General features: G+C 56.0%; 99 protein-coding genes, 1 tRNA gene and 2 pseudogenes (2 of these 102 cut by a window edge). 45 read left to right on the forward strand and 57 right to left on the reverse strand.

Annotation, left to right across the window (positions count from 1 at the left end):
- On the reverse strand, positions 1-1,023 hold the 5' portion of the coding sequence (locus EQV93_RS01330; protein WP_240890750.1) for an amino acid permease. Its footprint begins 399 nt before the window's first position; only the first 1,023 of its 1,422 coding nucleotides appear in the window; the start codon lies at positions 1,021-1,023; the stop codon falls past the left edge of the window.
- A gap of 325 nt (positions 1,024-1,348) precedes the next feature.
- Here EQV93_RS01330 and EQV93_RS01335 point away from each other — a divergent pair, with 325 nt between their 5' ends.
- The 3 genes from EQV93_RS01335 (at position 1,349) to EQV93_RS01345 (ending at position 5,979) form a co-directional block, all read left to right on the forward strand.
- Positions 1,349-4,462, forward strand: coding sequence for a transglycosylase domain-containing protein (locus EQV93_RS01335; RefSeq protein WP_240890892.1), 3,114 nt, complete (start codon positions 1,349-1,351; stop codon positions 4,460-4,462).
- A gap of 111 nt (positions 4,463-4,573) precedes the next feature.
- Positions 4,574-5,197 (forward strand): PadR family transcriptional regulator, encoded by a 624-nt coding sequence (locus EQV93_RS01340; protein WP_240890751.1) that lies wholly within the window; start codon positions 4,574-4,576, stop codon positions 5,195-5,197.
- Complete coding sequence (locus EQV93_RS01345; protein WP_146425007.1) at positions 5,194-5,979, forward strand: siderophore-interacting protein; 786 nt, start codon at positions 5,194-5,196, stop codon at positions 5,977-5,979. Before EQV93_RS01340 ends, EQV93_RS01345 begins: the two co-directional genes overlap by 4 nt.
- A 32-nt stretch (positions 5,980-6,011) precedes the next feature.
- Here EQV93_RS01345 and EQV93_RS01350 read toward each other — a convergent pair whose 3' ends face one another.
- Both EQV93_RS01350 and EQV93_RS01355 read right to left on the reverse strand, forming a co-directional pair.
- Positions 6,012-6,668 carry a Pr6Pr family membrane protein gene (locus tag EQV93_RS01350; protein WP_240890752.1) on the reverse strand — a complete coding sequence of 219 codons (657 nt, stop codon included), beginning with the start codon at positions 6,666-6,668 and terminating at the stop codon, positions 6,012-6,014.
- Between the two features lie 7 nt (positions 6,669-6,675).
- Positions 6,676-6,906 carry a VF530 family DNA-binding protein gene (locus EQV93_RS01355; RefSeq protein WP_122784817.1) on the reverse strand — a complete coding sequence of 77 codons (231 nt, stop codon included), beginning with the start codon at positions 6,904-6,906 and terminating at the stop codon, positions 6,676-6,678.
- 192 nt (positions 6,907-7,098) lie between these two features.
- Between EQV93_RS01355 and EQV93_RS01360 the strand changes: the two genes are divergently transcribed.
- Positions 7,099-9,129, forward strand: coding sequence for a TonB-dependent receptor (locus EQV93_RS01360; protein WP_240890753.1), 2,031 nt, complete (start codon positions 7,099-7,101; stop codon positions 9,127-9,129).
- A 460-nt stretch (positions 9,130-9,589) separates the two neighbouring features.
- Here EQV93_RS01360 and EQV93_RS01365 read toward each other — a convergent pair whose 3' ends face one another.
- Positions 9,590-9,757: a hypothetical protein gene (locus tag EQV93_RS01365; RefSeq protein WP_158636744.1), complete on the reverse strand. Its 168-nt coding sequence runs from the start codon at positions 9,755-9,757 to the stop codon at positions 9,590-9,592.
- A gap of 69 nt (positions 9,758-9,826) precedes the next feature.
- Here EQV93_RS01365 and EQV93_RS01370 point away from each other — a divergent pair, with 69 nt between their 5' ends.
- The 7 genes from EQV93_RS01370 to cmoB all read left to right on the forward strand — a co-directional run bounded on the left by EQV93_RS01370 (position 9,827) and on the right by cmoB (position 18,623).
- Complete coding sequence (locus tag EQV93_RS01370) at positions 9,827-12,238, forward strand: glucose/quinate/shikimate family membrane-bound PQQ-dependent dehydrogenase (protein ID WP_122784819.1); 2,412 nt, start codon at positions 9,827-9,829, stop codon at positions 12,236-12,238.
- Positions 12,239-12,612: 374 nt separating this feature from the next.
- A complete protein-coding gene (gene lon, locus EQV93_RS01375; RefSeq protein WP_240890754.1) occupies positions 12,613-15,048 on the forward strand; it encodes an endopeptidase La in 2,436 nt (811 codons plus the stop codon).
- A gap of 173 nt (positions 15,049-15,221) precedes the next feature.
- A complete protein-coding gene (locus EQV93_RS01380; protein ID WP_122784821.1) occupies positions 15,222-15,722 on the forward strand; it encodes a hypothetical protein in 501 nt (166 codons plus the stop codon).
- Positions 15,723-15,812: 90 nt separating this feature from the next.
- Positions 15,813-16,205 carry a protease inhibitor I42 family protein gene (locus EQV93_RS01385; protein ID WP_122784822.1) on the forward strand — a complete coding sequence of 131 codons (393 nt, stop codon included), beginning with the start codon at positions 15,813-15,815 and terminating at the stop codon, positions 16,203-16,205.
- A gap of 114 nt (positions 16,206-16,319) precedes the next feature.
- Positions 16,320-16,817 carry a hypothetical protein gene (locus EQV93_RS01390; protein WP_146425014.1) on the forward strand — a complete coding sequence of 166 codons (498 nt, stop codon included), beginning with the start codon at positions 16,320-16,322 and terminating at the stop codon, positions 16,815-16,817.
- 109 nt (positions 16,818-16,926) lie between these two features.
- A complete protein-coding gene (gene cmoA / locus EQV93_RS01395; RefSeq protein ID WP_122784824.1) occupies positions 16,927-17,670 on the forward strand; it encodes a carboxy-S-adenosyl-L-methionine synthase CmoA in 744 nt (247 codons plus the stop codon).
- The gene (gene cmoB, locus EQV93_RS01400; protein ID WP_240890755.1) at positions 17,667-18,623 is read left to right on the forward strand and encodes a tRNA 5-methoxyuridine(34)/uridine 5-oxyacetic acid(34) synthase CmoB; all 957 of its coding nucleotides are present in this window, start codon (positions 17,667-17,669) and stop codon (positions 18,621-18,623) included. Before cmoA ends, cmoB begins: the two co-directional genes overlap by 4 nt.
- A 25-nt stretch (positions 18,624-18,648) precedes the next feature.
- Here cmoB and tadA read toward each other — a convergent pair whose 3' ends face one another.
- The 6 genes from tadA to EQV93_RS01430 form a co-directional block, all read right to left on the reverse strand.
- Complete coding sequence (gene tadA, locus EQV93_RS01405; RefSeq protein WP_122784826.1) at positions 18,649-19,137, reverse strand: tRNA adenosine(34) deaminase TadA; 489 nt, start codon at positions 19,135-19,137, stop codon at positions 18,649-18,651.
- A complete protein-coding gene (locus EQV93_RS01410; protein ID WP_122784827.1) occupies positions 19,137-20,513 on the reverse strand; it encodes a multicopper oxidase family protein in 1,377 nt (458 codons plus the stop codon). The genes tadA and EQV93_RS01410 overlap by 1 nt, the downstream gene beginning before the upstream one ends.
- Positions 20,514-21,059: 546 nt before the next feature.
- Entirely contained in the window at positions 21,060-22,637 is a 1,578-nt protein-coding gene (gene guaA / locus EQV93_RS01415) for a glutamine-hydrolyzing GMP synthase (protein WP_122784828.1), read from the reverse strand.
- Between the two features lie 102 nt (positions 22,638-22,739).
- Positions 22,740-24,209 (reverse strand): IMP dehydrogenase, encoded by a 1,470-nt coding sequence (guaB, locus tag EQV93_RS01420; protein WP_122784829.1) that lies wholly within the window; start codon positions 24,207-24,209, stop codon positions 22,740-22,742.
- A 227-nt stretch (positions 24,210-24,436) separates the two neighbouring features.
- Positions 24,437-24,985, reverse strand: coding sequence for a sugar ABC transporter ATPase (locus EQV93_RS01425; protein WP_146384155.1), 549 nt, complete (start codon positions 24,983-24,985; stop codon positions 24,437-24,439).
- A 116-nt stretch (positions 24,986-25,101) separates the two neighbouring features.
- The gene (locus EQV93_RS01430; RefSeq protein WP_146425020.1) at positions 25,102-25,845 is read right to left on the reverse strand and encodes a sulfite exporter TauE/SafE family protein; all 744 of its coding nucleotides are present in this window, start codon (positions 25,843-25,845) and stop codon (positions 25,102-25,104) included.
- A 79-nt stretch (positions 25,846-25,924) separates the two neighbouring features.
- Between EQV93_RS01430 and xseA the strand changes: the two genes are divergently transcribed.
- The 3 genes from xseA (at position 25,925) to leuA (ending at position 30,158) form a co-directional block, all read left to right on the forward strand.
- Entirely contained in the window at positions 25,925-27,304 is a 1,380-nt protein-coding gene (xseA, locus tag EQV93_RS01435) for an exodeoxyribonuclease VII large subunit (RefSeq protein WP_122784898.1), read from the forward strand.
- Positions 27,305-27,307: 3 nt separating this feature from the next.
- The gene (locus EQV93_RS01440) at positions 27,308-28,132 is read left to right on the forward strand and encodes a M23 family metallopeptidase (protein ID WP_122784831.1); all 825 of its coding nucleotides are present in this window, start codon (positions 27,308-27,310) and stop codon (positions 28,130-28,132) included.
- 346 nt (positions 28,133-28,478) lie between these two features.
- Positions 28,479-30,158, forward strand: coding sequence for a 2-isopropylmalate synthase (gene leuA / locus EQV93_RS01445; RefSeq protein ID WP_122784832.1), 1,680 nt, complete (start codon positions 28,479-28,481; stop codon positions 30,156-30,158).
- A 219-nt stretch (positions 30,159-30,377) separates the two neighbouring features.
- Here the strand turns inward: leuA and EQV93_RS01450 are convergent, their stop codons facing one another.
- From EQV93_RS01450 to trmJ, 21 genes are all read right to left on the reverse strand, one after another.
- Positions 30,378-31,169 carry an amidohydrolase gene (locus tag EQV93_RS01450; protein ID WP_146384163.1) on the reverse strand — a complete coding sequence of 264 codons (792 nt, stop codon included), beginning with the start codon at positions 31,167-31,169 and terminating at the stop codon, positions 30,378-30,380.
- Positions 31,157-32,305: a pyridoxal phosphate-dependent aminotransferase gene (locus tag EQV93_RS01455; protein WP_240890756.1), complete on the reverse strand. Its 1,149-nt coding sequence runs from the start codon at positions 32,303-32,305 to the stop codon at positions 31,157-31,159. The genes EQV93_RS01450 and EQV93_RS01455 overlap by 13 nt, the downstream gene beginning before the upstream one ends.
- 123 nt (positions 32,306-32,428) lie before the next feature.
- Positions 32,429-33,898 carry a ribosome biogenesis GTPase Der gene (gene der / locus EQV93_RS01460; protein WP_122784835.1) on the reverse strand — a complete coding sequence of 490 codons (1,470 nt, stop codon included), beginning with the start codon at positions 33,896-33,898 and terminating at the stop codon, positions 32,429-32,431.
- 138 nt (positions 33,899-34,036) lie between these two features.
- Entirely contained in the window at positions 34,037-35,188 is a 1,152-nt protein-coding gene (bamB, locus tag EQV93_RS01465) for an outer membrane protein assembly factor BamB (protein ID WP_146384167.1), read from the reverse strand.
- Positions 35,181-35,822, reverse strand: a complete 642-nt coding sequence (locus EQV93_RS01470; RefSeq protein ID WP_146425028.1) for a YfgM family protein — start codon at positions 35,820-35,822, stop codon at positions 35,181-35,183. The genes bamB and EQV93_RS01470 overlap by 8 nt, the downstream gene beginning before the upstream one ends.
- Before the next feature lie 41 nt (positions 35,823-35,863).
- Entirely contained in the window at positions 35,864-37,153 is a 1,290-nt protein-coding gene (hisS, locus tag EQV93_RS01475; RefSeq protein ID WP_122784838.1) for a histidine--tRNA ligase, read from the reverse strand.
- A gap of 22 nt (positions 37,154-37,175) precedes the next feature.
- The gene (gene ispG, locus EQV93_RS01480) at positions 37,176-38,285 is read right to left on the reverse strand and encodes a flavodoxin-dependent (E)-4-hydroxy-3-methylbut-2-enyl-diphosphate synthase (protein WP_122784839.1); all 1,110 of its coding nucleotides are present in this window, start codon (positions 38,283-38,285) and stop codon (positions 37,176-37,178) included.
- A gap of 3 nt (positions 38,286-38,288) precedes the next feature.
- Positions 38,289-39,299 carry a RodZ domain-containing protein gene (locus EQV93_RS01485; protein ID WP_240890757.1) on the reverse strand — a complete coding sequence of 337 codons (1,011 nt, stop codon included), beginning with the start codon at positions 39,297-39,299 and terminating at the stop codon, positions 38,289-38,291.
- The gene (pilW, locus tag EQV93_RS01490; protein ID WP_240890758.1) at positions 39,299-40,057 is read right to left on the reverse strand and encodes a type IV pilus biogenesis/stability protein PilW; all 759 of its coding nucleotides are present in this window, start codon (positions 40,055-40,057) and stop codon (positions 39,299-39,301) included. The genes EQV93_RS01485 and pilW overlap by 1 nt, the downstream gene beginning before the upstream one ends.
- 12 nt (positions 40,058-40,069) lie before the next feature.
- The gene (gene rlmN, locus EQV93_RS01495) at positions 40,070-41,218 is read right to left on the reverse strand and encodes a 23S rRNA (adenine(2503)-C(2))-methyltransferase RlmN (protein WP_122784842.1); all 1,149 of its coding nucleotides are present in this window, start codon (positions 41,216-41,218) and stop codon (positions 40,070-40,072) included.
- Positions 41,219-41,246: 28 nt separating this feature from the next.
- Positions 41,247-41,672 carry a nucleoside-diphosphate kinase gene (gene ndk, locus EQV93_RS01500; protein WP_010457859.1) on the reverse strand — a complete coding sequence of 142 codons (426 nt, stop codon included), beginning with the start codon at positions 41,670-41,672 and terminating at the stop codon, positions 41,247-41,249.
- Positions 41,673-41,765: 93 nt separating this feature from the next.
- Entirely contained in the window at positions 41,766-41,966 is a 201-nt protein-coding gene (gene iscX, locus EQV93_RS01505) for a Fe-S cluster assembly protein IscX (RefSeq protein ID WP_032879605.1), read from the reverse strand.
- Positions 41,967-41,978: 12 nt separating this feature from the next.
- Positions 41,979-42,320 (reverse strand): ISC system 2Fe-2S type ferredoxin, encoded by a 342-nt coding sequence (gene fdx / locus EQV93_RS01510; RefSeq protein ID WP_047273851.1) that lies wholly within the window; start codon positions 42,318-42,320, stop codon positions 41,979-41,981.
- A gap of 3 nt (positions 42,321-42,323) precedes the next feature.
- Positions 42,324-44,186, reverse strand: coding sequence for a Fe-S protein assembly chaperone HscA (hscA, locus tag EQV93_RS01515; RefSeq protein WP_240890759.1), 1,863 nt, complete (start codon positions 44,184-44,186; stop codon positions 42,324-42,326).
- A 50-nt stretch (positions 44,187-44,236) separates the two neighbouring features.
- On the reverse strand, positions 44,237-44,758 hold the full coding sequence (hscB, locus tag EQV93_RS01520) for a co-chaperone HscB (protein ID WP_240890760.1): 522 nt from the start codon (positions 44,756-44,758) through the stop codon (positions 44,237-44,239).
- Between the two features lie 8 nt (positions 44,759-44,766).
- Entirely contained in the window at positions 44,767-45,090 is a 324-nt protein-coding gene (iscA, locus tag EQV93_RS01525) for an iron-sulfur cluster assembly protein IscA (protein WP_122784845.1), read from the reverse strand.
- A 67-nt stretch (positions 45,091-45,157) separates the two neighbouring features.
- The gene (iscU, locus tag EQV93_RS01530) at positions 45,158-45,544 is read right to left on the reverse strand and encodes a Fe-S cluster assembly scaffold IscU (protein WP_003443374.1); all 387 of its coding nucleotides are present in this window, start codon (positions 45,542-45,544) and stop codon (positions 45,158-45,160) included.
- Positions 45,545-45,639: 95 nt separating this feature from the next.
- Positions 45,640-46,854 (reverse strand): IscS subfamily cysteine desulfurase, encoded by a 1,215-nt coding sequence (locus tag EQV93_RS01535; protein WP_146384174.1) that lies wholly within the window; start codon positions 46,852-46,854, stop codon positions 45,640-45,642.
- A gap of 49 nt (positions 46,855-46,903) precedes the next feature.
- Positions 46,904-47,395, reverse strand: coding sequence for a Fe-S cluster assembly transcriptional regulator IscR (iscR, locus tag EQV93_RS01540; protein WP_122784847.1), 492 nt, complete (start codon positions 47,393-47,395; stop codon positions 46,904-46,906).
- Between the two features lie 261 nt (positions 47,396-47,656).
- Positions 47,657-48,433: a serine O-acetyltransferase gene (cysE, locus tag EQV93_RS01545; RefSeq protein WP_240890761.1), complete on the reverse strand. Its 777-nt coding sequence runs from the start codon at positions 48,431-48,433 to the stop codon at positions 47,657-47,659.
- A gap of 2 nt (positions 48,434-48,435) precedes the next feature.
- Positions 48,436-49,206 carry a tRNA (cytosine(32)/uridine(32)-2'-O)-methyltransferase TrmJ gene (gene trmJ / locus EQV93_RS01550; RefSeq protein ID WP_122784849.1) on the reverse strand — a complete coding sequence of 257 codons (771 nt, stop codon included), beginning with the start codon at positions 49,204-49,206 and terminating at the stop codon, positions 48,436-48,438.
- Positions 49,207-49,350: 144 nt separating this feature from the next.
- On the opposite strand from trmJ, the gene suhB reads away from it, so the two are divergent.
- Positions 49,351-50,166 carry a type III secretion system regulator SuhB gene (suhB, locus tag EQV93_RS01555; protein ID WP_122784850.1) on the forward strand — a complete coding sequence of 272 codons (816 nt, stop codon included), beginning with the start codon at positions 49,351-49,353 and terminating at the stop codon, positions 50,164-50,166.
- A gap of 82 nt (positions 50,167-50,248) precedes the next feature.
- Here suhB and EQV93_RS01560 read toward each other — a convergent pair whose 3' ends face one another.
- From EQV93_RS01560 to queA, 6 genes are all read right to left on the reverse strand, one after another.
- Positions 50,249-50,776 (reverse strand): glycine zipper 2TM domain-containing protein, encoded by a 528-nt coding sequence (locus EQV93_RS01560; RefSeq protein ID WP_122784851.1) that lies wholly within the window; start codon positions 50,774-50,776, stop codon positions 50,249-50,251.
- A gap of 120 nt (positions 50,777-50,896) precedes the next feature.
- Positions 50,897-51,811 (reverse strand): protein translocase subunit SecF, encoded by a 915-nt coding sequence (secF, locus tag EQV93_RS01565; protein ID WP_122784852.1) that lies wholly within the window; start codon positions 51,809-51,811, stop codon positions 50,897-50,899.
- Positions 51,812-51,820: 9 nt separating this feature from the next.
- Positions 51,821-53,689 carry a protein translocase subunit SecD gene (secD, locus tag EQV93_RS01570; protein WP_122784853.1) on the reverse strand — a complete coding sequence of 623 codons (1,869 nt, stop codon included), beginning with the start codon at positions 53,687-53,689 and terminating at the stop codon, positions 51,821-51,823.
- Between the two features lie 66 nt (positions 53,690-53,755).
- On the reverse strand, positions 53,756-54,094 hold the full coding sequence (gene yajC / locus EQV93_RS01575; RefSeq protein ID WP_003443398.1) for a preprotein translocase subunit YajC: 339 nt from the start codon (positions 54,092-54,094) through the stop codon (positions 53,756-53,758).
- A 42-nt stretch (positions 54,095-54,136) separates the two neighbouring features.
- Positions 54,137-55,252 carry a tRNA guanosine(34) transglycosylase Tgt gene (gene tgt, locus EQV93_RS01580; protein WP_122784899.1) on the reverse strand — a complete coding sequence of 372 codons (1,116 nt, stop codon included), beginning with the start codon at positions 55,250-55,252 and terminating at the stop codon, positions 54,137-54,139.
- A gap of 11 nt (positions 55,253-55,263) precedes the next feature.
- Positions 55,264-56,325: a tRNA preQ1(34) S-adenosylmethionine ribosyltransferase-isomerase QueA gene (queA, locus tag EQV93_RS01585; protein ID WP_131652254.1), complete on the reverse strand. Its 1,062-nt coding sequence runs from the start codon at positions 56,323-56,325 to the stop codon at positions 55,264-55,266.
- Between the two features lie 106 nt (positions 56,326-56,431).
- Between queA and EQV93_RS01590 the strand changes: the two genes are divergently transcribed.
- The 3 genes from EQV93_RS01590 to EQV93_RS01600 all read left to right on the forward strand — a co-directional run bounded on the left by EQV93_RS01590 (position 56,432) and on the right by EQV93_RS01600 (position 57,783).
- A tRNA-Leu gene (locus tag EQV93_RS01590) sits at positions 56,432-56,516 on the forward strand.
- 516 nt (positions 56,517-57,032) lie between these two features.
- Positions 57,033-57,323 (forward strand): DUF3077 domain-containing protein, encoded by a 291-nt coding sequence (locus EQV93_RS01595; protein WP_146384184.1) that lies wholly within the window; start codon positions 57,033-57,035, stop codon positions 57,321-57,323.
- A gap of 130 nt (positions 57,324-57,453) precedes the next feature.
- Positions 57,454-57,783, forward strand: a complete 330-nt coding sequence (locus EQV93_RS01600; RefSeq protein ID WP_122784856.1) for a hypothetical protein — start codon at positions 57,454-57,456, stop codon at positions 57,781-57,783.
- Here the strand turns inward: EQV93_RS01600 and EQV93_RS01605 are convergent, their stop codons facing one another.
- Positions 57,784-58,173 carry a c-type cytochrome gene (locus EQV93_RS01605; protein WP_240890762.1) on the reverse strand — a complete coding sequence of 130 codons (390 nt, stop codon included), beginning with the start codon at positions 58,171-58,173 and terminating at the stop codon, positions 57,784-57,786.
- Positions 58,174-58,360: 187 nt separating this feature from the next.
- Between EQV93_RS01605 and EQV93_RS01610 the strand changes: the two genes are divergently transcribed.
- Positions 58,361-59,059, forward strand: coding sequence for a pentapeptide repeat-containing protein (locus EQV93_RS01610; RefSeq protein WP_240890763.1), 699 nt, complete (start codon positions 58,361-58,363; stop codon positions 59,057-59,059).
- On the opposite strand, the gene EQV93_RS01615 is transcribed toward EQV93_RS01610, so the two are convergent.
- The gene (locus tag EQV93_RS01615) at positions 59,060-59,677 is read right to left on the reverse strand and encodes a LysE family translocator (RefSeq protein ID WP_240890764.1); all 618 of its coding nucleotides are present in this window, start codon (positions 59,675-59,677) and stop codon (positions 59,060-59,062) included.
- Between the two features lie 137 nt (positions 59,678-59,814).
- On the opposite strand from EQV93_RS01615, the gene EQV93_RS01620 reads away from it, so the two are divergent.
- Positions 59,815-60,267, forward strand: coding sequence for an Lrp/AsnC family transcriptional regulator (locus EQV93_RS01620; protein WP_122784860.1), 453 nt, complete (start codon positions 59,815-59,817; stop codon positions 60,265-60,267).
- 96 nt (positions 60,268-60,363) lie between these two features.
- Here the strand turns inward: EQV93_RS01620 and EQV93_RS01625 are convergent, their stop codons facing one another.
- Positions 60,364-61,287 (reverse strand): LysR family transcriptional regulator, encoded by a 924-nt coding sequence (locus tag EQV93_RS01625; protein ID WP_122784861.1) that lies wholly within the window; start codon positions 61,285-61,287, stop codon positions 60,364-60,366.
- A 116-nt stretch (positions 61,288-61,403) separates the two neighbouring features.
- Between EQV93_RS01625 and EQV93_RS01630 the strand changes: the two genes are divergently transcribed.
- Positions 61,404-62,294, forward strand: coding sequence for an SDR family oxidoreductase (locus EQV93_RS01630; protein WP_240890765.1), 891 nt, complete (start codon positions 61,404-61,406; stop codon positions 62,292-62,294).
- An 85-nt stretch (positions 62,295-62,379) separates the two neighbouring features.
- Here EQV93_RS01630 and EQV93_RS01635 read toward each other — a convergent pair whose 3' ends face one another.
- Positions 62,380-63,081 carry a CerR family C-terminal domain-containing protein gene (locus EQV93_RS01635; protein ID WP_122784863.1) on the reverse strand — a complete coding sequence of 234 codons (702 nt, stop codon included), beginning with the start codon at positions 63,079-63,081 and terminating at the stop codon, positions 62,380-62,382.
- Between the two features lie 107 nt (positions 63,082-63,188).
- On the opposite strand from EQV93_RS01635, the gene EQV93_RS01640 reads away from it, so the two are divergent.
- From EQV93_RS01640 to EQV93_RS01655, 4 genes are all read left to right on the forward strand, one after another.
- Entirely contained in the window at positions 63,189-64,271 is a 1,083-nt protein-coding gene (locus EQV93_RS01640; RefSeq protein WP_240890766.1) for an HlyD family secretion protein, read from the forward strand.
- Complete coding sequence (locus tag EQV93_RS01645; RefSeq protein ID WP_240890767.1) at positions 64,264-65,853, forward strand: MDR family MFS transporter; 1,590 nt, start codon at positions 64,264-64,266, stop codon at positions 65,851-65,853. Before EQV93_RS01640 ends, EQV93_RS01645 begins: the two co-directional genes overlap by 8 nt.
- Before the next feature lie 2 nt (positions 65,854-65,855).
- Positions 65,856-67,271, forward strand: coding sequence for an efflux transporter outer membrane subunit (locus EQV93_RS01650; protein ID WP_240890768.1), 1,416 nt, complete (start codon positions 65,856-65,858; stop codon positions 67,269-67,271).
- A gap of 536 nt (positions 67,272-67,807) precedes the next feature.
- On the forward strand, positions 67,808-73,576 hold the full coding sequence (locus tag EQV93_RS01655) for a hypothetical protein (RefSeq protein WP_240890769.1): 5,769 nt from the start codon (positions 67,808-67,810) through the stop codon (positions 73,574-73,576).
- Between the two features lie 64 nt (positions 73,577-73,640).
- Here EQV93_RS01655 and cyoE read toward each other — a convergent pair whose 3' ends face one another.
- The 7 genes from cyoE to hmpA form a co-directional block, all read right to left on the reverse strand.
- Complete coding sequence (gene cyoE / locus EQV93_RS01660; protein ID WP_122784868.1) at positions 73,641-74,528, reverse strand: heme o synthase; 888 nt, start codon at positions 74,526-74,528, stop codon at positions 73,641-73,643.
- Between the two features lie 11 nt (positions 74,529-74,539).
- A complete protein-coding gene (gene cyoD, locus EQV93_RS01665) occupies positions 74,540-74,866 on the reverse strand; it encodes a cytochrome o ubiquinol oxidase subunit IV (RefSeq protein WP_122784869.1) in 327 nt (108 codons plus the stop codon).
- Positions 74,866-75,492, reverse strand: coding sequence for a cytochrome o ubiquinol oxidase subunit III (locus tag EQV93_RS01670; RefSeq protein WP_122784870.1), 627 nt, complete (start codon positions 75,490-75,492; stop codon positions 74,866-74,868). The genes cyoD and EQV93_RS01670 overlap by 1 nt, the downstream gene beginning before the upstream one ends.
- A 3-nt stretch (positions 75,493-75,495) precedes the next feature.
- On the reverse strand, positions 75,496-77,520 hold the full coding sequence (gene cyoB, locus EQV93_RS01675) for a cytochrome o ubiquinol oxidase subunit I (protein WP_122784871.1): 2,025 nt from the start codon (positions 77,518-77,520) through the stop codon (positions 75,496-75,498).
- Positions 77,521-77,523: 3 nt separating this feature from the next.
- Positions 77,524-78,462 (reverse strand): ubiquinol oxidase subunit II, encoded by a 939-nt coding sequence (cyoA, locus tag EQV93_RS01680; RefSeq protein ID WP_122784872.1) that lies wholly within the window; start codon positions 78,460-78,462, stop codon positions 77,524-77,526.
- A 787-nt stretch (positions 78,463-79,249) separates the two neighbouring features.
- A complete protein-coding gene (locus EQV93_RS01685; protein WP_122784874.1) occupies positions 79,250-79,759 on the reverse strand; it encodes a disulfide bond formation protein B in 510 nt (169 codons plus the stop codon).
- A gap of 204 nt (positions 79,760-79,963) precedes the next feature.
- On the reverse strand, positions 79,964-81,136 hold the full coding sequence (hmpA, locus tag EQV93_RS01690; protein WP_240890770.1) for an NO-inducible flavohemoprotein: 1,173 nt from the start codon (positions 81,134-81,136) through the stop codon (positions 79,964-79,966).
- 149 nt (positions 81,137-81,285) lie between these two features.
- On the opposite strand from hmpA, the gene norR reads away from it, so the two are divergent.
- From norR to EQV93_RS01705, 3 genes are all read left to right on the forward strand, one after another.
- Positions 81,286-82,830: a nitric oxide reductase transcriptional regulator NorR gene (norR, locus tag EQV93_RS01695; protein ID WP_146427112.1), complete on the forward strand. Its 1,545-nt coding sequence runs from the start codon at positions 81,286-81,288 to the stop codon at positions 82,828-82,830.
- A gap of 196 nt (positions 82,831-83,026) precedes the next feature.
- Complete coding sequence (locus EQV93_RS01700; protein ID WP_146384201.1) at positions 83,027-83,926, forward strand: chemotaxis protein CheV; 900 nt, start codon at positions 83,027-83,029, stop codon at positions 83,924-83,926.
- A gap of 4 nt (positions 83,927-83,930) precedes the next feature.
- Positions 83,931-84,407, forward strand: coding sequence for a GNAT family N-acetyltransferase (locus EQV93_RS01705; RefSeq protein ID WP_240890771.1), 477 nt, complete (start codon positions 83,931-83,933; stop codon positions 84,405-84,407).
- 16 nt (positions 84,408-84,423) lie between these two features.
- Here EQV93_RS01705 and EQV93_RS01710 read toward each other — a convergent pair whose 3' ends face one another.
- Positions 84,424-84,663, reverse strand: a complete 240-nt coding sequence (locus EQV93_RS01710) for a hypothetical protein (RefSeq protein WP_122784879.1) — start codon at positions 84,661-84,663, stop codon at positions 84,424-84,426.
- Positions 84,664-84,744: 81 nt separating this feature from the next.
- Positions 84,745-85,083: a type 1 fimbrial protein gene (locus tag EQV93_RS01715; protein ID WP_146427699.1), complete on the reverse strand. Its 339-nt coding sequence runs from the start codon at positions 85,081-85,083 to the stop codon at positions 84,745-84,747.
- 202 nt (positions 85,084-85,285) lie between these two features.
- Here EQV93_RS01715 and EQV93_RS01720 point away from each other — a divergent pair, with 202 nt between their 5' ends.
- From EQV93_RS01720 to EQV93_RS01800, 17 genes and pseudogenes are all read left to right on the forward strand, one after another.
- On the forward strand, positions 85,286-86,449 hold the full coding sequence (locus EQV93_RS01720) for an efflux RND transporter periplasmic adaptor subunit (protein WP_240890772.1): 1,164 nt from the start codon (positions 85,286-85,288) through the stop codon (positions 86,447-86,449).
- On the forward strand, positions 86,446-89,541 hold the full coding sequence (locus tag EQV93_RS01725) for a multidrug efflux RND transporter permease subunit (RefSeq protein ID WP_240890773.1): 3,096 nt from the start codon (positions 86,446-86,448) through the stop codon (positions 89,539-89,541). The genes EQV93_RS01720 and EQV93_RS01725 overlap by 4 nt, the downstream gene beginning before the upstream one ends.
- 8 nt (positions 89,542-89,549) lie before the next feature.
- Entirely contained in the window at positions 89,550-90,224 is a 675-nt protein-coding gene (locus EQV93_RS01730) for a heavy metal response regulator transcription factor (RefSeq protein WP_146384209.1), read from the forward strand.
- Positions 90,199-91,596: a heavy metal sensor histidine kinase gene (locus EQV93_RS01735; protein ID WP_240890774.1), complete on the forward strand. Its 1,398-nt coding sequence runs from the start codon at positions 90,199-90,201 to the stop codon at positions 91,594-91,596. The genes EQV93_RS01730 and EQV93_RS01735 overlap by 26 nt, the downstream gene beginning before the upstream one ends.
- Before the next feature lie 212 nt (positions 91,597-91,808).
- Positions 91,809-93,857, forward strand: a complete 2,049-nt coding sequence (gene tssI, locus EQV93_RS01740) for a type VI secretion system Vgr family protein (protein ID WP_240890775.1) — start codon at positions 91,809-91,811, stop codon at positions 93,855-93,857.
- Positions 93,844-94,731: a DUF4123 domain-containing protein gene (locus EQV93_RS01745; protein ID WP_240890776.1), complete on the forward strand. Its 888-nt coding sequence runs from the start codon at positions 93,844-93,846 to the stop codon at positions 94,729-94,731. Before tssI ends, EQV93_RS01745 begins: the two co-directional genes overlap by 14 nt.
- On the forward strand, positions 94,728-98,132 hold the full coding sequence (locus EQV93_RS01750) for a toxin VasX (RefSeq protein ID WP_240890777.1): 3,405 nt from the start codon (positions 94,728-94,730) through the stop codon (positions 98,130-98,132). The genes EQV93_RS01745 and EQV93_RS01750 overlap by 4 nt, the downstream gene beginning before the upstream one ends.
- Positions 98,125-99,192 (forward strand): DUF6708 domain-containing protein, encoded by a 1,068-nt coding sequence (locus tag EQV93_RS01755; RefSeq protein WP_240890778.1) that lies wholly within the window; start codon positions 98,125-98,127, stop codon positions 99,190-99,192. The genes EQV93_RS01750 and EQV93_RS01755 overlap by 8 nt, the downstream gene beginning before the upstream one ends.
- Entirely contained in the window at positions 99,185-100,246 is a 1,062-nt protein-coding gene (locus EQV93_RS01760; RefSeq protein WP_240890779.1) for a DUF6708 domain-containing protein, read from the forward strand. Before EQV93_RS01755 ends, EQV93_RS01760 begins: the two co-directional genes overlap by 8 nt.
- A complete protein-coding gene (locus EQV93_RS01765) occupies positions 100,239-101,303 on the forward strand; it encodes a DUF6708 domain-containing protein (protein ID WP_240890780.1) in 1,065 nt (354 codons plus the stop codon). The genes EQV93_RS01760 and EQV93_RS01765 overlap by 8 nt, the downstream gene beginning before the upstream one ends.
- A 927-nt stretch (positions 101,304-102,230) precedes the next feature.
- The gene (locus EQV93_RS01770; protein WP_240890781.1) at positions 102,231-102,455 is read left to right on the forward strand and encodes a hypothetical protein; all 225 of its coding nucleotides are present in this window, start codon (positions 102,231-102,233) and stop codon (positions 102,453-102,455) included.
- Between the two features lie 192 nt (positions 102,456-102,647).
- Positions 102,648-102,876 (forward strand): annotated as a pseudogene (locus EQV93_RS01775) (OprD family outer membrane porin); the annotation flags it as partial.
- A gap of 90 nt (positions 102,877-102,966) precedes the next feature.
- Positions 102,967-103,095, forward strand: a pseudogene (locus tag EQV93_RS01780) (ATP-binding protein); the annotation flags it as partial.
- A 318-nt stretch (positions 103,096-103,413) separates the two neighbouring features.
- Entirely contained in the window at positions 103,414-103,752 is a 339-nt protein-coding gene (locus EQV93_RS01785) for a hypothetical protein (RefSeq protein ID WP_122785713.1), read from the forward strand.
- 611 nt (positions 103,753-104,363) lie between these two features.
- Entirely contained in the window at positions 104,364-104,588 is a 225-nt protein-coding gene (locus EQV93_RS01790) for a hypothetical protein (protein WP_146425610.1), read from the forward strand.
- Between the two features lie 192 nt (positions 104,589-104,780).
- Complete coding sequence (locus EQV93_RS01795) at positions 104,781-106,100, forward strand: OprD family porin (RefSeq protein ID WP_122785715.1); 1,320 nt, start codon at positions 104,781-104,783, stop codon at positions 106,098-106,100.
- A 154-nt stretch (positions 106,101-106,254) separates the two neighbouring features.
- Entirely contained in the window at positions 106,255-107,709 is a 1,455-nt protein-coding gene (locus EQV93_RS01800) for a sensor domain-containing diguanylate cyclase (protein WP_240890782.1), read from the forward strand.
- Between the two features lie 79 nt (positions 107,710-107,788).
- On the opposite strand, the gene lpxC is transcribed toward EQV93_RS01800, so the two are convergent.
- From lpxC to murG, 7 genes are all read right to left on the reverse strand, one after another.
- Entirely contained in the window at positions 107,789-108,700 is a 912-nt protein-coding gene (gene lpxC / locus EQV93_RS01805; protein WP_122785716.1) for a UDP-3-O-acyl-N-acetylglucosamine deacetylase, read from the reverse strand.
- A gap of 112 nt (positions 108,701-108,812) precedes the next feature.
- Positions 108,813-110,024 carry a cell division protein FtsZ gene (gene ftsZ, locus EQV93_RS01810; protein ID WP_122785717.1) on the reverse strand — a complete coding sequence of 404 codons (1,212 nt, stop codon included), beginning with the start codon at positions 110,022-110,024 and terminating at the stop codon, positions 108,813-108,815.
- A 72-nt stretch (positions 110,025-110,096) separates the two neighbouring features.
- The gene (ftsA, locus tag EQV93_RS01815) at positions 110,097-111,356 is read right to left on the reverse strand and encodes a cell division protein FtsA (protein WP_122785718.1); all 1,260 of its coding nucleotides are present in this window, start codon (positions 111,354-111,356) and stop codon (positions 110,097-110,099) included.
- 15 nt (positions 111,357-111,371) lie between these two features.
- The gene (locus tag EQV93_RS01820; RefSeq protein ID WP_122785719.1) at positions 111,372-112,238 is read right to left on the reverse strand and encodes a cell division protein FtsQ/DivIB; all 867 of its coding nucleotides are present in this window, start codon (positions 112,236-112,238) and stop codon (positions 111,372-111,374) included.
- A 4-nt stretch (positions 112,239-112,242) separates the two neighbouring features.
- The gene (locus tag EQV93_RS01825) at positions 112,243-113,202 is read right to left on the reverse strand and encodes a D-alanine--D-alanine ligase (RefSeq protein WP_122785720.1); all 960 of its coding nucleotides are present in this window, start codon (positions 113,200-113,202) and stop codon (positions 112,243-112,245) included.
- Positions 113,199-114,659 (reverse strand): UDP-N-acetylmuramate--L-alanine ligase, encoded by a 1,461-nt coding sequence (gene murC, locus EQV93_RS01830; RefSeq protein WP_122785721.1) that lies wholly within the window; start codon positions 114,657-114,659, stop codon positions 113,199-113,201. Before murC ends, EQV93_RS01825 begins: the two co-directional genes overlap by 4 nt.
- Positions 114,652-115,343: the 3' portion of an undecaprenyldiphospho-muramoylpentapeptide beta-N-acetylglucosaminyltransferase gene (gene murG, locus EQV93_RS01835; RefSeq protein ID WP_240890783.1), read on the reverse strand. It continues 379 nt past the right edge of the window; the window shows 692 of its 1,071 coding nt (coding positions 380-1,071); its start codon lies off the right edge, out of view; its stop codon occupies positions 114,652-114,654. The genes murC and murG overlap by 8 nt, the downstream gene beginning before the upstream one ends.

Here is a 115,343-nt window from a genome sequence, read left to right on the forward strand (position 1 = left end):
CACCCCGTTTTTCGAAGTGGTGCCAAAGTTGGCCGGTGCCTGTCCGTTTTGCGCCAGGCTGTAGAGCATGCGACCGGTACTGAAAATACCGCCATTACAGGATGACAATGCTGCGGTAATAACAACAAAGTTGATGATACCCGCGGCCGTTTTGATGCCCAGACGCTCAAAAGTCATCACGAACGGGCTGCCCTGAGTGCCGATTTCATTCCACGGGTAGATCGAGAGAATCACGAACAGCGCGCCCACGTAGAACAGCAGAATTCGCCAGAACACCGAACCGATCGCACTCGGAATGGTTTTTTGCGGGTTCTTCGCTTCACCCGCTGTCAGGCCGATCATTTCGACGCCCAGATAGGCAAACATGACCATCTGCAAGGACATCAGCACGCCCTGCATGCCATTGGGTAAAAACCCGCCATGGGTCCAGAGATTGGAAATACCCAGCGCAACGCCGTCATTGCCAAAACCGAACGCAATAATGCCGACACCGCCCAGGACCATAGCAATGATGGTGACGATCTTGATCAGGGCAAACCAGAACTCGAATTCACCAAAGGCCTTGACCGCAATCAGGTTGATAGAGCCCATGCTAATGAGCGCTCCCAGGGCCCATATCCAGCGCGGTACATCGGGGAACCAGACACCCATGTACACCGCCACGGCGGTAATCTCCGCCACACAGGTCACCAGCCAAAGAAACCAATAATTCCAGCCGGTCAAAAAGCCGGCCAACGGCCCCAAGTAATCTTGGGCGTAGCGGCTGAAGGAGCCTGCTACCGGGTTATGCACGGCCATTTCACCGAGGGCACGCATGATCACCAAAATGGCCAGGCCACCGATGATGTAAGAGAGCATGATGGCCGGCCCGGCCATTTCTATCGCTTTGGCCGACCCTAGAAACAGGCCGACACCGATACAGGCGCCCAGCGCCATCAAACGAATGTGGCGCTCGCCCAGTTCGCGTTTCAGAGGACCGCCCTGCACGGTTTCGCCGTGGGGCTGGTGGTTGCCGACTGGCATAAATGTTCAACCTCGTATTGTTATTGGATATGCAGCTGTAGGCCGGGTTGGTCACCTGCTCTCGCCTTTTGATCAGCCCTGACCTTGTAGGTCAGTAGATCAAAAGGGAAATGTCCTACAGAGATCGGCGCCGAGTATTGCACAGGGTTGGTGCACAGTCATGCCCCTCCCCAGGACCTATGTCACCTTCTGGAAGGCTCTACTTCCATCTTCATGGCCTGATTAGAAACAGTCATGAGCGCCTCAGATTTATTCATCAAGACCCGCCCACAGCGTCTACGCTTCATTCAAGCGCAGCAAAGATGCGTACATGGATCAATCAACTATGGGCGCACTGTGGCACTCCAACTCCAGCAAAGCGTCGCAACCAATAGCGCCAATGGCTCAACCTGATCCGCCTGCGCAAAAGCCTCCGCGCAAACGCTATGGCTGGCGGGTATTTTGGGTCCTGTTACTTATGGCCCTGATTGGCCTTGTCGTTTTGGGCTTTGCCATCGCTAAAGAGGTACGCACCTCAAAAATCCAGTCACGCGAGTTCAGCCGCTTTGCTGCCAACCTGAGTTACTCAGTGCAGGCAGGCCCCAGCGATTCGATTTATTACCCGGGCTTGGGGCCCTTCGACAAACGTCTGGGTTACAGCGCACTGGGGGATTTTCTGCCGCGTCTGCTAAAGCGTGACTACGTGATTGCCGAGCAAGCTCGTTTTAGCCCTGAAATGCTGAGCTACGGTCAAAAAGGTTTTTTCGTCCCCTACGCCGAAAAGATTCAAGCAGGGCTTTCCATTACTGACTGTTCGGGTGGTTCGCTTTACCAGTACAACTACCCACAACAGCTTTACCCGACCTTTGCGAGCATTCCTCCCTTAGTGGTTCACAGCTTGCTCTTTATTGAGAACCGCGACCTGTTGGACCCTAAACAGCCTTTAAATAACCCTGCTGTCGACTGGCCCCGTTTTGCCATGGCCGCTTACTCACAAGTCGCCAAACTGTTTCACCTGCCGGGGCAATCGGCAGGGGGAAGCACCTTGGCAACCCAGCTTGAGAAATATCGGCACTCACCTGATGGTTTAACCGTATCGGGCACCGAAAAGCTGCGCCAGATGATTTCAGCCAGCGTGCGGGCTTATCAGGATGGCCCGGATACCTTGATCGCCCGTCAAAACATAGTGCGTGACTATCTCAACAGTGTGCCGCTGTCGGCCGTCCCCGGTCACGGGGAGGTACATGGCATGGCTGAAGGCATGCGCGTGTGGTACGGCACCGATTTCAATCAAGTCAATCAGTACCTCGCCAGCGCTGCTACCGACCCGCAAAGTCTTGCGAATAAGGGGCTGGCTTTGCGCGAAGTGCTGTCCTTGATGATTGCCCAGCGTCGCCCCTCCTATTATTTGACCAAGGGCCGTGATGAACTTGCGCAACTGACTGACAGCCACATCCGGCTACTGGCGCAAAACAATGTAATTGATCCGGCACTGACACAAGCCGCTTTGACCAGCCGCGTGACCTACCGCGACTGGCAGGTGTCGCCCACCCTGCAAGCGATTGAAACCAATAAGGGCATCAGCCTGGCACGCACGCGCCTGTCGGCCATGCTCAAGCGCCCGCTGTATGACCTCGACCGCCTCGATCTGTCTGCCACCAGCACCTTGCAGAGCGATTTGCAGCTGCAAGCCAGCGACTACCTGCGGCAACTGGCAGACCCTGTATTTGCCGGCAAGATGGGCCTGCTGGGAAAAAGCTTGCTGACGCCAGCCAGCACCGCGCAAGTGCGCTACAGCTTTACGCTGTTTGAATTGACACCCGACGGCGCACGGGCGCGGGTGCAGACTGACAGCACTGACCAACCTTTCGATATCAACGAAGGCAGCAAGTTGGAGTTGGGTTCAACCGCCAAGATGCGGGTACTGACCACTTACTTGCAGATCATCAGTGAGCTGCATGACCGCTATGCCAGCCAGTCGGGCAGCCAACTGAAGCAAATACAGCTGACTGATCAGGACCCGCTGACCCGCTGGGCTCTGAGTTACATGATTGCGAATCCGGGGACGAACCTCGCCAAGATGCTCGACGCGGCGCTTAACCGCACATATTCGGCCAGTCCTGGTGAAGGTTTTTTCACAGGCGGCGGCATGCATTACTTCCACAACTTCCGCAATCAGGACAACAACCGCAACCCCACGCTACGCGACGCAATACGTGAATCGATCAACTTGCCCTTCGTGCGCCTGATGCGGGACGTGGTGAGATACACCTCGTATCAAGCCCCCAGCAATAACGCTGAATTGCTCAAGGATGACTTGAACCCGCGCCGTCAGGAGTACCTGAGCCGCTTCGCCGACCGCGAAGGCACCACCTACATGCTCAAGTTCTGGAAGAAATACAAAGGCAAAGATTCCAAGGAGCGCCTTGAAACCTTTCTCGACAGCATGCGCCCGACACCTATCCGCATGGCGGCGGTGCACCGTTACCTGTTTCCGAATGCCAGCCAGGACACCTTTGACAGCTTTGTGCGAGCTCATCTCAAGAGCGACAAGATCACCGATGAGCGTTTAGCCAAGCTTTATCAAAGCTACGGCCCGGGTGCTTACGACCTCCCCGATCAGGGCTATATCGCCAAGGTGCATCCGCTTGATTTATGGATGGCGGGCTATTTGCTGAAAAACCCCGAGGCCACCTTCAAGCAAGCGGTCGCCGCCAGCGTGTTCGAGCGACAGGAAGTGTATAGCTGGCTGTTTAAAAGCCGGCACAAGAGCGCCCGCGACAGCCGGATTCGCACCATGCTTGAGATCGAAGCCTTCCTCGATATTCACCAGCGCTGGCAACAAGTGGGTTACCCGTTTGACCATTTGGTGCCTTCCCTTGCCACAGCGCTGGGCAGCTCGGGGGATCGCCCGGCGGCGCTGTCCGAACTGATGGGCATCATCCTTAACGATGGTGTGCGCTTGCCGGTTTTACGTATTGATACGCTGCATTTCGCGGCCAATACACCGTATGAGACACGGCTGATAAACGATCCTGACAAAGGCGTGAGAGTAATGCCCAGCGAAGTCGCGACCGCCCTGCGCGAGGCATTGTCGCAAGTGGTTGACGCGGGAACCGCACGGCGGGTCTCGGGCAGCTTCACTCTCGACAACGGCACCCCACTGGCCATGGGTGGTAAGACGGGCACAGGCGACAACCGCATTGAAAGCATGGGCGCTGGGGGGCGAATCATCAGCTCCAAGTCCATCAATCGCACGGCAACCTTTGTGTTCTATATCGGCGAACATCACTTTGGCACCTTGACGGCATTCGTACCCGGCCGCTCAGCAGAAGCCTTTACGTTCACCTCTGCCTTACCGGTGCAAGTGCTGAAAGGCATGGCGCCGATCCTCACCCCCTACCTGCAACCCGGCTCCCATACACGATGTACAGCCCCGCAAAATCTGAGCGCGTTGTAAGAAACGCGCCAATCCGTATTTATTACGAATAATTACCGTTCATCGCCTCAACTTTACGTGATCTAAGATATATCTTAAGTTATGTCTAACTTAATGAGAGAGCGAAGAGAAATGAGAGAACATCATCCCCATCACCACGCACAGCGCACGGGACAAGAAGGTTCAGAGAAACGCAACGGTCGTGAACGCGGCCCGGGCCAAGACGGCTTTGAAAAACGCACTGGCCGCGAGCGCGGCGGACGTGGGCCTCGTGTATTTGCGCCTGGCGATTTGAAATTACTGCTGCTGGCACTGATTGCTGAGCAACCGTGCCACGGTTATGACCTTATCCGCCAGATTGAAGGGCTGTTCGATGGTGCTTATAGCCCCAGCCCCGGTGTCATCTATCCGACACTGACCTTTCTGGAAGAAAGCGAAATGATTCAGGGCGATGCCCAAGGCGGTAAAAAACGCTACACCATCACCGATCTTGGCCGTCAGTCCTTGAGTGATCAAGCCGTGGCGCTGGATGGTGTACGCATGCGCATCGATGTGAGCAAGCGCTCACTGCGCGGCCATGACCGTCCCGAAGAAATACATGAAGCGATACACAACCTGCGCCACGCCTTGCAAATGCATCATGGTCGCTGGAACCCGGCAGAAATCCTGCGGGTTCGTGAGTTGCTCAACAACACCGCCAAAGCCATCGTCGATGGCCCTGTTACTGCTCAGCCCGTGCAGGAGAATGATCAATGAACGACACCAATGCTCTGACCATTCACAGGGTCATGCATGAAATTAAACGTCGCAAACTGGAGGTGCTGCGCGTGGTCGACCTGACCCCGCGCATGCGCCGTATTACCGTGGGCGGGCCCGAATTGGCAGGGTTCATCAGCTTGGGCAGCGATGATCACGTAAAACTGTTTTTCCCGCAGAACGAACAGGAACTGACGGCACTGGAATCGTTGGAGTTAGGCGCTGGAAAAAAAACCGGTGCCATGCCCCCAATGCGCGACTACACCCCGCGCCGCTATGACCTTGACGCTCTGGAGCTGGATATCGACTTTGTGCTGCACGGAGATGGCCCTGCTGCCACATGGGCGGCACAAGCCAAACCTGGGCAGTTCCTGCACATTGGCGGCCCGCGTGGCTCGATGGTAGTACCCGACATTTTCGACAGCTATTTGCTGATTGGCGATGAGACCGCTTTGCCAGCCATTGCCCGTCGGCTGGAAGAGCTGCCCGGCAACCGCCGTGCACTGGTGGTCGTGGAGGTCGAAAACGCGCTTGAAGAGCAACCCCTGAAGAGTGCGGCAGCCGTTGAGGTGATTTGGGTACACCGTGACAATCCTGAGCAAGATCTGCTCAACACCGTTGAAGGGCTGACAATCCCACCGGGCCAGTTGTATGCCTGGGTCGCTACCGAAAGCACGCTGTCACGCAAAGTGCGCAGAGTGCTGCTGGATACGCATGGCTTGAACGACGAATTCGTTAAAGCCGCCGGTTACTGGCGGTTGGAAGGCAGCGACGAAGAGTAAATCGCGGCTTCACTCTAACCCTCTACAAAGGGTTAGAGTGCGTCGCCGACCATGCGCTTGCTTCCCACCCATCGATCAAGCGCCACCAGCATCAGCGCCACAACGAAAAATCCCGCCAAAATTTCGCCCGCATTGAGAAACACCTGCGCATACCCCAACTTGCCCACATCAATAAATGGGTACGGGTAAACACCCAGCAAGTGCCCACGCAACAAGATGTAGGCGAAATACAGGACCGGGTAAAGAGCCCATACTCCGATATGACTCACACGTAGCAAGCCTTTGGGCACGCAATACCACCAGTACAACGTAAACAGCACTGGCATCACGTCATGCAGCAACTCGTTGGCCAACCATGCCACACCGTGAGGTTGCCAGAGCTGGCGCAGCAACAGGCTGTATGCGACACCCACCACGATAATGCTCACCGTAATACCGCTGCTTACCCACGCTTGCAGGAAAAAACTCCTGCCTTTTGAAGATCGAGAGATCACTGCATAGGTCAGTACCGTTGCAACCATCGTGTTGGTGAGCACGGTAAAAAAACTGAAATAACTCAACAGCCCGCCGATCACACTGGCGCCCGATGCCCAGCGCATCAGCAGGACCACATAAAGTTGAATCGCCAGCCCGCTCCAGCCCAGCAATGCCATCAATGTACATAGCCAGTGCTTTGGCGCGGCATTCATGCCCGACTCAGAGTTCGCGCTTGGTACGGGCATATTTCACATACAACTTTTCGACCTTTTCTCGCGCCCAAGGTGTTTTGCGCAAGAAGGTCAGACTCGACTTGATACTCGGATCGCTCTTGAAGCAACGAATATCAATGCGCTCGGCTAGCCCTTCCCACTCGTAGTGCGCCACCAGCGCCGTGAGGATCTGTTCCAGCGTCACGCCGTGCAAAGGATTGTGGTTGGGTTCAGTCATGCCGAGCCTTTTAGCAAGTGAAGGAAAGCCGCGCACCTTAGCCGAGCACCTGCTCAGGGGGAAGCGCATTCGCACAGGCAGAGTCTAGACGTCACCACCGATACGGTGAAAGTTCCGCTTGGAGATGATGAAAGCAATGTTATATTGTAACTACTGTTTGCGACTTTATCTCTCCTTACCAAGGAATCTGCAATGCCCTGCCCCGCTCTATCTCGACGCCCCCTGCGCTTGACACCCATTGCCACGGCTTTACTGTTCGCCTCCCCTGTTTTCGCCCTCGAACTGCAACCCCAAGTCATCACCGGCAATCCGTTAGGCAACAGCCAGCTGGCCTCGCCCACAACGGTTCTGGAAGGTGACGATCTGCTCCTGCAACAACAGGGCAGTTTGGGTGAAACGCTTAAAAACCAGCCCGGCGTGTCGTCATCCTACTTCGGCCCCGGAGCCAGCAGACCCATCATTCGCGGACTTGATGGCGACCGTATTCGTATATTGCGCAATGGTGTTGGTGCCCTTGATGCGTCATCCCTGTCTTACGACCACGCGGTTCCACTCGACCCGGTCAATGTTGAACGCATCGAAATCGTTCGCGGGCCTGCGGCCCTGCTGTATGGCGGCAATGCTATTGGAGGAGTGGTCAATACATTCGACAACCGCATCCCTACGCAAGCGATCGAAGGTATTCATGGCGCGGGCGAACTGCGTTATGGCGGCGCGGACACCACACGCAGCAGCGCAGGCAAACTGGAAGCCGGTAATGGGACTTTTGCCCTGCACCTGGATGCCAACGCCCGAGAATTCAACGACCTCAAAATTCCCGGCTATGCCCGCGATCGACATGCACCACAAAGTGAAGACGGGGACGAAAAGAAAGGCCGTTTAGGCAATAGTAATGGTCGCCAGGATGGCGGTTCAGTCGGTGGTTCCTATACCTGGGACGACGGTTATGCTGGCCTGTCCTACAGCAATTACGACGCTAACTACGGCTCGCCAGCGGAGCAGGATGTACGCATCCGCATGAAGCAGGATCACTACGCTTTCGCGTCTGAAATTCGCAACCTGCAGGGCCCCTTCAGCTCAGTGAAATTCGACGCTGGCTACACCGACTATGAACACCGCGAAATTGAAGGTGGTGAAGTGGGCACCACCTTCAAGAACAAGGGTTATGAAGGCCGTGTCGAGGCCCGTCACGTTCCCCTTGGCCCACTCAATGGGGTCATTGGTGCGCAGGTAAACCGCAATGAGTTCTCGGCCTTGGGCGAGGAAGCTTTCGTACCGCAGACCGATACCAACAGCGGTGCTTTGTTTATTCTGGAAGAGGTGCAAGCCTACGAACAGCTCAAGTTTAGCCTTGGCGGGCGACTTGAGCACACTGTGGTCGACCCGCATGCCCAGGGCAATGAGCGCTTTGCCGCTGCCGAGCGCTCCAAAAGCTTCACCGCAGGCAGCCTGTCATCGGGCGCCGTGCTCACCCTGACACCGATCTGGTCGCTGGCCGCGACGCTGGGTTATACCGAACGGGCACCAACCTTCTACGAGCTTTATGCCAATGGCGCTCATGTTGCCACCGGCACCTACGAGGTGGGTAACGCCAACTTGTCCAAAGAAAAAGCCGTCTCCAGCGACCTGGCGTTACGCTTCGACAACGGTACACATAAAGGCAGCGTTGGCGTTTTTTACAGCCATTTCTCCAATTACATCGGTCTTCTGGGCACGGGCCGTACACTCAATGATGAAGGCGAAGCTGACGCAGACGGCATTCCTGAATACACCTATTCCGGGGTTCGGGCACGCTTCACCGGCTTCGAGGCCAAGGACCACTGGACACTGGGTGAAAGTGCCTACGGAAAATTCGCACTGGAGCTCTCCGGTGATTACACACGCGCCACTAACCTCGACTCAGGCGAACCCTTGCCGCGTATCGCTCCCCTGCGATTGAACAGTGGTCTGCTGTGGGAATTTGATCGCTGGCAAGCGCGAGTCGACGTGCAGCACGCCAGCAATCAAGGCCGTGTTCCGGACAATGAGTCAGGCACCAACGGCTACACCACCGTGGGGGCCAGCGCGGGCTATCACTTCAATGTCGGCAGCAGTCAATGGCTGGCTTTCGTCAAAGGAGACAATTTGACCAACCAGACCGTACGTTATGCGAGTTCAATTTTAAGAAATATTGCCCCCGCTCCCGGCCGCGGTATCGAGCTCGGACTACGAACCACCTTCTAGGCTGGACGCCTTTAAAATCATGGCCTGCAACCAACAGGGGGTGCGACATAAAAGCCCTGAGACGAACCGCCGCAGCACACTGTTACCGATTCAGAAATGATCCATGTCATTTAAAGTGCTGTTTCAAAATGTTTTGGGGCTTTATCATTCGCACATAAAGGGTTGAAACGATTCAGTTTATCCCGATCGACGCAAAGTTAGCGCTACCTCTGGCAGCCCTACTCACGCCAAAAAATCTAAAGACTCAATTTTTGACATGCCCACTTTCGTGATTCCGCATCCATTCAACGCAAGCCGCGCATATGCCGCAGCGAAGCAGCTTGAAGGTGTGCGGCCGGCAAAAAAAAATGGTTCGCAGCGCGAATATCAGCCGGGTAGCAACTACAGTCACGTCATAGCCTTAAACATCGTTGCACGCGGTGAGGCCTGCGCCTTCAACCCATTCAACGCAATCTATACGTCAACCTGCATGCCCACCTCCGCGCTCGGAGTACAGCGCACTGTTGTACAGCGAGATCGCTGTCAGGGACTGGCTGCCCACTGAGTGACGCACCGACTGGTCGCCTGACCAACGGACTACAACGGCAACCTTGAAGGTTGTCACCAAGAACCTATTTAGTTGATTCATTCCCGCATCGATACGTGTCCACAAGACGTGTAACGACAGGGTATCTATAACGTAACGGAGAACCACACTATGAGCACTGATAGTGCTTTCAGTCGAAGCCGCCTGCTACCGAGCCTGCTCGGTATCTTGCTGCTGCTTATGGGCCTGGCCATGTTGGTCGGGGGTATCAAACTGGTAACACTCGGCGGGTCTTGGTACTACCTGCTGGCCGGTATCGGTTTTGGCTTATCAGGCGCATTGCTGATTGCCGGGCGCCGTGCGGCGCTGGGTCTGTATGCTCTGGTGCTGTTCGCCAGCACTGTTTGGGCCTTGATGGAAGTGGGTCTGGACTGGTGGCAACTGGTGCCACGTCTGGCACTGTGGTTCGCCATCGGTATCGTCCTGCTGCTGCCTTGGTTTCGTCGTCCCGTGCTACGCGGCCAATCGGCCCCAATGGCCACTGGCGCACTGAGCGTTGCCGTTGTATTGGCAGGCGCAGCTGCACTGGCTAGCCAGTTCACCAGCCCAGGCGAAATCAAAGGTCAACTGGACCGTGAAGCGGTACCAGGTGTGACCAATGCTGCACCAGAAATGCCTGAAGGCGACTGGCAGTCCTATGGCCGCACGGCTTTCGGTGATCGTTACTCGCCACTGAAACAAATCACTCCGGAAAATGCCCACAAGCTGGTTCCAGCCTGGACAATCCGTACCGGTGACATGCCAGGCGAAGGTGATCCGGGCGAAACAACTGCCGAGAACACTCCGCTGAAAGTGAACGGCATGCTCTATGTGTGTACACCACACAGTCAGGTACTGGCCCTTGACCCGGATACCGGCAAGGAAATCTGGCGCTACGACCCGAAGATCAGCACGCAAAATGCTGAAAACTTCAAAGGTTGGGCACACATGACCTGCCGCGGCGTGAGCTATCACGACGAAAACGCATACGCTAAAGCGAGCACCGACGAAAACGCTGCCGAGCCTGCTGCCTCCAGCAACTCGTGCCCACGTCGCCTGTTCTTGCCAACCGCTGACACCCGCCTGATCGCACTGAACGCCGACACCGGTAAAGTGTGTGAAGACTTCGGTGACAACGGCGCAATCGACCTGCGTCATAACGTCGGTGGCTTTGCACCGGGTGGCTACTACTCCACTTCGCCACCTGCCGTGACCAAAGATCTGGTTGTGGTTGGCGGTCACGTGACCGATAACATCTCCACTGACGAGCCATCCGGCGTGATCCGTGCGTACGACGTACGTACCGGTAAACTGGTCTGGAACTGGGACAGCGGTAACCCTGAAGCCACCGCTCCGATTGCTGAAGGCGAAACCTACACCCGTAACTCGCCTAACATGTGGTCGATGTTCGCGGTCGACGAAGACCTTGGCATGCTGTACCTGCCAATGGGCAACCAGACCCCTGACCAATACGGCGGCGACCGTACCGAAGACTCCGAGCGTTATGCCGCAGGCATCACTGCTCTGGATATCAAAACCGGTAAAGTCCGCTGGTACCGTCCGCTTACTCACCATGACCTGTGGGACATGGACGTAGGTGGTCAACCAACGCTGATGAACCTGAAAACCGCTGAGGGTGAGAAACCGGCTCTGCTGGCATCCACCAAACAAGGCAGCATCTACGTACTGGACCGTCGCACGGGTGAGGACATTGTTCCAATCCACGAAGTGCCAGCTCCAGGCGGCGCTGTCGAAGGCGACCACACTGCTCCTACTCAGCCTCGTTCAGAGCTGAACATGATTCCGCCGGTTCTGACCGAGCGTGACATGTGGGGCGTGACTCCATTTGACCAAATGCTGTGCCGGATCAACTTCAAATCCCTGCGTTACGACGGCATGTACACCCCGCCTTCGTTGCAAGGTTCGATTGTGTATCCAGGCAACTTCGGCGTGTTCGACTGGGGTGGTATCTCGGTTGACCCGGTACGTCAGATTGCTTTCCTGAACCCAAGCTACATGGCTTTCACCTCCAAACTGGTTCCTCAGGCGGATGTGGCAGCAATGGGTCCACGTAAAGGCGAAACCTCGGGCGTTCAACCGAACAAAGGCGCTCCATACGGCGTGATTCTGGAGCCTCTGTTGTCGCCACTCGGTCTGCCTTGCCAGGCACCGGCGTGGGGCTACGTTGCTGCGGTCGACCTGACCAACAACGAAGTGATCTGGAAACACAAAAACGGCACCGTGCGTGACAGCTCGCCGGTTCCAATCCCACTGGCTATGGGTGTTCCAAGCTTGGGCGGTACAGTGACCACTGCAGGTGGTGTTGCCTTCCTGAGCGGTACACTCGACCAATACCTGCGTGCTTACGATGTAAGCAACGGTAAGCTGTTGTGGGAAGGTCGTCTGCCTGCTGGCGGCCAGACCACTCCGATGACTTACACCGGCAAGGATGGCACCCAATATGTGGTGGTCATGGCCGGCGGTCACGGCGGTCTGGGCACTAAAGCCGGTGACTACCTGGTGGCGTTTAAACTGGCTGAGTAAGTAATACAGCTGGTTGTTGAAGAAGCGGCTATCGAGAGATAGCCGCTTTTTTTATGGCCGCTGTTTTATACGCTGACCGTTGTAAAGAATCGCCCTCAACGTGGTCATCCCCGCCTCAAAGTAAAGCAAGGTTGTGCTGTCACTCAACGCCCTCGGCCTCCACCTTCAGCCCCAGACTGTGGCTCAAGCGCACACCCGCTTGGCATTTCAAGGGCATTTAGGCTCTGCAAACGGCCCTGAGCGTCTACAGTCCTTAGGCTCCAATCAACCCAGCGCCGAGGACTGCACGTGATGCGACATGAAAATCGCTTCACCATTGAAACGACTGCCACTGCGCCCCATCTAAGACTCATACTCAATTGCGCAGGTGCCCCATGAGCGACCAGCAAAAATTTTCAGAAGACACGGTAGAAGCCTCTGATGTAGAACACACCGAGCCCGAACATTCCATACACACGGGTGGCACCGAATTGGCATTGCCAGGCCAGAATCTGCCTGACAAGGTTTACATCATCCCGATTCACAACCGCCCATTCTTCCCGGCTCAAGTGTTGCCGGTCATCGTCAATGAAGAACCTTGGGCCGAAACCCTCGAATTGGTCAGCAAGTCGCCGCATCACTCTTTGGCGCTTTTTTTTGTCGACACGCCCCCCGATGACACTCGCCATTTCAACACCGACAGTCTTCCTGAATACGGAACGCTGGTGAAGGTGCATCACGCCAGCCGCGAAAACGGCAAGTTACAGTTCGTCGCGCAAGGCCTGACCCGCGTACGCATCAGCATGTGGCTCAAACATCACCGTCCGCCGTATCTGGTGGAGGTTGAGTACCCGCAAGAAAACAAAGCCCCTACCGATGAGGTGAAGGCTTACGGCATGGCCTTGATCAATGCGATCAAAGAGCTGCTACCGCTTAATCCGTTGTACAGCGAAGAGCTGAAAAACTACCTCAACCGCTTCAGTCCCAACGACCCTTCGCCGCTCACTGACTTTGCCGCAGCCCTGACCTCGGCCACCGGCAACGAACTGCAAGAAGTGCTCGATTGCGTGCCGATCCTCAAGCGCATGGAAAAAGTTCTGCCCATGCTGCGCAAAGAAGTTGAAGTCGTACGTCTGCAAAAAGAGATTTCAGCAGAGGTGAACCTCAAGATTGGCGAGCATCAGCGCGAGTTTTTCCTCAAGGAACAACTCAAGGTGATCCAGCAAGAGCTGGGCCTGACCAAAGATGATCGCAGCGCGGATATCGAACAATTCAAGCAACGTCTTGAAGGTAAAACCCTGACGGCGCAAGCGCAAAAACGTATCGATGAAGAACTCAACAAACTGTCGATTCTGGAAACCGGCTCACCCGAATACGCTGTGACCCGCAACTATCTGGACTGGGCCACGGCGCTGCCGTGGGGGGTCTATGGCCAAGACAAGCTCGACCTCAAACACGCCCGCAAAGTACTCGATGCCCATCATGCCGGGCTCGACGACATTAAAAACCGCATTATCGAATTTCTCGCCGTGGGCGCTTACAAAGGCTCTATCAGCGGCTCTATCGTCTTGCTGGTGGGACCGCCAGGCGTGGGCAAAACCAGCGTCGGCAAGTCGATTGCGGAGTCTCTGGGCCGTCCGTTCTACCGCTTCAGCCTGGGCGGCATGCGCGATGAAGCCGAGATCAAGGGTCACCGGCGTACCTACATCGGCGCCCAACCCGGCAAGCTGGTGCAGGCGCTCAAAGATGTCGAAGTGATGAACCCGGTGATCATGCTCGATGAAATCGACAAAATGGGCCAAAGCTTCCAGGGCGACCCGGCTTCTGCATTGCTGGAAACCCTGGATCCTGAGCAAAACGTCGAGTTCCTCGACCACTACCTCGATTTGCGTCTAGACCTGTCCAAAGTGCTGTTCGTGTGCACCGCCAACACCCTGGACTCCATCCCCGGCCCCCTGTTGGACCGCATGGAAGTCATTCGTCTCTCCGGTTACATCACCGAAGAGAAAATCGCGATTGCCAAACGCCATTTGTGGCCAAAGCAGCTGGAAAAAGCCGGCGTTTCGAAAAACAGCCTGAGCATCAGCGACAGCGCCCTGCGCCATGTCATCGACGGGTATGCCCGTGAGGCCGGGGTACGCCAGTTGGAAAAACAACTGGGCAAACTGGTGCGCAAAGCGGTCATCGAATTACTCGAAGACCCGACGGCTGTGATCAAGATAGGCCCCAAAGACCTCGAAGCCTCTCTGGGAACACCGATATTTCGAAACGAGCAAGTGATCAGCGGCACCGGTGTGATTACCGGCCTGGCATGGACCAGCATGGGAGGCGCCACGCTACCGATTGAAGCGACACGTATTCATACCCTGAATCGCGGTTTCAAATTGACCGGCCAATTGGGCGATGTGATGAAAGAGTCTGCCGAAATCGCCTACAGCTACGTCAGCGCCAACCTTCAGCAGTTTGGCGGCGATCCACGGTTCTTCGACGAAGCCTTTGTGCATCTGCATGTACCTGAAGGGGCAACGCCCAAAGACGGCCCGAGTGCGGGTGTGACCATGGCCAGCGCCTTGTTGTCATTGGCGCGTAATCAGCCACCGAAAAAAGGCATCGCCATGACCGGTGAACTGACGCTCACCGGGCATGTTCTGCCCATTGGTGGTGTGCGCGAAAAGGTGATTGCTGCACGCCGGCAAAAAATTCACGAACTGATTCTTCCTGAACCCAACAAAGGGCACTTTGATGAGTTGCCTGACTACTTGAAAGAGGGAATCACCGTGCACTTTGCCAAGCACTTCAGCGACGTGGCCAAAGTATTGTTTCAACGCTAGTGAGTTGATTCCGTGAGCAGGGCCAGGCGATTGTGCGCTGGCCCGCAGTCTCATTCCTGTATCCCACGGCATGGCTTGGCACACTCACTGTTATTTCTGACAGTAGACAGCCATTCAGGTCTCGACGTAAAAATGCGACCCATAGCCCACATGGATTACGTCGGGAAACCAAGATGCCACTTCATCATCCTGCACATCAAAACCCAGATGTTTTTTGGCCGGCTTTATTCGACCAATCGGTGTTCAATCCCAAAACGCGAGGTGAGCTCAAGGCTGAGATACTGGACCGACGACCGTTCACGGCCCAGGAGATGACCTTTGCCAGTAGCCACAAGAAAATTGTGATTACCGCTGAGTTCGACGACTTCGGATCAAAACACTATCGAGCTATCACGCTCACCCTGGACGTCAATATCCAGTCCGGCATTTACCTTTTCAAAAAAGGTGAAGCGGGCCCCGTGTGGGGGATGACGTATTTAGAATGTGCGGAAGTGAATGGCATAGAGGTTTATCACTTGAACGAGGCGGCCGTCGGTACATTGCACCTCAGTGTTGTCGAGAGTTGTTACAGCGCTCGACTCTTCACCCTTGAATGCCTTGACCATAACGATGAAACATTAGAAATGTGCGGCGATTTCAAAATCAGCCCACCCCATGCCTCCTTCAAATATTGATACTGAACTCCAGCACCGGCCAACGAAAATGGCGCAGCACACTTGATGGGGTATGCTGCGCCATTGTTTTTTGTCTGACTGGAGCTTTGAATGTCCCTCACTCGCCTAATGACTGCGCTCAGCCTCGGCCTGCTGACTGCCTGTGCACACTCGCCTGTCGACAACATTAATGTTGAAGAGCAAAGCGACTGCCCGTTGCAACTCCACGTCGGGCAACCTCTCACGGTGTCTTTGCCAAGTAACCCTACAACAGGTTATCGCTGGGCCATTCAGGACTCAGCCGGGGGCGTATTACGCAGCCTCAGCCCGGAGGTCTACACCAGCGCCGAGAATGGGCAAGTGCTGGGCAGCGGCGGGCAATCTACCTGGCGCTTTCAGGCCATTGCTGCGGGCAACGGACGCTTGCGGCTGACCTATCAACAACCGTGGGAACCCGAAGCCGAACCGGCGCAAACCTTTGACTGCGCGATCACGGTGAACTGAGAGACCCCAGACCGACCCTCGCAACACAGACCTACTGGCAGTTATGACAGTAGACGTCGTGTGACATCCGCTCATGATGCCCTCTCGTCATTATTAAACTGAGAGGGTTCAATCATGGTCGATAACACGCCAAAATCCGCCGCTGTTAACAGCACCCACAAACCCCAAAAACAAGGGCCGCAAACATCACGTCTCAGGGTCAGTGAAGCAACTGCCACAGTGACCGGAAGACCTGATTTCAACGCCGATGACATTCTGCTCGGTAGCGGCTTGAATACCGTCAGCATTGCGGCGTCGGCAGCAACGTTTGGGTCTTATGAGTACCGCGTAATCAACTTCACGCTGACACTGGGCCTGGAATCAGGGCAATACACGTTTACCTCCGGTCAGGCCGGTGACATTCATGCACTCTCCTATGTCGAGTTCGCGACGATAGGCGGCAATGAGGTGTACTACAACTGCGAAGGTCTGAGTGGGACATTGGACCTTCAAGTTGAAGGAAGTACCTATACCCTCACCGCCTTTTCGTTCTCCGCAAAAGACAGCGAAGGCATTGACTTGACTGTCTCTGGCAATCTCGCCGTGTCTTCCACGCTGTGTGAATGTGACTAGCAGTCATCCTCCAGCCCCTTAAGATGCGTGGTTCATCAGACAAACCGCGCATCCCGGCGCCAACTTGGCTAAAATACCGCCCCTTTGAAAAATCACCGCCGGAACCGCCGTGAGCCAAGACCCCGACCGTATATTCGCCCAGCCCCTGGCCCAGGTGCCGGACTTCGCCTTTAACGAAGACGTCGTGCGGGTGTTCCCGGACATGATCAAACGCTCGGTGCCCGGTTATCCGACCATTGTCGAAAACCTCGGGGTACTTGCCGCCCAATTCGCTCAGCCCAACAGCGTGCTATACGACTTGGGCAGTTCACTGGGGGCCGTCACTCAGGCATTGCGTCGTCATGTGCGCACAGAAGGCTGCTCCGTGATTGCCGTAGACAACTCGGCGGCGATGGTTGAGCGCTGTCGCGAGTACCTCAACGGGCAAAACTCGATGTTTCAGGAGTTGCTGCCGGTAGAGGTCATTGAGGGCGACATTCTTGCCCTGGAGTTTCAGCCCGCATCGGTGGTGGCACTAAACTTCACCCTACAATTCATTGCCCCACACGAGCGTCTGACCTTGCTCAGCCGCATCCGCCAGTCGTTGCTGCCTGGCGGTGCGCTGATTTTGTCGGAGAAACTGCGTTTCAGTGATCCACAAGAGCATGAACTGCTGACTGACCTGCACATCGCCTTTAAACGCGCCAACGGTTACAGCGACCTCGAAATAGCGCAAAAGCGCAGCGCCATCGAAAACGTCATGAAGCCCGACAGCCTCGAAGAACACCGCGAACGCCTGCTGGCGGCCGGGTTCTCGAAAGTCGTGCCGTGGTTCCAGTGTCTTAACTTTGCCTCGTTGATTGCCTTGCCATGATTGATCTTTCCCCCCTCGTCCGGCGTCTTGCCGCAACACCTCTGGCTGAATGGGCCACCACACTGCAAGCCCGGCTCGACGCCAAAATGGAGAAAGGTCATGGCGACCTTGAGCGCTGGCAAAGCGCCCTGGATGCATTGCCTGACGTTGTACCAACCGAAATCGACTTGCTTGACGGCCTGAGGCTGGACACCGATTGCGACGACGAAACCCGTGCACAGATGCGTCAGGCACTGATGGGCTTGTCACCGTGGCGCAAGGGGCCGTTCGATTTGTTCGGGGTACATGTCGACACGGAATGGCACTCCGACTGGAAGTGGTCGCGGGTCGCACCCCACATCGACCTGCAGGGCAAACGCGTCCTCGATGTAGGTTGCGGCAATGGGTATTACATGTGGCGCATGCTGGGCGCGGGTGCACACAGCGTGATCGGGGTCGATCCAAACTGGCTGTTCTTCTGCCAGTTCCAGGCTGTACAACGCTACTTGCAGCAAGAAGCGGCGTGGCACCTGCCCTTCCCGTTCGAAGACCTGCCCGCGAATCTGGAAGGCTTTGACACCGTGTTTTCCATGGGCGTGTTCTACCATCGCCGCTCGCCCATCGAGCACTTGCTCGCGCTCAAAGACTGCCTGGTCAAAGGCGGCGAACTGGTGCTGGAAACGCTAGTGATTGAAGGTGATGTCAATCAGGTGTTGGTGCCCGAAGACCGCTACGCGCAAATGCGCAACGTCTGGTTCCTGCCGTCAATTGCGGCACTGGAGCGCTGGTTGCGCCGCGCGGGTTTCAGCGATGTACGCTGCGTGGATGTGAGCATCACCACGGTGGAAGAACAACGCGCCACAGAATGGATGAAGTTTCAGTCGCTCAGTGATTACCTTGACCCGAACGACCACAGCAAAACCATCGAGGGGCTGCCAGCGCCTATGCGTGCAGTGATAGTGGCGAAGAAGTAAGCCCTGCTCATCAGTGCCCGTACGGCTACTTCGCTCGTCGGGCCTTGAAGAACTCGCTGAGGATCGCCCCGCACTCCTCGGCCAATACCCCACCTTCGAACAGCACGCGGTGATTAAGAAAGCCTTGGGTAAAGAACTGCCCCTGGCTTTCTACAATCCCTGCCTTGGGCTCCACCGCGCCGTACACCACCCGCGATACCCGCGAATGCACGATCAGGCCCGCACACATGCTGCACGGCTCCAGGGTTACGTACAGCGTACTGCCGGGCAACCTGTAGTTACTGGCCGCAGCAGCGGCAGCCCGAATGGCGACCATTTCGGCATGGGCACTGGGATCGCTGCCACTGATCGGGCAGTTGAACCCTCGACCGATAATCTCGCCGTCTTGCACCAGCACCGCGCCCACCGGCACTTCGCCTAACGCGGCACCCTGCGCGGCCAACGCCAGCGCTTCACGCATGTACTCTTGATCGCGACTGCGGTCGATGATCTGGGGTTGACGCCCTTGTCGCATCAGGAAACCTCAATGGCGGCCATCAGGCCGGTTTCCATGTGGTCAATCACATGGCAGTGGAACATCCACACGCCGGGATTATCCGCCACCAGCGCTACGCGGGCACGCTCGTTTTTACCCAACAGGTAAGTATCGGTGAAATACGGTGTGATCTTTTTGCGATTGGACGCCAGCACTTTGAAGCTCATACCGTGCAAGTGAATCGGGTGCTGGTACTGCGTCATGTTCTTCAATTCGAAAATGTAGCTCTGCCCCAGCTTGAGCTTGGCAATAGGGCGATCAGCACACGTCTTGTCCTTGATGTCCCAGGCAATACCATTGATTTGCCACAGGCTGGGCGGTTGATCACCGTTCTGATTCTCTGACACCGAGCCGACCCATTCAAAGTTGAAATTAATCTTCTCGGCATTTGCCACATCCGGCTCGGCAATCGGATTGGCTGGCAATGCAGGCGGCCATTCGTTCGGGGCATCGTTATTAGCGACCGAACGCAATGTGCCCAAACGCACAGGGCCATCACGCAACGACAGCTCTTCACCTGCAGGCGGCGCCTTGATCGCCAGACAAATACGCATGCCCGGCCCTAGCCAGTAATCCTTGCCCAGCGGGCGCGGCTCGATGGGGTTACCGTCCAGTGCGTAAATTTTGGCTTCAACGCCGGGAATATTCAGGCGATAGGTCAGCGTGTTGTCGAGGTTGAGAATCCGCACCCGGGTGATCTGCCCGGCGGGCAAATCAATGGTTGGTACATGGGTGCCGTTAATCGTCGACAACCGTCCTGCTGTCCCCCCTCGTGCGGCTTCACGGGTGATGCTGAACGGCAGAAAACCGCCCTCTTCGTCCACGTGCCAGTTTTTGATGCTCAGCGTGCGCTCGTGCTTGAAACCCGTGGGCTCGCGCTCTTCAACAATCAGCGGCCCGACCAGCCCCCGGCCCAGCTCTTCGCTGCTGTTGACGTGCGGGTGATACCAATAGCTGCCTGCATCGGGTACACGGAATTTGTAATCGAAGTACTCACCGGGCAGAACAGGCAATTGCGACACATAAGGGACGCCGTCCATTTCCAGCGGCAGACGGATGCCATGCCAATGAATGGTGGTCGCCACGGGTAAATGATTGATGAAGCGCACCCGCAGCCATTCGCCCTGACGCACCCGTAACTCCGTGCCGGGCGCCGAAGGGCCAAAGGCCCAGGCCTCGGTCTGATGACCCGGCACCAGCTCAACATCAAGCGGAGCGGCGATCAGTTCGTAATCGTGGCCAGCTTCAGCATCGGCCATCTTGCCTAACCAGTAACGCGAAGCGCCTCCTGCGCCAACACCCACCACTACCAGGCCGGCCAAACCACCGAGTATTTGTCGACGGGTAAAGGACATGGATTTAATTACCTCTCGTATCCGGCGCGGGCGCTGAGCCCGCAAAAGGCGAATACGATACACCTGCAAATGAGAAATCGTAAGAGCAAGCGCCCTCACCCTAACCCTCTCCCGGAGGGAGAGGGGACTGATCTACGTCGTGGCTACCTTTTCCAGACGACACAAAATAGCCTCTCTCCCTCTGGAGAAGGACTGATCCACGTCGTAGCAAATTTCCAAAACGACACAAAACAGCCCCCTCTCCCTCTGGAGAAGGACTGATCCACGTCGTAGCAAAATTTCCCAAACGACACAAAACAGCCCCCTCTCCCTCTGGAGAAGGACTGATCCACGTCGTAGCAAAATCTCCCAAACGACACAAAACAGCCCCCTCTCCCTCTGGGGAAGGACTGATCCACGTCGTAGCAAAATTTCCCAAACGACACAAAACAGCCCCCTCTCCCTCTGGGAGAGGGTTGGGGTGAGGGGCTTTTGCCTCCATAAAAAAGGCGGCCAACACAGAATGTTGGCCGCCTTTTTCAGTTCAAACCGTTAAGCCGGTCTGACTTATTCCCACTCAATCGTTGCTGGCGGCTTGCTCGACACGTCGTAAGTAACGCGCGAAATGCCTTCGATCTCGTTGATGATGCGACCGCTCACGGTTTCAAGCAGCTCGTAAGGCAGGTGTGCCCAACGAGCAGTCATGAAGTCGATGGTTTCAACGGCACGCAGGGCAACAACCCAGGCGTAACGGCGACCATCTCCAACAACACCCACCGATTTCACCGGCTGGAACACTACGAATGCCTGGCTGACTTTGTGGTACCAGTCAGCTTTACGCAGTTCTTCAATGAAGATGTGGTCAGCACGACGCAGCAGGTCGGCGTATTCCTTTTTCACTTCACCCAGAATACGGACACCCAGGCCCGGGCCCGGGAACGGGTGACGGTAGACCATGTCATACGGCAGGCCAAGTTCCAGACCCAGACGACGAACTTCGTCCTTGAACAGCTCACGCAGCGGTTCGACCAGCTTGAGGTTCATCTCGTCCGGCAGGCCGCCCACGTTGTGGTGCGACTTGATGACGTGAGCCTTGCCGCTTTTCGCGCCAGCCGACTCGATCACGTCCGGGTAGATCGTGCCCTGCGCCAGGTACTTGATGTTGTCCAGCTTGCAGGATTCGGCATCGAACACGTCGATAAAGGTACGACCGATGATCTTGCGCTTCTTCTCCGGATCGCTTTCGCCAGCCAGATTGTTCAGGAACTGGTCCGCCGCGTTGGCGCGAATCACTTTGACGCCCATGTTCTCGGCGAACATGGCCATCACTTGCTCACCTTCGTGCAAGCGCAGCAGGCCGTTGTCCACGAATACGCACGTCAGTTGATCGCCGATCGCCTTGTGCAGCAACGCGGCCACAACCGAGGAGTCAACGCCGCCGGACAAGCCCAGCAATACGTTGTCGGTACCGACCTGGGCACGGACGTTGGCAATCGCGTCTTCAGCGATTTTCGACGGCGTCCACAGGGCTTCACAGCCGCAAATGTCGAGAATAAAGCGCGACAGGATACGACCGCCTTGCTTGGTGTGGGTCACTTCCGGGTGGAACTGAACGCCGTAGTAGCCGCGCTCGTCGTTGTACATGCCGGCAATCGGGCAGCTCGGGGTGCTGGCCAGAATGTGGAAGTCCGATGGCATCTTGGTGACTTTGTCACCGTGGCTCATCCACACGTCCAGACCGTACAGGCCATCAGCGTCGATATGGTCTTCGATACCGTCCAGCAGACGGCTTTTGCCGACCACGTCTACGCGGGCATAACCGAACTCACGCAGCTCGGAACCTTCAACCTTGCCGCCCAGCTGTTCAGCCATGGTCTGCATGCCGTAGCAGATACCGAAAACGGGTACACCCAGGTCAAATACAGCTTGAGGCGCGCGCGGGCTGCCAGCTTCGTGCACGGATTCCGGGCCACCGGCCAGGATGATGCCTTTAGGGGCGAATTCGCGGATCGCAGCGTCATCCATGTCGAACGGGTGCAGTTCGCAGTAAACGCCGATTTCGCGAACGCGACGAGCGATCAGCTGGGTGTACTGGGAACCGAAGTCCAGAATCAGGATGCGGTGAGCGTGAATGTCGAGGGCCATGACAAAATCTCGATAAATTTCAGAAACGACACGGGGCTGAATCAAACAGCCCCGGTGATTTAATTCGTATCGCACCCGGGTTTGGCCCGAATGCGATCACTATCAACCTACGCGATAGTTAGGTGCTTCTTTGGTGATCTGCACGTCGTGAACGTGGGATTCAGCCATGCCCGCGCCAGTGATACGCACGAACTCAGGCTTGGTACGCATTTGCTCGATGTCGGCGCTGCCGGTGTAACCCATCGAAGAACGCAGACCGCCCATCAGTTGGTGAATGATCGCTGTCAGCGAGCCTTTGTACGGCACACGACCTTCGATGCCTTCCGGCACCAGCTTCTCGGCACCCGCGGACGAGTCCTGGAAGTAACGGTCGGAGGAACCTTGGGATTGCGACATCGCACCCAGCGAGCCCATGCCGCGATAGGCCTTGTACGAACGGCCCTGGAACAGCTCGATCTCACCCGGCGCTTCTTCAGTACCGGCAAACATCGAGCCCATCATCACGCACGATGCACCGGCAACGATAGCCTTGGACAGGTCACCCGAGAAACGGATGCCGCCGTCAGCGATCAACGGTACGCCCGTGCCTTCAAGGGCAGCGGCCACATTGGCAATGGCGCTGATTTGTGGAACGCCAACACCGGCAACGATACGTGTGGTGCAGATCGAGCCTGGACCGATACCGACCTTAACGGCATCAGCGCCGGCTTCGGCCAGTGCCAGAGCGGCAGCGCCCGTGGCGATGTTGCCGCCAATGACCTGAACGTCAGGGAAGTTCTGCTTGACCCAACGTACGCGATCGATAACGCCTTTGGAGTGACCATGCGCGGTATCTACCACCACCACATCAACGCCCGCAGCCACAAGAGCAGCAACGCGATCTGCAGTGTCTTTACCCGTGCCGACCGCAGCGCCTACGCGCAGACGACCTTGATCATCCTTGCTGGCCAGCGGGTACGCCTTGGCTTTTTCGATGTCGTTGACGGTCATCATGCCTTTGAGGGCAAATTTGTCATCAACGATCAGTACGCGCTCAATGCGGTGCTTGTGCAACAGCTCGCGGGCTTCGTCCTTGTCGGCGCCTTCCTTGACCGTGACCAGACGCTCTTTAGGCGTCATCACTTCACGAACAGTGGCTTCCAGACGGTTCTCGAAACGCACGTCACGGGACGTCACGATGCCGACCAGGTCGCCATTGTGCAGTACAGGAACGCCGGAGATATTGTGCTGGCGGGTCAATTCGAACAGTTCACGAACAGTAGCGTCAGCTTCGATGGTGATCGGTTCTTTAACCACACCGGCTTCGTAACGCTTAACTTTGCGTACTTCGTGAGCTTGCTGCTCGATGGTCATGTTCTTGTGAATAATGCCGATACCGCCTTCCTGAGCCATGGCGATTGCCAGACGGGCTTCAGTTACGGTGTCCATTGCGGCGGAAACCAGCGGAATATTCAGTTCAATGCCACGGGTCAAACGAGTCTTAAGGCTGACTTCGTTCGGGAGAACCTCGGAATAACCGGGGACGAGAAGGATGTCATCGAATGTGAGTGCTTCTTGGCTGATACGCAGCATCGCTGGGGCTCCCGAGCGGGAAAATGGAAGCGCGCCATTGTACTTAAAACACCTGACTCTCTCAACGGAAACCTTTAGAGAGTTTTGCGCTAAGGGTCAATGATTTATTGACTCTGCGGACAGCTAGCCCACCTTTGACGCTGGCGAAGGCCGATAAAGGTAATGCGCAGCTTTCAGGTAAGGGGTTGCTGCGCACCCCTTCACAGCCTCAGACAGCGACTAAAGGCTTACAACTCTACCTTCACCCACGCCACCGGCTGATCCAGCCAGTCGGCAAATTCATCGAGGAAACTTTGCTTGAACCCCGCTTCAGCCCAGTTATTGAAAATAAACCCCAGATTGGAAAACGCACACGGCTGCAAAAAAAGAAAACCGTTGATGTCATCTTCGTGGGCGCACAGCGGGCACGTGAAGTTGTCGGTACGCCCCGGCATCCAGTCTTCAAGGCTTTCGAACAAGGCTTCACCGACTTCTTTACGGCATTCAGCGCAACCGGCTTCTTCGAGAAAGCCCTTGGCCGGGGTATAGATGCAGCGCTTGGTGATGATTTCAAGACCATTGACCGCCTCACCAAAAGGCAAGGCCTCAGGGTGCAACACCACACTGGCAGCACCGGGAGCGATGGCGTAAGCCATGCCATTGCCGGTTCGGCCACAGGTGGTCAGCTCTTGTTCGATGATGTTCTTGCGCACCAGCCAGCGCACGATAGCCCGGGCACGAGGCTCATGAACCGGCAAGGTTGAGATTTTTGGAACGATGATGCTTTGCGAATTCATGGGTATGGCACATATGGATAAGAGCAAATTCTGTATCCGGTCGTCGCAGCCACAGGCTGAGAGCCGTTTCGCGGATCGCAGCCTGCGGCAGTGAATACAGGATTAGGCCGCGCAGTTTAACTCAGGTAGCGCACAATCAACGCAATCCCGCTGACCAGTACCAACCAGGTGACCAACCGCACAAAGGCTTCCCGGGACAATTTGCGGGTCAACCGTCGGCCAATCCACAATCCAAGTGCCATGGCTGGCAACAAGCAGGCAGCGAGCAAGAGCAACGTCCCATCGGCGTACACCCCCGCGATCACAAACAGGCTCAAGCGCACCACGGTGCTGCAACTGATTAGCGCACTTTGGGTGGCGCGGGCGGCGTCTTTGGGCAAGCGTGCATTAAGATAAAGCGCATACAAAAACCCGCCACTACCGAACAGGGCGCCAAACAATCCACCCGTAATACCCGTGGGAATGGCCCAACCGGCAGCGACCTGTTTCGGCTTGACCTTAACGGCCAGGCTGTACAAAGCGTATGCGGTGATAAAAAGCCCCATCAACAGCAGTAACACGTCGGACTTGAGGTTGAGCAGGAACACCACGCCGACCACACAACCCACCGCCATGCACGGCAACAATCGCAGCAGTTCCGAGCGGGCCACGTCACGGCGCGAGGGCAGCCAATTGCCAAATGCGGCGACAAAATCCAGCAATACCAACAACGGAATAATTTTTGAAAGGGGCAGGCACAGGATCAAAATCGGCCCGGCCACCAATGCAGTACCAAAACCCGCCACACCGAACACGATATAAGCCAGCGCAATAGTCAGCTCAAGCAACACCCACTCACTGCCGGTAAAAGGCAACTCCATTGCACACTTTCCTTATTTTTAGTGTCGCGACTTTAACCAGACCGTGCAGTCATCACAATCCACCCTTATGATGGCCGCCATGATTAAAGATCCCTTTGCACGACTCAACCTCGACCGAGAAGTCCTGACCGTCAGCCAACTCAACGGCCGGGCGCGGGTCCTGCTCGAAGACGTGTTCAGCAACATCTGGGTAGAAGGCGAGATCTCCAACCTTGCCCGCCCGGCCTCTGGCCATGTGTATTTCACGCTCAAGGACAGCGGCGCCCAAGTGCGTTGCGCGCTGTTTCGCAACAATGCGGCGCGGGTGCGTCAGGCGTTAAAAGACGGCCTTGCGGTCAAAGTGCGCGGCAAGGTTTCACTGTTTGAAGGCCGCGGGGATTATCAGTTGATCCTCGACACCGTAGAGCCTGCCGGTGATGGCGCATTGCGCCTGGCGTTCGACGCGCTGAAAGAAAAACTCAGCGCTGAAGGCCTGTTCAGCGCTGAGCGCAAGGTCGCCCTGCCCGCCCACCCAAAGCGCATCGGTATTGTCAGTTCGCCTACCGGGGCGGTGATCCGCGACATCATCAGCGTCTTCCGTCGCCGCGCGCCGCACGTTGAATTGACCCTCATCCCCACCGCCGTGCAAGGCCGCGAAGCCACCGCACAAATTGTGCGAGCGTTGAAACTCGCCGATGCGCGAGGTTTTGACGCGCTGATTCTGGCCCGCGGCGGCGGTTCGCTGGAAGACCTGTGGTGTTTTAACGAAGAAGCCGTGGCCCGAGCCATTGATGCATGCATCACACCTATCGTCAGCGCTGTTGGCCACGAAACCGATGTTTCAATCGCTGACTTTGTGGCGGACGTCCGAGCCCCGACGCCTTCAGCGGCCGCCGAGTTGCTGGCCCCCGACTCGAGCGACCTGCAACGGCGTATCGACAGCCTTCACCGCCGCTTGGTGATGCGCATCCGCGATCGTCTGATGCGTGATCGCCTGCGTCTCGACGGCTTGGCACGACGCCTGCGCAACCCCGCAGAGCGCTTGCGCCAGCAATCACAGCGCCTGGATGATTTGGACATGCGCATGCGTCGGGCATTCGAACGCAACCTCAATACACGCCGCGAACGCCTTATCCGCCTCGAAACGCGTCTGGCCGGTCAGCATCCGGGCCGTCAACTGGCTCTGTTGCGTCAACGCCTGGACAGTCTGGCCGAGCGCTTGCCACGCGCCATGCGCGAAGGGCTGAAGTCGCGCCGCCTGCAGCTGCAAACCCAAATGCAAACCCTGCATGTGGTCAGCCCCTTGGCCACGCTGGGCCGGGGTTACAGCATTTTGCTCGATGAGCGCGGCAACGCCATCCGCAGCGCCGCACAAACCCAAAATGGCCAGCGGTTGAAAGCCAGGCTAGGCGAAGGCGAACTGCAAGTTCGGGTTGAAGACAACCATCTCACGCCTGTCACCCTCTCATTATTGGATTGATCCATGCTGCGCTTTATCTCTGCACTGTTTTTGCTGTGCCTGACCCTGAACGCCAACGCTGCTGACAGCTATATCACGCGCTTGCTGAATAAGCCGGTGCCGGGCGGGGTAGCCGTAATTGAGCTGGGAACGGGTGCACAAGCGCCCAAGGCATCCTTTGAAGGCAAACCCGTTATGGTGATTAAAGAGCAGGACACCTGGCGGGCCATTGTCGGCATACCACTCACCGTCAAGCCTGGAATCCAGCAGATCACTACGGGCGGGCGCGAGCTTAACTTTACGGTGGGCACCAAGAAGTACCCGGAACAACGCATCACCCTAAAAAACCAGCGTCAGGTCAACCCCAACCCGAATGACATCAAGCGCATCGACAACGAACTGGCGATCCAGATCAAGGCCTACCGTACCTTCAGCCCCAACACGCCAAGCAATCTGCTCCTCGATAAACCCGTTAACGGGCCGCTGTCGAGCAAGTTCGGCGTTCGTCGATTCTTCAATGGCGAAGAGCGCAACCCGCACGCAGGTCTCGATTTCGCCGTGCCAGCGGGCACTCCCATCAAGACCCCGGCAGCGGGAAAGGTCATCTTGATCGGTAACTACTTTTTTAACGGCAACACTGTATTTGTCGACCACGGCCAAGGCTTCATCAGCATGTTTTGCCACATGTCGAAAGTGGATACAAAGGTCGGCCAGCAACTGGCGCGTGGCGATGTGGTGGGCAAAGTAGGCTCCACCGGCCGTGCCACGGGCCCGCATATGCACTGGAACGTCAGCCTCAATGATGCCCGGGTTGACCCGGCCATTTTTATCGGCGCCTTCCAACCCTGACAGCGCCGCCAAAGGGATGACCATCAGCAGCACGCACTGCTGGACATCCCTTTAAGCCATGCAATAAAAACAACCATCAGACAATATTCGCGCAATAAAAGATCGAATAACGCCAACATCCGGGCATTTCTCTCAATATTATTTAGCTGCTTGCCATCTTCCCTCCCGCAGGGTTAGGGTTGAGGCCATGAATAGCTCTCACACCCTCATTCTGCAACGCCAACATCGCAGCCTTTGCCTCGTCAGTGCACGACTGCAAAGCTAGTCGCGGTGCCTCGCCCCTTATGCTTTGTATTTCTTCAGCAAGCCGCTCATTAATTGCGACTTGTACAAAAAGGATTGCCTGATGACCATGCTCAAAGACCCGTCTTCCAAATACCGCGCCTTCCCGGTTATTAACTTGCCTGACCGCACCTGGCCGTCGAAAACCATCACCAAAGCGCCGATCTGGTGCAGCTCCGACTTGCGCGACGGCAACCAGTCGCTGATCGAGCCGATGGATGCGGTAAAGAAGCTGCGTTTCTGGAAGACGCTGGTGAGCGTAGGCGTGAAAGAAATCGAGGCATCGTTCCCGGCAGCATCGCAAACCGACTTTGACTTCGTGCGCACCTTGATCGAAGACGGGCATATCCCCGACGACACCACCATCCAGGTGCTGACCCAAGGCCGTGAAGACTTGATCGCTCGCACCTTTGAGTCGCTGCGCGGCGCGAAGAAAGCCATTGTCCACCTGTACAACGCGACCAGCCCGGCGTTCCGACGCATCGTGTTCAACCAGGACAAAGAAGGCATCAAGGAAATTGCCGTCAGCGCGGCCAAGCTGTTCGTCAAATATGCGGCTCAACAGCCTGAAACTCACTGGACGTTCGAGTATTCGCCTGAAACGTTCAGCGCCACCGAGCTGGAGTTCGCCAAGGAAGTGTGCGACGCGGTGATCGAGGTATGGAACCCGACTCCCGAACACAAAATGATCCTCAACCTGCCTGCGACCGTTGAGTGCGCCACGCCGAACATTTATGCCGACCAGATCGAGTGGTTCGGTCGCCATATCAATCGCCGTGACAGCGTGTTGATCAGTCTGCACACCCACAACGACCGTGGCACCGGTGTGGCCGCCACTGAATTGGGCCTGATGGCGGGTGCCGATCGCGTTGAAGGTTGCCTGTTCGGTAACGGTGAACGTACCGGTAACGTCGATCTGGTGACTGTGGCTTTGAACATGTACACCCAGGGCCTGAACCCTGAACTGGATTTCTCCGACATCGACGGCGTGCGCAAAGTCGTTGAAGAGTGCAACCAGATTCCGGTGCACCCGCGCCACCCGTACGTGGGTGATTTGGTCCACACCGCATTCTCTGGCTCGCATCAGGACGCTATCCGCAAAGGTTTCGCCCAGCAAAAACCGGATGGCCTGTGGGAAGTACCGTACTTGCCCATCGACCCGGCAGACATTGGCCGTAGCTATGAAGCGGTAATCCGCGTGAACAGCCAATCCGGCAAAGGCGGGATTGCCTACCTGCTGGAACAGGAATACGGCATCAGCTTGCCGCGCCGCATGCAGATTGAATTCAGCCAGGTCGTTCAGCGCGAGACTGATCGCCTGGGCCTTGAAATGACTGCACAACAGATTCACAACTTGCTGCGCAGTGAGTACTTGCAGGCCAATACGCCTTACGCACTGGTCAGTCATCGTCTTCAGGAAGAAAACGGCCACAGCGCGGTAGAGGTCGAAGTGTCCGCCAAAGGCGACGGTGAAACTAATCTGCGCTGGAGCGGCAAGGGTAATGGCGCACTGGAAGCGCTGGTGGCCGGTCTGCCGGTTAAAGCAGAGATCATGGATTACAACGAGCATGCGATTGGCGCAGGCACTAATGCCAAAGCTGCGGCCTACATTGAGTTGCGCGTGAATGGTGAACGCGCAGTGCATGGCGTGGGCATTGATGAAAACATCACCACCGCCAGCTTCAAGGCCCTGTTCAGCGCCCTGAACCGCTCGCTGAGCGAAAGCGAGGCTAAAGCCGCATAAGCGTCGCTTGTATATCAAAAGGCCCCAAGGTGCGAACCCTGGGGCCTTTTGCGTATTGGCTGACAGAAAACCCTCACCCTAGCCCTCTCCCAGAGGGAGAGGGAACAAATTGGGGATTGCTCCTGATACTCAGCGGCTTCCGATTGTTACAGTGAATCCACAATCAGCTCGGTCAGTCCCCTCTCCCTCAGGGAGAGGGTTAGGGTGAGGGAAAAACCGTCAACGAAACTCGAACGTATCGGCATCCATATAAGCCGGAAAGCGCTCTCGGTAAGCCGCCAGTTCAGCCGCATTCAGGCGAACTTCAAACACCCCATCACCCTCCCCCGCACTGAGCAACGACTCCCCTTGAAAGTCGAAGACATGGCTGTCGCCGGTATAGACCAAACCTTTACCGTCTGTTCCCACCCGATTGACGGCTGCGACGTAGCACAAGTTTTCAATCGCACGTGCTGGCAGCAAGCGGTTCCAGTGCAAACGACGCGCACCCGGCCAGTTGGCGGTGTACAGCAACAAGTCAGTGTCGTGAGGGTCACTGCTCCACACCGGAAATCTCAGGTCGTAGCAAATCAACGGACGAATACGCCAGCCTTTGACTTCAAACTGCACCTGACGCTCGCCCGGGGTGAAATGCTCATGCTCACCCGCCATGCGGAACAAATGGCGCTTATCGTAGTGCAGCACTTCACCATCGGGGCGGGCCCACAACAGGCGATTACGATGGCTGCCATCAGCCGCTTGCACGATGATGCTTCCAGTCACGACCGCATTAAGCCTTTTCGCCTGCTTGACCATCCAGGCCTGAGTAGGCCCGTGCTCAGGCTCTGCCAGCGTTTCTGACTCCATGCTGAAGCCCGTGGTGAACATCTCCGGCAACACCACTAGATCAGCGCCTTTGGCTTGCTCCAGCAGCTCTTCAAAATGCTCGAAATTGGCCTGACGGTCATGCCAGACCAGCGTGGTCTGAACCAACGCAACGGTTAAATCGGATAATCCACTTAGATCACGCATAGTTTTTCTGCTGCTTCACGCAGCGTCTCCTCGCGTTTTGCAAAACATAAACGAACCAGCCGCTGCCCTTCAGGCGGGGTCTGGTAGAACACCGACACCGGAATCGTCGCCACACCGTGCTCACGGGTTAGCCACTCGGCCATGGCGACATCATCAAGGTCGGGACGAATTCGAGAGTAATCGACCAGTTGAAAATAGGTCCCTGCCACGGGTTTGAACGTAAAACGCGACGGGCTCAGCAAATCACAAAACATATCGCGCTTGGCCTGATAGAACCCCGGCAGCTCTTCTACATGCTCGGGATGAGCTTGCATAAAATCTGCCAACGCATACTGCAAAGGCGTCACTCCGCAAAAACTGACGTACTGATGAACCTTGCGCAACTCAGCTGTCAGGGCCGGCGGCGCCACGACATAACCCGTTTTCCAACCAGTAACGTGGTAAGTCTTGCCGAACGAGCTGACCACGAATGCACGATCGTACAGCTGCGCATGCGACAAAACACTGACATGGGGCACGCCGTCGTACACCAGGTGCTCATACACCTCGTCGCTGATGAGGTAAATGTCACGGTTTTCGATGAGCTTGGCCAACTGATCCAGTTCGGCCCGAGTAATGAGCGCACCGCTTGGGTTATGCGGGCTGTTGAGGATGATCATGCGCGTACGCGGGCTCAGCGCCTCTTCAAGCTTTTGCCAGTCAATCGAAAAATCACCCAGCCCTAATTGCACATGCACACATCGGCCACCGGCAAGTTCAACCGAGGGCTCGTAGCTGTCGTAACAGGGATCAAAGACGATCACTTCGTCACCCGCATGAATGACCGCCTGAATCGCGCAAAAGATGGCTTGGGTCGCGCCGGGAGTAATCGTGACTTCGCTGTCGGGATTGACCTGAACACCGTAACTGCGGGCAATCTTGGCGGCTACTTGCTGACGTAGGGCAGGCAAGCCGGTCATGGGGGAATACTGGTTGTGACCATTGCTGACATGGCGGCCAACCGCGTCACGCAGGGCTTGCGGCCCATCAAAGTCAGGAAACCCCTGAGACAGGTTCAGAGCGCCGGTCTCGGCCGCGAGCTGCGACATGCGTGTGAAGATGGTGGTGCCGACATTCGGCAGCTTGCTGATAATCATGGCCGTTCCCTGTTGAGTTCCCGGCACTGACTGCGGCACAGGACTCAACGAGAATAGCCCAAACGCCGGACACGAAAAAGGGTCCATTAGGACCCTTTCTCATTACGCTAAAACGTGCTGCTATCAGCGCTTGTCTTTGCGATTTTTCTCGGCTTTCTTGTGGTGCGACATCATGCGGCGTTTCTTGTTGACCTGACGGTCGGTCAGCGAGTTCTTGTTGCCTTCGTACGGGTTCTCGCCACCTTTGAACTCGATGCGGATCGGCGTACCGACCAGTTTCAAGACACGACGGTAGGTGTTTTCGAGATAACGGACGTAAGACTTCGGAACCTTCTCAACCTGGTTACCGTGAATCACGATAATCGGCGGGTTAGCACCACCCAAGTGGGCATAACGCAGCTTGATCCGGCGGCTGTTAACCATCGGTGGCGCGTGCTCGCTGACCGCGTCTTCCAGAATCTGGGTCAGACGGTTGGTCGGCCAGCGCGTTACTGCCGACTTGAAGGAGTTCTGCACCGACTGGTACAGGTTACCTACGCCAGTGCCATGCAACGCCGAGATAAAGTGAATGTCAGCAAAGTCGACGAAGAACAAGCGACGCGTCAGCTCAACCTTCACGAACTCTCGCTCGCTCGGGGTCATGCCGTCCCACTTGTTGATCGCGATAACCAGTGCACGACCGGCCTCAAGCGCAAAGCCCAACAAGTTAAGGTCATGGTCTACCACGCCTTCACGGGCATCCATTACAAAGATCACCACGTTAGCGTCTTTGATCGCCTGCAAGGTTTTGACCACGGAGAACTTTTCAACTTCTTCGTGGATCTTGCCGCGCTTGCGCACACCGGCGGTGTCAATCAGCGTGTACTTCTCGTCATTACGCTCAAACGGGATGTAGATACTGTCACGCGTGGTACCCGGCTGGTCGTACACGATCACCCGGTCTTCACCGAGCATGCGGTTAACCAGGGTCGATTTACCGACGTTAGGGCGACCAATGATAGCGATCTTGATACCGTCTTTTTCGCTTGGGCCAGGAATGCGCTTGGCTTCCTCACCCTCGAGAACGATTTCTTCTTCGCCGTCGACCGGCTCTTCTTCGTCACGCGGGAAGTTGCTCAAGGCAATTTCCAGCATTTGCGTGATACCGCGACCATGAGCACCAGCGATTGGAATCGCATCACCCATGCCCAACGGTGCGAACTCGGCGCGAGCCATGTCCGGATCGATGTTATCGACCTTGTTGGCAACAACGTAAGAACGCTTGTTACGCTTACGCAAGTGTTCGCCGATCATCTGGTCAGCGGCGGTAAAACCCGCCTTCGCATCTACCAGGAACAGAACAACATCTGCTTCTTCGATCGCCAGCAGGGACTGCTCGGCCATCTTTTCGTCCATACCGTGCTCGTCACCGGAAATACCACCGGTGTCGACCAGAATGTAGGAACGCCCTTGCCACTTGGCCTCACCGTATTGGCGATCACGGGTCAGACCGGACAAGTCGCCGACGATAGCGTCGCGAGTCCTGGTCAGGCGGTTGAACAAGGTGGACTTGCCGACGTTAGGTCGGCCCACCAGGGCGATTACGGGAACCATGCGGCTCTCCACTTCGTTATTTCAGAAAATACAAAAGCCGCAGCAAGGCTGCGGCCAGAGTTCGGAACAGCACATATGTGCCGCGAGCCTTGCCAGAGCAAGGCTGCTTGAAACCCTAGAGTCTCAAGCATAGACGCCTTAGCGAATGGTCAGGGCTTCCAGTTTGCCGCTGTTACCAAACACGTAAATCATGTCACCGACCACCAGCGGACGTGCCCGAAGGCCATCACTGTCTACGCGAGTACGGCCAACGAAACGACCATCAACCTGACTGAGCAGGTGCAGATAGCCTTCCATGTCGCCGACTGCCACGTAGCTGGAGAACACTTCTGGTGCCGACAGTTGACGGCGGGCCAGCGCATCGTTGCTCCACAAGGCTGTGGTCGAGCGTTCATCAACGCCTTCAACCGTACCGGACGCCAGGCTGACGTAGACGTTACCAAAGCCCTGCGCGACACCGGCATAGCTGGAAGCATCACGCTGCCAGAGCACGCGACCGCTTTCCAGTTCCAGTGCTGCCATGCGGCCCTGGTAGCTCGCTACATACAGCGTGCCGCCGGACAACAGCAGACCGCCGTCAATATCAACGATGCGCTCCAGCTCCGAGCGACCTTGCGGTACGGCCACACGCTGCTCCCATACCGGCACACCGGTCTGAGTATCCAGCGCAACGACTTTGCCGGTCGACAGACCTGCAACCGCCAGGTGATTGGTGACCAGCGGAGCACCGGTGCCACGCAAGGTCAGAACACCTGGGGTGCTGTCGTAGATCCAGCGCTGATCGCCTGTCGAGGCATCCAGGCCAATCAGATGATCGTCCTGGGTCTGAACCACAACGATATCGCCGTTGGTTGCAGGCGGAGCCAGCACTTCGCTGTTAACGCGTGCACGCCATTTCTCTTCACCGTTGCTGGCATCCAGAGCAATGACATCACCCTGCAAGGTACCCAGCAGCACCAGACCATAGCCCAGACCTACTGCGCCAGAAACAGGCTGATCGAGGTCTTTTTTCCACTGAACGTCACCGTTCATGCGATCAAGAGACATCACTACGCCCGTCACGTCAGCGGCGTAGATGTTATTACCTTCAACCGCTGGCACCAGCATGTTGTAGGTTTTGCCCTGACCGTCACCGATCGAGCGATCCCACTGCTTTTGCAACACGACTTCTTCTTTGAAGTCGGTCAATTCAGCCGGTGGAAGTTCTTTTTTGCTGTTACTGCTGCAACCCGCGGCCAAAACGACCAGAGCCAGCAATGCCGCATGTTTCCATCGAATCACTTCACGCATCCCCTTTGGCCAGGTCGTCCAGCTTGATTTGTAAGCCACCGACCGCGGCTTCATCCGACAGCGCGGCTTTAGCTTTTTCGTAGGCGGCACGTGCGTCGTCAGTACGGCCCTGCTGAACCAGCAGGTCGCCTTTCAATTCTTCACGGCTGGCCAGGAATGCCTTGTCCGAATCACCTTCAAGCAGTTTCAAGGCATCATCAACTTTGCCTTGTGCTGCCAGAACTTGAGCCAGACGCTGACGTGCAACTTCACCCAGCGTTGGGTTGGCCGGCTTGTCGACAATGATTTTCAGCTCAGTGGCTGCGTCGTCGAGTTTGCCATTGTCCACGGCCACTTTGGCCACGAACAAACCGCCAAATTGTGCGTAGGCGGAACCTGCGTATTCGCCTTTCAACTTGTTGGCCAGATCAGCCACACGTGCCACATCGGGCTTACCGTCAGGCGTGAGTGTGGTTTCAAGCAATTGCTGATAGAGAACCGACGCACCTTGCGACTGATTCGCCTGATATTTGTGCCATAGCTGCCAGCCCGACACCACAACCAGCGCAAGCAAGCCGCCAGTCAGCAGGGGTTTGCCGTTACGCTGCCACCAGTCTTTCAACTCGCCCAGCTGTTCATCTTCGTTACTCGACACCCCAACACTCCTTATTCGCTAAATCGGCTGTTTTTACAGCTTCAACCCTGCACAACGCAGGTGGCCAAGTGCTCAGCTAGAGCATCCCAGGCAATCGTTTGTTGTTCGCCCTGGCCACGCAGAGGTTTGACGCCTACCACTTGCTGGGCCAATTCGTCGTCGCCCAGAATCAGTGCGTACAGCGCACCGCTTTTGTCGGCTTTTTTAAACTGGCTTTTGAAACTGCCGGCGCCAGCATTGATCTGCAAGCGCAGGTTCGGCAACTGATCACGAACCCGTTCGCTCAAGGCCAAGGCAGCCAATTCGGCGGCCTCACCAAACGCGCACAGGTAAACGTCCACCTGACGCGCCAGTTCTTGCGGGATTTGTTCAAGCGTTTCGACCAACAGGATCAGACGCTCGATGCCCATTGCAAAACCAACACCCGTGGTCGGTTTGCCGCCCATTTGCTCGACCAGACCGTCATAACGGCCGCCCGCGCAAACAGTGCCTTGAGCGCCCAGCTTGTCAGTGACCCATTCAAATACGGTTTTGCTGTAGTAATCGAGGCCACGAACCAGCTTGGGGTTGATCACGTAAGGGATACCGGCAGCATCCAGACGTGCCTTCAGCCCTTCGAAATGCACACGAGACTCTTCGTCGAGGTAATCCACGAGCTTGGGTGCATCGACCAGTACAGCCTGTGTATCGGCGTTCTTGGTATCAAGCACACGCAGCGGGTTGGATTTCAAACGACGCTGGCTATCTTCGTCAAGCTCGCTCAAGCGCGAGGACAGGTATTGCACCAGCGCCGCACGATAGCGAGCGCGGGCCTCACTGGTACCCAGGCTGTTCAATTCGAGCTTGACCGCATCACGGATGCCCAGCTCGCCCCATAGACGCCAGGTCAGCACGATCAATTCGGCATCGATGTCCGGCCCATCCAGGTTGAACACTTCAACCCCAATCTGATGGAACTGACGATAGCGACCTTTTTGCGGACGTTCGTGGCGGAACATCGGCCCGATGTACCACAACTTTTGAACCTGACCACCGCCGGTGATCCCGTGCTCAAGTACTGCACGCACGCACGCCGCCGTGCCTTCAGGACGCAAGGTCAGCGAATCGCCGTTGCGGTCCTCGAAGGTGTACATCTCTTTTTCGACGATATCTGTCACTTCGCCGATGGAGCGTTTGAACAGTTCGGTGAACTCGACGATAGGCATACGAATTTGCTTGTAACCGTAGTTATCCAGCAAACGCGATACCTTGCCCTCGACGTAACGCCATACAGGTGTCTGGTCGGGCAGAATGTCGTTCATGCCACGAATGGCTTGCAGAGACTTGCTCACAAAAAGTCCTTAATTCGTTTGATTAGCCGCGCGCGATAACCGCTGCGTCAGCTTCGACCTTTTCGGCCGCCTTCTGGCGAATCAGCTTTTCGAGCTCATCCACCAGATTTTCATTCGTTAATTTCTGCGACGGCTTGCCGTCGATATAAATCAGGTTGGGCGTTCCGCCAGTCAGACCGACATGGGCCTCTTTGGCTTCACCGGGGCCGTTAACGACACAGCCGATCACAGCGACATCCAATGGCACCAGCAGATCTTCGAGGCGCCCTTCCAGCTCGTTCATGGTTTTAACCACGTCGAAGTTCTGGCGCGAACAGCTTGGGCACGCAATAAAGTTAATGCCACGCGAGCGCAAACGCAGGGATTTCAGGATGTCGTAACCAACTTTGACTTCCTCAACCGGGTCTGCTGCCAACGAGATGCGGATAGTATCGCCAATTCCCTCGGCGAGCAGCATACCTAGGCCGACAGCAGATTTCACTGTGCCCGAACGTAAACCGCCAGCTTCGGTGATACCCAAGTGCAGCGGCTGGACAATTTCTTTGGCCAGCAAGCGGTAGGCTTCAACGGCCATAAACACGTCGGAGGCCTTTACGCTGACCTTGAAGTCCTTGAAATTCAGGCGTTCAAGGTGTTCAACGTGACGCAATGCCGACTCTACCAGCGCAGCAGGGGTCGGTTCGCCGTACTTCTTTTGCAGGTCTTTTTCGAGCGAGCCGGCGTTAACGCCGATTCGGATTGGAATACCGCGATCACGGGCAGCATCAACCACGGCACGAACACGGTCTTCGCGACCAATGTTGCCCGGGTTGATACGCAAACAGTCCACACCCAGTTCGGCCACGCGCAGCGCGATCCGATAATCGAAGTGGATGTCAGCAACCAATGGCACTTTGACCAATTGCTTGATACGGCCAAACGCTTCTGCTGCATCCATATCGGGTACGGAAACCCGCACGATATCGACACCCGCAGCTTCCAGACGATTGATTTGCGCAACGGTCGCCGCGACATCATTGGTATCGCTGTTGGTCATGCTCTGTACAGCAATAGGGGCATCGCCACCGACTGGCACCGAGCCGACCCAGATTTTGCGCGATTCGCGACGTTTGATTGGTGATTCGCCGTGCATGACTTATTGACCTAACTTCAGGCGAGCAGTCTCGCCACTGGTGAAAGGAGCGACATCTACCGCCTGACCGTTGTAGGTCACTTGCGCACCACGGGCAAAGCCCAGTCGCAAACTCAGAGGCGGCTTGCCGCTCACTTCAAGATTATCGCCTTTGCGCTTCAGGCCGCCGAACAACACTTTACCCGTGGCGTCGGTGACTTGAGTCCAGCAATCTGCGCTGTATTGAACTGCAACCTTGCCAGCACCGGCTACCGGTGCGCTTTCAACCGGAGCGACTGCGGGCGCCACAGGCGTGGCAGCAGGCGTTGGCGCAACAGGTGCTGCAGGAGCAGGCAGAGCAGCCGTAGTAGATGCAGCAGGAGCAGCGGGTGCGGTTGTGGAGGCGGTAGCGGCAGGTTCAGACGCCAGCGGCAGTGCCAACTGCGAGCTCTGATCTGGCTGCGTCGTGGTTTGAGCCTCGGCCGCAGACTCTGCCTCAACCTTGGCTTCAGCCACAGCCTGATCTTCCGGCTCGTCGAGCGGGTGGATCTGGGTGGTGCCGTCAGCGCCTTCAACTTCCACGTGTTCCGGGGCCAGGCCAATCAGGTCTTTGGCGCGCATGGACGTTTGGTCCTGCCACCAGATAAAGCCACCGCCGATAACAGCGATCAGCAAGAGCAGGCTGACAATACGCAAGATGGTGTGCGAAATACGCACCGGTTCTTCAATACGACCAAGGCTATGCACATTGCTGCCGTTGGCGTCTGTCCCGGTGTAGAGATCAAACTCATGCACCAGCGCAGTCTGGTCCATACCGAGCAATTTGGCATAGGCGCGGATATAACCGCGGGCAAAGGTATGCCCTGGCAGCTTGTCGAACGCACCCGCCTCAAGATTACTCAAGGAGCTGGCCGTCAGATTGAGCTTCATGGCGACTTCAGCCAACGTCCAGCCATTGTTTTCACGGGCCTGACGCAAGGTCTCACCAGGATTGACACGAGTCGCTGCTAGAACTTCGGGTTGCGCCGCTTTCATCATTGCTCCGACAGGTATTGCTGATATTCCGGCGTACCGGGATAGAGTCTTTTTAGTTGCTGACCATAATTGGCTGTTGAAGCACGCTCGTCGAGAACATCTGCCAATCGCGCACCGAGCAATAGACTACGTGCATTTTGCCCGCTAAGCAGGCTAAAACGATCGTAAAAGTCACGTGCGGGCACATAATGCCTGTCTTCGTAAGACAACTCAGCCATTTCGAGCAGTGCGCGGGGTTGCCGAGGGTTCAAACGCAGGGCTTTTTCGAGCTGCTGACGGCCCGAGTCACGCTGCCCCAACTTGAGTGCAGTAATTCCCAGGTTCTCGTAGATGCGCGATCGTTCAGGATAGAGAGGGTCCGCCAGCGCTTTTTGGAAGTACGTACTGGCTTCTTGGTAGCGCTGTTGCTCAAACAGAAAGCTGGCGTAATTGTTGAGAATGCGCGAGTCATCAGGCCGCCGGTTCAACGCCGTGCGAAATGCCTGCTCGGCCAGCTCAAACTCCATCTCAGACTGAAAAACCAATGCCAGGGCGGCTTGGGTGTCAGGGTCAGTCTTGTCGAGTTCGAGGGCTTTACCCAAAGGTACTTTGGCCTGCTCTGCCATACCCTGCTGAAGATAACCGAGCCCCAGCTGTACATAAGCCTCACGCGCTGCATCACGCCCTTTGTCGCTGTTCATCGGGTTTGAGCTACCCGATGAAACGCAGCCAGCTATAAAGCCGACCCAAACGACACACAGCGCAGCGCGCAGGATCATGAATGTCCTCTCTCAGGGCGCAGAGGCAGCGTTAGGCGCTGAGTCGGCATCGGCATTGAGCTCACGCGCCGCGATCAGGCGCGAGCTGCGACGGGTGCGGTCATTGACCTGCCCCACCAACTGCCCACATGCCGCGTCGATATCTTCGCCGCGCGTCGTACGCACAGTCACGTTGTAACCCGCCTGCTGCAACAGCTCCTGAAAACGGCGAATGGCGTTGTTGCTTGGACGTTCGTAACCCGAATGCGGGAACGGATTGAACGGGATCAGGTTGATCTTGCACGGCGTGTCCTTGAGCAACTCGATCATTTCACGCGCGTGGTCGACATGGTCGTTTACGTCTTTGAGCAAGGTGTACTCGACGGTCAACACGCGCTTCTCGCCCAAGGTCGCCATATAACGACGGCAAGAATCAAGCAGCATGGCCAGCGGGTACTTCTTGTTGATGGGCACCAATTGACTACGCAGTTCGTCGTTAGGTGCGTGCAGCGACAATGCCAGGGAGACATCGATGTGCTTGGCCAGCTCATCGATCATCGGCACTACGCCCGAGGTAGACAAGGTCACCCGGCGCTTGGAAATGCCGTAGCCCAAGTCATCCATCATCAGTTGCATGGCACTGATGACGTTGTCGAAGTTCAGCAGCGGTTCACCCATGCCCATCATCACCACGTTGGTGATGGCGCGGTCGATGGTTGCCGGAACACTGCCGAAGGATTTGTTGGCAATCCACACCTGACCGATTACTTCGGCGGCGGTGAGGTTGCTATTGAAGCCTTGCTTGCCGGTGGAGCAGAAACTGCAATCCAGGGCACAGCCAGCCTGGGACGAAACGCACAAGGTGCCGCGTTTGCCCGAGGGAATGTAAACCGTCTCGACGCAGCTGCCGGACTCTACACGTACCACCCATTTACGGGTGCCATCGCTGGAGATGTCCTCGCTGACGACTTCAGGCCCACGAACCTCAGCAATAGCCTTGAGCTTGTCGCGCAAGGCCTTGCTGACGTTAGTCATGGCGTCGAAATCATCGACGCCAAAGTGGTGAATCCACTTCATGACCTGACCGGCACGGAAACGCTTCTCCCCGATTGAGTCGAAGAATTTCTCCATTTCCGGTTGAGTCAAACCCAACAGGTTGGTTTTGCCAGTCGTTGCAATCATGTCTTCACCCTCACTCACAAGCCAATACTTAGCGAGTGGTTACTTCAGTAGCTGCGAAAAAGTAGGAGATTTCGCGTGCAGCAGCGGCTTCCGAGTCGGAACCGTGAACAGCGTTAGCGTCGATGGAATCAGCGAAATCAGCACGGATAGTGCCAGCAGCTGCTTCTTTAGGGTTAGTAGCGCCCATCAGTTCGCGGTTCAGAGCGATAGCGTTTTCGCCTTCCAGAACCTGAACAACAACAGGACCGGAGATCATGAAAGCAACCAGGTCGCCGAAGAAACCACGAGCGCTGTGCTCAGCGTAGAAGCCTTCAGCTTCTGCTTTGGACAGTTGCTTCATTTTCGAAGCTACAACCTTCAGGCCGGCTTTTTCAAAACGAGTGGTGATCTCGCCAATAACGTTTTTTGCAACAGCGTCAGGCTTGATGATGGAGAAAGTGCGTTGAACAGCCATGGTGTAACTCCAGAAACAGTGATTTAAGCGAAAAATTAAACCCGCGAATTATACGCGGGTTCTGGGGTATTGCATAATTGCGTAGTTACAAGCTTAGTCGGCTTCTTCGATCCACAACCCCTGAATGGCTTCGAGAACCTTCTCTCCGCCACGATCCGGGATGTCGTCAAAGTCCGGCAGCGCCATTACCAGATTGCGCAGCTTGACGAAGTTCACCGTCAGAGGATTAACCTCCGGGTGAGCTTCAGCCAGTTGTATGGCGATTTCTTGCACATCAACCCATTTAAGGCTCATGACAATTCCTTATCAGTGCGGCGCTTCAGCAGCATGGTTAAGGGAATATTTCGGAATCTCGACCGTCAGGTCTTCAGTACCGACCTTGGCCTGACAGCTCAAACGAGAGTGAGCTTCAAGACCCCAGGCACGATCCAGGTAGTCTTCTTCCAGCTCATCAGCTTCTTCGAGCGAGTCAAAGCCTTCACGAATAATGCAGTGACAGGTCGTGCACGCACAGACACCACCACAAGCACTTTCGATTTCGATGTGATTGTCATGGGCCACTTCGAGAATGGACTTGCCGGTCTCAGCCTCTACGACCATACCGTCCGGGCAATGCTCGGCGTGTGGCAGAAAAATGATCTGCGGCATCAGTTATTCCTCGATTTCATTCAGGTTGCGCCCAGACAGGGCGGCTTTGACCGTCAAATCCATACGACGGGCAGCAAAGGCATCAGTTACTTGCGACAGACGCTTGGTCTGCTGCTCGATGGCGTAACCATCTGTGCCTTTCATCAATTCAGACAATTCTTGCATTTGCGCTTCGATGACCATGCGCTCTTCAGCGTCCAGCAAGCGATCACCGTCAACCTCCAGTGCTGACTGCACAGCCTCGATCAGACGCTGCGCATCGACCTGCTGTTCGCGCAGCACACGGGCCACCTTGTCATCACCGGCGTACTGGAACGAATCTTTGAGCATCTTGGCAATTTCGCCATCGGTCAGACCGTAAGACGGCTTGACCTGAATGCTCGCTTCAACGCCCGAGCCCAACTCGCGAGCGGCAACGCTGAGCAAACCATCCGCATCGACCTGAAAGGTCACACGAATTTTTGCAGCACCGGCCACCATCGGCGGAATACCACGCAACTCAAAGCGTGCCAGAGAACGGCAATCGCTGATCAGTTCACGTTCGCCTTGCAGCACATGAATCATCATGGCCGTCTGACCATCTTTGTAGGTCGTGAAATCCTGCGCACGGGCCACTGGAATCGTGGTGTTGCGCGGGATAACCTTCTCCATCAAGCCGCCCATGGTCTCAAGACCGAGCGACAATGGAATCACGTCCAGCAGCAACAATTCGCCACCTTCACGCTTGTTACCTGCCAGCGTATCGGCCTGGATCGCAGCACCAATGGCTACCACTTGATCCGGGTCGATATCGGTCAGCGGCTCACGGCCGAACATGGCTGCAACCGCTTCACGCACACGCGGTACGCGGGTCGAACCGCCGACCATGACCACGGCCTGAACCTCTTCAATTTCGATGTTGGCATCGCGCACGGCACGCCGGCAGGCTTTGAGGCTGCGGGCAACCATTGGCTCAATCAACGCATCAAAAGCCTCGCGGGTCAGCTCTGAACGCCACTCACCAAACGTGACCGTTACAGAAGATGCATCGCTAAGCGCTTCCTTGGCAGCGCAAGCGGCCTGAAGCAAAGCGCGCTGAGTGCCGGGGTCAAGATCAGCGGACAAACCCGCCTGCTCAATGATCCAGCCCGCAATCGCATGATCGAAATCATCGCCGCCCAACGCGGTGTCACCACCGGTGGCGAGCACTTCAAATACACCGCCGGTCAGGCGCAGGATCGAAATATCGAACGTGCCTCCGCCCAGGTCGTAAATAGCCACAACCCCTTCAGCCGACTGATCCAACCCGTAAGCCACGGCCGCTGCGGTTGGCTCATTGAGCAAACGCAGCACATTGAGGCCCGCCAATTTGGCAGCATCTTTAGTGGCCTGACGCTGAGCATCGTCGAAATAGGCCGGAACGGTAATCACCGCACCCACCAATTCCCCGCCCAAGGTCTTTTCAGCACGCTCACGCAGCACTTTCAGAATATCGGCAGACACTTCAACCGGGCTTTTAGGCCCTTGCACGGTGTCGATAAACGGCATGTGCGACTCACCGCCAACAAAACGGTAAGGCAACTGCTCACCCAATTGCTTGACGTCAGACACACCGCGCCCCATCAAACGCTTGACCGACAGGATGGTATTGAAAGGGTCGCTTGCGGCTGCCAGACGCGCCGACTCACCGACCTCGACGCGATCAGCGTGATAGCGAACGGCAGACGGCAAAATGACATTGCCATTTGCGTCAGCCAAGGGCTCGGAAAGACCGCTGCGCAATGCAGCGACCAACGAATTGGTTGTGCCCAAGTCGATCCCCACAGCCAGACGACGCTGGTGCGGTTGAGGACTTTGGCCGGGTTCGGCGATCTGCAGTAGGGCCATCGTAATCAGGACTTATCTGTAATCAGGCGTGCCATCAGGGAAGCACGGAGTTAATCGTCGAGGCGCTCTTCTAGCTGGCGCACTTCGTAAGTGAGCTTGTCCAGGAACTGCATGCGGCGCATCAGGCGTTCGGCCTGCTCGCGTTGCGCAGCGTCATCCCAACAAGCAGCGAAGCTGTCGTTCAGGTGGTCCTGAGCGACTTTCAGTCGACGCTTGAATGCTGCAATACCCGCCATATCGGCGCTGTCCTGCAAATCTTCAAGTTCTTCGCGCCACTGCATTTGCTGCATCAGAAACTCGGGATCATGCACCGTGACTTCCAGCGGCAACTCCCCACCCTTTAACGCGAGCAGGTAACGCGCACGCTTGGACGGGTTTTTGAGCGTCTGATAAGCCTCATTGAGGCTAGCCGACTGCTCCAGCGCCAGGCGCTGCTCGCGCTCGGAAGCATCAGCAAAACGATCCGGGTGAACACCGCGCGCCAACTCTCGATAGCGCACAGCGAGCTGATCGAGATCCAGAACGAAACCCGGTTGCAGCTCAAACAAAGCAAAATGACAAGGAGTACCCACGACTAGCCTCAGATGTTGAAGCTTTCGCCGCAGCCACATTCGCCACGTACGTTAGGGTTATTGAACTTGAAGCCTTCGTTAAGGCCTTCCTTGACGAAGTCCAGCTCAGTTCCGTCCAGGTAGGTCAGGCTCTTCGGATCAATGATCACTTTTTCGCCATAGGTTTCGAAGACCTGGTCTTCTTCACCCACTTCATCGACAAACTCCAGCACATAGGCGAGACCGGAACAGCCTGTGGTGCGAACACCCAGACGAATCCCCTCACCTTTGCCGCGCCCGTCAAGGGAGCGGCGAATGTGTCGAGCAGCCGCTTCTGTCATGCTGATAGCCATCGTGACTCCTTACCTTTTGCCAGTCTCTTCACCACGCTTGCGCCATTAAAGGCGCAAGCCATGCGGATCAGATCAAACCTTTCTTCTGCTTGTAATCGCGAACAGCCGCCTTGATGGCGTCTTCTGCGAGTACCGAGCAGTGAATTTTCACCGGAGGCAAAGCCAGTTCTTCGGCCAGTTGAGTGTTTTTGATGGTCTCTGCTTCATCCAGAGTCTTGCCTTTCATCCACTCAGTCGCCAGGGAGCTGGAGGCAATTGCCGAACCGCAACCATAGGTCTTGAACTTGGCATCTTCAATGATGCCCTGCTCGTTAACCTTGATCTGCAAACGCATCACGTCGCCGCACGCAGGCGCGCCAACCATGCCGGTGCCGACATCCGGGTCTTCCGCGTCCATCTTGCCGACGTTGCGCGGGTTCTCGTAGTGGTCAATGACCTTTTCGCTGTAAGCCATGGTACTAATCCTCACTCATCAGAGAGTCGCTCTTGAGACGCTGTAAACGCTGCTTTCGCTGCGCTTACAGCGGCTGTCTACGGCGACTTGAAATATCAGTGCGCCGCCCACTCGATTTTCGAGATGTCGATGCCGTCTTTGTACATGTCCCACAGCGGCGACAGAGCGCGCAGCTTGGTAACGGCCTCGCACACTTTCTGCGCGGCGTAGTCGATTTCTTCTTCGGTGGTGAACCGGCCGAAGGTGAAACGGATTGAGCTGTGCGCCAATTCGTCGTTGCGGCCCAAGGCACGCAACACGTAGGACGGCTCAAGGGAAGCGGATGTGCACGCCGAACCGGACGAAACAGCCAGATCCTTGAGTGCCATGATCAGCGACTCGCCTTCAACGTAGTTGAAGCTCAGGTTCAGGTTGTGCGGCACGCGGTGAATCATGCTGCCGTTAACGTACAGCTCTTCAAGGTGTTCAACCTGCTTGAAGAAGCGGTCGCTCAAGGCCTTGATTCGAACGTTTTCAGCGGCCATTTCTTCTTTGGCAATCTGGAACGCTTCGCCCATACCCACGATCTGGTGGGTGGCCAAGGTGCCCGAACGCATGCCGCGCTCGTGACCGCCGCCGTGCATGGCAGCTTCAATACGTACGCGCGGTTTGCGACTTACGTACAGAGCACCGATGCCTTTAGGGCCGTAGGTTTTGTGAGCCGAGAAGGACATCAGGTCGACTTTCAGCTTGGCCAGGTCGATTTCAACCTTACCGGTAGACTGTGCCGCATCAACATGGAACAGCACGCCGCGCGAGCGGGTTAGCTCACCAATGGCAGCGATGTCGTTGATGGTGCCGATTTCGTTGTTCACATGCATGATCGACACCAGAATGGTGTCATCGCGCATGGCTGCTTCAACCATGGCAGGGGTGACCAGACCGTCTTCACCCGGCTCGATGTAGGTCACTTCAAAACCTTCACGCTCCAGCTGACGCATGGTGTCGAGAACAGCTTTGTGCTCAATCTTGTCGGTGATCAGGTGCTTGCCTTTGGTGGCATAGAAATGCGCTGCACCTTTGATTGCCAGGTTGTTGGCCTCGGTTGCACCGGAGGTCCAGACAATTTCACGCGGGTCAGCGTTAACCAGATCAGCGACCTGACGACGACCGTTCTCAACCGCTTCTTCAGCTTTCCAGCCGAATACGTGAGAGCGCGAAGCCGGGTTACCGAAGTTCCCGTCAACCAGCAAGCAGTCGCTCATTTTTTGAGCAACACGCGGATCAACCGGGGTAGTGGCTGAGTAATCAAGGTAAATGGGCAATTTCATGGACTATCTCCTAAATCAGGCTGGCTGGCGCACCGTCGTTTTTATGCAATCACTCGACGGCGGACGCTTCGATCTTATCCAGGTGCGGCGCTTTGCCATTACAGCGGCGCTGATCCTGACGCTGGGCTACTTCTTGTACCTCACGGCGAGTCACAAGATCAGCCAAGCTGATACCGCTGAGAAATTCGTGGATTTGCAGGCTCAGGTCGCACCACAAATGGTGGGTCAGGCACGTGTCGCCGGCATGGCAGTCGCCAAGCCCCTGGCAACGCGTGGCATCGACAGATTCGTTGACCGCGTCAATCACTTGGGCGACCTGAATACCCTGCATGTCTCGCGACAGCCGATAGCCACCGCCAGGCCCGCGCACACTGGAAACCAGGCTGCTGCGGCGCAATTTGGCGAACAATTGCTCAAGGTAGGAAAGAGAAATGCCTTGGCGCTCGGAAATATCAGCCAGGGACACCGGCCCGTGCTGTGCGTGCAACGCCAAATCAAGCATTGCAGTAACGGCGTAACGGCCTTTTGTAGTCAGTCTCATGGACAGGTACCACGGAATTCGGAATGGAGGCGAGTATGCTATTCCCGACCATTTAAGTCAACTATTAGACCTAGCACTTTAGTCGGGATTACCCGCAAAACAGCGGCCGCATTGTAGCAGCATCTGCGACGTAATGGCACATGAGCCACAGCAAACGCACCGCTCACCGTCGCAGGCTTCAATGAGGGCTGCAGACTTTCCTGAAGCCCTAAAGCACGGCCGCTTCGCGCCCGATCGCAGCCTGAGGCAGCGGCTACAAGCCTAGATTGCCTGGCTGTCGTCCTTGCCTTTAACGCAGGCGAAATCTTCTTCACGCAGTTCAGGCAAATCCTGCGCGCAATAAGGACTGCCCAAATCTTTCAGAGCACCACACATACCATCGAGCTTGCCATCTACCGCCTGAAGATGATCCAGCAACTGAGCAATCGCTCGCGCCACCGGATCCGGCATGTCTTCGCCCACGCCATAGGCATCAAAGCCGATCTTTTCAGCCATCGCCTTGCGCTTGGCTTCAACCGCATCGTCACTTTTGACAATGATACGACCCGGAATACCGACAACCGTCGCCCCGGCTGGCACCGCCTTGGTCACCACCGCGTTGGAACCGACCTTGGCGCCAGCTCCTACCGTAAATGGCCCCAGCACCTTGGCACCGGCACCGACCACCACGCCATTTTCCAGCGTTGGGTGACGCTTGCCTTTGTTCCAGCTGGTGCCACCCAGCGTCACGCCCTGGTACAGCGTCACGTCATCACCGATCTCGGCGGTCTCACCGATCACAATGCCCATGCCGTGATCAATAAAGAAACGGCGCCCGACTTTGGCCCCCGGATGAATTTCGATACCGGTCAACCAGCGCCCGAAATTCGACACCAGGCGCGCCAACCACTTCCAGCCCGCCCCCCACAATACTGCTGACAAGCGGTGAATCCAGATGGCGTGCATGCCCGGGTAGCAGGTCAGCACCTCAAAAGCATTTCGCGCTGCAGGATCTCGATGAAACACACTTTGAATATCTTCACGCAGACGCTCAAACATGATCAATCCTTGCGCTTGAGCAGCTCACCGCGGGCTGCTTTTTGGGTTTCAGTGAGAATGCCACGCAAAATATTCATCTCTGCCCGGCTGATCGAACTGCGCCCATAGAGCCGGCGCAAACGCGCCATCAAGTGGCGCGGCTTTTCGGGATCCATAAATTCAATGGCGACCAGCGTTTGCTCCAGATGCTCATAAAATCGCTCCAGCTCATCCATAGTCGCCAGCTCACCACTTTTAGTGGAGGCCACTTCTTCTTTTTCGACCTTGCTTGGCTGCCCCTGAGCGGCCAGCCAGGCCATGCGAATCTCGTAGCTCAACACCTGCACAGCCGCACCCAGATTCAGGGAGCTAAACTCAGGATCCGAAGGGATGTGCACATGAAAGTGGCAACGCTGCAGCTCGTCATTAGTCAGGCCAGAGTCTTCACGACCAAACACCAAGGCGATCTCTGCACCGTTAGCCGCTTCAGCCACGACTTTTTGCCCACACTCACGAGGGTCCAGCAGTGGCCAGGGAATACGGCGATCGCGCGCACTGGTACCCAGCACCAGATTGCAGCCCACCAACGCATCTTCCAGGGTGGCCACGACTTGCGCATTTTCAAGAATATCGCCCGCCCCAGAAGCACGTGCATCGGCTTCATGGTGCGGAAATACTCGGGGCTCAACCAGCACCAGCCGTGACAAGCCCATGTTTTTCATGGCGCGCGCAGCACCACCGATGTTCCCGGGATGGCTGGTATTAACCAGAACGACACGAATATTAGGCAACAAAGGAAGCGCTCACAGGCCAGCAAAAGGGAGCAAATCTTACCTAACGAAAACGCCATAAGCTACGAAAGCTAACGCAAACCTTCATCTACCAAAGTTTTCTGATAGAATATTCGGCTTTCTTTAACAACCTTAGGTGAAACGTCCATGCAGCCCATGCTGAATATCGCGCTGCGCGCCGCCCGCAGCGCCAGTGAATTGATTTTCCGCTCCATCGAGCGCCTGGATACCATTAAGGTTGACGAAAAAGACGCCAAGGATTACGTCTCTGAAGTCGATCGTGCGGCCGAACAGAAAATCATCGACGCCCTGCGCAAGGCTTACCCGACGCACGGCATCCTCGGTGAAGAAACCGGCCTGCACCCAGGCAGCGGTGAAGGTGAAGACTACCTGTGGATCATCGACCCACTGGATGGCACCACCAACTTCCTGCGCGGCGTTCCACACTTCGCCGTCAGCATCGCCTGCAAATACCGCGGCCGCCTTGAGCACGCCGTGGTTCTTGACCCAGTTCGCCAAGAAGAGTTCACCGCCAGCCGTGGCCGTGGCGCTCAACTGAATGGTCGCCGCCTGCGTGTCAGCGGTCGCACCAGCCTGGAAGGCGCATTGCTGGGTACGGGCTTCCCGTTCCGCGACAACCAGATGGACAACCTCGAAAACTACCTGGGCATGTTCCGTAGCCTGGTTGGCCAAACTGCCGGCATCCGCCGCGCAGGCGCTGCCAGCCTGGACTTGGCTTACGTGGCCGCTGGTCGTTTCGATGCATTCTGGGAGTCGGGCTTGTCCGAATGGGACATGGCCGCAGGCGCACTGCTGATTCAAGAAGCAGGCGGCCTGGTCAGCGACTTCACCGGTAGCCACGATTTCCTTGAAAAAGGCCACATCGTTGCTGGTAACACCAAGTGCTTCAAAGCAGTTCTGACGGCTATCCAGCCTCACCTGCCGGCTTCGCTGAAACGCTAAGCGAAACCCGCAAACAAAAAAGCACCCTTGCGGGTGCTTTTTTTTGGCTTGCAGTTTCTGAGCCGAAACTACAATACCGAACTTAATTCAAAATCAGGTTGCCCTGCTTATCCACGGCAATTTCACTGCCAGGCTCACGATCCATCCGGACCTTGCCTTCCTTGCCATTGAGGGAATAACGCACGTCATAACCAACGACCTTCTCACTGATGTCGTTGACAGTATTGCAGCGTGTTTGGGTCGTCGTGTAGGTATCGCGGTTCTGCATGCCTTCCTGAACCTTGTTACCGGCATAGCCACCGCCCACCGCACCGGCAACCGTAGCGATCTTCTTGCCGCTACCGCCACCAATCTGATTACCCAGCAAACCGCCCGCGACCGCACCGATCACGCTACCGACGATTTGATGCTGATCCTTGACTGGCGCTTGTCGCGTCACAGCCACTTCTTTGCATACTTCTCGCGGAGTCTTGATCTGCTGATTGACTGGAACAACCGCCAACACCTGCGCAGCATCAGGGGATTTAACCAAGCTGTAGGTGGCAAAAGCACCTCCGGCAGTCACACCGACAGCACCTAAAACAGCGCCTACCAGCAAAGATTTGTTCACGCGAACCTCCAGACCATCACACGTGGGAACAGTCCCACACCAATCCTGATGTTGGAGCATAAAAAAAGGCGTGAGTTCAATACTCACGCCTTTTAGTCACAGCTTTTAGATGATTGACCGTTAAGGACGGTCATCCACCTCTTTTTCGCTCGCCGCTGGCGGAATCAAATCCTCAGCACTGAGGTTCAGCCAGATCAGCACGACGTTGGCGATGTAAATCGACGAGTAAGTACCCGCCAACACACCCACGAACAAGGCAATCGAGAAGCCCCAGAGGTTGTCGCCACCAAAGATCAGCAGCGCAGCGATCGCCAACAGGGTGGAGATGGACGTTGCCATGGTGCGCAACAGGGTTTGCGTGGTCGATATGTTGATGTTCTCGATCAGGCTGGCCTTGCGCAGCACCCGGAAGTTCTCCCGCACCCGGTCAAATACCACGATGGTGTCGTTGAGCGAGTAGCCGATGATAGCCAGTACCGCTGCCAACACCGTCAGGTCGAAGGTAATCTGGAACCACGACAGCACGCCCATGGTGACGATCACGTCATGCACCAGGGACACAATGGCGCCCACCGCAAACTTCCACTGAAAGCGGAAAGCCAGGTAAAGCATGATGCCGCCCAGCGCCATCAGCATGCCAAGGCCGCCCTGGTCGCGCAGCTCTTCACCCACTTGCGGGCCCACAAACTCAACCCGCTTGATCACCGCAGGGTTGCTGGCATCTGCCTGCCCCAATGCTGCGGCAACCTTGTTGCCGAGCAACGGATCATCGCCGGGCATACGCACCAGCAAGTCAGTGGTCGCACCAAAGCTCTGCACTACCGCGTCATGAAAACCTGCCGTAGCCAGCTCATTACGCACCTTGGTCAGGTCAGCTGGCTTCTCGTAGGTCAGCTCGATAAGCGTACCGCCGGTGAAGTCCAGGCCGTAGTTCATGCCCTTGTGGAACATGCTGAACAATGCCAGCAAGGTGAGCACTACAGTGACGCCGAACGCAACGTTGCGAACGCCCATGAAGTTGATTGTACGTAACATGGCAGCCCCTTAAATCCACAACTTCTTGAAGTCCCGACCGCCGTAGATCAGGTTGACCATTGCGCGGGTCACCATAATGGCCGTGAACATCGAGGTAAAGATCCCGAGGGACATGGTCACCGCAAAGCCTTTAACCGGCCCGGTACCCATGGCAAACAGAATTCCGCCAACCAGCAAGGTTGTCAGGTTGGCATCGACAATTGCCGTGAATGCCCGACTGAAACCTTCATTGATTGCCCGCTGCACAGTCATGCCATTGGCGATCTCTTCACGAATCCGCGAGAAGATCAGCACGTTGGCGTCAACCGCCATACCCATCGTCAAGACGATACCGGCAATACCCGGAAGGGTCAGCGTTGCACCCAGCAGCGACATCAACGCCAGCAGCAAGACCATGTTGACTGCCAGCGCCACTGTCGCAATCAAACCGAAGAAACGGTAGATGGCGATAATGAACAGCGACACAAACAACATGCCCCACAACGATGCGTGAATACCTTTGGTGATGTTGTCAGCACCCAGGCTCGGGCCAATGGTGCGCTCTTCAGCGAAGTACATCGGCGCGGCCAGACCACCGGCACGCAACAGCAAAGCCAGCTCGGAAGCCTCACCCTGGCCATTCAGGCCGGTAATCCGGAACTGACTGCCCAATGGCGACTGAATGGTCGCCAGACTGATGATCTTTTTCTCTTCCTTGAACGTCTGAGTCGGCACGTCCTTCTCAACACCATCGACCACTTGCTTGGTGTACGTCGTCACCGGCTTTTGCTCGATGAAGATAACCGCCATGCTGCGACCCACGTTGCTGCGAGTCGAACGACTCATCAGCTCACCACCATGCCCATCAAGCTTGATGTTCACCTGTGGACGGCCGTGCTCGTCAAAGCCCGCCTGAGCATCGGTCACCTGATCACCCGTGATGATCAGACCACGCTCGATTTGCGCGGAAGGGCGATTGCCCTCGCGGAATTCGAACGTCTCGGAAGTGGCTTTGGATGCGCCCGGCTCGGCTGCGAGACGGAACTCAAGGTTGGCCGTCTTGCCCAGAATACGCTTGGCTTCGGCGGTGTCTTGTACGCCCGGCAACTCAACCACGATGCGGTTGGCACCCTGACGCTGAACCAGAGGCTCGGCAACACCCAACTCGTTGACCCGGTTACGGACCGTTGTCAGGTTTTGCTTGATGGAATATTCACGGATTTCCGCCAGCTTGGCCGGGGTCATCGCCAGACGCAGAACCGGCTGACCATTAAGGTCCGCTGTCGTTACGTCAAAATCATTGAAGTTCTTGCGGATCAGGCTACGCGCTTGCTCAAGGACAGCTTCATCAGTGAAACCCAGCTGAATGGCACCATTGAGTTGCGGCAGGCTGCGATAACGCACCTTCTCTTTACGCAACAAGCTTTTGACATCGCTTTCGTACACTTTCATACGTGCATCGACAGCTTTGTCCATGTCCACTTCCAACAGGAAGTGCACACCACCCGACAAGTCCAGACCCAACTTCATTGGGTGAGCACCCAGGCTACGCAACCATTGCGGCGTAGTCTGTGCCAGGTTGAGCGCGACCACATAGTCGTCCCCCAAAGCCTTGCGCACGACTTCTTTGGCTGGCAACTGGTCGTCTTTCTGTTCCAGACGCAGCAAACCGCCTTTGCCGTTCTGAGCCAACGTCGCAGCCTTGACGGCAATACCGGCATCCGTCAGTGCTTTGCTTGCACGATCCAGATCAGCTTGAGTGACCTGCAACGCTGTGCTTGCACCCGAAATCTGGATCGCCGGGTCATCAGGGTACAGATTGGGAGCGGAATAAATAAGACCGATCGCCAGCACCGCCAGGATCAGTATGTATTTCCACAGAGGGTATTTGTTCAGCATCAATCACGCCGCCCGCTTAAAACGCGGGGCGCCTTGCGCGCCCCGTCGATTGTTAAAAGTTGAAACTTAGATCGCTTTCAGCGTGCCTTTAGGCAACGTGGCTGCAACAGAGCCTTTCTGAATTTTCAGCTCGACAGTGTCAGACACTTCGATCACAACAAATGCATCGGAAACCTTAACGATTTTGCCGGCAATGCCGCCAGTCGTTACGATTTCGTCACCTTTTTGCAGGTTACCCAACAGGGCTTTCTGCTCTTTGGCGCGCTTGGCCTGTGGACGCCAGATCATCAGATAGAAGATGACCAGGAAACCCACCAGGAAAATCCATTCAAAACCACCACCCATAGGGCCAGCAGCGGCAGGTGCAGCAGCGTCCGCGAAAGCGGAAGAGATGAAAAAGCTCATTAAGCACTCCAGTTGCATTGTTGTTTCTTAAAGGTCGTAAATTCAGTCCAGGGGCGGCACAGGAAGCCCGCGCTTGGCATAGAAGGCGTCGACAAAGGTGGCCAATGTACCCTGTTGAATAGCCTCGCGCAAACCAGCCATGAGCACCTGATAGTGCCGCAAATTGTGGATGGTATTGAGCATGCTTCCCAACATTTCACCGCACTTGTCCAGATGATGCAGATAAGCGCGGGAGAAGTTCTGGCAGGTGTAGCAATCGCAGGTCGGATCCAGCGGCGAATCATCATGGCGATGGAACGCATTACGGATCTTGATAACACCCGTATCGATAAACAAATGCCCGTTGCGGGCGTTGCGGGTTGGCATCACGCAATCGAACATGTCCACTCCGCGGCGCACACCCTCAACCAGATCTTCTGGCTTGCCAACCCCCATAAGGTAACGAGGTTTGTCAGCAGGCATCATCGCTGGCAGGTAATCCAGCACCTTGATCATTTCGTGCTTGGGCTCGCCCACCGACAAACCGCCAATGGCCAGACCGTCAAAACCGATCTTGTTCAGGCCTTCGAGCGAGCGTTCGCGCAGGTTCTGGTGCATGCCGCCCTGAACAATACCGAACAAAGCTGCGGTGTTATCACCATGAGCGTTCTTGGAGCGCTGCGCCCAGCGCAACGACAGCTCCATGGACACGCGCGCTACATCTTCATCCGCCGGGTACGGCGTGCACTCGTCGAAAATCATTACGACGTCGGAGCCAAGGTCACGCTGAACCTGCATCGACTCTTCCGGCCCCATAAACACTTTGGCGCCGTCTACCGGGGACGCGAAGGTCACGCCCTCCTCCTTGATCTTGCGCATGGCGCCCAGGCTGAACACCTGAAAACCACCCGAGTCAGTCAGGATCGGCCCTTGCCACTTCATGAAGTCATGCAGATCGCCATGCTTCTTGATCACTTCAGTGCCTGGGCGTAGCCACAGGTGAAAAGTGTTGCCCAAAATCATCTGCGCGCCGATGGCTTCAATATCACGCGGCAGCATGCCCTTGACCGTGCCATAGGTGCCCACAGGCATAAAGGCCGGGGTTTCAACCACACCACGGGGGAAGGTCAAACGACCGCGACGCGCCTTGCCATCAGTGGCAAGCAGCTCGAATGACATACGACAGTTGCTCATGCTTGATCCTCCGGGGCCGGGGCAGGAGCCGTCGGCGCAGGATTGCGGGTGATGAACATTGCATCACCGTAACTAAAGAAGCGGTACCCATGCTCAACCGCAGCCTTATAGGCCGCCATGGTTTCGGGATAACCGGCGAACGCCGAAACCAGCATCAACAGCGTGGATTCCGGCAAATGAAAATTGGTCACCAGCGCATCGACCACATGAAACGGTCGACCGGGGAAAATAAAGATATCGGTATCACCACTGAAGGGCTTGAGCACCCCATCACGTGCCGCGCTCTCAAGCGAACGAACACTGGTGGTACCCACCGCAATCACGCGACCGCCACGTGCACGGCATGCGGCTACGGCATCCACTACGTCCTGGCCGACCTCCAGCCACTCCGTGTGCATATGGTGATCTTCAAGACGCTCAACCCGTACGGGCTGGAACGTACCCGCGCCCACATGCAGGGTCACAAATGCAGTCTCGACACCCTTGGCGGCAATAGCCTGCATCAACGGCTCATCGAAATGCAGACCTGCCGTGGGGGCAGCTACTGCGCCCAGGCGCTGAGCGTAGACCGTTTGATAACGCTCGCGATCCGAACCTTCGTCCGGGCGATCGATATAAGGCGGCAACGGCATGTGCCCGACACGGTCCAGCAGCGGCAACACCTCTTCGGCAAAGCCCAGCTCGAACAACGCATCGTGGCGCGCCAGCATCTCGGCTTCGCCGCCGCCATCAATCAGGATTTTCGAGCCTGGCTTGGGCGACTTGCTGGAGCGTACATGCGCCAGCACCCGATGACTGTCGAGCACCCGCTCAACCAGAATTTCCAGCTTGCCGCCCGACGCCTTTTGGCCGAACAAACGGGCTGGAATCACCCGGGTATTGTTAAACACCATCAAATCGCCTGAGCGTAAATGCTCAAGCAAATCAGTAAATTGACGATGTGCCAGTGCCCCGCTCTCCCCATCAAGGGTCAGCAGGCGACTGTTGCGGCGCTCCGCCAAAGGATGGCGTGCGATGAGTGAATCAGGGAGCTCGAAAGTAAAGTCAGCAACGCGCATGATAGGTTTCGTCTAGCAGGGCCGGGGAGTTTAACGGACTTAGTAAAAATAGACCAATAAGTTGTTGACCGACCTCAACCTCATCTCTATACTTCGCCGCCATTGAGCCCTGATGGCGGAATTGGTAGACGCGGCGGATTCAAAATCCGTTTTCGAAAGAAGTGGGAGTTCGAGTCTCCCTCGGGGCACCAAACAAAGATCTCAAGGTGCCGCTCAATGCACCTTGAATACAAAAAAACCGGCCACTAGCGCCGGTTTTTTTGTGCCTGCGATTTAGCCCTGTCTCCCCTCGCCTGCGATCCGGGGCATTGAAGCCATTCTCTGAGCAAAAGCACTGTGTGCTTCATCAAAGGCTCACACCCGTTCAGCCCGCGGTTGCAGTTTTGAAATTCGAGCGGTAATCTCCGCCGGTCGCTGCATATTCAGCGAACGACCTTGGCGGGTCGAATGATTTCAGGCGCAACAGCGCCATAGACTTAATCGCGGGCGCTTTTTTTATGCTCGCGATAATGCGTTATGGCGGGTTGTGCAGGAGCACCTTCGGGTGCGCCGGGTTCCTGAATCACCGGTCCGCCAATCTTGCGCAACTCGCCACCCTTTTCTGCTTGGCGGCAGATCGCGGTGGCTCCAATGATTCGGGAGCAACACCACATGACTACCCTCAATCCGTCCAAAATTCGCGCCCATGCTGCAAAAGGGGGTGTGCAATGAGTCCTTCGCCCTTGATGCCTACCGTTGGCGGCGCCACGTTTGGCAAGTGCAACGCTCAGGATCAACGCCTGTTTTCGGTCAACGCCGGGGTTTCGAGCCTTGAAGCGCTCGAACATGCCTCACTGCTCATGAACTGCATCAATACCCTCTCGTTTATGGGGGCCGTCGATGATGGCAACCAAGCAACCGCCATGCGCTGGGCTTCTCACTATCTCAGCGAGATGGCCAAAGCGCTGATTGATGACGTGACTCTAGGGCTGCAACACGCCGGGGAGGGTGATCTATGAGCTCACGGACCTCGGGGCGCCCATCACCCGACGCTCGCTCACGTCACGCGCGCTGTCGGCGAGGACTTTTTTTTAACCCCCAGAACAGCGATGATCGCCGCCCCGCTTCTGACCCACTGGAACCCGTCCCATGGATTCGCCTCTGGAAACCGTCGCCCTGTACGCCCTCAAACTGGCTTATGAGCCCGAAGGTTCAAGCCCGCTGTTGCGCGACGATCCGGCAATGGCTCAATACCAGCGCGAAGTCTTTGCCCTGCTGCTGCGCAACGGCAATGTCGAGGCCATTCAGCTCAAGCTCAATCAATGCCTTGAGGTGGCGCTGATTGCCCTGGGCGGCGCGGGGACTGTGATGGGCAGGGAGCTGAACAAGCTCTCCGCTCAGGTCGCTGATGCTCAGACGCTCGAACAACTGCACCTACCTTTGGCCCATCTCAAGGACTACTTGAAAGCCATTCAGTGATCAGTGGTCTTGAAACTGCTCGATGTACGCCAGGATGTTGTCGATTTTTTCCGGGTCACTGATGCCCCAGAAAATCATTCGGGTGCCCTTGACCACTTTCTTGGGTGCCTCGATATAGGCCGCCAATTTGTCTCGCGTCCACACCACGCCGGAATTTTTCATGGCGTCTGAGTACAGATAGGTCGGTGAAGTGCCGGCCGCGCGCCCTATCACGCCATTGAGCTGCGGGCCAAAACCGTCCCGCGCGTTTTCGCCAATGCTGTGACAGCCTCCGCACATTTTGTTGTACAGCTTCTCGCCTGCTTCGGCATCACCGGCGGCCAGAGCTGCGGCGCTGTTACACAAGGCAGCGAGGCTCAGAACAGCGGTCAATAACAGCGTTTTTTGCATGAGTGCTTCCACATTCAGGTATCTGACCAAGCGGCAATCTTACAGGGCCTTGATTCGGTCAGCGCACGCAAAACGCTGACTCGGATCAAGGATTCTTGCTCACAAAGCGCGCCCATTATCAATATTGATGATTCGCGTTCGTTGACCCACTATGGCCTCTGTTCATCTGAACCCATTGCGAGGCGTCATGCTTTCTGAAAACGATTACGTCACCGTTGACGCCACTGAATTGGGCGAAACGGCCCTTGCGGACTTTATTAAAGACGCTCGCCGTCCAGTTCGCTTTCAGGGCATCGATTTCAGCGGGCAAGACTTGTCCCGACTAAACCTGAGTCACTCACGCTTTGAGCGCTGCCTCTTTGGCGACACCAATCTGACGGCGGCTGACCTTTCCAATACGCACTGGCAAAGTTGTCGAGCAGCCCAAGCGGTGTTTCGTTCTGCCACGCTGGAAGAAGCGGTATTTGTTAATTGCGACCTGAACAATACCCTTTGGCAACGCAGCAAGCTGGCCCACGCATTATTCGAAGGCTGTAAATTAACCGGGGCCAATTTTGTAGATAGCTCTACCTTGGGCCTCGTGTTCAAAGACTGCGTGCTGCGCAGTGCCATCTTGTCGGGGCTGTCTTTCTACAAGAGTGAGCTGCACAACCTGGATTTCGCCGAAGCCGACCTCAGCTATTGCGACTTTCGCCAAGCGGTCTTTGTTGAAGGCGGCAGTCTTTCCCTGGCTCGGGTCAACAATGCGCGTTTTGATCAGGCCGACTTGCGCGAAGCCAGCCTGCACGGGCTACACCTCACCGACGCCAAACTGTTCAAGGGCGCGATTATCTCCAAATCTCAAGCCGGTATGCTGCTGGCCGGTCTCGGGTTGCACGTCCTGTAATCAATGCATCACCTGCTCAGCCAGCAACACCAGCGCAATGATCGCCATCAACACTCCAGACACCCGGCTGACGGTTCTCGCAGCACTGGGCCGGGTCTGCAATACCGCTTGAGCGCTGAAGCCCACCAACAGATAGACCACCGCACAACTCACCGCATGCAAAGCGCCCAAAGCCAAAAGTTGGGTGGGTATCGGCCATGTCGATAACGGGTCTGTGAACTGCGGCAACAGAGCCAGAAAGAGCAATAAAACCTTGGGGTTCAGGCCACTGACACAAGCGCCCTTCCAGACCCAGCGAAACCAGGAATCGGCAACGTGCGCCTGCCCTTGTTCGGGCGCTGACGGCTGCCGGACCATCGCAATGCCCAGCCACAGCAGATACAGAGCACCGGCCAAGGTGAGCAGCGACATGACCACCGGGCTTTTGGCCAGCAACGCGCCCACACCCGCCGCCACCAACAGCGTTGCCAGCAAGTGCCCCGAAAGCAACCCGGCAACGGCTGGTGCGACGCGTCGCTCGCGCATACCGGCTGAAATGGCGTAAGCCCAATCAGCGCCCGGCGTAATGATGAAGAGAAACGACACCGCCCAAAAGGCGGCCACAATGCTGAGAGTCACGGGATGTCTACCTTCTAAGCGCCAAGTGCGTTACACCCCTTTTGGCGAACGCTATGAGTAGAAGAATAGGGAAATGCTGATAGGATTATCTTTCGTTTATACCAATGCCACCTAACATGGGTGGAAGGTTCTTCTGTATGGATCGAATTGACCGAAAGATTCTTGCGCAGCTGCACGCGGACGGCCGGCTTTCTCTCACCGAACTGGCTGAGCGGGTAGGTTTAAGCCTTTCGCCATGCCATCGACGGGTACGGGCGCTGGAAGAATCAGGGGTGATTTTGGGGTATCGCGCACTGTTAGCGCCCAAAGAGCTGGGCCTTGGATTTTCAGCGATTGTGTTCGTGACGTTGCGCGAAGTGACACGCCAGGCCATTACCGACTTTGAGGCCGCGTTGCTGGACGTCGCGCAGATCGTCGAAGCGCAGCGGCTGTTTGGCGACCCGGACTACTTGCTGCAAGTCATCACCAAAGACCTTGCTGCGTTTCAGCAGCTCTATGATGAGTCTCTGACCTCATTGCCCAACGTGCAAAGGCTGGTGTCGACGCTGGTCATGAAAAACGTCATCAATGACCGGGTGTTGCCCCTGTAGCCGCTGCCGCAGGCTGCGATCGGGAGCGGGGTCTTAGGTGTATCCGGTTATACGGCGGCGTTGCCGCCGATCGCAGCCTTCGTCCCTCGGCAGCGGCTACAGCGTCTGTATACCGCCGGCCAACCCCTGTGCCAACGCATCGAGCAAAACGCGCACTTTGGGCAGATCCTGACGATTTTTTGGCCACACTAGATGGATCGGCAACCCCTCACTGGCCAAATGCGGCAGCACTTCGACCAAAGCGCCGTCAGCCAGTGGTTGCTTGATCAGCCAGGTTGGCAACTGGGCAATACCGCACCCGGCCACAACCGCCATCACCTGCCCTTCGCCGTCGCCCACAATGTACCGGGCGGGCATGACCCGTCGCTCAATCTCGCCCGGCCGGGTACCCGCAAAACGCCACGGGCTGACCGTTCCGTCTGCCAAGCCATAAGCGACACACTGGTGATGCTCCAAGTCACGATCAGTCGCAGGTGTGCCGTGGTCGCTCAGGTACGACGGGGCAGCACAAAACACATGCCGCTCACTGCCCAGGTAACGATGCTCCAGCGTCGCCGGCCAGACTTGTGGGCCACCCACCCGCACCACAATATCGACGCCCTCTTCCACCGGATCGATAAAGCGATCCGAAAACGAGATATGCGGCAACAACAGGTCATGCGCCTGCACACAGCGCAGAATCACCGGCAATGCCAACAAGCGGCCGAACGCTGCTGGCAAATCAATGCGCACTCGCCCCCGCGGTTCAGTGTTTTCCACATGCAAGGCCAGCTCGGCCTCTTCCAGTTCAGCCAAAACCCCGGTACAGGTTCGATAGAACGCGCTGCCCGCATCGGTCAGTGCCAAGCGCCGTGTTGTGCGTTCAAACAAACGCACCTGTAACCGGCCTTCAAGACGGGCGATAGCTTTGCTGATCGCCGACGCCGTCAAATTCAAGCGCTCGGCCGCAGCCCGAAAACTGCCTGCATCCGCGACACAGACAAACACATCAATGCCTTTCAAGCGCTCCGAAGAAAACATACCCGGCACCTATTCATGAATTCAGTTCACGTGATTGAGTAAAAGGTATCGCAAATACGCACTCATTTCCCCAGTAAGCTGGTTTGCTTCTACTTATTCACAAAACAGGCTGATCGATGACTTCGCAAAAACCCACGGTTTTAATCACCGGCGCCACCGGCCAGATTGGCGGCGATACCCTGCGCAACCTACTGGAAGATGACAGCATCACGCTGGTGGCGGCCGTACGTTCTGCAGCCAAAGCCAAACCTTTTGAAGCACTGAGCATCCGCACGGTCATGCTCGACTTCGACAAGGAAGAGACACTGGCACCGGCCTTACAGGGCATCGACCGCGCCTTGCTGGTTACCGGCTATACCGTGGACATGCTGCGCCAAAGCAAAGCGTTTCTTGATCAAGCGAAAAAAGCCGGTGTGCAGCACATTGTGCACTTGGGCGCTTGCGGGCGGGACGACACCACCATCGGCCACTGGGCCTGGCACCAGTTTGTAGAGCGCTACATCGAATGGTGCGGCTTCTCGTTCACCCACTTGCGCCCCGAGTGCTTTATGCAAAACCTGCTCAGCTACGATGGCACCCAAGCCGTTAAAAACGGGGTGATCGAGCAATACACCGGCGACGCACGCTTTAGTTGGGTGGACGGCGAAGACGTTGCCCGCGTTGCTGCGCAGACCCTGCTGCACCCACACAAGCACGCAGGCAAAACGTATCGCTTGGGCTACGACGTGCAATCCTACGGGGACATCGCCGCCATCATGACCCGCGTGCTGGGTCAGCCGTTCCGCTATGACGCTCAATCGCCGGATGTGTTTCTGGAGAACATGCGCGCAGCCGGGGCCGAAATGGCTTACATGACCTGCGTACACGACAACTTCACCCGCATGGCCGCACGGCAGATCCCCGGTGTTGAAGAAACCTTCGACAACTTCCCTGAGATCACCGGCCGCCAGCCCGTGCGCTGGGAAGACTTTGTACAAAAGCACCGCAGCGCGTTCGCCTACACCTGAAACCTGTTGCAAGAGGTGCGAATCAAACGCATCAGGCGATAAACGCCCTACGCCCGGCAGACTTCAAACAGAATGCTGCCAGCAGCTAGGGCGTTTTGATCAGTCCACGCAGCAAGGTTTCGGTCTGCTCGCGCACGATCTTCATCAGCAACGCGTACCGCTCAGGCGTTAACGCGTCCCAGCCCAGTGACTTGAGGGAGCTGTTACGGGTCAGGTGAAATGGCAGCAACTGGCCGGTCAGGGTCATGGAGCGCAGGCTGCATTCTTCATCACTCGCCCCCGGGCCCATTAGCCGCGAGATGATGCCGCTGGTCACACCAATGATGCGCTGGCCAATTCGCTGGCTAACCACCTCTTCATTCGCACTGGGGCCCAAGCCTGCCTGTTCGCGTGCGTAAAATTTACGCCAGCTATTGGTGCGATTGGAGAGCAGCATGAATTCAGCAATCTTGCTCTGCACCGCGCAGAAGGTCTCAATCAGTTGTTCACTGTCCGGTCGCCCACCCAATTGGGCTTGAGCCGCTTCGATGGTGGGTGCCAGATAGTCCCAAATGCGCTCGACCATGTACTCGGTACAAGCCCGGTAGACCCCTTCCTTGTTCTTGAAGTAGTAATTCAATGCCGGCGCATTGACTCCCGCCAGCTCGGCAATATCGCGAGTGGATGCACCGTCGTACCCCCGCTCGCCAAACAGGTTCAATGCCGCTTCGATTATCCGTGCACTGGTTTCATCCCCACACGTGTAGCCGCCTTCGCTGGCAGGTCTGCGCCGGTGAATGGTGGTCATGGGTCTCTCCTTGATCGATGAATTCGCAAGTTTGCCTGAATTTATATCGATTGACATAATTTTACCAATCGTAATAATTGTTACAACCGCTAACAATTGAGATCGTCATGACCGCACATCAATCGCTCGATGAACCGACCCAGCTGCGGCCATCACGCAGATCCGTTAAAAAAATGCTTTTGAGAGGGTTTGGATTGGCCGCACTGGTCGGTGCAGCGGTTTGGGGGGCGCACTGGTGGAGCGTGGGGCGGTTTATTGAAAGCACCAACGACGCCTATTTGCAGGCCGACAGTCTGAGCGTTTCAGCCAAAGTCTCGGGCACGGTCAGTGAGGTGTACGTCACTGATAACCAGACCGTCAGTGTCGGTCAGCCGTTGGTGCGCCTCGATGTACGGCCTTACCAGGCTGCGCGGGAAAAATCCGAAGCGGCCATTCGTGCCGCGCAAGCTGACATTGCCCGGGGCGAGGCTGAACTGGAGCAGCAAAGCGCTTCGATTGCCCAAGTGCAGGCGCAACTCGACGGTGAAAGTGCCAACGAGCAATACGCCGCCGCACAGGTCAAACGCTACGCGCCACTGGCCCAAAGTGGTGCCGAGACACAAGAGCGCATGGCCGAGCTGCGTAATGCCCTGCGTCAGGCCAGTGCTCAACGGGCGGCTCAGGCCGCCGCCTTGACCGTTGCCCAACGCCAGTTACACACTCAGCGCGCCGCCATCGAACAGGCCCGCGCGCAATTAGCCAGTGCGCAGGCCAGCACCCGCCAAAGCACGCTCGATGAGCAAGATACCGTGGTTTACAGCACGCTGGCCGGACGGGTGGGCAGCCGTTCGGTGCGGGTGGGCCAATACCTGCAACCCGGTACTCGGCTGATGACCATCGTACCGACCAATGATGTGTACCTCACCGCCAATTTCAAGGAAACCCAGATCGAGCGTATGCACCCAGGCCAGACGGTTGCGGTGCACATTGATGCTTGGCCGGGGGTTGAGTTCAAGGGCGTGATCGAGAGCCTGTCACCTGGCACCGGCTCGCAATTTGCCTTGCTGCCGTCCAACAACGCTACCGGCAACTTCACCAAAATCGTCCAGCGAGTACCGGTGCGTATTCGCCTCCAGCCTTCAGCCGACGCCAGCATCGAATGGATGCCGGGATTGTCAGCCACGGCCGACGTCGATACCCGTCGTGGCTAATGCAGCCGCTGCACCCGCAGCGCTCAATCCCCCTCAGGCAAATGCCAGCACCAGCGACTGGATCGTAGTCTTTGCAGGTGCGCTGGGGGCATTAATGGCCACCCTGGACATTTCCATCACCAACGCCGCGCTGCCGCAGATTCAGGGCCAGATTGGCGCCTCGGGCACGGAAGGCACGTGGATTTCGACCGGCTATTTGATGGCCGAAATTGTCATGATCCCGCTGACCGCCTGGCTGACGCGGGTGTTTGGGCTGCGCAACTTTCTAATCGGCAACGCGATTCTGTTCAGCCTGTTTTCAATCCTCTGCGGCCTCAGCGAAACCTTGCCGCAAATGGTCATCGGTCGACTCGGCCAAGGCTTCGCTGGCGGTGCCATGATCCCAACGGCGCAAGTGCTGGTAGCCACCCGTTTGCCGCGCCATCAAATGCCCATCGGCATGACGATATTCGGCCTGATCGTGCTGCTTGGCCCCCTGCTGGGGCCGGTCTTGGGCGGCACCCTGACCGAGAACTTCAGCTGGCGCTGGTGCTTCTTCTTGAATATTCCGGTGTGCGCTCTGCTGCTGGTCATGCTGAGTCAGGGCCTGAAAAAAAGCCTGGGCAACTGGCAAGCGTTTATCAAGGCCGACTGGTTGGGGATTATCGGTCTGACCCTGGGCTTGAGTGCCATGACCGTGGTGCTGGAAGAAGGCAACCGCGAGCGCTGGTTCGAGTCCTCACACATTATCGCGCTCAGCCTGCTGGCCGTGGCCGGGATTGCCCTGCTGCTGTTTGCACAGAAACTCACCCAAACGCCGATCGTGCGCCTCAGATTGTTGCTCAACCCACGCTTTGCCAGCGTGATCGCGATTGTCTTTGTGGTCGGCTGCGGGCTGTATTGTGTGGCCTTTGTGTTGCCGCAGTTTCTCAGCAACATCGCGGGTTTCAACGCTCAACAATCGGGCGCAGTGATGCTGATGTCAGGCCTGCCGGCCTTCTTGATGATGCCGATTCTGCCGCGCCTGATCGGCCGCGTAGACACCCGCCTTTTGGTGATGGCTGGCCTGGGCTGTCTGGCCAGCAGTTGTTTACTGGCCACGGGCCTGACGGCCGACAGTGTGGGCGACAATTTCACCCGCACTCAATTACTGCTGGGCCTGGGCCAGGTGCTGGCGATGATGCCGCTCAATCAGGCGTCCATGAGCTGTGTGCCGCCCCATGAAGCAGGCGAAGCGGCCGGTATCTACAACATGGCACGCAACCTCGGTGGCTCGGTGGGGCTGGCGTTGCTGGGCACCTTTATCGAACGGCGCAGCAGTTTTCATGACGACACCTTGCGCGATGCCGTGAACGTGCAATCCGTCGAAGCGCAAAACCACCTTGCAACGGCGACCCAAGGCTTTTTCGCTGAACACGGCGACCTCGCCCATGCCCAGCTTCAAGCCTTGGGCCAACTGGCCAGTCAAATTCAAGTGCAGGCGCAAGTGATCACCTACAGCGAAACCTTTTACGTACTCGGCATCGCCTTACTGCTGTGCCTGCCTCTGGCCTTCTTTTTGAAAAAACCGCCGGCCGGAACGCCCTTGAGCACAGGACACTGACCATGATCGCGAGTAAAACCCTCACCCTGCTGTGCCCGCTATTGCTGGTGGGCTGCACCCTTGGCCCGGACTACCACGCCGCGCCCGACAGCACGCTGCAAGGCACGGCCTTTCAACGTCAAGTGCCCGGAACTGGGGCCGGTACGCCGCACGTGGCCGAGTGGTGGCTGGCCCTGAACGATCCGCTGCTTAACGAGCTAATCGACAGCAGCCTGCGCAACAGCCCCGATCTGCACGCTGCGGCAGCGCGCTTGCGTCAGGCCCGCGCCGGTCTGACAGAAAAGCGCAGTGACCTGCTGCCGAAAAGTTCGGCCACGGCGGCAGCGTTGTACACGGGCTCGGGAGACAAAAACACCGACGCCACGCACCTGTACCTGAGCGGTTTTGACGCCAGTTGGGAGCTGGATATTTTCGGCGGCGGCCGCCGTGCCGTTGAAGCCGCCAGCGCCGAAGCCGATGCCGTACAGGCCGACCTCGCTGATGCCCATGTGCAACTGGCCGCTGAAGTCGGCCAAGCGTATGTCGGCCTGCGTGACCAGCAGCAGCGCCTGCATATTGCACGCGAGTCCGAAGCCCTTGAGCGGCAGTTGCTCGACTTCACCGAACAACGCCTGGCTCAAGGCACGGCCTCGGAACTGGATCGCGAGCGCATTGCCACTCAAGTAGAAACAACCCGGGCCGCCTCCATTGCACTGGAACTGGACGTAATCGAATCTCTTGATGAACTGGCCGTGCTCAGCGGCCTGCCACCCGGTGCATTGAACACCCGCTTGCAGCAGCAAACGGCCCTGCCCGTGCTGCCCGTCACCGTCAACATCGGCGACCCTGCGCATTTGCTGCAACAACGCCCTGACATCCGCGCCGCCGAACGCCGTCTGGCCTCCAGTACCGCGCAAATCGGCGAACGCAAGGCAGCGGCCTTTCCCAAAGTCAGCCTGTTTGGCTCGCTGAGCTTCAGCGCCAGCGAACCGGGCCATTTGCTGCGCAAAGACAACCTCAGTGCGCTGGGCGTGCCGTATCTGCAATGGAACTGGCTGGATTTTGGCCGGGTACACGCGCAGGTCACCCAGGCCGAAGCCGGGCGCGATGAAGCCCTGGCCAACTACCGCAGCAGCGTACTCAGCGCATTGCGCGATGCTGACGTGGCGCTGGCTCGCTATGGCAATGAACGTCAACGTCGCAGCACCCTTGGCCGGGTCGAGAGCAGCGCCGTGCGCGCCTCCCAGCTGACCGATCAACGTTACCGTGCGGGCACCAGCAGTGTACTGGACTGGCTCGACGCCGAACGCACCCGCTACCGTGCCGAACAGGACCGGGTTCACAGCGACGGCCAACTGATCAAGGACTACATAGCTCTGCAAAAGAGTCTTGGGTTAGGGTGGCGCACTCTACCCGCTCGGCACTGCTGCGAAACTTGAAAAGCCCCACCTATTTAATTACTTAACCTTACAAATAACGCCTATAACTTACACCCCCCTACCGGCAAGTATTAGCCGCAAACCGATAATACTTGCCAATCTTTAAACATGTTAAGTGCAGGCCGCGTTGACGCCTCGCCCTTATGCAGAGTGCAACAGCGTCCGCACACATTATTTGTTGAACATGGCACCGTCTTTGCTCTTCTGATTAAAACAACAGGAGCATTGCATAATGGAAAACCAACAACACCTGCCGCACTAAAACTCTCCTTCCACAGGCGCTTATCGCGCTGGCAGAAAACGATCCGGAAAAAGCAGTGATGCTGTCTGAAGCCTATGCTTATAACTCCTTGAATGGCGAGGGCGCTGATCTGTCTGATTACCCTTTAATACGTTTGCAGTGCCGATTAATACTGATATGCAAAAGGTGCCGGTTGGCACTTCAAACCCAATCAGAAAAGCTGACACATATATACCACCCACCCCAGAACACCTGACTTACTTTGACGTTATCCCCCACAAGTAAGTGACATCCCATGAACACCTACAGCAGCCAAAAAATAGCGAGCATGGATATCTATGACATTGCTAACAACCTCGGCTATCGCACGACCGACCGCAGTGACTCAGCCGCCTTCAACCTGGCGATGAAAATCATTGCCGGACTGCTCAGAGAGTGTTCCGCAACTGATCTAACGAAAGAGCTGTGTGCACGTGCGACCTTCTTAAAAGCCTTCTGCACACAACTCAGTGCACGCCGTACAACCGCACTGGCCATCGGTACTGATCTTGATAAAACAGATCATCAGCATGTAAAGGACCTTGTTTCCAAACTGGCCAATCTGATTTGGAGCCTCGAGTTTCCGTTGCTCAGTTACCCCCTGCTCCACCCGCATCAGACGTCACGTGCGGCGTTCAGAGCGAACGTTATTGCAACGCTATCCAGTTTTCCGTTGAACCGGGTGATGAGCGAGTGCACCACTCACTTCATCGCCAATCTGCTCGACTGCCAGCACCTGAGTAACCTGCAACAGGTACTGGCCAACAGACTGATGACTAACAACAGCATCGAGATGCTGATGGCCAGGCAGCCGAGCCTGATGGAGTGCATACACGCGGAGCTCAAGGCCATTTTTACCGATCTGCCAGATACCCTGTTGCTCGCCAACTTTGACTCACTGTGGTTTGTCGACAGGGAAGATCACAATGTGTTTGAGCAAAGCCTGGGGAGCTTGATCCGACAATCGTTAGCGAACGCCCCTCCAATAGAGCCTGTGCGTGTTCCTCTTGAAATTCGTTTTTTGACGCAACTGAACCCACCCAATGAAGACTACCTGTCGATTACTGAGCCTCAGTACCAGGCCTTCTGTGAGCGCATCAAAAACCTCAACACAACTTACATCGAGCGCTTGAAAGGCTACTGGAGCAGCCCCGCAGACAGCCGTGCCGAGGCACCTACAAAAGAGCAGGACTATGGCGCCCACCTCAGGCTGCTTCTAGAGACGCAATTGCAACTGTTGTGCGCCGACGGCTACTTTGACCAGGATGATGACAGCGCCATCCGCACCCTGATCTTTCAGCCCTCTCTTAAAACGCCAAATAAACTGCGGGCTGCGCGACTCGGCATACGCAATGGTGCCTCATTAAACTCGCGGGGCTGTTCATTTGCCGTGGCCTTCCAGGTCAGGGGGCCAGCTGCAGCAGTACCCCGGACCACCTATGTGCTCACCGCGCACCGGGGCTTTGAGGTGTTCGCCAACGCGAGCCAGGCAAGAGTCGCGCTCAACCAGCAATTGAACAACCGCCAAACGCTCCCTGCCTGGGTTGAGTATGTGGGCCTGGAACATAAGGCAGAGACGGCGTTTTTCAATCACCGCGTGCGTAAAACCATGACCTTGGAACGTTTCAGGGAAAACATCATTCCGGATTTAATCGGTTTTAAGCTCGAACAAAGCTATCAGGACATCAACACCACTTTTAACCAGTACCGTGCGCTTGAAACCGCACCACAAACCATGAGCCTGAGCACGTGGTTTGACCTGGCAACAGGACGCACAATGGAGCCCACCACTGGCGATCTTTTAAATACTCGCGTTAACCGTGTTATCGAACGTTCCCTGCCCGAAGCGATAGCTCAGGCGTTTTTGATTCAGCAAGAGCCGCAGGTGGAATTGCCCCTGCATAGCCCTCTGCCAATCCGCGACATTGCCCACGTACTGCACCCGTCAGCCGAGCTGCAAACGCTGATCACCGATGATCAATTTAAAACCTTCGCCAGCCATCTGCTGGCTACGCCCCAAAACCAAACCCTGTTGAGCCGTGTGCTGGAGGGCGTGCTTGATCCGATGGCAGCAAAGGCTCCGATCACCGCCGAAATGGGCCTGAAGCTGGTTCATAAATATGCCAGCCACAACACAGCAATACCCGAGATTGATAGCCGCAACCACCGAGTCACCATTGCGGTGCAGCAAGCGCTGCGAAACAAAACGCTTTTCACCGCCGATCATCACTACCTGACGTCATGCTTTTTGTTGCTGGGCAGTGCAGCTACACCAGGCACGAACGTTGAGCCCCTGAGTACAAGCCTTTGGGCATCGGCCCGTGTGTCCGCAGCGTCTTCAACGCTGGACATCCATGCCAATATTTCAGGAGGTGAGCGCACGCCAGATATCAATGCGCTGACGGCATACCTGAAACTTTCGACGCTGATTCGTGACCCAAGGTTTCCCGAATCCGGGCTGCATCGCGACGCGACCTTCACCACGCTTATGAGCATCGTGGTCGATTCACCTGTTTTTCATCAGTTGGAACTGGCCGCTGTCGGCACGTCTTCATGGACAGAGCGAGAGCGCCGGGAGGCAACACCCGACATGACCAGGGCACTCGCCCTGGCTTGCATTACCGACTACCTGTATCCACCAGAGAACCACACCGAAGGCTATATCTGCGGTCTTAACTTGAATACTCAGGCAATGGGCGGTCACTCGATCAGTGAGGTGCGGCGCCAAGTCATGGAGCATCTGCGCAGCACGCTCCAATGCACGAGCGAACCGGCTATGCGTCTGGCTTTCGAATTGATTGCCGGGCGCTACTGCCCGCAGTTAATGGTGTATGACGTTCCGCAGGATCTGCGCTATGGCTATACCCGAGAGGCCGTTGACTTTCGTCACGCCGTGGCACTGGCCGAATCAACACTGCCCGGCGCTGCAGTGGCGCTGGGGTATCAGCGTCTGATCGAACTATTGAACGAGACCCTCTGCGAATCGATTAACCACGATGAACAACTGGCCATCACCTTATTGCGCCGAGAGCCAGTCCTGCATTTTGCGATGTGCCGCGGGAAAATCCCCTTCACCGACATAGCCGAGGTAAAACCTGAAGAGGTGATGATCGCCCTGCAATACGCCATCGAGCTTGATGAACAAAAGACCTCGGCCATGACCACACTGGTGCAGCTCCCGCCGGATCGCAGAAAAATGGCACTCCAGCAATTGTCAGAGCATCACCCGCTCACCGATGCGCATCAAAAAAGGCCGTTTACTGAGGCTGAAATCCATAAGTACTTCGTCACCCGCTTCAAAAACCTCGGCCGCACCATGAACCTGTCCCTCTTGGAGCGGTATATGACCTGCGGCCAGGATCGTGCCTTCTCAGATAGCGAACTGGCCTTGGAGTCCCAGGGTTTGGGGGGGTGCACATTGTTGAAGGCATTCAATGAACAGTTCGATGCTTTTCAGCAAAAATACAACGCGGCACTGATTGTACAACTCACACATGCGATCAATGACTTAACCCCCGAACTGCGTCGCGACCTGCTCAATGCCGAACATTTCCTGAGGGTTTCTTTCACGGTTGAGGGCGAAGAGGTACCGGGCTTCTATGGCGTGTTGGCATTTTCAACAGACCCGCAAAACAATAGTTTCTATGAAGTGTTTTGCCCTTCCGGCACTGTCCGCAAAATACGCGCTGAAGGTAACGCCTATATTCTGTATGACTCTGATGATTGGGCACCCACTGAGGCAAACAAGTACGTCATGGGTGTTCCCCAACTCGATCAACAAGCGTACTTGACGGGCATGCCCGGCACTCTGAAAGTCACACCCTCTTTAACGTTGAGCTTTACGTGGAACAATCCGGCGAGAGTCAGCGAAGAGCAGCGGGTGCAGCAACTGTGCGAGAAGTTGGTTAACTCAATCTTTAGCCTGAGCCTGTCGCAAGTGCGTCCCGTATTCAGGGGCTCGACACCTTATGAATCGTACCGTGATGAGTTGGTCAATCGAACTGAAATCATTTTCAACGTCATTATTCCGTTCTATGCCCTGTATCGAGACATTGAGACCGAGAATGTAACCACAGGGACGGCGATATTCGGCGCACTGGAAGTTCTGGCGTTTGTTTTGCCCTTTGGCAAAGCGGCTTATAGCGGTTTGAGAGCCTCCATCACACTGGGCAAGGTTGTGGTTCGCAGTACATCGCTCGGCGTATCAAGGTTTGCACTGAACACCATGAAAACACTCTATGCCAGCAAAGCATTTGCTACGACGTTGGGCAAAGGGTTGATTTCCGCCGCCAACCCGTTGGCTCTGGCAGGGCTTTTGTTCCGAGGCGGACTCAAAGGTGTGACGCTTATTCAGTTCAAGCTCCAGACCGCAAAATCGCTGAATAACGTGATATCACTGGTAGGACTTAAAGCCAAACTGAACCCCGAAACCGCCTATTCATCATTTGTCACGGCCCCTTTGATTCAACCAAAAATCATTAACAGCCCCTTTATCGACGCGCCCCTTGTTCCATTCAATCCTGATTTTTCTTGGGGAAATCGAAAGCTGAACATTGCTCAGCAACAGTATTTTCATGTCAATGATGTCGACTTATCCATCACACAGCGGGTTGATCATGTTTATCAGCTGACGGGTGTGAGCTACATCCAGATGCAGGGCAATATTTTTGCGGTTACACGCCCTTCAGGCAGTGCATTTCTGCACGTGTATAAAGGCTCTGTGACAGGTCCTGCGGTACGATTTAACACGGCTCAAAATAGATGGGAACTTGCCCATAGCGGCTTGGCAGGAGGGATGGAGACGCCTTCAACGGCCCATTTTTTTCAGCGACAGCTAAGTGTACCCATGGATAACGTAATGAATTTAAGTGCGCCTGCTCGCACACCTGATTATGCAATCATGTTGAGCCACTATCTGATACCCGTTGCATATGACGCCGACCTTGGTACCTGGCGCCAACGTATCGTCAAGAATAACTCTGGGCCCCAGGCCGAGATGGATATGAGCTTCGGCGATCCTGTCTGGCTTAACGCTGATGGGAAATGGCAAAAAGGCAGTATTGAAAAATTCAACGCGGTCAAAGCCTCCCTACCCGCCGCACAAGAACGTGTAACCATTACACTGCCGCAGTTACCTCAATTGCCGAAAAACCCAGTGGCCATCCCCAATCACATTCATTACATCTGGGTCGGCACTCAAGTACCGGGCAGTCACTTGTTTGACCGGATTGCTAAAAACCTTGAGTACTCCACTGAGTTCACCTCCACCTTGCACCTCGATGTAAGCGATGAACTGTTTATTAAAATAAAATCGATGAGCGAGAAATACACCCCTCAGTTACAGCTCTCAAAAATCAAGAACGAACCTTTTTACGACGTGTTCAAAAACAGTTCCAACGCTGAACAATACACAACCCTGTTAGCGGCAGAACATAAAAACTGGTCCGCGGCCTGCGACGTGATTCGTTTTCCGCTGATCAATTATTACGGTGGCCTCTATATGGATTTGGACGATGCGTTGATCGTGGCCTTGGCCGCAGACGATATCAAAGCAGCCCCCCATGACCTATTGTTAGGCAGCATCGTTACGGAAACCACATTGGACTTTGAGGGCTATAACACCAGCCACTTTGCTTCCCATCCTAATAACGATCTGTTAACCGCTATCTCTGCCGAAATGCACAAGCGTTTTATAGAGAGCAGGGACTTTTACTCACAGCCCAAACCCGTACTTGATCTGAGGCTGTCGGGGGACGCCTTGATCAAAAACAAGGCCGATTGCAAAGCCTATCACCAGAACTATTTTCGACTCACCGGCCCCACACTGATGAATGATGTGCTGATCGCTAAAATACCCGTTGTCCATAAAACGGTGTTTGAGTTAATGCCCAAGTACAGCACACTCCAGACACAAGGCATCTATGACATCAGGCATCACAAACAAGCGATTGATTGCACCCACCACTACTTCCCCTTTGCCAGTAAGTACATTATCGAAACCGGCAACGAGCATTCCTGGGTCTAAGCCTTTGTGAAGACGAAAAAAAACCGCCTTTCTTGTCGAAAGGCGGTTTTTTTGTCTGGCTTAATTAGTGCGCGTAAGTGAGTAACAACTCGCTTGGCACTTTGAAGTCCAGTGACATCATGACGCTCAACGCGGTAATGGTGAAGATCGAGAACACGAACAGCTTGCGTGCCCAGACCTTGTCGTCGACAGCTTTATAGCCTGTCCACGCCATGTACAGCCAGTACATGCCCATCGCTGCTGCTACGGCCATGTAGCTCATGCCGGCGTAACCGCCAAGCGTAAGCATCAGGGTCGCGATCAGGAACGCGAGGATGTAAAGCAGGATGTGCTTCTTGGCAACCTTGATCCCGCGCTTCACCGGCAACACCGGAATCGATGCAGCCAGGTAATCGTTGAAGCGGAAAATCGCGATGGCGTACGAATGCGGCATCTGCCACAGGCTAAACATCACCAGAAGGGTCAGGGCAGCCATGTCGAAGTGGTTACTCACTGCGACATAGCCGATGACCGGAGGCATTGCACCCGACAGACTGCCTATCAGCGTGCCGTGAACCGACTTGCGCTTGAAGTACAGGCTGTACAAACACACGTAGATCACAAAGCCGATCGCTGCGAACAGAGCCGCCAGCGGGTTGGCCACGCGATACAACAGCGCAAGACCAGCAACCCCCAGCAAGGTGGCGTAAAGCAGTGCCACCTTGAGGGAAATCAAGCCTTGTACCAATACGCGGTTTTTGGTGCGGTCCATCTTGATGTCGATGTCGCGGTCAATGCAGTTGTTAAACACGCATCCAGACGCAACCACCAAGGAGGTGCCGATTACCGCGGCCAGGAAGAGGGCAAGATCGAAATGCCCCTTCGAGGCCAGGAAGAACCCGCCTGCCACAGAAAGCACGTTACCGAAAATGATCCCCGGTTTGGTGATTTGGATAAAGTGCTTGAAGGACATCGGGTCTTACCTCACTTCGCCATCATTTCAGCGTGGATGCTAAACATGATCCACAGGGACAAGCCCACCAGCAGGACAATTACCAGCGCGGCAAACACCAGCGCTGTCACGTTGTTGCGTTGTGCCGGCGAGCGGTCCAGGTGCAGGAAGTACACCAGGTGAACAACCACTTGCACCACAGCGCACAGCAGTACGACTGCCAACGTGGTGATTTTCGGCAAGCTCGGATACATGACCAGCCCGAACGGAATGGCGGTCAGGATTACCGACAGGATGAAGCCGATCACGTATGACTTCACGCTGCCGTGGTTGGCGCCGTCGGAATGTGCGTTAGCCATTACAAAGTCCCCATCAGGTAAACAACGGTGAATACGCAGATCCACACCACGTCCAGGAAGTGCCAGAACAGGCTCAAGCAGCTCAGACGGGTCTTGTTGGTCGCCGTCAGGCCGTTTTTCTGCACCTGATACATCATGATCGCCATCCAGATCAGACCGCTGGTCACGTGCAGACCGTGGGTACCAACCAGGGTGAAGAACCCGGACAGGAAGCCTGAACGGCTAGGGCCGTAGCCTTCGGAGATCAACAGATGGAACTCGTTGATTTCCATGGCGATAAAGCCGGCACCCAGCAGGAAAGTCATCGCAAGCCAGAACAGCACTTGCGGCTTCTTGCCCTTGAACAACGCCAGCATGGCGAAGCCGTAGGTGATCGAGCTGAACAGCAACAGGGCAGTTTCACCCAGTACGTACGGCAGTTCGAAGATGTCGTGGCCCGACGGGCCACCCGCAACGTTGTTCACCAATACCGCGTATACCGCGAAGATCGACGCAAACAAGATGCAGTCGGTCATCAGGTAAAGCCAGAAACCGAATACGGTAGTCTCGCCTGCGTCGTGATGTTCGTCATGGTGCTCATGGTCGTGACCATGAGCGTTTCCAGCAGTGGTCGCTAAGTTCGACATGGTTTAAACCTGTTCCAACTTGGATTCAACACCGGTAGCCGGGATTGCTTTGGCGGCTACCAAACGCTTGTGCTGCTCGGCCTCGATACGCTCGATGGTCTCGACCGGCACCATGTAGCCTTGGTCGTCACGGGCTGCGTGAGCAACGAAGACAACAACCGTACCTACCAGGCCCACGATGGCCAGCCACCAGATGTGCCAGATCATCGCGAAACCGAATACGGTCAGCAGTGCGCCCATGTACACACCAGTAGCGGTGTTGTTAGGCATGTGGATCGGCGAGTACTTGGCCGGAGCCTTGTAAGCCGTACCGTTTTCCTTGGCTTCGGTGAACGCGTCGATACCGTCTACTTTTGGCACTACGGCGAAGTTGTAGAACGGAGGTGGCGACGAAGTCGACCATTCCAGGGTGTGGCCATTCCATGGATCGCCGAATTCGCAGGCGTTCTCTGGTTTGTTACGGTCACGGACGCTGACGTACAGCTGGATCAACTGGCTGATGATGCCCAATGCAATCAGGAATGCGCCGAACGCAGCTACGTACAGGTAAGGCACCCACTCTGGGTTGGTAGTGGCGTTCAGACGACGGGTCATGCCCATGAAGCCCAGTGCATACAGCGGCATGAACGCGATGAAGAAGCCAACAATCCAGAACCAGAACGCTGCCTTGCCCCACTTCTCGTTCAGTTTGAAGCCGAACGCTTTAGGGAAGTAGAAGCTGAAACCAGCGATGTAACCGAATACCGCACCGCCAATGATCACGTTATGGAAGTGAGCAATTACAAACAGGCTGTTGTGCAGTACGAAGTCAGCACCCGGGATGGCCAGCAGTACGCCAGTCATACCACCAATGGCGAAGGTCACCATGAAGCCCAGGGTCCACAGCACCTGGCTGGTGAAGCGCAGACGACCTTGGTAGATGGTGAACAGCCAGTTGAATAGCTTGACCCCCGTCGGGATCGAAATAAGCATCGTCGCCAGACCGAAGAAGGCGTTGACGCTTGCACCCGAACCCATGGTGAAGAAGTGGTGCAGCCAAACCATGAAGCCCAGCACCGAGATCGCGCCGGAGGCGTAGACCATCGAGTGGTGACCGAACAGACGTTTACCGGTGAACGTGGAGATAACTTCAGAGAAGATCCCGAACGCCGGCAGAATGAGGATGTACACCTCAGGGTGACCCCACGCCCAGAACAGGTTGACGTACATCATTGGATTACCACCAAGTTCACTGGTGAAAATGTGGAAATCCATGTAACGGTCAAGTGTCAGCAGTGCCAGGGTAGCAGTCAGGATCGGGAACGAAGCCACGATCAGGACGTTTGCCCAGGTGCAGGTCCAGGTGAAGATCGGCATGTCCATCAGTTTCATGCCTGGAGCACGCATCTTCAGTACGGTCGCCAGGAAGTTAACCCCGGTTAACGTCGTACCTAACCCCGATAACTGCAGGGCCCAGATGTAGTAGTCCATCCCCACGCCAGGGCTGTACTGCAAGCCCGACAGCGGCGGATAAGCAACCCAACCGGTCTTGGCGAACTCGCCGACGCCCAGCGACAGGTTGACCAGCACAACGCCGGACACCAGGAGCCAGAAGCTCAGGGAGTTCAGGAACGGATAGGCAACATCACGTGCGCCGATCTGCAGCGGCACTGCAAGGTTCATCAGGCCGGTGAAGAATGGCATCGCCATGAAGATGATCATGATCACACCGTGAGCGGTGAAGATCTGGTCATAGTGTTCAGGCGGCAAGTAGCCAGGTGAGCCCTCGGTGGCCATGGCCAACTGGGTACGCATCATGACGGCGTCGGCAAAGCCGCGCAGCAGCATGATCATGGCGACGATGATGTACATCACGCCGATTTTCTTGTGGTCGACTGACGTTAGCCATTCAGTCCACAAGTAGGTCCACTTCTTGAAGTAGGTTATTGCTGCAAACAGTGCCAGACCACCCAGCGCGATCATGGCAATGGTCACCATTACGATCGGCTCGTGGAATGGGACCGCTTCCCAACTTAATTTACCAAACATCGTTTACTCCTCTGCCCCGGCAGCTGAATTCGAACTCTCGTCCACCCCATCGGTCCCGGCGACTGCTTTCTTCTCGTGCTTGACCGGTTTGCCTGGTGTCATACCTTCATACTTGTCGATGATGGTCTGGAACAGGTTCGGTGCGTACGAAGAGTAAAGCGCAACGGGGTTGTTTTGGCTTGGCTTGGACAAGGCGGCGTATTCAGCTTGATCAAGCTGTTTAGGTGACGCTTTGACTTCATTTACCCAGGCGTCGAATTCGGCCTGAGAAGTCGCAATCGCTTTGAATTTCATGCCAGTGAAGCCCGCACCGCTGTAGTTGGCAGAAATGCCATCCAGTTCAGCGTTGTGGTTGGCAATCAAGTGCAACTTGGTCTGCATACCGGCCATGGCGTAGATCTGCCCGCCCAGGCCCGGAATGAAGAACGAGTTCATGACCGTGTCAGAGGTGATACGGAAATTGATCGGCGTATTGGCCGGGAACACGATCTTGTTGACAGTGGCGATACCCTGTTCCGGGTAGATGAACAGCCACTTCCAATCCATTGCCACCACTTCGATGGTCAACGGTTTGACGTCGGATTCAAGTGGACGGTATGGATCCAGAGCGTGGGTCGACTTGTAGGTCAAAACGCCCAGGGCGAGGATGATCAGGATAGGAACAGTCCAGATCACGACTTCGATCTTGGTAGAGTGCGACCATTTAGGTGCGTAGGTAGCATCCTTGTTCGACGCACGGTATTTCCACGCGAAGATAAATGTCATCGCGATGACCGGGACCACAACCAGGAGCATCAACAATGTTGCAGTGATGATCAGATTCCGCTCTTCGATCCCGATCTGCCCCACTGGATTGAGCAATGTCCAATTGCAACCTCCCAGCAGCAACGTGCCGAAAAGTGGCAATAAGCCAAGGAGTCTGGGGTACCTTTTTTTAGTCATCTCACGACCTCTAAAACAGCTTGCACAATGCAGTTGGTTTTTTTCGCCAACGCTTCGCCCTGCCAAGCGTTGGCTCTTTTCCGGAATTGTATGAAGCCCTGCTCTATCACTATCAGGCGAATAGGCGAATTCCGGGGTAGCAGTGATTTCTTATTTGATACGTGGTCAATGGCCTTGTTACAGACCAAATCCATTTGGTGCAGAACTTAGAAGGGTTGCCAGTACCTGGGAGTCGCATGGGACGCCTGTCGAACCGCCCAGACGACCGTCAACTACCCGCTTGGGCTCGGGACGAGCAGGCTGGACGTTCAGTGCGTGCGATTGTAGTTAGGTAGCCCTCCATAAACCATGTCTCATACCGAAATAATTCATCTCGGCTACGGTAACAATCCCTAACTATTATTACGCCGCACGCCCCCTAACCCTCTCGAAACAGCTTGTAGCACGCCACCGCCCCTTCAAAAAACGCCTCTTTTTAGCGCACGACCGCCCCATCGTCAATCCGCGTAAACGCCCAAACAAAGAGGCTTACAGCGTTTTTTCATTGAGACGCCCTCTGCCTATTTCAACCCTTGCCCATCAGAAGTAAGTCTAGATCCATTAATACCCGATAGGCGGTTTTACGACGCGCTGCATCCCGCTAAAGCCGCCGTGCGACACCTCTCGCGTGACAATATGTCGCAGCTTAGCAGACACTTTTTTTTATGCTGCATCACATCCTGTTGACATTTGGCCGGACATAAAAAACCCGTACTTCCAATAGAAGTACGGGGCGGATGCGAGTGTTTTAATGCGTTTTTCTGCGATTGCGGTAAATGCCCACCGGCACCAGCACGGCGGTCAACACAAACGCCACCAACGCCCATTGCGCCAGCGACAAGCCCAATACGGGAGGATAAGGCGTTGAACAAAAGCCATCGACTTGAAAACCTAAAGGAAAAATCGCAGCCAGTGGCAGGCCGTCAACGATAGGTTGCAATACATCAAGGCCACAGCTCACTGCCGGGTTAGCGAGGATATAGACGTGGCGGGCCGCAGCGATAATTCCGCCAATGGCACTGAGCACCACCAGCACCTCACACACCGTGATACTGCGCCGGGTCGGCATCGCCACCCCGATAAAGGCAAAGAGTGCGATCAATAACAAGGCATAGCGTTGCAATATGCACAGCGGGCATGGCGCCTCTCCGAGCACGATTTGCATGTACAACGCCCCACCGATCAGGGCCAGGCAAATCAGCCCGAGCAACGCCAGAAAGCGCTTCTCGGGGCCCAAACGCATCATGTCATGTGTCATCGCATATCCCTTAAGCCTGAATATTGGAAAAGTCCGCAGTTTACACGCAGACCTGCAGCCTGAAGGAGTGAAACTGTGTGGATAAACGTGGCGCAAGGCAATTAATGCAACATTAAAGGCGCAAAGCAGCACCCGCGCATCGAAACGGGGTGCTGCCAACCTTTGTCGCCGCTGTCGAGGAACGAAGGCTAGGCTACAGCTGGATCAATCCAACAGCGCAGCCGGGCCGAAGAACTCATAACGGCTTTGTTGCTCTGGCACGCCCAGCGCCTTGAGGTGGCGTTTTACCGAGCGCATAAAGCCTTGCGGGCCAAGGAAGTAGACGTCTGCATCTCGGTCAGCAGGTAACCATTGTGCCAGCACTTCCTCAGTCAGCAGGCCAACATGGTCGGCCCCGTCGTCGTGCTCTTCATAGCAGTAGAAACGCTGCAACTGCGGGTGTTGCTCAGCCAGCTCATCGACCCAGGTGCGGAACGCATGCACACGGGCATTGCGGGCGCAGTGAATGAAATGAATAGGCCGCCCTGTTTTGAGCGCAACCTCAAGCATCGGTAACGTCGGAGTAATGCCGACACCACCGCTGATCAATACCAAAGGCTTATCGCTGTCGGTCAGGGTGAACTCCCCGGCTGGTGGGAACAGCTCAAGGGTATCGCCCACCTGCATACGCTCATGCAGGTAGTTAGAGGCTACGCCCCCTTCCAAGCGCTTGACGCTGATGCGGTAGCGGCCCAGTTGGGCTGTGGCTGACAACGAATAGTTACGGCGCACTTCTTCGCCATCTATATTCAATTTGAGGCCGATGTACTGACCGGGGGTGAATTCTAAAATGGGCTGTTCATCCACAGGGCGGAAGTAGAAAGAAGTCACTTCAGCACTTTCTTCAACCTTAGCCACCAACTTGAATTCACGCCCGCCACGCCAGCCGCCCGGTGCGTTAGCCTTTTCTTCATACAGTGCCGATTCGGCGCCTATCAGAATTTCAGCCAGCTGATTGTAGGCTGCCCCCCAGGCGGCAAGCACCTCAGGTGTGGCTATGTCGCTGCCCAGCACTTCTTCAATCGCGCGCAGCAGGCAGCTGCCGACAATGGGGTAATGCTCGGGCAGAATTTGCAGGGCAACATGCTTGTTGATGATCCGTGCCACCAGATCACCCAACTGGTCGAGTTGGTCGATATGACGGGCATACATCAATACGCCGTTAGCCAGTGCGCGAGGTTGAGCCCCGCTGGCCTGGTTGGCCGGGTTGAACAATGGACGCACTTCAGGGTGCTCGGCGAGCATCAATTTATAAAAGTGAGTGGTCAGCGCTTCACCACCGCTTTCCAGCAGCGGTACAGTGGATTTGACGATGGCACGATCTTGAGCAGTAAGCATAAGAGTGACTCCTGATAATGTAGAACTATTAGCCATTACACATCACTATTCGTGCCAACATTTAAATCGTTATAAATCAGATACTTATAAATTTATTTGTCATTTTGACACGCCCTGCACTAGAGTCATATCGACTACACGAGGTCAAAATGACTGCAAAACTACTGCTCACCACACTCTTGCCGCTGGTCGCAGACCTGGCCCGCGACCTGCCTGAAAGTGAACGCTATCGCCGCTTGCTGCACGCACTGCGCACCTTGCTACCGTGCGACGCGGCGGCATTACTGCGACTGGACGGTGAATGGCTGGTGCCCTTGGCCGTCGATGGTTTAAGCCTCGACACACTGGGCCGGCGCTTTAAAGTCAGCGAACACCCGCGTTTTCAATTTCTGCTCAGCAGCCCCGGCCCCACGCGCTTTCCCAGCAATTGCGAACTGCCCGACCCCTACGACGGTCTGGTGGACGGTCTGGGTGATCACCTGGAAGTTCACGACTGCATGGGTTGCCCGCTGTTTGTTGATGAACAGCCCTGGGGGTTATTGACACTGGACGCGCTGGACTCAAAGCGTTTTGAGCCGATTGAGCTTGATGACCTGCAAGCCTTTGCCAGCCTTGCAGCAGCTACGGTCAAGGTGGCCCAGCGCATTGAACGCCTGGCTCTGCGGGTCGAGGATGAACAGCAAAGGGCCGAATCCTACCGTCAGGCCCACGACTCACCGGACAAAGAGCTGATCGGCCAGAGCCTCCCGCACAAGCGACTGCTTGAAGAAATATCCCTGGTAGGCAGCAGTGAATTGACTGTACTGATCACGGGCGAAACCGGAGTCGGCAAAGAGTTGGTGGCGCAAGCCATACACGCGGCCTCGCCACGCGCCGATAAACCGATGATCAGCCTCAATTGCGCTGCGCTGCCCGACACACTGGTAGAGAGCGAACTGTTCGGTCATGTGCGAGGTGCATTTACTGGGGCCACCCAAGATCGACGCGGCAAATTCGAATTGGCCAATGGCGGCACTCTGTTTCTGGACGAAGTGGGCGAGTTGTCACTGACGGTGCAGGCGAAGCTCTTGCGCGTGCTGCAAAGCGGCCAGTTACAGCGCTTGGGCTCAGATCAGGAGCATCGGGTGGACGTGCGCTTAATCGCGGCAACCAACCGGGATTTGGCCGAAGAAGTGCGCAGCGGACGCTACCGTGCTGACTTCTACCATCGTTTGAGCGTCTACCCGCTCAGGGTTCCGGCGCTGCGTGAGCGCGGGCGAGATGTGTTGCTGTTGAGTGGCTTCTTTCTGGAGCAAAACCGTTCCCGCCTGGGCCTTGGCAGCTTGCGGTTAAGCGCCGATGCGCAAGCAGCGCTGGTGCACTATGACTGGCCGGGGAATGTGCGAGAACTGGAACACCTGATAGCCCGCAGCGCGCTGAAAGCCTTGGGCCGTTGCACCACACGCCCGCGTATTTTGACGTTGACGGCGGCGGATCTTGATTTGCCCACCACCACTGAGAGTGCTGGCATGAATGAGCAGGCGATGAGCATTGAAGGCGTGGGCGACTTGCGTCATGCCACTGAGAGTTTCCAACGCCAGCTCATCAGTGCCTGCCTGGAGCGTCATCAGCATAACTGGGCCAGTGCGGCCCGCGAGCTGGGGGTCGACAGGGCGAATCTAGGGCGAATGGCCAAGCGATTGGGCTTGAAATAAAAACCGCCCTCACCCTAACCCTCTCCCAGAGGGAGAGGGGACTAAAAGCAAAAGCAAATCCAGCCCCCTCTCCCTTTGGGAGAGGGTTGGGGTGAGGGTCTTGAAGGCCACACAATCTCCCTGCCCACCTAAAGCCCAACCCGATCAGGTCGATAACCCTGTATCCCACGCCACCCTCGGCCTTTTGAAGGTTTTTATGTCCTCAAGCAATGCCCGCGCAGATTCACTCTCGCTTCTGCTCTTTACCCTGCGCAGCGGCAAGCTGATGGCAATCAACCTGCTCAAAGTCAGTGAAATCATTCCTTGCCCGCCACTGACCAAAATGCCGGAGTCTCATCCCCATGTGAAAGGCATTGCAGTACTGCGGGGCCTGTCTCTTTCGGTGATCGACCTGAGCCGTGCCATCGGCGAACAACCTTTGCTCGATCCTGATGGCGGCTGCCTGATCGTGACCGATGTCAGCCGCTCCAAGCAGGGGCTTCACGTTCAAGCCGTCAGCAGGATCGTGCACTGCCTGACAACTGACATTCGCCCGCCGCCCTATGGCTCTGGCAAACGCTCGTACATCACCGGTGTTACCCAGGTAGACGGCGCGCTGGTGCAAATACTGGACATCGAAAAAGTCATCCACGGTATCGCCCCCACCCGGGTTGACACCTCACCTGAGGTGCTCAGCCGTGAAGACGCCAAACTGCTGGCCAACGCCCGAATTCTGGTAGTGGATGACAGCCAGGTGGCACTGCAACAATCGGTCATCACCTTGCGCAATCTGGGTGTGCATTGCCACACCGCCCGCAGCGCCAAGGAAGCCATCGACCGCCTGCTGGAGTTACAAGGCACGCCGCAGCAGATCAACGTGGTGGTCTCGGACATCGAAATGTCTGAAATGGACGGTTATGCGTTCACCCGTACGGTGCGCGACACCCCCGATTTTGCTCACCTATATGTGCTGTTGCATACCTCATTGAACAGCACCATGAACACCCAGAAAGCCCACCTGGCCGGAGCCAATGCGGTGCTGACCAAGTTTTCCTCGCCGGAGTTGACGCAATGCCTCATTCAGGCCGCGCGCACGGTAGCCGAACAAGGCTATTAACAGCATGAGTGCCTATAGCCTGTTGCTACGCAAAGACCTGCGCGAACCCTTATTAGCCGTTCGCTGGCCTGACGACGTAACCCTGGCAACCCTGAAGCCACAGTGGCTGCCTCAAGCCCACGCGCTGCTTGACCAGGCGTATAGCGGCGGCATGGGCAGTATCGAATCAATTGCGCACTGGCAACATGCCCTGGTGCATGACGCTGAATATGATCCGCAGTTGTGTTTTGCGCTGCTGCGCAATGGCCAGGTCATCGCGTTTGCACAAGCCTGGACCAGCGCCTTCCTCAAGGATTTGATCGTGCATCCCGACCACCAGCGCCGTGGCTTGGGCGACGCGTTGCTAAGCCATGTGTTCGCTGTATTTGAGCAGCGTCGCGAAGCCTGTGTAGACCTCAAGGTCATGGAACACAATCACACGGCCCTGTGCCTGTATCAAAAACACGGCATGACCGTGGTGCAACGCGAACGGGTGCTCTGATGAAAAGTCCCGCAGATCAGCGTTTACCCATGGTTTTACGCGTGCCATGCGGCGGTGCACCTGGCGTTGTATCGTGACCGCCAAGCCCGCTCTTCTGGTAATACGCTTTGCCCTGAGATTTGGCTTTAGCAAACTCGGCGGGCTTGAACGGGAACTTGAAGGCCGGGATAACCGGCTTTTCTACAGTGTTGAGGCTGGTTTCGCTGTCAACCGTGTCCACAGCATCAGGAGCGGTCGGTTGTGTAGGAGTAGTCATGAAAGCTCCGGGATACGGGAATAATCAGGCCAATTGGCGAACAGCCGCGCAGTATACCTGCCTGATTCCTCCGCCGCGCAGTCACAAGTAGGAAATAGTTACCACACCCTTTTCATTCGGTGACTCTGCACGCAGGCCTGCGGGTTCGAGCACCTGATACGTCGCGACAAACGGTAGGTCTGCAAACCGGCATAACCGGGTGGCCCGGTTCACCGCCAGTACGACCGAGGGGGTGACGTTGATAAGCTGGGTTGCGGCGCCATACGTGACCGTAGCGCCCGCGCCCAATTCGCACATGCGCTCCACGATTGAGCCTCGAAAATGGAGGGTTCCCCCCTCTACGGCGGGCTGGGCACTCACCTGATGTATCAGCCCCAACACCCCGAATACCGACAGCCCAAACGCTACATTCTTCATCATGCATCTCCGTGCGGGAACGCTGAAGCGCTCCTCTTATTAATCAGCCTATCGGCCACACATGACAGATCCTGACAAGCCTTCACACTTTTTTAATTAAGCTGTCGGTAATGTCAGTTAGCCGTCACTGTACTGACCGGGTTCACGCGTTATAACCCTTGGCTGAGCCCATCCAACCACCTCACGCACACGGCGTCTAACCGGCATGCCAACCAAAACCAATAAGATAGTGCTGGGCACATTAGTTGTTGCCCTTATCGGCAGCACACTGTGGTGGGCCACACGCCCCCCCCCTCTCAAGTCATCCGCTGCTGCGCCCGTACCGGTCAGGGTGATTCACGTGGTGCAGCAAGATGTGCCGCGCTATGTCAGCGGGATTGGCTCAGTACTGTCCCTGCACAGTGTGGTCATACGCCCGCAGATCGACGGCATTCTGACCCGGCTGCTGGTAACCGAAGGTCAGACGGTCAAAGCCGGGGATTTGCTGGCAACCCTGGATGACCGTTCAATCAAGGCCAGCCTCGATCAAGCCAAAGCCCAATTAGGACAAAACCAGGCGCAACTGCAAGTCGCCCGGATCGACCTCAAGCGTTACCAGTTGCTCAGTGTCGACAACGGCGTGTCCAAACAAACCCTCGACCAGCAGCAGGCGCTGGTCGATGAGCTCAACGCCACAGCGAAGGGCTATCAGGCTGCGATTGCCGCTGCAGAAGTTCAGTTGTCGTTCACCCAAATTCACTCGCCGGTCTCAGGTCGCGTTGGCATTCGCACGGTTGACCAAGGCAACTTCCTGCGTGTCAGCGATGCCCAGGGGCTGTTTTCCGTCACCCAAATCGACCCGATTGCCGTGGAGTTCTCGTTACCGCAACAGTTGCTGCCAACCTTGCACGCACTCCTCGATGCCCCACAACCGGCCTTGGTCAAAGCCTTTCTAGGCAACGCCGGCCCCGCAGGTACGCCGCTGGGCCAAGGCCGCTTGAGCCTGATCGACAATCAGGTATCCGCAACCACCGGCACGATCAAAGTCAAAGCTCAATTTGATAACCCCACCCACACCTTGTGGCCCGGCCAGTTGGTCAATATCGAGATCCAGACCGGGCTTGAACAACAGGCCCTCGTGGTGCCGCCACAGGTGGTACAGCGCGGGCTGGATAATTACTTCGTGTACCGCACGGTGGGCGATTCGGTTGAAACCGTACCGGTACAGATCGTCTATCAAGACACGGCGCTCAACGTGATCAGCGGGGTCAATGTGGGCGATACACTGGTCAGCGACGGCCAGTCACGGCTTAAACCCGGCTCGCACATCACCGTCTTGAGCGAACCGGCGCTTACCGACGCACGCAGCAACCCGCCGGTGCAACCATGAGCCACAGCCGCTCGCTCTCTGCCTGGTGCGTTGATCACCCGATAGCCACGGTGTTACTGACCTTTGCGCTGGTATTGCTGGGGCTGATTGCCTTTCCGCGGCTGCCCATCGCCCCTTTGCCCGAGGCGGAATTCCCGACCATTCAAGTCTCGGCGCAATTGCCCGGCGCCAGCCCCGACACGATGGCGTCGTCGGTGGCCACCCCGCTGGAAGTGCAGTTCAGCGCGATCCCCGGCATGACCCAAATGACCTCCAGCAGCGCGTTGGGATCGACCACCCTGACCCTGCAATTCACCCTCGACAAAAGCATCGATACCGCCGCCCAGGAGGTGCAAGCGGCCATCAATACCGCATCCGGCAAATTGCCTAAAGACATGCCGACATTACCGACCTGGAAGAAGGTCAATCCGGCGGACAGCCCCGTGCTGATCCTCAGCATCAGCTCTTTGCAAATGCCCGGCACAGAACTGAGCGATTACGTCGAAACCTTGCTGGCCCGACAGATCAGCCAAATCGATGGCGTGGGCCTGATCAATATCACCGGCCAGCAGCGGCCGGCGATCCGGGTACAAGCCTCTGCGGACAAACTGGCCGCCATTGGCCTGACGTTGGCCGATATACGTCTGGCCATTCAACAAACCAGCCTTAATCTGGCCAAAGGCGCGCTGTACGGGCCGTCGAGCATTTCGACCCTGTCGACCAACGATCAATTGTTCAACGCCGACGAGTACAGCCAGTTAGTGGTCTCCTACAAAGACGGTGCCCCGGTACAACTTCGGGACGTGGCGCGGGTGATCAACGGCTCCGAAAACGATTATGTGCAAGCGTGGTCCGGCCATCAGCCGGGGCTCAACCTGGTGATTTCGCGCCAGCCCGGCGCCAATATTGTCGAGACGGTAGACCGTATTCAGGCCGCCCTGCCCAGCTTGCAAGCAATGCTCCCGGCATCGGTCGAAGTGACCGTGCTGAGCGACCGCACCAAAACCATTCGCGCGTCGTTGCACGAGGTGGAAATCACCTTGCTGATTGCCGTCCTGCTGGTCATCGCCGTAATGGCGCTGTTCTTGCGCCAATGGTCGGCCACCCTGATCGTCTCTGCCGTGCTCGGTGTGTCACTGATTGCCAGTTTTGCCTTGATGTATGTATTGGGCTTCAGCCTGAATAACCTGACGCTGGTGGCCATCGTGGTGGCCGTGGGGTTTGTGGTCGACGATGCCATCGTGGTGGTGGAAAACATTCACCGTCATCTCGAAGCGGGCGAAAGCATGCGCGATGCGGCGATCAAAGGTTCCAGCGAGATTGGCTTTACCGTGGTGTCGATCAGCTTTTCGCTGGTGGCGGCCTTTATCCCGCTGCTGTTTATGGGCGGCGTGGTGGGCCGTCTGTTCAAGGAGTTCGCCCTGACCGCCACCTCGACCATTTTGATTTCGGTACTGGTGTCGCTGACCCTTGCGCCCACCCTGGCGGCACTGTTCATGCGTTCGCCGGTGCATCAAGCCGATGCCAAACCGGGGTTTGGTGAGCGCTTGCTGAGGCTTTACGACAGAGGGTTGCAACGCGCACTGGCCCATCAACGGCTGATGCTGGGGATCTTCGCTGTCACACTGGCGATGGCCATTGCCGGCTATGTGCTGATCCCCAAAGGGTTCTTCCCGGTGCAAGACACCGGCTTCGTGCTCGGCACCACCGAGGCTGCGTCCGATATTTCATTTACTGACATGAAACAAAAGCATCTGGCACTGGCCGACATCATCAGCAACGACCCGGCCGTGCAGGCGTTCTCCCACGCGGTGGGGGTGACCGGCAGCAACCAGACCATCGCCAACGGACGCTTCTGGATTGCCCTCAAGGATCGCGGCGACCGCGACGTGTCCGCCAGCGAGTTTATCGACCGTATCCGCCCGCAACTGGCTAAAGTCCCAGGCATCGTGCTCTACCTGCGCGCCGGGCAAGACATCAACCTCAGCTCGGGGCCAAGCCGCAGCCAATATCAATATGTACTAAAAAGCAACGATGGGCCGACGCTCAACACCTGGACTCAGCGCCTGACTGAAAAGCTGCGGGCCAACCCGGCCTTCCGCGACTTGTCCAACGACCTGCAACTGGGCGGCAGCATCACCCATATCAGCATCGACCGGAACGCCGCTGCCCGCTTCGGCCTCACCGCCACCGATGTTGATGAGGCGTTGTATGACGCGTTCGGCCAGCGTCAGGTCAATGAGTTCCAGACCGAGATCAACCAGTACAACGTGATTCTGGAAGTCGATGCACAGCAACGCGCCGAGGCCGAAAGCCTGAACTACTTCTATCTGCGCTCGCCGCTTAACGGCGACATGGTGCCATTGTCCGCCGTAGCCAAGGTCGATGCGCCGGTCAGCGGGCCGTTGTCGATCAGCCATGACGGCATGTTCCCGGCCGCCAACCTGTCCTTTAACCTCGCGCCCGGCGTGGCACTGGGCGATGCGGTGCTGATGCTCAATCAGGCGAAGAACGAGATCGGTATGCCGGCCACCATCAGCGGCAACTTTCAGGGCGCGGCACAAGCATTCCAAAGCTCGCTGGCCAGCCAGCCGTGGCTGATTCTGGCGGCACTGGTGGCGGTGTACATCATTCTTGGCGTGCTGTACGAAAGCCTTGTACACCCGCTGACCATCATCTCAACCTTACCTTCGGCCGGGCTTGGCGCACTGTTGATGCTGTGGCTGTGTGGTCAGGACTTCTCAATCATGGCGCTGATCGGCTTGGTTCTGCTGATCGGTATCGTCAAGAAGAACGGCATTCTGATGGTCGACTTTGCCCTTGATGCCCAGCGTACTCGCGGTTTAACGCCTGAACAGGCGATTTATGAAGCCTGCCTCACGCGTTTTCGGCCCATCATCATGACCACCCTCGCCGCCTTGCTCGGCGCACTGCCATTGATGCTCGGTTATGGCACCGGTGCTGAACTGCGTCAGCCGTTGGGCATTGCCGTCGTTGGCGGGCTGTTGGTGAGCCAAGCGCTGACGCTGTTTACCACGCCAGTCATATACTTGTGGCTTGAGCGGCTGTTCCATCGTTCCAAACCCGTCAGCTTGCTGGCGACGAATCACTGAGGCGGGTTATGCGCGTTCTGATAATTGAAGACGAAGAGAAAACCGCAGACTACCTGCATCGTGGCCTGACGGAGCAAGGCTACACCGTGGATGTGGCCCGCGACGGCATTGAAGGCTTGCACCTGGCACTGGAAAGCGACTACGCGGTGATTGTGCTTGATGTGATGCTGCCGGGGCTGGATGGCTTTGCTGTGTTACGCGCTCTGCGCGCCCGCAAACAAACCCCGGTGATCATGCTGACCGCGCGCGAACGGGTTGAAGACCGCATACGCGGCCTGCGCGAAGGAGCCGATGATTACCTGGGCAAGCCGTTTTCGTTTCTGGAACTGGTGGCTCGCCTGCAAGCCCTGACCCGACGCAGCGGTGGTCACGAGCCAGTGCAGGTGACAGTCGACGACCTGTGGATCGATTTGATCAGCCGCAAGGCGACGCGTTCGGGTACGCGCCTGGACCTGACAGCCAAGGAATTTTCATTGCTTAGCGTACTGGCGCGAAGCCAGGGCCAAATCCTCTCTAAAACCGCCATAGCCGAGATGGTCTGGGACATCAATTTCGACAGCGATGCCAATGTGGTCGAAGTCGCCATCAAACGCCTGCGCGCCAAACTTGACGGCCCCTTCGAGCACAAATTGCTGCACACCATTCGCGGTATGGGTTATGTGCTGGAGCGACGTAGTGCCTAAGCGGCCCCATCGTTTGAACGCCATCGCCCTTCGCCTGAGCGCCATGTTCACGCTGGTGGCCTTGGTGGTGTTTGTGCTCATCGGCGGGGCGCTGTACCAGCAAGTCGACAAAAGTATCGGCTTGCTGCCCGAAGCCGAACTGGATGCGCGCTACAGCGTACTGGAGTCGTCGATCAACCGATTTGGCAATCCAGATCATTGGGCCAAAATGAGCACCAAACTCAAATTGCTCAGCGAAGAAGACAAGCGCATCCATTTTTGGGTTATCAGCGACGATCCGAATTATGAGTACGGCCACCCAGACGCCATCGTGCGGACTTTTGCTCAAGGCCCGCCCGGTGTACGCGACCTGCATCTGCCCGGTGAGGCTTATCCGTTCAAAGTGCTGGTCAGCCAGATGCCGGCCAAAGAGCAGCGCCCGGCACTGCGTTTTCTGATCGCCATCGACACCGAGACCTTTCGCCAGACCCAGCATCAATTGCTGGTGGCCCTGATCAGTCTGGCGATTATCGGGGTGCTACTGGCGTCGCTGCTGGGCTATTGGGTGGCCAAAATCGGCCTTAAACCTTTGATCACTTTGTCTGAAGAAGCCCAGAAGCTGACCCCTCCGCGCTTGTCCGGACGTTTGCATCTGGACGCTTTGCCGCCGGAGCTTGATCAATTCGTCAACGCATTCAATTCGACCCTTGAACGTGTTGAACAGGCGTATACCCGTCTGGAATCCTTCAACGCAGACGTGGCCCATGAACTGCGTTCGCCGCTGACCAACCTGATCGGCCAAACCCAGGTTGCGCTGACCCGCGGTCGCTCGGCGGAGCATTACTTTGAGGTGCTGCAATCCAATCTGGAGGAGCTGGAGCGGTTGCGCAGCATCATTAACGACATGCTGTTTTTGGCCAGTGCGGATCAAGGCAGCAAAGCCAGCAAACTGACCCGCGTGTCGCTGGCGGACGAAGTGGCAACGACACTGGATTATCTTGAATTCATTCTGGAAGACGCGCAGGTACAGGTTCGAGTCAGTGGCGATGCGCAGGCGGATATCGAAAAAGCTCATTTGCGTCGAGCGCTGATTAACCTGCTCAACAACGCGGTGCAGCATACCGAAGCCGGGCAATTGATTGAGGTGCTAATCAGCCAGAGCGCTGAGCGGGTGAGTATCAGCATCAGCAATCCGGGTGTCCCCATTGCCGAGGAGCACCTACCGCGTTTGTTCGAACGCTTTTACCGTGTTGATGCCTCGCGGCATAACAGCGGCGCCAATCACGGCCTGGGACTGGCTATCGTCAGGGCCATTACGCTGATGCACGGCGGCGAGGTGTTTGTAACCAGCCGCAATGGGACAAATACGTTTGGCCTGCATTTGCCGGTGTAGTCCACCCATCGCGACATATCGCGCTGAAAAAGGCAGTCATTCTTGAGCGGTGCCTCGCCAGCGACACAGTCTTTGATCGTGTTCCCACCGTCACTTCGCCTACAGCACTGAACAATCGGTAATACATATTTAGAATCTTTCAGAATCCTCCTACACCCCCCTCACCTGTCAATCCGTTAGCGTTCAGCCCTTTATTTAGGGAGGAACCCGGCATGCCCACGTCAGCCCGTCAACACCCCTTCAGCCTGCACATCCACCACGCTCAACATGATTTCAAGGTGCTGGAATTCACCGGCGAAGAGGCCATCAGCACGCCCTATGCCTTCAAGATTGAACTGGTCAGCGAACACGCTGGTATTGACCTCGACACCCTGATGAGTCACAGCGCTTTTCTGGCATTCGACGATCAGGGGTGCGGTGTTCACGGGCAGATATTGGACATTGAACAGGGCCACTCCGACAGCCGCCTGACCCGCTATTACCTGACACTGACGCCGCATCTGGCCAACCTGAAATATCGCACCAACCACCGTATCTTTCAGAACCTGACCGTCCAGCAGATCATTGAAACACTGCTCGAAGAGCACGGCATTTTCAGCGATGCCTACGCCTTCAATGCCTTTTCACCCTGCTTGCCTCGCGAATACTGCGTGCAATACGCCGAGTCTGATTTGGACTTTATTCAACGCCTGTGTTTTGAAGAGGGTTTTCACTATTACTTCAAGCATTCACCTGACGGCCACACACTGGTGTTCGGTGACAAACAGCAAGCCTTTACTCCGCTAACACACCCCACGCCCTACGTGCCCAATAACGGCATGGTCGCCGCCGAACCCTCAATCGACCGCTTCAAGCTGAGGCTGAAAATCGGCACCAATCACATCGTGCGCCGCGACTACGACTTCCAGAAAACCAGCCGCACGCTGGAAGCCGACAGCCATTTCGAGCGCAAGGAGCGCGTGCTTGAGCACTACAGATACCCCGGCGGCTTCAAACAAAAAGCCGACGGCGAACGGCTGAGCCAGCGCGCGCTGGAGCATCACCAGACCGGCCACCGACTGGCCAGTGGCAGCAGCAATCAGCCGCGCCTGTGCAGTGGCCACTTTCTGACCCTGAGCGAGCATAAAAACACCGCCTGGAATGGCCGTTGGTTGCTGACCCACGTTCACCATGAAGGCAAACAGCCGCAAGTGCTGGAAGAACAGGGCCGCACCCGCCAGCCTGCGCAGCTCGACGAGTTTACCCAGGGCTATCGCAACACCTTCGAGAGCATCCCCGAAGCAGTGACCTTCCGGCCGCAAAAGGTCTACGCCAAGCCGCGCATCATTGGCAGCCAGACCGCGCGCGTCACCGGGCCGGCGGGCGAAGAGATCCATTGCGATGAGTACGGTCGGGTCCGCGTTAAATTTCATTGGGATCGCAGCGACCTCAACAACGAGCAAAGCAGTTGTTGGGTCAGGGTGTCGTCCAGTTGGGCCGGTGATGGCTATGGCGCCGTGACCATTCCCCGGGTGGGTATGGAAGTGCTGGTGGAATACCTCAATTCAGACCCGGATTTTCCGGTCATATCTTCGTGCCTTCCCAATAGCATCAACCCGGTCGCGCACGAACTGCCCGCCCATAAAACCCAAAGCGTCTTTCGCAGCCGCAGCACCCCCGGTGGCAGCGGCTACAACGAACTGCGCATCGAAGACCGCAAAGGCCAGGAGCTGATTTACCTGCACGCCCAGCGCGACCTTCAACAGCACATCAAAAACGACAGCCGCGTGCACATCGAAGGCGCCAGCGAAACCCGGGTCACAGGCAACAGTGTGGTGGTGCTCAAGGCGCAGGAGCAGCACACCGTTACGGGGGATCGCAAAGTGCAGCTCAAGGCCAGCGACCATTTGCAGGTGGCCACCAGCAGCCACACACGAGTGGGGCAAGTACTGGCCGCCGAGGCCGGGCAAGAAGTGAGCTTGCAGGCGGGTGCGCGGGTGGTGCTGGAAGCGGGGGCGAGTATCACGTTGATGGCGGGTGGTCAGCATCTGGTGATAGGCGCCGGGGGGATATTCAGCAGCACGCCGATTGTGCTGGGCGGGGCTGCGGTACCAGGTACGCCGGCCAGTCCGTTAATACCGGGTGAAGTCGAGGCCTTGCACAGCCTTGAGCTGGCGCCTGCGACGCAAATGCAGGCGTTACTACAGAAGAACCCGGCTTGCCCGCAATGCGAAGCCTTGAAGCAAGCCACTGTTCAAGGAGTCCGCCATGTCGACGCTTGAAAAGCTGCCTGACGACCTGCCTTGGCAGACTCATGCTTATTTGCTGCTCGATGGCGTGAGTGTGAACAACCTGCAAGCCAAGATCACCGAGTGGTACGGCACGCCGGAAATTCAATTGCTGTACGCGACGACACCGTTGGCTTCTTGCAATGAAATTTCCCCCTGTCTGATCACGCTCAATGGCCCGAACACACCCGGCCTTGGTCACTACCTGGCCCATAGCGGTGAAGAATGGGGCTATTTGATTTACAGCCAGGCGAGTGCGTTCGACGTCATCCGCCACTTGCGCCTTTTACTTAATGCCCAGTACCAGCCACAAGGGCTAAACGTATGGCTACGGATTGCCGATCCATCGGTGATGCACACCGTTTTAAGCCATGCCATCGACACCCGTAAACCTGAAGTGTTTGGCCCGATGGAGCGCGTCGTCCTGCCGGATGTGGTCTGCAATGGCTGGCACCAACATGCCCGCCCCGAAGGTACGGTGCGAGCCTTGCCTGACGGGCCTTACGGGGTGTGCGAAGCGCAGCAGGCGAAGCTGGATGACGTGAGCTTTCGCGGGGTTATCAAAGAGCTGGAAAAGCACCTTCGAAACACATTCCCCGACGCTGGAGCCGGTTTACCACCGGAGGCGCGATGGCAATGGATCCATGAATTCGCCAATCAGGCCTACCACGCGGGCTATACGAGCGAACAGGACATATGGCGTTACACCACGCTCGGCCTGATGTTGGGCAACGAGGTTTTGCAGCGCCACCCCGATATTGCCGCGTTGATCACTCAACCGTCCGAACTCACTGCATCACTGCGCCTTGAGAAAGCCGTTGCACTCGCCTTCTCAAGATTCCAAACCCTTGGGAGCAAACGCCCATGACGCTGACAAACCCTAACCATCTGGATTTGCGTCGCAGTGATGCCAAATCAGCCCTGGGCGTATGCCCCTTGCGCAAACCCAAGGTGCAACTGTTACCGCTGCGCTATGGCCTGGTCGAGCGGCTCGACCCGGCGGCGGCGTTGTCTTTGCCTTACCAGACCACCTCACGGCCAATGGGCATACGTCTGGTGCGAGATGGCTGGCTGTACGTGATCGACAACACCAGCGGCTACCTGCACGAATACCGGGTTGAAAACGGTGAGGTCAGCCAATTTGTCTGGCAAGGCAACGAGGCCAGCCAGGACCACCGCCAAGGCATGGAAACGCAACACGTGTTGCTGTTCTCACGCGCCACCACGTTGCACATCGCCTACAGCGAGGTTCAATGGACGGCCCACAAATGCTCAAAAATGATCGACAGCCGCCCCGACCGCGATCACTTCATGCAATGCGTCGACTTGAGCAGCGCCGACTGCGTCAAAGGCGGGACGCATTTGCTGACCGACGCGCAAGCCAAGCAGTGGCTGGCCGAAGTCGCCGAAGCGCCCTCAAGCATTGCTCCGTCAGAAGGCTTTCACCCGCAGGAAACCCAGGACTACGTCTGGGAAGACACGCCCCTGTTCAAAAAGACCCCCATTGCCGTCGTCAAACGCCAGATGCTGGCGGCCTACGAATATGACCATCTGTATTTGGTGTTCAACGACACCCTTGGGGTCATGCGCGACCTGGCCGAAGAACAAGACACCGTGGTGAGCTGGATCGATGAGTGGGTGGCCAAGGAAAAACATGAACTGAAATACCTGGTGGGCAGCTACATCGAAACCCTCATGGTCCTGAACGACCAAAGCGCCCCGAGCGCGGGGGTGAGCCCCAAACTGTTCGAAAAAACCACAGCGCAACAGCGTGAAGCGATTTACGCCTACTTGAATGCGCGCAATACGTTAAAAGGCCTGCCCAGCAGTGCCAGCCCGGAAAAAGCTGCCTACCCCGGCCAAGGTTACGACGCCAACAGCCGGGCGGTTCGACAAACCATGGACGACAAAAAACAGGCCATGCACGACGCCCTTGGCCAACCGCTGCATGACGAACTGGAAGACGACATCGAAGCCCTGCAAGACCACGGCGATGCGACGCTGCAAGGCAAAGGGTTGGGCGCTCGCGGCATTCATGATTTGGTCCGGCACCAGGAAATGACCGCCTACCTCGAAGCGCAACGGGTGCACATCAAGCGTTGGACCGCCCGACTGGACCGCATCACCGTCGACCGCACGCACCTGTTAACCCGCGGTGACATGCACCGTAGCTTGTGGGCCTACGACCCCAGTATCGAAGAACAACTGCTCGCCGTGCTGGTGGCCGAGCACAACTGCCTGCGCGACCTGTGCCGCACCGATGAAAGCCTTGAAGCGGTCAGCGAATACTTGCACGCGCACCCGTACTACCTGTTGCCCGCCTTCGGCAGCCGACTGGATTGGGCCTTTCTCAACAGCAAAGCGCCCGACCTCATCAAGCTTCTGGATGACAGCCTCCACGCGCAGGAAAACATTACCAAGGCCCAAGCCCACCGGGTGCAAGTGAGTGAACTGATGGGGCGGTATTGGGGTAACAGCGTGACGCTCAATCAGCAAGCGTCCAACAACAGCCAGTTGGTGCAGGCCATCTATGCGCCTGCGGCCGCGCTGCGCACAGAGCAATGGCTGATCAAACTACAAACCGAACTGAACAACCCCACGCTCAAAGCGCATCTGGACGATTTAAACACCGTCACCAACCGCGCTCATCGTTTAGCCGGTCTGATCGCACTTGAACATTCAGGCGCGACCTTACACGTGGCCAGTGCACAGCACGTGCAGGAGTTCAGCATCCGCCTTGCCAACCTGAATGTGTTGCTGAAAAACGAAGACACCTACAAGTACAACTTCAAACTGTCCCAAAAAGACAGCAACCGCAGGTACCTCAGCGACCTGCAGCGAGAACGTGCCCGGCTCAATGTTGAGCGTTACTACAACTTGTGGAACGAAGCCCGCTCGCAGCGCTGGCAGTTGGTGCAACAGATACAAAGCAGCCTGACGGTCACCAGCAGCCAGTCGGCCGGATTTATTGGGGTCAAACTCGATCTTGAGCCTCGTCAACAAGCTTATCTGGATGAAGAGATAAAACGGCTGCGCTCCGGAGTGCGCGGAGGCTACGGCGAAGGCCACGCGGGCGTGGCAGCGTTTAAAAGTGGCTGGCTGCCGCTGGCATTGATGTTATGGCAGACGCAGGCATTGAGGGATGCATGGGTGGTGTGGGGGAAGCAATCAGGCGTGGGAGGTGTTAAAGAAGTATTAATTGGCATGGGAGTTATATCGGGGACAGGGGCATCGGCTTTATCGGTTTATCAGAGCGTGCATATCGCTATCATCGACAAAGCATTCAAGGCTGTTCAATTAGGCAGTGGAAATGCCAATGGAATGTTATTGGCAGTGAAAATGGGGAAGCTGGGTTTAGGGGTTGGGATTATTATCGCTCCATTATCTTTTCTCTCAACACTGGGTATATCGATAAGCAATTTCAACAAATGGATTTCAGCCATTCGTACAGGTAGTGTTGGTGAAAGGGCCGGAGCATTTATAGCGCTGAGTGGAGATACAGGTAATAGCGTATCAACAGGCATGTGGACGGTAAAAACCATAATGGATTATCGTTTAGTTGCCGTAGCAAAACATCAGGGTGCAAAAGCGTTGGGTGAAGCTTGGGCATTGGGCAATAGCCGCTACATGTTCAATACCGCCAGACTCACACCATGGATGCTAGGTTTTATGGCGTTGAGTTTCGGAGGGGAGACTATTTATAAATATTACAATCTTGATGAAAACCAGCGATGGTTGTTGAACTGTTGCTGGGGGAATGAAGATCAAGAATGGGATTGGCCCACCCATGCGCAACGGTTAGCCGAGGCTACATTGCAGCCAATTATTACAGATCAAGGTATTAAGCAGCCTGAAGATGAATTGGACAGTTTTCGTACTTTGACCGTGAGTTTTCCGGGCATGAATGTACGGGCTTTGGCGGAAAAACCAATTGAATTTACAGCACAGTGGCAACGAGATAATTTCACCGCCCTGAAAGAAGTCGGTGAAGAAGTTCGCAAAAGCTGCAAGCTTGTTAGTAATTTCCCTCTCGCAGTGCAGATCAACTTACCGTATGAATGGTGTGGTCCACAAGCAATGCTCTTAATGCGGATTTCGGTCCAGCCTGAACTGGCAATCAAACCACTTAACAATAACAATTTATTTCTGCAATACCGAATTCCTTTGGATCTTGGGAGTGTTAATGCGCCCATTAAAGGAGTTGCGGGCGTCCCTCATATTGGAACTGTTGAAGGGTATGAGCTAAAGCTGGAGCACCTCAATGAATGAGCCAAAATATGAACGCTTACCTCATGCCGGGGATTTTGAAAATAAACACGGCACAGAAGCGTTTTATCTTTCTCCCATGCCCTTGCCGACGGGAGCCGCTCCTTTTAATGGGTTGCGAATGCATAGAGATGTAAATGACGTTTATCTAGATTTTGGTCAGGGCGCCAGCAGTTTTGAGTTTATGGTTAGAGCTGCTGTGGGATCGATAATGTTTATGGTTATCTTTTTTTGTATTTCAGGGTTGGCATTGGGGATTCATGAATATGTAGAGTATGGATTTTCACCTTTTAGAGTTTTTCTTAATTTAGTTCTTCCAAATTATTATTTATGGGGATTCCTAGCCATTCTTATGATTATGTATGGCGTTCCCCTGTATCAAACTATCCACCAAATAAGCTCCAACACCCCGATTCGTTTCAACCGCCAACGCCGAGAAGTCGTCTACGTCCGAGAAAAAGGCCAACCTCCTCTGATTGTTCCCTGGGAAGAAGTCATTGCCTGTGTCACAGCGGGCACCCTTGTTACCCAATACGCCGTTATGTCCAGCTACTCCCTGAGGATTGGGCTGCGTGACAGCAACAGCGGCGAAGTGGTGTGGTTGACACTGTCCACAGGTCATCCAAGTCTGGCTATCAGCGAATGGGAGGCGCTGCGGGTGTATATGGAGCAAGGCCCGGATGCCTTGCCAACGCCATTACTGATAGACGAAGAGTTTCAAGAAGGCACCGTGGCCTACTTCCATATGTGCCGGGGGGTTTACCGCGAAATGCACTCCTGGCCGGTGTATGCGTTTGGCTTTTTGACCATTCAGTTTTGCAGCGGTTGGACATTGCCTTGCCGGTTTTCCCAATGGATAAACACCCGCCCGAAGGCTGCCTTCCCCGAATCGATTCGTGAATGGTCGAAACCTTTACCCGCCGAACAACACGCTCAGCCCAGCGCAGAATTAGTGCAAGAAAGCGCCGAAGTGAATTTGGCCCTTAGCCAAGGGCAAAGCCTGATGGACTATTACAAGGTTAAGTTTTCAGAGCCTGAGCCTACGGGTGAAAATAATGGGTGATTCTAAATACAATCGGTTACCGCATGCCGGGGATTTTGAAAATAAAAACGGCACAGAAGCGTTTTATCTTTCCCCAAAGCCCTTGCCTACAGGAGTCGCTCCTTTTACTGGGTTGCAAATGCATAGAGAGGTAAATGATGTTTATTTGGATTTTGCTCAGGGTGTCAGAGGCTTGGAGTTCGCTGTTCGAGCTTCATTAGGCTCTATAGTGTCTATGGCAATTTTCTTTGCCGTAGTGAATGTTATTTTAGCGTATTCAGTTTTTAGTCATGGTCGGCCGTTTTGGAGTACTTTGTTTGAATTTATTCAAAATCCTTTAATGTGGGGTTTTCTTATAGTTCTAATGATCATGGCAGGTGTTCCCCTTTACCGAAGCATCCATCACATAACCTCTACACCCCCTATCCGCTTTAACCGCCAACGCCGCGAAGTCGTTTACGTCCGAGAAAAAGGTCAACCTCCTCTGATTGTTCCCTGGGAAGAAGTCATTGCCAGTGTCACAGCGGGCACCCTTGTTACCCAATACGCCGTGATGTCCAGCTATTCCCTGATGATTGGGTTGCGTGACAGCACCAGCGGCGAAGTGGTGTGGTTGACGCTGGCCACAGGTCATCCAAGTTTGGCCCTCAGCGAATGGGAAGCGCTGCGGGTGTATATGGAGCAAGGCCCGGATGCCTTGCCAACGCCATTACTGATAGACCAAGAGTTTCAAGAAGGCACCGTGGCGTACTTCCATATGTGCCGAGGGGTATACCGCGAAATGCACTCCTGGCCGGTGTATGCGTTTGGCTTTTTGACCATTCAATTTTGCAGCGGTTGGACATTGCCTTGTCGGTTTTCCGAATGGATAAACACCCGCCCGAAGGCTGCCTTCCCCGATTCGATTCGTGAATGGTCGAAACCTTTACCTGCCGATCAACACGCTCAGCCCAGCGCAGAATTAGTGCAAGAAAGCGCCGAAGTGAATTTGGCCCTTAGCCAAGGGCAAAGCCTGATGGACTATTACAAGGTTAAGTTTTCAGAGCCTGAGCCTACGGGTGAACAAAGTGGGTGATTCTAAATACAATCGGTTACCGCATGCCGGAGATTTTGAAAATAAAAACGGCACAGAAGCGTTTTATCTTTCCCCAAAGCCCTTGCCTACTGGAGCCGCTCCTTTTACTGGGTTGCAAATGCATCGAGAGGTGAATGAGATTTTTTTGGATTTCGCTCAGGGTGTCAAGGGATTAGAGTTTGCTGTAAGAGCTCCTGTAGGATCAATCATGTTTATGGTGATATTATTTTTCATAACAGGGCTGGGTTTAGGTGTTCATGATTATATTGATTATGGGCATTCACCGTTTGAGATATTACTTACTTTGGTGCTTCCTAATTATTACTTTTGGGGTTTTATAACCATCTTGATGATACTAGCTGGCGTTCCCCTTTATAAAAGCATTCACCAAATAACTTCCCAACCCCCAGTCCGTTTCAACCGCCAACGCCGAGAAGTCGTTTACGTCCGAGAAAAAGGCCAACCTCCACTGATTGTTCCCTGGGAAGAAGTCATTGCCAGTGTCACAGCGGGCACCGTTGTTACCCAATACGCCGTGATGGCCAGCTACTCCCTGATGATTGGGTTGCGTGACAGCACCAGCGGCGAAGTGGTGTGGTTGACGCTGGCCACAGGTCATCCAAGTTTGGCCCTCAGCGAATGGGAAGCGCTGCGGGTGTATATGGAGCAAGGCCCGGATGCCTTGCCAACGCCATTACTGATAGACCAAGAGTTTCAAGAAGGCACCGTGGCGTACTTCCATATGTGCCGAGGGGTATACCGCGAAATGCACTCCTGGCCGGTGTATGCGTTTGGCTTTTTGACCATTCAGTTTTGCAGCGGTTGGACATTGCCTTGCCGGTTTTCCCAATGGATAAACACCCGCCCGAAGGCTGCCTTCCCCGAATCGATTCGTGAATGGTCGAAACCTTTACCCGCCGAACAACACGCTCAGCCCAGCGCAGAATTAGTGCAAGAAAGCGCCGAAGTGAATTTGGCCCTTAGCCAAGGGCAAAGCCTGATGGATTATTACAAGGTCAAGTTTTCAGAGCCTGAAAACACGACAGACGCACATTAAGCAGAAGAGTGGAGTGCAAATCCTCGTAGCAGCTGACGAGTAGTGCGAGGCTGCGTTCGAGCGCGAAGCGGTCGCACAATGGGATGCCTCGGTGTGTCAGGTTTTGCGACGGCTTTGCAGCCGATCGCAGCCTTCGTGCCTCGGCAGCGGCTACATGCGTGTTGTAGCCGCTGCCGAAGGCTGCGATTGAGCGCGTAGCGGTCGCAATGAGACGCCTCGGTGTGTCAGGTTTTAAGACGGCTTTGCCGCCGATCGCAGCCTTCGTGCCTCGGCAGCGGCTACGTGCGCGTTGTAGCCGCTGCCGAAGGCTGCGATTGAGCGCGTAGCGGTCGCACAATGGGACGCCTCGGTGTGTCAGGTTTTACGACGGCTTTGCCGCCGATGGCAGCCTTCGTGCCTCGGCAGCGGCTACATGCGTGTTGTAGCCGCTGCCGAAGGCTGCGTTCGAGCGCGAAGCGTTCGCAATGGGACGCCTCGGTGTGTCAGGTTTTACGACGGCTTTGCCGCCGATCGCAGCCTTCGTGCCTCGGCAGCGGCTACATGCGTGTTGTAGCCGCTGCCGAAGGCTGCGATCGAGCGCGAAGCGTTCGTACAATGGGACGCCTCGGTTTGTCAGGTTTTACGACGGCTTTGCCGCCGATCGCAGCCTTCGTACCTCGGCAGCGGCTACGTGCGCGTTGTAGCCGCTGCCGAAGGCTGCGTTCGAGCGCGAAGCGGTCGCACCATGAGGCCCTCGGTGTGTCAGGCATTTCTCGTCAGCCGCTACAGACGCGCCACTGAAACCGAGCACAGCTCTACCCTGCACCTTTCAGCCTTTGTTACTCAAAACGCAAAAGTCCTTGTTAAAATCAGGGCTTTTTCGCCCCCCCATACCGCTATAAATTTGTCTCAACCACACAGAACTTGCTCAGCAAGAAGGTCTTTGAAATGTCCAGCAGTATGGGTATGGCTAGCGTTTTCGTTTTGTCATCTTTGTTGTTGTCGCCCCTGGCCATGGCGGAAGAATCACCTGCATTCGTCGCCCAAAATGCGGCCCGTGCAGCAGCCTTTGAACAGAACCAGGCAGAGCTGACAGCACAGCATCAAAACGATGTGCAGCCTCAGCAAACACAAGCTAAAGCCAGCACCACCGATGAAGCGAAAGACAGCTGATTCGACGCTCCAAGACTTCCCGTCGCAGTGGGTCACACGTCACTAATGTGACCAACTGTTTCAAAAGCCGCTATCAAAGCGGCTTTTTTTTGTTTCGAAAAAAGCTGCGGCCCACCCAGGCGTGCCTTAGAACAAGAACTGACTACTCAACGAAAATAACAACTGCCGCCACTCTCAAGAAGCAACTCACTGATGAAGTCTTCACTTAAACTCAGTCGGTTATTCATTGCCCTGGCTGCAACGATCCCAACCTTTGCCCACGCCGACGACGAAACCGCCAAAGACGGTTTCATTGAAGGCTCCAGCCTTAACCTGCACGCCCGTAACTACTAGCCCCCATGCTGATGACAGCAAGGAGAGGGGCCAAGGGTTTATCGCTAAATTCGAATCCGGCTTCACTCAGGGCGATGTCGGCTTTGGCCAGTATGCCGCGCAACTCAAGGATGTATGGAACCAGTATTACTACGATGCGGACTACACCCACGCGCTGACTGATAGCATCACCCTAACCCCCGGCGTGGATCTCGCTCACTTGTTTGAGCGTTTTTATCGTGTCGATACCTCACACCATAACAGCAGCGCCAATCACGGTCTGGGACTGGCTATCGTCAAGGCGATTGCTCAAATGCATGGTGGCTAAGTGCTTGTGTCAAGCCGCAATGGCAAGAATACGTTCAGCCTGATTTTACCGCCCCCAAATAGTTAGGATTTAATAATGTCACTCATGGATGACTTAACAAAGTCCTGAATTCTATAAACTTTTCAAGCAAAACACGCCCCCTTCTGCCAAGAAGGGTATCCCCAAGCACCTGTCAACAATGACAGTAGACGCTATTTCTGCCCACTTACATACTTAACGTGCAATTTAAATACCGTCCACTTACAACTAACACGCTTTATAGCACCGAGCGAATGCAAGTACAAACCGGCCCTTAACTTAACGAACAAGGTGGTTATCATGAGCGATATTAATAGCACGAAAAGTAGCGATACACAGGCAGGCGTCGCTACAGAACTTGTGATTGGCGGTAGCGGCTTGACGGATACACCTATCGGTACGGAATGTAATATCGGCACAAACGCCACCGTATTTGATGCCGACCGCCGGATCGTCTCAGAAGGTACCGTGGAGTGGACGATGTCCACCAACCCAGCAATGCCAGACATGACCCTTGCCCTTAGCAACCACCGGATCTGTAGGGTCAAAGGAATTGTAACCCAGACCTTCGATCTGACCCTGAGGGCCACCTATCCTGGCCTAAGCGATTCCAAGACCATTACTGTCAAGGCCATTTAATAAACACCAAGGTCTAGGAGTCCCCTGACAAGCGTTACCCTCAGGTGACTCCTGTCTTCTTTTGAGTAAAATCAACCAGCATCCCTTTTCCTAACACTGCTTATTTTACAGTTCACCATGAACAGCCGGGAGAGGGTTAGAATAAGCATCAAACACCCGACTTTTAATAGAATGCCACGGCAAGCGGAAACTACCCGCGCCTTCAATAATGCCCTCGCTAACTTATAGCGATTCGATAGCTGAAAGATAAGTTTCGACAACTGTGATTACTTACACCATTGAGTATTGTTTCCACCACAACTTTCCATCTGCAACAAACTAAATATCAATCCCTATTTGTAGCAGTAATCCGCATAAGCCCTGGCCGCCACTTGAAATCGTAAAATTGCAAAAGCCTCCCCGCAAGCGTTGCTGAACTGAAAATTTTAAATCCCGAAAGAGTCCCGGTATTCCCCCGTACCTGCGTATTCAATGAGCAATACCCCCCCTCACCTGCGCTTTGTTACCTAAACCGCAAAAGTCCTTGTTCAAAACAAGGCTTTTTCGTCCCCTCCTCCCGCTATAAATTTGTCTCAACCACACAGAACTTGCTCAGCAAGAAGGTCTTTGAAATGTCCAGCAGTATGGGTATGGCTAGCGTTTTCGTTTTGTCATCTTTGTTGTTGTCGCCCCTGGCCATGGCGGAAGAGTCACCTGCATTCGTCGCCCAAAATGCGGCCCGTGCAGCAGCCTTTGAACAGCACCAGGCAGAGCTGACAGCACAGCATCAAAACGATGCGCAGCCTCAGCAAACACAAGCTAAAGCCAGCACCACCGATGAAGCGAAAGACAGCTGATTCGACGCTCCAAGACTTCCCGTCGCAGTGGGTCACACGTCACTAATGTGACCAACTGTTTCAAAAGCCGCTATCATAGCGGCTTTTTTTTGTTTCGAAAAAAGCTGCGGCCCACCCAGGCGTGCCTTAGAACAAGAACCGACTACTCAACGAAAATAACAACTGCCGCCACTCTCAAGGAGCAACTCACTGGTGAAGTCTTCACTTAAACTCAGTCCGTTATTCATTGCCCTGGCTGCAACGATCCCAACCTTTGCCCACGCCGACGACGAAACCGCAAAAGACGGTTTCATTGAAGGCTCCAGCCTTAACCTGCACGCCCGCAACTACTATATGAACCACGACATCCGCAGCCCCCATGCTGATGACAGCAAGGAGTGGGGCCAAGGGTTTATCGCTAAATTCGAATCCGGCTTCACTCAGGGCGTTGTCGGCTTTGGCCTGGATGCCTACGGCATGCTGGGCCTCAAGCTCGACGGTGGCGGCGGTACCGATGGCAGCAGCATCCTGCCGGTGAGTGATGGCAATGGCAAAGCGCCAACCTCGTTCTCGTCCGGTGGGGCCGCGCTGAAGATCCGTGCGTTTGACACGGAACTTAAAGCCGGCGATCTGTTTTTGACCAACCCGGTGATTGCAGGCGGTGAAACCCGCATGTTGCCGCAGACCTTTCAAGGCGTCAGTCTGACCAACACCAGCTTCGAAGGCTGGATGCTGGAAGGCGGTCAGGTCAGCTTCGACAAACCTTACGATCAAAGCGGTATGCGCCGGCTGACCACCACGTATGGCGACCTCGGCGATCAGACCACCAAGCACCTGACTTGGGCAGGCGTATCCTGGAGCGGAATTCCAGAGATCACCAGCAACCTGTATGCCGCGCAACTCAAGGATGTATGGAACCAGTACTACTATGATCTGGACTACACCCACGCGCTGACTGATAGCATCAGCCTAAACCCCGGCGTGCATTTCTATCACACTGAGAACAGCGGCAAAGCGCTGCTCGGCGACATCGACAACAACACGTTCAGCCTTCACTTGGCGCTGGCAATGGCGGGTCACACCGTGACAGCGGTGTATCAGCGAGTAAATGGTGATACACCGTTTGACTACATCAATGAAGGCGACAGCGTCTATCTGGACAACTCACAGCAATATTCAGACTTCAACGGCCCGAACGAACGCTCGTGGAAGCTGCAATACGAATACGACTTCGCTGGCATTGGGATCGCAGGCCTGACCTCAAGCGTTTCGTACTCTCGTGGCGAACTGGACTTGACCAAAGCCGACCCCAACAGCATCGGGTATGGCAATTGGTATAACCCCGAAGGTAAAAATGCTCACCACTGGGAACGCGATCTGGGCCTCAAATATGTGATTCAGGATGGTAAAGCCAAAGACCTCGCAGTCAGCCTGCGCTGGGCGACCAACCGCGGTAACACGGCTTACCAAACAGTGGATAACGATGTTGATGAATACCGTGTAATCATCGACTATCCTCTGGACGTGTTTTAAACGATGAGCTCAAGGCTGGCTCTTGCTGGCCTTGAGCTTCTTGGTTGTGTCTCATCCCGGCGCCGTGGATATCAGTGAGGGTCGAGCTATTTCATTCTACGTTCGCACACAGGCCCTCACGCGGCGCCGATTGATAATTGCAACTGCCCTGCTCGTGGCGTCAACTCTGTGCATCGTCAGTTATTTTTTGGTGCGCGAATACCGCAACACTGAACAAGAGGCCACGCGCTCAGCGTTTAATCTTGTGCAACTGATTGATCGTGAGTTACGCAATACCGTATCGCTTTACGACACAACGCTGATGAGCTTGATCAATTTGTTCCAAAGCCGTGCCCTCGATTCGTTTCCCGCCCCCCTTCAAAACACCCTGCTATTTCACACAGCCAGCAACCTGCCCTCTAACGACGGCTTTTATGTGCTCAATGCAGCGGGCAACGTGATTGCGACTTCAATACCGGACGTCGTCCTGGGCCCGCACGTGACCGAGGAGCCTTGGTTTAAGGTACATCGCGAACTGGACAGTGCAGAGATCTTCATCAGCCGGCCGTTTCAAACCAGCGGTAAAAATGGCGACTGGAGCATCCGTTTTTCCCGACGCATGTCCACGCCGGACGGCGCTTTTGCGGGTGTGGCCGTTGCTCAGATGAAGCTGGATTACTTCACTAACCTGTTACGCGGCCTGGACCTGGGCCCCGATGGTCGCATAAGTCTCTTTCGCACTGACGGCATCATGCTGGTGCAATACCCACCGATCCCCTCCATCAGTACGGGAGAGGATTTGGGCAGCCACCCTAACTACGTGCGACTGCTGAATGAGGGTTACGGTAGCTTTATCGCCCTCTCTGAAATCTATCAAGCGTCGCGGCTCTACAACTTCTCCCAGGTTTACAACTTGCCTATCGTGGTCGTGGTGGGCTTATCTACAGAATATATTTTCAGTAATTGGTGGCATACGGCCTTACTGATTGGAACCACCACCTTGCTGCTGTGCCTGGGCATTATCTGGCTGACTTTGCTGTTAATGCATGAACTGAACTTGCGCCAACAGGCAGAACGCTCGCTCGATGAACTTACCTTTACGGATCCTTTGAGCGGGTTGGCCAATCGCCGTTTTCTGGATAAAACGCTTGCCGAAGAATGGCGTTTTGCACAGCGCACAGGCCGGCCAGTCTCGCTTTTGATGATTGATATTGATCACTTCAAACACTTTAACGACCTCCACGGGCATCAGACCGGTGATGAGGCTATTCGTCGAGTTGCGAAAGTCATCAACACGCACATGCGTCGGCCACGAGACCTGGCAACTCGTTATGACGGTGAGGAATTTGCCGTAGTGCTGGCCGATACAGATGCTGCGGGCGCCCGACAATTGGCTGAAGAAATCCGCTCATCAGTCAATGCCATGGAGCCTGTGCCACAGGGCAAGCAAAACCTCACGATCAGCCTGGGGGCGTGTACCTGTTATGCCAAGCCGAAAGATGAGGTTCAAGTGTTGTTAAGCATGGCGGACAAAGCCCTGTACCAAGCCAAGAAAGGGGGGAGAAACCGGGTCGTAGCGATCAACGAAACGGGCCTAAATGCGATCAAGCCTAGCCCCGAAACGCTTTAACTGCCGCGACGGCACGAATGCGCACCATAAAAAAAGCCACCCGAGGGTGGCCTTCAAAACTAGAGAAAGAAGTTTTTACTTAAACTGCTGCAACCGGACGCATGTACGAGATCGGTGCCGTGCTGGCATCTTCAAAGGTCACGACTTCCCATGCATCTTTCTGTTCAATCAGCTTGCGAAGCAGCTGGTTGTTCAGTGCATGGCCAGACTTGAAGCCCTTGAACTCACCTATCAGGCTATTGCCCAAGAGGTAAAGGTCACCAATGGCGTCGAGAATCTTGTGCTTCACGAATTCGTCTTCATAGCGAAGGCCGTCTTCGTTCAGAACACCGTTAGCATCAACCACGATGGCGTTTTCTACGCTACCGCCGAGTGCAAGGTTGTGCTTGCGCAGGTACTCGATGTCACTCATAAAACCGAAAGTACGGGCGCGGCTGACTTCTTTAACAAACGAAGTGCTGGAAAAATCCACGCTTGCACTTTGGGTACGGTTATGGAAAACCGGGTGATCGAAATCGATCTCGAAGCTCACCTTAAAGCCTTCGAAAGGGACAAAAGTGGCGCGCTTGTCGCCATCTTCTACTGTCACTTCACGCAGGATTCGAATGAACTTCTTCGGCGCGTCCTGTTCTTCCAGGCCCGCCGATTGAATCAGAAACACGAAAGGCCCGGCGCTACCGTCCATAATCGGGACTTCAGACGCGGAGAGTTCGACGTAGGCGTTATCGATCCCCAGGCCAGCCATGGCCGAGAGCAAGTGCTCTACCGTGTCTACTTTTACATCACCGTTGACCAACGTGGTCGACATCGTCGTCTCGCCGACGTTTTCCGCGCGAGCAGGAATCTGCACCACAGGGTCAAGGTCTGCACGACAAAACACGATGCCGGTATCCACAGGCGCAGGTTTGAGGGTCAGGTAGACCTTCTCACCGGAGTGCAGGCCGACACCTGTGGCACGGATAATATTTTTCAGGGTGCGTTGTTTAATCATGGCATTGGCCGCTTCAGCGCAAATTGCGAACTGGTATCAACAAAGGCTGGCGATAATAGCAGACCGAGCCTTTGCTGAATACCAATCACCTTAATCCCCCTGATTGATTTCATTAATCAGCCTGTCGACGCAGGAAAGCCGGGATGTCCAGATAGTCCAGATCGTCTTGCGGATTCAGTTTGGCAGCGGTTGTTGCCCCCTGCTGAGCCTGATTACGCATAACGGTAGGACGGTCCAGATCGCGGTAATTAACCACTGGCTGCTCCTGACGCTCGGTACGTACGTCCTGACGAGCAGGGGCAGTATGTGCCTGAGAAGGTGCGTAGGAAGCTTGCACGTTATCAATGACCTTGACCGGCTTCTCGATTTTCGCGCCCAAACCGGTCGCTACCACGGTCACGTGCAGTTCATCGCGCATGTCCGGATCGATCACGGTGCCCACTTTGACCATCGCGTGCTCGGAAGCAAAGGCTTCGATGATGCTACCCACGTCGGAGTACTCACCCAGGGACAGGTCAGGACCGGCAGTGATGTTAACCAGGATGCCGCGAGCGCCTTCCAGGTTTACGTCTTCGAGCAACGGGTTGCGAATGGCCGCTTCGGTCGCTTCACGTGCACGATTCGGACCGCTGGCGCAGCCAGTGCCCATCATCGCCATGCCCATTTCGCTCATCACGGTACGCACGTCGGCAAAGTCGACGTTGATCATGCCCGGACGCTTGATGATGTCGGAAATACCGCGAACGGCACCAGCCAACACGTCATCAGCCTTGGCAAACGCAGACAGCAGGCTCGCGTCCTTGCCCAGGATGGTCAGCAATTTCTCGTTCGGAATCGTGATCAACGAGTCAACGCTTTCGGACAGCAGACGAATACCTTCGTCAGCAATCTGCATGCGCTTGCGACCTTCGAACGGGAACGGACGTGTCACCACCGCAACGGTGAGGATGCCCATTTCCTTGGCCACTTCGGCAATGATCGGCGCAGCACCGGTACCGGTACCACCGCCCATACCCGTGGTGATGAACACCATATTGGTGCCCTGCAGCACTTCTGCGATGCGCTCGCGGTCTTCCAGAGCGGCCTGACGACCGACCTCAGGGTTTGCGCCGGCACCCAGGCCCTTGGTCACACCGGTGCCCAATTGCAGGATGGTACGCGCGCCGATGCTTTTGAGCGCTTGCGCGTCAGTGTTGGCGCAGATGAATTCCACACCTTCGATGTTGCTCTTAACCATGTGGTTAACAGCATTGCCACCGCCACCACCAACACCGATAACCTTGATTACCGGGCTTTGCGGGATGTTGTCTACGAGTTCGAACATGGTCCCTCTCCTTACAGTTCTCTAGTTTTTTTCGCCTACTTCTACCGCTTTGAATCTTTTACTGCTCATGCTTTAAAAGTTGCCCTGCACCCAGCGCTTGAGGCGCTCGAATACAGGGGCTTTCTGTTCATCACTGCTGTAGTTGTCGCGGTTGCTGATACCCGATATGGAAATACCGTCCGACTGCTTTTGCAGTCCGTACAGCAACAAGCCCACAGCGGTGGAGTAAATCGGATTGCGCACAACATCAGACAAGCCTTTGGCGCTGTGCGGAACGCCCAGACGCACCGGCATGTGGAAGATTTCTTCCGCCAGTTCAACTGCGCCTTCCATTTTCGAAGTGCCGCCGGTCAGGACGATGCCTGCCGGAATCAGGTCTTCGTAGCCGCTGCGACGCAGCTCCGCCTGAATCAGGGTGAAGAGCTCGTCGTAACGCGGCTCGACCACTTCGGCCAACGCCTGACGAGAGAGCTCGCGCGGAGGACGATCGCCCACGCTTGGTACCTTGATGGTTTCACCGGCACCCGCCAGTTTGGCCAGTGCGCAGGCGTAACGGATTTTGATTTCTTCGGCGTACTGAGTAGGAGTACGCAAAGCCATCGCGATGTCGTTGGTCACCTGATCACCCGCAATCGGGATCACTGCCGTATGGCGGATAGCACCTTCGGTGAAAATGGCGATGTCCGTCGTGCCGCCGCCGATGTCGACCAGGCAGACGCCCAGCTCTTTTTCGTCATCGGTGAGAACGGAGTAAGCCGAGGCCAGTTGCTCAAGGATGATGTCATCTACCTCAAGGCCACAACGGCGTACACACTTCTCGATGTTCTGGGCGGCATTTACCGCACAGGTCACCACGTGCACCTTGGCTTCCAGCCGCACGCCCGACATGCCCAGCGGCTCACGCACGCCTTCCTGGTTATCGATCACGTAATCCTGCGCGAGTGTGTGCAGCACACGCTGGTCTGCAGGAATCGCGACAGCCTGTGCGGCGTCGAGAACGCGCTCCAAATCGGCCGCACTGACTTCACGATCGCGGATCGCCACGATGCCGTGGGAGTTCAGGCTGCGGATGTGGCTACCGGCAACGCCGACGAATGCCGAGTGAATCCGGCAACCGGCCATCAGCTGCGCTTCTTCGATGGCGCGCTGGATCGATTGCACGGTGGACTCGATGTTCACCACCACGCCCTTTTTCAGGCCCCGGGACGGATGCGTGCCAATACCGACGATTTCGATCGTGCCGTCTTCACCGACCTCGCCCACCAGCGCCACCACCTTGGAGGTGCCGATATCGAGACCGACGATCATTTTTCCGCTTTGCACGTTTGCCATGGGTCCTGCCTCTTCTTAATTCTTCGCGACAGCGGGTTGGGCTATCGTGGGTGCCACAGGTTCCCGCCAGCCGACGGCCAATCCGTTGGCGTAACGCAAATCAATGCGCGCTATGTTCGTAATCTGTTCTTTAAGCGTCTTGTCATAGATGGCTATGAATCGACGCATTTTCTCTACCAGGTGATCGCGCCCCAACAGCAGCTCGATTCCTGGCCCTGCACTGCCAGCTCCAGTGGTCAGGAACCAGCTACCGCGCTCACGCAGCTCCAGACGGGCGATAGAAAAGCCCATCGGACGCAGCATCTGGCTTAACACCTGATACTGCTGCATCACTTGCTGCTGAGCCCGCTGTGGGCCAAACAACTGCGGCAAGTGCTCGTAATTGGCCAGTTCACGCGGGGTAAATGCCTGCCCCTGGTTGTTGAGCAAGGCTGCATCACCCCAACGAGCAACCGGCAGCTGCTCTTCAAGGCGAATGACCACCTGATCAGGCCAAACGCGGCGTACTTCTGCGTGGGCAATCCATGGCATTTGCTCAAGCTCGGTGCGCATGCCTTCCAGATCTACCGTGAAGAAGCTCGCGGCCATGTAGGGGGCAATGCGCTGCTGCACGGCTTGCTGGCTGATATAAGTCAAATCACCCTGCACGTTGATATTGCTGATCGGGCGGTCCGCGTACGGCATCAACCGTTGCGCACCTTCGTAAGTGCCAAAACCCAACACAACCAACAACACCGGCCAAAACAGTATCTTCAAAAAGCCGAAATTGGCTTTTGGCAGACGCCCCGACATCGGCTCTTTAGCCACCATTCGGCTTGCACCCCGAGGCACCGGCTTGCGGCCGGGGACAGGTTGCTGATGACGAAGCGATGCGCCTTGCATGGTCTTAACCTCGCGACTCTTCAACACTGGCGGCCAGAATCGACAACACCAGTTGCTGGAAATCCAGACCGGCAGCCTTGGCCGCCATCGGCACCAGGCTGTGATCAGTCATGCCCGGGGCAGTGTTGACCTCAAGCAGCCAGAATTGCCCTTCGGCATCCTGCATCACGTCCAGACGGCCCCACCCGGCAATACCAATCGCCTCACAGGCCTTGGCCGTCAGGTCCATCAGTTCTTTTTCCTTGGCTTCATCAAGACCGCACGGCACCCGGTACTGAGTGTCGTTGGCCACGTACTTGGCGTCGTAGTCGTAGAACGTATGCGGAGTGCCCAGCGCAATCGGTGGCAACACCTGATCACGCAGGGTGGCGATGGTGAACTCGGGACCAGTGATCCATTGCTCTACCAATACTTGCGAGTCGTACTTACTGGCCTCGGCCCACGCGCTGATCAATTCATCAACGTTGTTCACTTTGGCCATACCGATACTTGAACCTTCATGGGCCGGTTTGACGATCAAAGGGAAGCTCAGTTCCTTCGCCGCGCAAATACAATCAGCCTCAGTGGCCAGAACGGCGTGACGCGGGGTCGGAATACCCAGGCTGTGCCACACCTGTTTGGTGCGCAGCTTGTCCATGGCCAACGCCGACGCGAGGATGCCGCTGCCGGTGTAAGGAATGCCCAGGCACTCCAGCAGACCTTGCATGCTGCCGTCTTCGCCGCCACGGCCGTGAAGAATGATAAAGGCGCGGTCGATTTTTTCTTGCGTGATGCGTGAGATGAAATCGTCGCCTACATCAATGCCGAACGCATCGACGCCCGCACTTTGTAGCGCTGCAAGCACGGCATTGCCCGAATTGAGCGACACCTCGCGCTCGGCGCTTTTGCCGCCGAACAGCACCGCCACACGACCGAAGTCGGCGGGGGCAATGGTCGAGAACAGGTTGGCGTAGGCAGCAGTCATTTCAACTTCCCTTCAGTGGCTGCAACAACAGCACCGGCAAACAGCGGACTTTTAATAAGTTGCGGTGCCAAGCGACCAATATCGCCCGCGCCTTGGCAAAGCAGGATGTCGCCAGCACGCAGCAGCGGCTTGACGATCGGTGCCAGCTCAACACCGCGCTCGATGTAGATTGGGTCCAACTGACCCCGTTGACGGATGCTGTGGCACAGCTGACGACTGTCAGCCCCCGGAATAGGCTCTTCACCGGCCGGGTACACTTCCATCAAGAGCAACACGTTGGCGTCGGCCAGCACCTGCACAAAATCGTCATACAGGTCACGGGTGCGACTGAAACGGTGCGGCTGGTACACCATGACCAGACGGCGCTCCGGCCAGCCACCGCGTACAGCCTTGATCACAGCAGCCACTTCGGTCGGGTGATGACCGTAGTCGTCCACCAGCATCACACTGCCACCTTCAACGGGCAGTTCGCCGTAAACCTGGAAGCGTCGGCCCACCCCTTCAAAGCGCGACAGCCCCTGAACGATGGCCTCATCGCTGATGCCTTCATCCGAAGCGATGCAGATGGTGGCCAATGCGTTCAATACGTTGTGGTTGCCCGGCATATTGACCGACACATCCAGAGGTTCACGGTCAGGGCGCAGAACGGTAAAGAAGGTTTGCATGCCTTGCTGGCGAACATTGATCGCCCGCACGTCAGCTTCTTCGCTGAAGCCGTACGTGACAGTCGGGCGCTTGACCAGCGGCAGAATTTCACGCACGACCGGGTCATCGATACACACCACGGCCAAACCGTAGAACGGCAGGTTATGCAGGAACTCAACGAAGGTTTTTTTCAGCTTGTTGAAGTCGCCTTCGTAGGTCGCCATGTGGTCAGCGTCGATATTGGTCACGACGGCAACCAGCGGCTGCAAGTGCAAAAAGCTGGCATCGCTTTCGTCAGCTTCGGCAATCAGATAACGACTGGTACCCAACTGAGCATTGGTCCCTGCTGCATTCAGCCGGCCACCGATTACAAAAGTCGGGTCCAGACCACCAGCCGCAAACACGGACGCCAACAGACTGGTGGTGGTGGTTTTGCCATGCGTACCGGCAACGGCAATACCGTGACGATAACGCATCAACTCAGCCAACATCTCGGCCCGAGGCACCACTGGAATACGACGTTCCAGCGCATTTGCGACTTCAGGGTTAGACGTATTGACCGCGCTCGACACCACCAGCACGTCGGCATGGGCAGCGTTTTCAGCGAGATGGCCGATGAAAATCTTCGCGCCGAACGACTCAAGGCGTTCAGTCACAGGGGATGCATTCAGGTCGGAACCCGATACTTGATAACCCAGGTTAAGCAATACCTCGGCGATACCGCACATGCCCACACCACCGATACCGACAAAGTGAATATGGCGGATGCGGCGCATTTCCGGCTGCGGAATAGCTTTCTGATTCTCAACCATTGGCCACCTCCAGGCAGATATCGACAACATTGCGAGTTGCATCAGGTTTGGCCAGGCGGCGAGCATGGGTCGCCATGCTGTTCAGTCGTTCCGGTTGCATCAATACCTCTGTCAGGCGTTCAGCCAGTTCGGCTGCGCCAGTTGTCGCTTGTGGCATCAGGAAGGCAGCACCTTCGCGGGCCAAAAAGTCGGCATTGCGGCTCTGATGGTCGTCAATCGCATGGGGCAATGGCACCAACAGCGAAGGCAGACCGGCCGCAGCCAGTTCACTGACAGTCAGCGCGCCTGCGCGACAAACCACCAGGTCGGCCCAGCCATAGGCATGGGCCATGTCTTTGATAAACGGCTGAACGTCAGCCTCAACGCCAACCGCTTGATAACGCTCGGTCGTTATTTGATCGTGTTGCTTGCCCGCCTGATGAAACACCTCAGGACGCACCTCGGCCGGTACATGGGCCAGTGCCTCAGGCAACAGTTTGTTCAACGGCTCGGCGCCCAGACTACCGCCCAGCACCAACAGCCTCGCCTTGCGCCCTTCAAGGGCAGCACGTGGCGCCAACGTGAACAACTCGGCACGCACCGGGTTGCCAGTGGTGCGCAATTTGTCCATCGCTGCAAAGGTTTGCGGGAAGGCTTCACACACACGGCTCGCCATCGGTACCAACAAACGGTTGGCCGTTCCGG

This window comes from Pseudomonas sp. TMW22091, assembly GCF_022496705.1.
Lineage (GTDB): Bacteria > Pseudomonadota > Gammaproteobacteria > Pseudomonadales > Pseudomonadaceae > Aquipseudomonas > Aquipseudomonas saxonica.

What these genes read in the sequence shown, in the direction of transcription:
- ftsA (WP_122785718.1), bottom strand. Translation starts at nt 111,356, where the DNA reads ATGGCAAACGTGCAAAGCGGAAAAATGATCGTCGGTCTCGATATCGGC.
- EQV93_RS01595 (WP_146384184.1), top strand. Translation starts at nt 57,033, where the DNA reads ATGAGTCCTTCGCCCTTGATGCCTACCGTTGGCGGCGCCACGTTTGGC.
- EQV93_RS01340 (WP_240890751.1), top strand. Translation starts at nt 4,574, where the DNA reads ATGAGAGAACATCATCCCCATCACCACGCACAGCGCACGGGACAAGAA.
- EQV93_RS01760 (WP_240890779.1), top strand. Translation starts at nt 99,185, where the DNA reads ATGGGTGATTCTAAATACAATCGGTTACCGCATGCCGGGGATTTTGAA.
- EQV93_RS01790 (WP_146425610.1), top strand. Translation starts at nt 104,364, where the DNA reads ATGTCCAGCAGTATGGGTATGGCTAGCGTTTTCGTTTTGTCATCTTTG.
- cyoB (WP_122784871.1), bottom strand. Translation starts at nt 77,520, where the DNA reads ATGTTTGGTAAATTAAGTTGGGAAGCGGTCCCATTCCACGAGCCGATC.
- guaB (WP_122784829.1), bottom strand. Translation starts at nt 24,209, where the DNA reads ATGCTGCGTATCAGCCAAGAAGCACTCACATTCGATGACATCCTTCTC.
- EQV93_RS01755 (WP_240890778.1), top strand. Translation starts at nt 98,125, where the DNA reads ATGAATGAGCCAAAATATGAACGCTTACCTCATGCCGGGGATTTTGAA.
- cyoA (WP_122784872.1), bottom strand. Translation starts at nt 78,462, where the DNA reads ATGACTAAAAAAAGGTACCCCAGACTCCTTGGCTTATTGCCACTTTTC.
- EQV93_RS01685 (WP_122784874.1), bottom strand. Translation starts at nt 79,759, where the DNA reads ATGACACATGACATGATGCGTTTGGGCCCCGAGAAGCGCTTTCTGGCG.
- norR (WP_146427112.1), top strand. Translation starts at nt 81,286, where the DNA reads ATGACTGCAAAACTACTGCTCACCACACTCTTGCCGCTGGTCGCAGAC.
- hscA (WP_240890759.1), bottom strand. Translation starts at nt 44,186, where the DNA reads ATGGCCCTACTGCAGATCGCCGAACCCGGCCAAAGTCCTCAACCGCAC.
- EQV93_RS01370 (WP_122784819.1), top strand. Translation starts at nt 9,827, where the DNA reads ATGAGCACTGATAGTGCTTTCAGTCGAAGCCGCCTGCTACCGAGCCTG.
- EQV93_RS01455 (WP_240890756.1), bottom strand. Translation starts at nt 32,305, where the DNA reads ATGATTATCAGCAAGCTGCCGAATGTCGGCACCACCATCTTCACACGC.
- suhB (WP_122784850.1), top strand. Translation starts at nt 49,351, where the DNA reads ATGCAGCCCATGCTGAATATCGCGCTGCGCGCCGCCCGCAGCGCCAGT.
- EQV93_RS01750 (WP_240890777.1), top strand. Translation starts at nt 94,728, where the DNA reads ATGACGCTGACAAACCCTAACCATCTGGATTTGCGTCGCAGTGATGCC.
- yajC (WP_003443398.1), bottom strand. Translation starts at nt 54,094, where the DNA reads ATGAGCTTTTTCATCTCTTCCGCTTTCGCGGACGCTGCTGCACCTGCC.
- tgt (WP_122784899.1), bottom strand. Translation starts at nt 55,252, where the DNA reads ATGTCATTCGAGCTGCTTGCCACTGATGGCAAGGCGCGTCGCGGTCGT.
- iscX (WP_032879605.1), bottom strand. Translation starts at nt 41,966, where the DNA reads ATGAGCCTTAAATGGGTTGATGTGCAAGAAATCGCCATACAACTGGCT.
- cysE (WP_240890761.1), bottom strand. Translation starts at nt 48,433, where the DNA reads ATGTTTGAGCGTCTGCGTGAAGATATTCAAAGTGTGTTTCATCGAGAT.
- leuA (WP_122784832.1), top strand. Translation starts at nt 28,479, where the DNA reads ATGACCATGCTCAAAGACCCGTCTTCCAAATACCGCGCCTTCCCGGTT.
- rlmN (WP_122784842.1), bottom strand. Translation starts at nt 41,218, where the DNA reads ATGATTGCAACGACTGGCAAAACCAACCTGTTGGGTTTGACTCAACCG.
- EQV93_RS01655 (WP_240890769.1), top strand. Translation starts at nt 67,808, where the DNA reads ATGAACACCTACAGCAGCCAAAAAATAGCGAGCATGGATATCTATGAC.
- tadA (WP_122784826.1), bottom strand. Translation starts at nt 19,137, where the DNA reads ATGCGACAAGGGCGTCAACCCCAGATCATCGACCGCAGTCGCGATCAA.
- EQV93_RS01485 (WP_240890757.1), bottom strand. Translation starts at nt 39,299, where the DNA reads ATGAAAGCGGCGCAACCCGAAGTTCTAGCAGCGACTCGTGTCAATCCT.
- tssI (WP_240890775.1), top strand. Translation starts at nt 91,809, where the DNA reads ATGCCCACGTCAGCCCGTCAACACCCCTTCAGCCTGCACATCCACCAC.
- EQV93_RS01730 (WP_146384209.1), top strand. Translation starts at nt 89,550, where the DNA reads ATGCGCGTTCTGATAATTGAAGACGAAGAGAAAACCGCAGACTACCTG.
- lon (WP_240890754.1), top strand. Translation starts at nt 12,613, where the DNA reads ATGAGCGACCAGCAAAAATTTTCAGAAGACACGGTAGAAGCCTCTGAT.
- EQV93_RS01715 (WP_146427699.1), bottom strand. Translation starts at nt 85,083, where the DNA reads ATGATGAAGAATGTAGCGTTTGGGCTGTCGGTATTCGGGGTGTTGGGG.
- iscR (WP_122784847.1), bottom strand. Translation starts at nt 47,395, where the DNA reads ATGAGACTGACTACAAAAGGCCGTTACGCCGTTACTGCAATGCTTGAT.
- EQV93_RS01425 (WP_146384155.1), bottom strand. Translation starts at nt 24,985, where the DNA reads ATGAATTCGCAAAGCATCATCGTTCCAAAAATCTCAACCTTGCCGGTT.
- guaA (WP_122784828.1), bottom strand. Translation starts at nt 22,637, where the DNA reads ATGGCCCTCGACATTCACGCTCACCGCATCCTGATTCTGGACTTCGGT.
- EQV93_RS01450 (WP_146384163.1), bottom strand. Translation starts at nt 31,169, where the DNA reads ATGCGTGATCTAAGTGGATTATCCGATTTAACCGTTGCGTTGGTTCAG.
- EQV93_RS01770 (WP_240890781.1), top strand. Translation starts at nt 102,231, where the DNA reads ATGTCCAGCAGTATGGGTATGGCTAGCGTTTTCGTTTTGTCATCTTTG.
- EQV93_RS01390 (WP_146425014.1), top strand. Translation starts at nt 16,320, where the DNA reads ATGGTCGATAACACGCCAAAATCCGCCGCTGTTAACAGCACCCACAAA.
- EQV93_RS01605 (WP_240890762.1), bottom strand. Translation starts at nt 58,173, where the DNA reads ATGCAAAAAACGCTGTTATTGACCGCTGTTCTGAGCCTCGCTGCCTTG.
- EQV93_RS01720 (WP_240890772.1), top strand. Translation starts at nt 85,286, where the DNA reads ATGCCAACCAAAACCAATAAGATAGTGCTGGGCACATTAGTTGTTGCC.
- EQV93_RS01785 (WP_122785713.1), top strand. Translation starts at nt 103,414, where the DNA reads ATGAGCGATATTAATAGCACGAAAAGTAGCGATACACAGGCAGGCGTC.
- cmoB (WP_240890755.1), top strand. Translation starts at nt 17,667, where the DNA reads ATGATTGATCTTTCCCCCCTCGTCCGGCGTCTTGCCGCAACACCTCTG.
- EQV93_RS01360 (WP_240890753.1), top strand. Translation starts at nt 7,099, where the DNA reads ATGCCCTGCCCCGCTCTATCTCGACGCCCCCTGCGCTTGACACCCATT.
- secF (WP_122784852.1), bottom strand. Translation starts at nt 51,811, where the DNA reads ATGTTACGTACAATCAACTTCATGGGCGTTCGCAACGTTGCGTTCGGC.
- secD (WP_122784853.1), bottom strand. Translation starts at nt 53,689, where the DNA reads ATGCTGAACAAATACCCTCTGTGGAAATACATACTGATCCTGGCGGTG.
- fdx (WP_047273851.1), bottom strand. Translation starts at nt 42,320, where the DNA reads ATGCCGCAGATCATTTTTCTGCCACACGCCGAGCATTGCCCGGACGGT.
- murC (WP_122785721.1), bottom strand. Translation starts at nt 114,659, where the DNA reads ATGGTTGAGAATCAGAAAGCTATTCCGCAGCCGGAAATGCGCCGCATC.
- EQV93_RS01735 (WP_240890774.1), top strand. Translation starts at nt 90,199, where the DNA reads ATGTGCTGGAGCGACGTAGTGCCTAAGCGGCCCCATCGTTTGAACGCC.
- EQV93_RS01350 (WP_240890752.1), bottom strand. Translation starts at nt 6,668, where the DNA reads ATGAATGCCGCGCCAAAGCACTGGCTATGTACATTGATGGCATTGCTG.
- EQV93_RS01710 (WP_122784879.1), bottom strand. Translation starts at nt 84,663, where the DNA reads ATGACTACTCCTACACAACCGACCGCTCCTGATGCTGTGGACACGGTT.
- EQV93_RS01825 (WP_122785720.1), bottom strand. Translation starts at nt 113,202, where the DNA reads ATGACTGCTGCCTACGCCAACCTGTTCTCGACCATTGCCCCCGCCGAC.
- pilW (WP_240890758.1), bottom strand. Translation starts at nt 40,057, where the DNA reads ATGATCCTGCGCGCTGCGCTGTGTGTCGTTTGGGTCGGCTTTATAGCT.
- iscU (WP_003443374.1), bottom strand. Translation starts at nt 45,544, where the DNA reads ATGGCTTACAGCGAAAAGGTCATTGACCACTACGAGAACCCGCGCAAC.
- EQV93_RS01335 (WP_240890892.1), top strand. Translation starts at nt 1,349, where the DNA reads ATGGGCGCACTGTGGCACTCCAACTCCAGCAAAGCGTCGCAACCAATA.
- queA (WP_131652254.1), bottom strand. Translation starts at nt 56,325, where the DNA reads ATGCGCGTTGCTGACTTTACTTTCGAGCTCCCTGATTCACTCATCGCA.
- bamB (WP_146384167.1), bottom strand. Translation starts at nt 35,188, where the DNA reads ATGCGTGAAGTGATTCGATGGAAACATGCGGCATTGCTGGCTCTGGTC.
- EQV93_RS01625 (WP_122784861.1), bottom strand. Translation starts at nt 61,287, where the DNA reads ATGTTTTCTTCGGAGCGCTTGAAAGGCATTGATGTGTTTGTCTGTGTC.
- EQV93_RS01620 (WP_122784860.1), top strand. Translation starts at nt 59,815, where the DNA reads ATGGATCGAATTGACCGAAAGATTCTTGCGCAGCTGCACGCGGACGGC.
- iscA (WP_122784845.1), bottom strand. Translation starts at nt 45,090, where the DNA reads ATGGCTATCAGCATGACAGAAGCGGCTGCTCGACACATTCGCCGCTCC.
- ndk (WP_010457859.1), bottom strand. Translation starts at nt 41,672, where the DNA reads ATGGCTGTTCAACGCACTTTCTCCATCATCAAGCCTGACGCTGTTGCA.
- EQV93_RS01385 (WP_122784822.1), top strand. Translation starts at nt 15,813, where the DNA reads ATGTCCCTCACTCGCCTAATGACTGCGCTCAGCCTCGGCCTGCTGACT.
- EQV93_RS01600 (WP_122784856.1), top strand. Translation starts at nt 57,454, where the DNA reads ATGGATTCGCCTCTGGAAACCGTCGCCCTGTACGCCCTCAAACTGGCT.
- ispG (WP_122784839.1), bottom strand. Translation starts at nt 38,285, where the DNA reads ATGCACGGCGAATCACCAATCAAACGTCGCGAATCGCGCAAAATCTGG.
- ftsZ (WP_122785717.1), bottom strand. Translation starts at nt 110,024, where the DNA reads ATGTTCGAACTCGTAGACAACATCCCGCAAAGCCCGGTAATCAAGGTT.
- cyoE (WP_122784868.1), bottom strand. Translation starts at nt 74,528, where the DNA reads ATGTCCTTCAAGCACTTTATCCAAATCACCAAACCGGGGATCATTTTC.
- EQV93_RS01610 (WP_240890763.1), top strand. Translation starts at nt 58,361, where the DNA reads ATGCTTTCTGAAAACGATTACGTCACCGTTGACGCCACTGAATTGGGC.
- EQV93_RS01535 (WP_146384174.1), bottom strand. Translation starts at nt 46,854, where the DNA reads ATGAAATTGCCCATTTACCTTGATTACTCAGCCACTACCCCGGTTGAT.
- EQV93_RS01630 (WP_240890765.1), top strand. Translation starts at nt 61,404, where the DNA reads ATGACTTCGCAAAAACCCACGGTTTTAATCACCGGCGCCACCGGCCAG.
- cyoD (WP_122784869.1), bottom strand. Translation starts at nt 74,866, where the DNA reads ATGGCTAACGCACATTCCGACGGCGCCAACCACGGCAGCGTGAAGTCA.
- EQV93_RS01410 (WP_122784827.1), bottom strand. Translation starts at nt 20,513, where the DNA reads ATGTCCTTTACCCGTCGACAAATACTCGGTGGTTTGGCCGGCCTGGTA.
- EQV93_RS01380 (WP_122784821.1), top strand. Translation starts at nt 15,222, where the DNA reads ATGCCACTTCATCATCCTGCACATCAAAACCCAGATGTTTTTTGGCCG.
- EQV93_RS01725 (WP_240890773.1), top strand. Translation starts at nt 86,446, where the DNA reads ATGAGCCACAGCCGCTCGCTCTCTGCCTGGTGCGTTGATCACCCGATA.
- EQV93_RS01365 (WP_158636744.1), bottom strand. Translation starts at nt 9,757, where the DNA reads ATGAATCAACTAAATAGGTTCTTGGTGACAACCTTCAAGGTTGCCGTT.
- hmpA (WP_240890770.1), bottom strand. Translation starts at nt 81,136, where the DNA reads ATGCTTACTGCTCAAGATCGTGCCATCGTCAAATCCACTGTACCGCTG.
- EQV93_RS01635 (WP_122784863.1), bottom strand. Translation starts at nt 63,081, where the DNA reads ATGACCACCATTCACCGGCGCAGACCTGCCAGCGAAGGCGGCTACACG.
- EQV93_RS01650 (WP_240890768.1), top strand. Translation starts at nt 65,856, where the DNA reads ATGATCGCGAGTAAAACCCTCACCCTGCTGTGCCCGCTATTGCTGGTG.
- EQV93_RS01440 (WP_122784831.1), top strand. Translation starts at nt 27,308, where the DNA reads ATGCTGCGCTTTATCTCTGCACTGTTTTTGCTGTGCCTGACCCTGAAC.
- EQV93_RS01820 (WP_122785719.1), bottom strand. Translation starts at nt 112,238, where the DNA reads ATGCAAGGCGCATCGCTTCGTCATCAGCAACCTGTCCCCGGCCGCAAG.
- EQV93_RS01640 (WP_240890766.1), top strand. Translation starts at nt 63,189, where the DNA reads ATGACCGCACATCAATCGCTCGATGAACCGACCCAGCTGCGGCCATCA.
- EQV93_RS01670 (WP_122784870.1), bottom strand. Translation starts at nt 75,492, where the DNA reads ATGTCGAACTTAGCGACCACTGCTGGAAACGCTCATGGTCACGACCAT.
- EQV93_RS01355 (WP_122784817.1), bottom strand. Translation starts at nt 6,906, where the DNA reads ATGACTGAACCCAACCACAATCCTTTGCACGGCGTGACGCTGGAACAG.
- EQV93_RS01745 (WP_240890776.1), top strand. Translation starts at nt 93,844, where the DNA reads ATGTCGACGCTTGAAAAGCTGCCTGACGACCTGCCTTGGCAGACTCAT.
- der (WP_122784835.1), bottom strand. Translation starts at nt 33,898, where the DNA reads ATGGTTCCCGTAATCGCCCTGGTGGGCCGACCTAACGTCGGCAAGTCC.
- EQV93_RS01700 (WP_146384201.1), top strand. Translation starts at nt 83,027, where the DNA reads ATGTCCTCAAGCAATGCCCGCGCAGATTCACTCTCGCTTCTGCTCTTT.
- lpxC (WP_122785716.1), bottom strand. Translation starts at nt 108,700, where the DNA reads ATGATTAAACAACGCACCCTGAAAAATATTATCCGTGCCACAGGTGTC.
- EQV93_RS01705 (WP_240890771.1), top strand. Translation starts at nt 83,931, where the DNA reads ATGAGTGCCTATAGCCTGTTGCTACGCAAAGACCTGCGCGAACCCTTA.
- EQV93_RS01430 (WP_146425020.1), bottom strand. Translation starts at nt 25,845, where the DNA reads ATGGAGTTGCCTTTTACCGGCAGTGAGTGGGTGTTGCTTGAGCTGACT.
- EQV93_RS01345 (WP_146425007.1), top strand. Translation starts at nt 5,194, where the DNA reads ATGAACGACACCAATGCTCTGACCATTCACAGGGTCATGCATGAAATT.
- xseA (WP_122784898.1), top strand. Translation starts at nt 25,925, where the DNA reads ATGATTAAAGATCCCTTTGCACGACTCAACCTCGACCGAGAAGTCCTG.